Below are 115,343 nucleotides of genomic sequence, written 5' to 3'. Positions count from 1 at the left end.
AAATGGATCAGCAAGTAATAAATGTATAACGAAGATTATTTAATTCAAGTCGAAGAAGCGATAAAGAAGCTGCAAAACGGAGAGCGAGTAGTATCAATTGCATATGGTGATCATGTGGTAAGATATGCAGAAGTAGATATAAATGATTTACTAAACTTAAGACAACGAATTAAAGCTGAGCTAAAGATTGCTGGAGTGGAGCCAAAGAGGAAAATTATTTTTTCAACGAGTAAAGGAATTTTATAAATGCTACTAAAAACCTTCAAACAATTATTCAACAAGCCAAAAATCAAAAGTTCAGCCTGGGATGCAGCAGGCTCAGGAAGAAGATTTTTTCACTTTCAACCAGAGTTAGGAAGTATAAACAATTTGCTGTCTCAAAGCCTTGAAACTTTACGTAGTAGATCACGTGATATGGTGAGAAAAAATCCTTACGCTGCAAATATAATTGATACGATAGTAAGTAACTCTATTGGAACAGGAATAAAACCACAATCAAAAGCAAGAGATGGAGAATTTCGAAAGAAGGTGCAAGAATTATGGCTAAGATGGACAGATGAAGCAGACAGTAGTGGAGTAAGTGATTTTTATGGATTACAAGCTCTAGTATGCAGAAGTATGATAGAGGGAGGAGAATGTTTTGTACGTTTAAGAACGAGAAAGCTGGAAGATAGATTTTCTGTACCACTACAACTGCAAGTACTTGAGTCTGAACATTTAGACAATAAAACAAATCAAACTTTAGCAAATGGTAATGTAATAAGAAACGGGATTGAGTTTAACAAGCTTGGGCAAAGAGAAGCATATTACTTATTTAGAGAACATCCAGGCGAAGGCTCATTTGGAGAATCAGTAAGAGTACCAGCAAATGATGTTTTACATATTTATAGACCACTAAGACCTGGGCAAATTAGAGGAGAGCCATGGCTTTCGAGTATACTGCTAAAGCTCTATGAACTTGATCAATATGATGATGCAGAATTAGTACGAAAAAAGACTGCAGCAATGTTTGCGGGATTTATTACGAGACTTGATCCAGAAGCAAATATCATGGGAGAAGGTGAAGCAAGTGAGCAAGGAGTAGCACTATCTGGCCTAGAACCTGGAACAATGCAGCTTTTAGACCCAGGAGAGGACATAAAATTTTCAGAGCCATCAGATGTTGGAGGAAGTTATGAAGCGTTTATGAGACAGCAACTGAGGGCAATAGCAATAGGTACAGGAATAACATATGAGCAGCTAACAGGAGATTTAACAAGCGTTAATTATTCATCCATTCGGGCAGGGTTGATAGAGTTTCGCAGAAGGTGCGCAATGTTACAGCATAACGTGATAGTGTTCCAGTTTTGTAGACCTATTTGGAATAGATGGCTAGAATTAGCAGTGTTTTGTGGAGAACTGAGTATAGATGAAAAAGTAGTAAAAGCAGCGAAAGAAGAAGTAAAATGGATACCACAGGGATTTGATTGGGTGGATCCACTGAAAGACCAGCAATCGCAGCAAATGGCAGTAAGGAATGGATTTAAGAGTCGATCGGAAGTAGTATCAGAAATGGGTTACGATGTTGAAGAAATAGATCAAGAAATAGCAGAAGATCAAAAACGTGCTGATTCTCTCAACCTTTTCTTTGATTCTGATGTCAGGACACAAACAAAATAAGTCTCGTTTACTTTATGGAAATTTTACAAACCAACTGGCTATGTAGGCTGATGATGATAGAGCAAAAAAGCTTTGACCTGTTGTCACTATATAACGGAAAACAACCTATCTTGAAAAATATAAAACATGCAGTAAATCAGAATATAGAAAAAACAGCAGTAATAGCAATACATGGAATTTTGACCAAAAAACCAGGGGCTTTTGACGATTTTCTGGGAATGACATCATATGAGAAAATTCAAGAAGAAATAGAAGAAGCATTATCAAACAAAGATATAGAAACTATTCTGCTTGATATAGATAGCCCAGGAGGAGAGGTAAACGGTATATTTGACCTAGCTGACTTTATTTATGAATCAAGAGCAAAAAAGAGGATAATAGCGATAGCAAATGATGATGCATACTCTTCTGCATATGCTATAGCCTCTAGCGCTGAGAAGGTATTTGTGAGCAGAACTTCTGGTGTTGGCAGTATAGGAGTAATAGCAAGTCATATAGATCAAAGTGGGTTTGATGAAAAACAGGGAATAAAATATACCACAGTATTTGCAGGAAGTAGAAAAAATGATTTAAATCCACATGAGCCAATGACGTCTGAAAGTCTGGAAAGCTTACAAAAAGAAGTAGACCGACTATATGAAATGTTTGTGCAGCTAATAGCGAGGAACAGAGGTCTTTCAATTGAAAAGATTCGATCAACAGAGGCAGGGCTATATTTTGGGGAGAAAGCAGTAGAAATAGGCCTTGCAGACGGAATGACAATTCTTTCATCTATTAATAAAAACAGGAGTATTACTATGAATGAACAAACTACAAATGACCTAGAAACTGATAATTTAACCAAGTATCGTACTGAAGTTCTTGAATTAATACGTTTATGTAATTTATCGAAGATGCCAGAAAAGATAGGAGAATTTATTGAGCAAAGTGTAAGTGTTGAGCAAGCTAGGGAAGTTTTAATGGAATTACTTGCAGAGAGAACAAAGAAGACAGAGATACTGAGTGCAATACCACAGAATTCAGGAGAAGAATTGATGATGCAGGTAGCGAAAAGTCGTAGGAGTTAAAGTATTTTTATAACCGCCGTATATAGCATTGATAAAAGCGGCGGTAAGCAGTTAAGGAGAGAAATTTATGAGTTGTATAAGCGAACAAAATAATCTGGGTGACTTATTAAAGTATGAGGCATCAAGTCTATATTCAAGAGATCAGATAACAGTAGCAAAAGGGCAGAACCTAAAGCTTGGTACAGTAGTGGCTCTCGATAAAGATAGCATGGTTAAGATAATAAATCCAACTGCCACAGATGGTACACAAACAGCGATAGGTGCAGTAGTAAGTGATGTAAATGCGACAGAAAATGCTAAAGCAGTAATTATTACTCGTTGTGCAATACTAGCAGATCATGCGGTTGTGTGGCCAGCAAATATCACTGAAGAGCAGAAAGCTGCAGCAATAAAGCAACTTGAAGCACGAGGGATCATTGTCCGCAAGGGAATTTAACTAAAATTAATAGGAAAAAAAGGAGAGAAAAAATGCAAAATCCATTTACAAATACAGCATTTAGCATGACGGCACTAACAAATGCGATAAATATATTGCCGATAAATTATGGACGAGTTGAAAATCTAAATTTGTTTCCAAGTAGGTCAGTAAGATTTAGACATATTACCATAGAAGAACACAACGGAGTATTAAGTTTATTACCAACGCAAGTACCAGGGGCGCCAGCAACAGTAGGAAAAAGAGGAAAAAGAAAGGTAAGAACATTTACGATTCCACATATTCCGCATGATGATGTAGTGTTACCAGAGGAAGTACAGGGAATAAGGGCATTTGGATCAGAAAGTGAACTTAAAGCGCTAGCAGACGTAATAACTGACCATTTACAGCTAATGAGAAACAAACATGCAATAACATTAGAGCATTTGCGAATGGGAGCGCTGAAGGGAATAATTTTAGATGCTGATGGGTCAGAATTATTAAATCTGTACAACGAATTTGAAATAACACCAAAAGTAGTAAATTTTGCCCTTGGAACAGCAACAACTGATGTAAAACGTAAGTGTCTGGAAGTATTGCGGCATATAGAAGATAACCTAAGTGGTGAATATATGACTGGAATTCATGCCTTGGTAAGCCCTGAGTTTTTTGATGCACTAACTTCTCATGCAAAAGTAAAAGAAGCATATGAAAGATGGCAAGAAGGAGCAGCACTTCGAAATGATATGAGGTCAGGGTTTACATTTTGTGGCATAACGTTTGAGGAATATAGAGGGCAAGCAACTGACCCTGAAGGAACGGTTAGAAGATTTATTGAGAAAGATACAGGGCACTGTTTTCCACTAGGAACAGCAAGCACGTTTACAACATATTTTGCACCAGCAGACTTTAATGAGACGGTGAATACTCTCGGACAGCCACTCTATGCAAAACAAGAGCCAAGAAGATTTGATAGAGGGACCGATTTACATACGCAGTCAAATCCTCTACCAATGTGCCACCGCCCGGCCGTTTTGGTCAAGATCGTTGCAGCATAACAATACTGGTAGAGTAACTACAAGGTGGTGAGGCACAGAACGACTCTACCGGTATGCGCTTTCTTAGCATGTAAAGGTTAGTATATCAAAAAGAAATATGCAAGAGAATATTAAGCGATTATTAGAAGATTGTTTTGCCCATTTAGGAGAAGTGGCTTTATATAAATCAAAGGATAAGTCATATATGGTACAGGTGTTAAAGCAAGAGCCAGATAAATTATACGAGATTGGTGAAGGGCAATTTGTAGGAGAAACTTTAGTGTTGGAAATAAGTGCGTTTGATGTACTGCAGCCAATTGTAGGAGATATTTTTGTTATAGGTGACCGTAAATATAAAGTATATTCTCCACCGCTGCAAGATAATTCAGGAATGGTATGGAAAATTCGAGCGTCAGGAGTATAAATGCGTATTAACACCGGTAGTATTATACAAAGTATAGATGCTGAAAGGAAAAAAGTGGAAAAAGTGACGGTGAGTGCATTAAACAAAACAGCAATATGGCTAAAATCAAAAGCAGCTAAGGAAATTAGTGAGGAAAAGAGAATAAAATTAAGTTTGATAAGAAAGAGATTAAGAATTTTTAAAGCAAAAACAAGCAGATTAGAAGTGTTAATTAGAGCAAATCTCTACGACATTAGAGCATCGACAATTGGCAAAATACAAAAAACAAGAAGAGGATCGAAAGTAGGAAAGCATGAGTTTATAGGAGGATTTGCAGCAGTTATGCCAAAAGGAAATAGCGGTATGTTTAAACGTGAAGGAAGGGCAGCATTGCCAATAAAGGAAGTTAAGTTGCCACTCGAACCTGAGGCTTCAAGGATAATAGGGAATCTTGTTAATTATGAAGTTGAAAAGGTATTTGAAAAATATTTTATACATTACATGAGTTAAATTATATGCATGACAAAGTTCTGGAAAGATTTACATAAAGCAATTTGCAGCACACTGAAGGAAGAAATACTGGCTATACAGACATGTGAAATTTATCCAGCAATAAGGAAAGAATTAGTAGCGCCAGCGGTGTTTGTAGAACTAACAAGTTTAGAACCAGGTAAAGATGCAGGTACTGATGAATTAGCATTGAAAGCCAGGTTTGAGGCGAGGATTGTAGTTGATGGAACAGTAGAGGATTCCTCGATAGTTGTTAGAACATTAGCTGCTGAGGTTGCGAGAGTAGTAAATAAAAATACTTGGAATGTGGAAAATGTTTCACCAGGAGAATTTATCTCTGCGGAAATTGACGGATTTAGGCCAGAGCTCGATGCATATTTAGTGTGGATGGTTGATTGGAGTCATCAGCTTCATTTAGGTAAATCAGTATGGGAAGAGGGGAAAATTAAACCACATACAATAAACGTAGGAAATATAAATGTTGGATCATAGTTTTGCGATTTCAGAGCTGAATAGGAAGCTAGCAAACGTTATTCGTATAGGAATTGTAAAAGAAATAGATTATGAAAAAGCAAAAGTAAGAGTGAAAATAGGAGAATTTTTAACAGATTATTTACCGTGGATAACAAGTAAAGCAGGAAAAGATAGAGATTGGTCTCCGCCAGATATTGATGAACAGGTTATGATATTTTCTCCTCTTGGTGAACTATCATTAGGAGTGGTATTAGGAGGAATATATCAGGAAAAATACCCTGCACCAGAGAATAAAAAAGAAATAAATAGTGTGAAGTTTCAAGATGGAACAAGATTGTTATATGATAAGGAAAAACATCATTTAGAGATTGAAGTAGTAGATAAAATAACACTGAAAGCTGGGGAATCGAGCATAGAAATGACAAAAAGTGGAATAAAACTGAAAGCAGAAAGGATCGACTTAAATTGAACAAAGGAATAGTGAGGTTAGGAGACTACTGTGGAGAAGCTATACCACATTTCTGCATTAGCGGAAGTAATAATGTTTTTGTAAACGGTAAGTCAATGTGTAGACAAGGAGACAGTTTTAGTGAAGGAAAAGTAATGATTCAAGGATCAAAAACAGTGTTTGCAAATGGTCTTAGTGTAGGAAGAGTAGGAGATATAGTTTCATGTGATTTTAAAGTAATAAAAGGCAGTGAAAGCGTTTTTGCAAAATAGAAATGAAGGGTATGGATGCTAAAACAGGAAAAGCGTTAGAAGGAATAGAGCACTTAAAGCAATCTGTCGTAGATATTTTAACTACCCCTATTAATAGCAGAGTAATGAGGAGAGATTATGGGTCAAGATTATTTGAATTGGTGGATAAGCCAATAAATAGAGATTTAACACTTGAGATATATGCAGCAACAGGAGAAGCTTTGGAAAAATGGGAAAAGAGATTTAAGTTAGAAAAAGTAAAAGTTGAAGGAGTAAAAGAAGGGAGAGTAACATTGAATTTAGAAGGTGTCTATCTTTCAGAAGGCAAGTTCATAAATATTAGTGGAGTAGTTGTTTAGAAATGCAGACACCTAATATTATTGAAAAGCTAAGTTATGAAGAAATCTTTTCGAGAATGAAGGAAGAATTGGTCCGTAGGGATGAAACCTTTTCAGCATTAGTTGAAAGTGATCCAGCGATAAAGATTCTTGAGGTAGCAGCATGGAGGGAATTGTTACTAAGACAAAGAATAAATGAGGCAGTAAAAAGTAATGTACTGAAGTTTGCAATGGGAGAAGATCTTGATAATTTAGCTGAGTTTTATGGTGTAGAAAGGGAAAAAGGGGAAGATGATGAACGATTTAGAAAAAGAATTAAAGCAAAGATAGTAGGTTGGAGCACATGTGGGAGCAAGGAGTATTATAGGTATCACGCACTGTCAGCAGATAGAAGAGTAAAAGATGCATTAGTAGAATCACCTATACCAGGGAAAGTACAAATTTCAATCTTATCAACACAATTATCCACAACTGGCATAGTGTCAGAAGAGCTACTTGAAATTGTAAAAAAGCAAGTTACTAGAGATGATATAAGGGTTTTAACAGATGCAGTAACAGTGACTAGTTGCAATATTATGGAAATAGATATTCACAGCAGAATGAGTATAAGTCCTATAATATCAAAGGAGGAAATCAAGAAGCAGTTTATTGAGAGGTTTGAATTAGCAAAAAGATTAGGGTGGAGTGTAACAAGATCGTGGATAATAGCGAATCTATTTGTAGATGGTGTAGAAAATGTGGAATTAATAGAGCCAAAAGAGGACGTTGTAGTACTAGGAAATGAGTGCGCTGCATTAAGAAAGTTAAAGGTTGAGTAATGTTATTGCCACCAAATGCAACAAACCAGGAGAAAGCGCTAGTAGATGCAATAGATTATAAGGTTGATCCAAGCTGTATCAGAGGGTTTAAGTTTAGTCTTAAAGATGAAATACTACCGTGGATAATAGAAGAATATGGTTTAGAAGAAATACTGCGTTGGATAAAAGATAGAAGAAAAGCTGTAGTAGAAGGAGTAAAATTTCAAAGACTGAGAGGAACTCCAGCATCACTAAAAATAGCATTAAAATGGGCAAATATAGAAGATATTACAATTATCGAGGAGCCACCCGGTAAACACTTTTTTGAGTTGCAAGTAGGGATAAAAGAGGTACCAAATGACTTCTTCGTAGATGCAGTAGTAGAGCTGGCAAAACTATCACTGCCTGTAAGATCCAGATTGATGAGGATTTTTAACGATTATTATAATGTGCAGAGATTTATATTGGATGAGAGTTTATTTGGAGATCTTCTTTCTGATTATTCAGGGGTAAAAATAGAAAAAGATGGACCAGTGTTATCATTTGGAAGAGTAAATTTTTTCAGGTCTAGTGGTCCAGTTATTAGGATTATAGAAAACTATCTACGTAACCATTATGAGCAAGCATTTAGTAATGACATATATCGCTTAGATGTAGCAGTACTTGGAGAAACAGAGCCTCACACAAGGGATTATAAAGGCATCTATGAAAGAGATCATTTGTGGTACAACTTAAAAGCACTATATCCTCTAACTCAAAGCTTATTACCATCGATTAAATTTGCTAAAGCGCAGATAGTATTATCGGACAGTTGGAACTTAGGAGAAATAAATGAGTGCTTTCCAGTTAGTAGCGTGGAGGAAAGAGGGAATAAATTTGTATTGGGAAGTAGTAAACTATCTGAACAACTATGGAACTTAAAATACGAGCAAATTTTAGAAAGGTTTAGCGTCACTCATTTTTATCAAACAAAGAATTTCATTGACCAGAAAATAGTAGGATACGTTATAGCAGAACACAACGTTTACTATAAAAATGATTTGGATTCAGAGCAAAAAGACTCAATACACGAATTAGAAAAGCACATTTTAGTATTTTACCCGGGAGTACTGAAGTGGCACGAACATCGACATTTGCACAGAAGTTGGAAAAATAGTCAAGTAATATCTATAATAAGTTAAGTACTTATATTTAGATGCTCATATATTATATTAATAATAGGTTAAAATGTATGAAATAAAAAGAAAAGGACTTGCTTTCTCATGCTAAAAAGGACATGACTTGAATAGCAGCAGGTAAATATAAGAAATTTATCTGACGCTAGAAAAGCTAATTTTGTGAGGTATGAAATGAGTTTTAGTGAGGTAAAGAAAGAATCTTTTAGTAAGTTTTTTAAAGAAGTATCAAGTAACGATATTAATCAAAGAAATGAAGAAGGAGAGACGATATTACATCAAGCAGTAGAAATCTCCAATTACAAAACAGTGAGGTTCTTAATAAAGAAAGGAGCAGAGGTTAATGCAAGAGATAAAAATGGTTATACGCCACTACACTGTGCAGTATTTGCGAAAAGCTTAGAAAATGTAAAAGTGCTGCTAAGGTCGGGAGCAGAAGTAAATGCCACTCAATATGTCAGTGGATGTACGCCACTCCACTCTGCGTGCAAGATGGGAGGAGCAGGAGTTGAAATAATAAAAGAGCTAGTAAAGGCAGGAGCTGAGGTTAATCAACTGAATAAATATGGTGCAACGCCAATGTATTACATCTGGGAAAGTGAAAAGTATCGTCTATGTGATAGCAAAGAGAGTGAAAAGGCAAGTAAATTTTTGAGAGAAAAAGGAGGAGTAACAAAAAGTAGAGAACTGACATGCTATGGAATAGAGAGGTTAGTGGGAGAAATAGCAGACATGTTGAATGGGAGTTATTTACCGGAGCTAAAAATAATAGAGATAGGAGAAATAAGGAAGAGAGACAAATCACTAATAAAGGAGGAATGTAAAAATTTAGCAAGCAAGATAATGAGCCAAGTGAACGAAATGATAGATGAGGTAGCGAAAAGGAATGCTTAAAAGAGGGATTAAAATTTAAAGAAAAGGTGAGGTGGATTATGTTAAAGCTTGGCAAATTTAATAAGTCAGCAAAAGGATTATTAGAGAAATCATTTAAAAGTATTTATGAAAGAGACAAAAGGGGAAGAACGGTTTTACATTATGCAGTAGACGCAAAAACAGTGAGGTTATTAGTCGAAAAAGGAGCGAATGTGAATGCAGCAGATGTAGAAGGATACACAGCACTGCACCTAGCGGTAACGGAGAAACGCCTAGAAACCGTGAGAGAATTGATAAAATCAGGAGGGAATGTAAATGCTGAAGAGTATGGCAGTAAATGTACTCCATTGCACCTTGCATGTATGGTAGGTGAAAAAGAAATAGTGAAAGAGCTAGTGAAGGCTGGAGGAGAAATAGAGCAAGCAGATAAATTTGGAATGACAGCAATGGATTATAGTAAAGAAGTAACCGAGGTATTAAAGAAAGAAACAGACAGAATTGAAAAGTTATTTATGAAAGGCTAAAAATATGGAGGAAGAAATAGAAAGTAAGGTAAAGGATTTAGAGAAAGAATCATTGGAAAAGCTGAGAAAAATATGGAAGAAGGTATATGGAGAAGAAGCGCCCAGATACTCAAAGAAATACCTGATACCAAGATTAGCTTATAGAATACAGGAAAAAGCGTATGGAGAAATGTCAAGAAAGGGGACGAAAAGACTAGATTATCTGGCAGATCGGCTAGAGAAAGGAAAAAGAATAAGTAGCGATAAACTGCCAGTAGAGGGAACAGAGCTAATATTAGAGAGAGGGAAAGAGACTCACGCAGTAATGGTAACAGATAAGGGTTTAATCTATAGAGAAGAGTTTTATACGTCATTGTCAGCAGTAGCAGGGGAAATAATGGGAATGAGTTACAATGGACCTTTATTATTTGGGATGCGTGATAAAAGTGGAAATTGAGGAGAGAGAATGCTAAAAGAGGTGAGATGCGCAATATATACAAGAAAGTCAAATGAAGACGGGTTAGAGCAGAAGTTTAATAGTCTTGATGCGCAGCGAGTAGCATGTGAAAAGTACATAAAGAGCAGAGAAGGCTGGGTAATATTGGCAAAAAGGTACGATGATGGAGGCTTTTCAGGAAAGAATTTAGAAAGACCAGCGATAAAGGAATTATTTGCAGATGTGAAAGGAGGAGAGATAGATTGTGTAGTAGTATATACTCTGGATAGGCTATCAAGGGAAACAAAAGACAGCATAGAAGTTACATCATTTTTTAGAAGGCACCGAGTAAATTTTGTAGCAGTAACGCAGATATTTGACAATAATACGCCAATGGGAAAGTTTGTACAAACGGTATTATCAGGAGCAGCACAGCTAGAAAGAGAAATGATAGTGGAGAGAGTAAAAAACAAAATAGCAACATCAAAAGAACAAGGTTTATGGATGGGTGGAACTTTGCCGCTAGGGTATGATGTAAAAGATAAGGAATTAATAATAAATGAAAAAGAAGCAAAAACAGTGAAGCATATATTTGAAAGATATTTGGAGCTGAAGTCAATGGCAGAATTGGCAAGGGAGTTAAATAGTCAAGGATACCGGACAAAATCAGATATCTTTAAAAAAGCGACGGTAAGGAGAATAATAACAAATCCAATATATATGGGAAAAATCAAACATTATGAAAAAGAGTATGAGGGAAAGCATGAAGCAATAATAGAAGAAGAAAAGTGGCAAAAAGCGCAGGAATTGATAAGGAATCAACCATATAGAAAAGCAAAATATGAGGAAGCACTGCTTAGGGGAATAATTAAGTGCAAGAGCTGTGATGTGAATATGACACTGACATATGCAAAAAAGGAGAATAAGAGATATCGATATTACGTATGCAACAATCATTTAAGGGGAAAAGGTTGTGAATCAGAAAACCGAAATGTAATAGCAGGAGAAGTAGAAAAAGAAGTGATGAGGAAAGCGGAGCAGATATATGAAAATTGGAGAGAAAAGACCGAAGAAAAATGGGAAAATTTAAGTTTTGGAAAGCAGAAAGAAGTAGTGAAAAAGTTAATAAAGGGAGTAATGATAAGAGAAGATGGAATAGAGGTACATTCTGAGTCAGAGGAAACATTTATACCAATAAAAAAGAAAGGAAATAAATGCACGGTAGTAGAACCAGAAGGGAAAGCAAACAATGCGTTACTCAAAGCAGTGGTAAGAGCCCATCTGTGGAAACGGCAACTAGAAGAGGGAAAGTATAGAAGTGTGAAAGAGCTGAGTGCCAAAATTAATATAGGTACAAGACGTATACAACAAATTTTAAGATTAAATTATTTAGCTCCCAAAATTAAAGAAGACATAGTAAATGGAAGACAGCCAAGAGATTTGAAGCTAGCTTATTTAAGAGAAGTACCAATGTTATGGAGTGACCAACTGGAGAAGTTTTACGGCTTAGAATCTTAATTTACAAAAGCAATAGGCAATGGAAAAGACTATGTGCCAGAAAACCAATACTTTAAAACAAAGAATTAAGGTAAACTAGTTTTACAGGAACTGATACTTAACTATGTAATAAAAATATTGATAATCTTAAACATACATGTGAAACGATTCCAGAACTCCAAAGTTATTGCGTAAGAGATAAATGTTCCTGATAGCCCTTCTCCCGCTGAATCATGTGGTGGGTCTGATAAAGGAAATTCTGTAGGTATCACAAAAGTCAATTCAATCAAACACAAAAGGCTATACCTATAAAAGAATAAACATCAAGAGAGAAAAATAATTTCTTTAGAAGAATCTCTAAATTATTAAGTCAACACTTATCCCCCTACTATTTCTTCTCACCTTGAGAGTATGGCTTATACTTCAAAAAATCTTACTTTGAAGATACATCAATTTTTTTACCCCTCCAAGACCTTTCTTTTGTTTACTAATTTTAGTTGACTTCATTAACACACTACTATTTCTTTCGAAGCTCCCATCTTTTGCAGCTGGTCTAAACTATCGATTGGCTTCATAAGAGTAGATGGAACACCTGATTCTTTCACTACAAAATTTGATTGTTTAATAGTTTCAGCTGACTCTATAAGTATTCTACCGTTTCTTTCAAAACCTTTATCGTTAACAGCTTGTAGAACACTTTTTCCTCCTAAAAAGCAGCTTTCCCCTAAACTTGATTGATCTTTTAATTTGTCAAACTTCTCCTGGTTCTCTCCATCAAGCTTTACTTTTATTATATTACTATCACCAGGACACAGATGAATACTAATCTCTCCTACTTCAGTGGTAAAGGACATTTCAATGCTATCTCCTAAGACATCTGTATAATTTCTTTTTTTTCCTATGCTTTCAACTCTTATTATACTTTCCCCAATCTGTAAGATGCTACTTTCTATACTGAAATTTTCATTCACCTTACTATTCATAACCTTTGCAACTTCAACGATACTGTTTTGTGGCCACATGAAAAGAACAAGATTGTTATCTATTTCTACTTTCAGATCATTATCTTTAACTTGTTTATTTTTGTTTACTAAACCTCTGTATGCGATACTTTTTAATTCGTCCTTAATTTTTTTACATTCTGTAAAAATAGGTTCATCACTTCCGTACATAGCTTCATCTATCATTCCGTCATTGTAAAAATCAGACTCTATTTTTGCACCTGCTAATAGTAGCTTATTGACAATATTGAATAAAGGTTCTAAAGCCTCTTCCCACTCATCTATTGCCTCCTCCCCATTGTCCTTATAACGTGATCTAGTAGTAGGAGTTATACGCATAACACTGCTAGCATTAGCAATGTCAATTATTTTTTTTAATATAAAATTCGACACACTACATTCATAGTGATCACAGCGTAAATTTAGCTTTATTTTTCTTTTCAAATATTCATCTATTAAATGTTCCATCTTTTCTAGAGTGACCTTTGCAGAATTTTCATATCTATTTTCATGAAACTCTTTCATTATACTTTCCATCTTGTCATGAAATTCATCAATCGAAGCTTTTTCGCTCTCAGTTAACAGATTTACTAAATTCATTAAAATTGAGTTCTCTGGAATAAAAGAACTTTCAACAACAGTATTGTTGTCTTCAACAACGGACTCATGCCAGTCATCAGTTTGTTCTTGATCTAACAATGATGGACTAGGCTCCAGAGTTTGCTGACCAAAACGTTCCATGTGCTGTTCTTCAGTAGCTAATCCACCATTTGCATGAACTTGCTTAGTTCCTAAAATATATTCTAATATCATAATCCCTCAATCTATAGATATATTATGTACATAATTAGCATGAATAAAAGCTAATGCAAGTATAATTTTTCATATTTTTTAGAGAGTTGTCTTCTCCTGCTGTCACTTCATGTATCTTTGCTATCCAACAAAAAATCGTTTCTGGACAACCTCTGTAGTATGACGTTCTTGGCCCATATATGGTATTATGTAAAAGTTAGAATTAAACAGCAACCTAACAATTGCCAAGGATAAAAAAACTTCAAGAAAAACATTTTCTATATTAATAGATACAAAAATTTTATTGGAATTTACAGGAAATACAATACTCCTCAGCGTCATAAAGATTTTAAATGTTTACTCTGTTCAAAAAGATAAAAATAGATCGTATATTTGTGAGAACAAGTTGCGTAAAAATGAGGTTGTAAAAATAGAAGTTTGAAATCTTTGCAATAAAGTTAGGCAAACTAGTTCATATGTAGATGTGGGTGAAATGGGCTAATATGGCTAGTTTTAGCGTATAGCAAAATCACTATATTAAAAAGTTCGTATGTATCGTTTGGTAGACCAACCGATTCCAAGAAAAATTGTTCTCACGCTTGCTGGTTTTGGGTGCTGGAAATGGTTATATTGTTTAGGTTTTTAACAGTATATATTGCTAAATTAGTAGCAATATATTAAAGACTTTCATCAAAAATTATTCCATAAAAAATTTCTAAATAGGGGTTGATAAGTTTTAAAAATGGAGTATTGTACTGAGTAGGAAAATAGTTTTTTTTATATAGTTTATGAAAGATCAAACGAGCCTTACAACGGATTTTACGCATGCTATAGAAAATGACGACTTTAAACGGTTGGAGGAATATATTGATCAACATATTGATAAATATAATGTTAATCGTGAACTTTTAGATAAGTTGCCTTTGCTGTCCTGGGCTGCCTGTAAAAATAGTGTAAATGTAGCTCAACTTCTTCTTAGTATTGGTGCTGATATTGACATTAGATGTGACCAAAATTGGACACCTCTACACTATGCTGTTAGTGCAGGTCAATACGATATGGTTAGATTTCTTGTTGATCAAGGTGCCAGCATTTTAGCTAAGGATAATAATGTTAAGACACCTTTACGCATAGTAAATGAGCTTGGTAACACAGAAGTAGCAAACTTTTTGAGAGCAAAGCTAGATAAATATTTATTTTCTGCTATAGAAAGAAAAGATATTAGAAAGGTTAGTGATTTTCTTGATGGAGGTGCTAATATTGAGGCTAAAGGTATAAACAATCAAACGCCTTTGTGTGTAGCTTCTTGTAAGGGTAATTTGTATGTCCTTAAACTTCTTCTCAGTAGAAATGCTAAGGTTAACGTTCAAGATGATAGTAGAAAAACACCTTTACATTATGCTGCTAGGGAAGGTCATTCAGATGTAGCTGAACTTCTTCTTGGCCGTGGTACTATGATTGATGCTGAAGACTGTTTTGGTATGGCTCCTCTACACTATGCTGCTTACCACAATAGAAAAAATATGGTTAGCTTTCTTATAAAACAAGATGCCAAAATTGAGGCCGTGGATAAAGAAGCTAAAACACCTTTACATTATGCTGCTGGGAAAGGTCATTTAGATGTAGCTGAACTTCTTCTTGACCGTGGTGCTATAATTGATGCTGAAGACCGTTTTGGTATGACTCCTCTACACTATGCTGCTTGCTACAATAGAGAGGATGTGGTTAGCTTTCTTATAAGCCGAGATGCTAAAGTTGAGGCCATGGATGAAGAAGATAAAACACCTTTACATTATGCTGCTGGGGAAGGTCATTTAGATGCAGCTAAACTTCTTCTTGACCATGATTCTATAATTAATGCTAAAGACCGTTTGGGTATAGCTCCTCTACACTATGCTGCTTACTACAATAGAGAGGGTATGGTTAGCTTTCTTATAAGCCAAAAGGTGCTAAAGTTGAGGCCATGGATGAAAAAGCTAGAACACCTTTACATTATGCTGCTAGGGAAGGTCATTTAGATGTAGCTAAACTTCTTCTTGAATGTGATGCTATAATTGATGCTAAGGACTGTTATGATCGGGATCCTTTATATTATGCTGATTCGTATAATAAATTAGATGTAGTTAGACTGCTTGAAGGTAGGAATGGTGTGAACACTTGTAACCCTCTTACTAATTTTTTAAGTGCATGTATCCATTCCCCTATTGCTCGTTACTTCGGAAGTGTTTGCGTAGAAGGAGCGCCAATTTTATACAGAAGGCAACGTGCCTCTGCAATTGATCACAATGCTTTGGAAGGTAGTTTACGACTCTTCAGTATCTGTAAAGGAGGAAGAGAAGGTATAGATAAAACACGTTTCAATAAAGAGATTAGTTATCTACATGAAAATGCTTATTTGTATGATGTTTTACTGTTACAAGATGAGGAAAATCAAAACACACTTTTGCATGTGGTTATTAAAGAAAATCAGGTTGATCTTGTAAAAGAACTTTTGTGTATTCTTAAGGAGCCATATCGTTCGAATAAGGTGTATAAGTGCAAGTATTTTGAAGATAAGCAAGAAAATGAAAAGCCGCTTTCTAAAGTTATTAATTCTAAGGATAAAGACGGAAAAGATGCAATTACTCTGGCTATTGAAGGTAATGACCCAGAATGTATTTCGGCTCTTTTCAAGTATTTAACTTATGAAAATATTAACAGAAGGAAAGATGTTAAAAGCGATTACACACCTCTACATGAAGCTGTGCGTTCTAGAAGTAGTAACGCAATTAGTGCGCTTCTAAAATCAGAGCATGTAAACGTTGAGCTCATAGATGGAAGATCTTACAGAGCATGGAAATATGTTAATAATGAAGAAACAAAACAATTGTTTATTAGGTATTATAGTGATAAAATTAATGATTTGCGTAAAGAATTAGCACATTGCAATGAAAAATTAGCGCAAGTCGAGTATTTCCTGTGCAGAACAAAACTTGCTTTTGTATGCTCTGCAGCTTTTGGCTCTTGTCTTAATATGTATAAAAATTTTCATGATGCAAGAAGTGGAGATATGCCAGGTGTTACCATTCATCCTCTCTTGTTGTTATTTTCTAGTGCTACAGGTCTAATAGTGTTGTGTAATCATTTTATCGATTTAACACTTTCAAAGTATAAAGAAGAAAGTGTTAGCTTGCAAAAAAAATTGGACAGTTTTAGAGAAGCAAGAGATAAGTTGGAAAATAAATTACTTCATTTTCAAGAAGGTACATCTCAGGGTATTAGGACGAATTCAATTTCTACGCAACTATCTGATTATGATGACGTACCTGGAACATTAGAATCACCTACCTCTATAAAGAGCTTTGAAAGCTCAGCAAAGGTATCCGTTTATAACCTGCCTAAGGAATTTAAGTAGCCTAATTTAGTAAGTACATAGAAGTAATCATATTAAAGAAGATATTGGTTTTTGAAGTAAGAGGAGAAAGCTCACAATCTTTGCTCATGTGTCTAAATTGGAGAACCAAGAGAAAGTTTGTTCCACAATAGAGATGTTCAAAAAAGTGTGTCAAATCAAAAAGAAAGTAATAAATTGATATAAAAAGGTGAAATAGAAAACCACTTATTGGCTGAAAGTGAAGAAAATAATAGAAAAAATGGGAGAAATGCAAAGGCTTTACGTACAAGTGCAGATTCATTTGAACTTTTAACACCAAGAGATAGAGAAGGAACCCCAAATAGTCAAAAAAAGGCAAATAAATTTACATCCAGGGCTTGAAACGAAGATTTTAAGCACATTTGCAAGACCAATCGATTTCCAAAAAAATCTTCTCATGCTAGCTGGTTTTTATTGCTGAAAGTGGTTGTATTATTTAGGTTCTTAGTAATATTTAATATTAAATTAATAGTAATTCATTAAAAATTTTCATCAAAAATTATTTCAAAAAAATTTTAAATTAGGGGTTGACAAGTTTTAAAAGTGGAGTACTATTCCTGAAATACATTAGATTACTAATTTTTTATGGTATGTAAGTGTGTGATGGCTAAGGTAATTTTACTTTTGTGAGCGGGCTATGTTATGTGAGGGCATTCCAGAATTCTTGTTTGAGGGAAGATGGTCCTTTCTGTGTTGCTTGAGGAAAGAAAAAAGCTCAGGGTAAGAGTGGCTTGTTATAGTGTGATTGCTTAGTTAAGTTAGGTAAGTTTTTATAAATGTGGAGGGACAAATGACTTTAAACAATGATGATTTATTAGTTAGTGCTGCAGGAGCAGGACGCCTTAGTGACGTTAGAGAACTTCTTGAGAAAGGGGCTAATATTGAAGCTAGAGATAGTGATGGTTACACATCTTTGCATAGGGCTGCTGAAGGAGGTCATTTAGAGATAATTAGATTTCTTATAGATAAGGGGGCTAACATTGGAGCTAAAAATAAGGATGGTGGAAAACCTTTAGATGTAGCAAATACCTCTCGTCAGTCAGAAGTAGTAAACTTTTTAGGACCAAAGCAAAGTGAGTATGATAGACTTTTATTTGCTGCTGTAGAAAGTGGGAATGTTAGAGGTTGTCCGGAAACTAGTAAATTCAAGCATATTCCCTCTTTAACATAACCCTACTCATAGCTAGGTATATGAAATTCTCAGTGGATGTTGTGAGTAAATCATACTCCTTCGATAGCCTTCTATTCCTATTAACCCAAGCAAAAGTCCTTTCTACAACCCATCTTCTTGGCTGTACTTTAAACCCTTGTTCTCTTGTTGGTAGTAGCTCAGGTGGCGTATCTTTGTGCACCCAAAATCTACATGGAGGCCTTTTAACAATTTCAATATCTATGTCATATTCTTCCTTTATGTGATTCTTTAAATTTCTTCCTTGGTATCCCATGTCAGCCCACATTTTTTTAACTTTAGTATATTTTGTTCTCATATTGTTTAATGCTATTTTAATACCATCTCTATCATTTTCGTTAGCAGCGCCTACGTAACAACCTAGTATAAAACCCTGAGTGTCTGTAATTATATGCCTTTTTCTACCCTTTACTTTTTTACTTCCATCATAGCCTTTGATCCCCCCTTTTCTGTAGTCTTTACAGATTGACTATCTACTATACAGGCACTCGGCTGCTCATTCCTTCCTATTTTTCTTCTACTATATTTTGTAATTTCATAATTCATTTTCTCAAAAATTCCCTGCTTCTTCCATTGCCTGAACTGCTCATACACAGTCTTCCATAGCGGAAAATCATTTGGTAAATACCGCCATTGACACCCTGTACGCAATACATAGAAAATTGCTTCTAATATTTCTTTTTTGCTATACTTTGGCAGCCTTCCTCCTTTCTTGTATGATACTCTGAAGTGTTTTTCTATTCTTGCCCATTCCCTTTCGCTTAGATCTGTTGGATACTTTTTTCTCATCTTTACCCCGTACTAAAATTTCAGATATTATAGCCTTTTACTTGTTTCCGGACAACCTCTAAGTGAAGTTACAAATCTTCTCAATATTGGAGCTAGTATTGAAGTTAAAGGTGTAGAAAATGCGGAGTTTAGGTTAGCCCGTTATGTAAAAAGAATTATGGAGATGAGTAATTACCATAATGTTCATTCGGAAAAAAAATCTGAGCTTGAAAGGATAAAAGGAGAATTACCAGAGTCAGTAAAGAATGCAGTATTTTCATCGGAGGTATGTATTAAAAGTGTTTACTATAGTAATGAGTATTTATATCCTGCTAGTGATTATCTTAGCCATGATAGGGATAGAAGGAGAGTATTTACTTGGAGGCCAGGGGGCAAAGATAGTTCATGTCAATGGAAATTTGAACCTGAAGGTAACAACATATATATAAAAAGCACTTATTTTAATGAGTATTTATATCCTGCTGGTAATGGTCTTAGCCATGATAGGGATAGAAGGAGAGTATTTACTTGGAGGCCAGGGGGCAAAGATAGTTCATGTCAATGGAAATTTGAACCTGAAGGTAACAACATATATATAAAAAGCACTTATTTTAATGAGTATTTATATCCTGCTAGTGATTATCTTAGCCATGATAGGGATAGAAGGAGAGTATTTACTTGGAGGCCAGGGGCAAAGATAGTCCATGTCAATGGAAAATTGAGGATTGTGGATCTACTCGCAAGAAGCGTGATGTACAATATAGTATTACAAAAGAAGCTAAGTGTGATCTATCTTATGATAATGCATCAGACAATTCATCGCAAAGTGACGAAATAGGCTATAACAAAATAGGAGCTACAAGCGGAGCAAGTAAGCCGTCTTCATGGATAGATGCTGTTAAAGGTGTTTTTCAGTTTATCTCTTCCCCTTTAAGGGCTGCGTTGCCTTCATTTTCAGAAAATAGCTCTAGCCGTTCTGGTACAGCAGGAAGTAGCTCCAATCATTCTGATACAGTAAGAAACCCAAATATCCAATATACTAGCCAATTTAGTCGTGAAGTTTGTGCGAGTGATAATGCTAGCTTGATGTTTTTCTTGTTACAAGCTTTTCTAGATAAAAAGTGTCCTCTTCCTAAGTTTTCTGATGTTAATCCTGTAAAGGCTCTTTTTTACACATCGGATATTATAAAGTCGTTCAAGGAAGTATTAGAGAAGCAAGCTGAATCGAAAGGTGGTATAAAAATGCACCGCTTAGATATTAATTTTGAGAAATTATTTGAGAAGATTAATGAAAAAATTAGGAGTGGTGAATTTAATGAAATTTCAGGGATTTTAAAATCATACGCAGAGGAAGCATTGCCTGGTAGAGAACCCGGAGATCCCGGTAGATTAAGTCCGAAAAAGTTTGATAAGTTTATGGCTGAATTTAATAGAAGAATAGACCCAGTAATAAATCAATTAATGCAACAAATGTTAAGCAGATTAGAAGTGAGTGACGTAAAAGAACAACAAATAAGCTTGGAGCCTAAAAGTTATCTAAATAATACTTCTGTTCAATGTCATTTAACTCAAGCTAGAGGTCAAGGTAAAGTATTAATTCCTTAATTTTTGAATTTCATCTATCGAAAGGCCGGTAATTTGAGCGATAACATCAATAGAGACACCGGCCTTAAGTGAGTTCTTTGCCACTTCGATTTTCTCTGCTTTTCTGCCTTTTTCATGTCCGATTTGGATGCCTTCTTCTTTACCTTCTTCTCTACCTTTTTCAGTAGCATCATCAAGTTTTTGAGCGAGGACAGCCTGTTCATCAAGAATACGTTTTATTTCCTGTTCATAGGCAATAAATTCTTTTTCTGACCAGTTGAATCTATTTAGCTCTTCATAGGCCTTTTTAATTATTACATCACTACCTATTATTTTTTCCAGCTCTTCTTCACTATTCTCATCTGCATATCGAAAAAAATAAACCCATTTTTCAACTATATTTTCCAACTGATCTTCCTTATTCTTTGGAAATTTTGGCAACTCAATAAATATAAAATAGAAATCTTTTAGATCATGCTCATTAGTGTCTTCATCTCGAATAGTATGCTTTGATTTGTACTCAGATTTATTAGGAAACAGTACACAATCTGCTATAGCAATGAAGATAATTTCCTTAAGGTTATGATACTGGTCACCTTTATCAGCTTGCCTTGAGTAAGCTTTAGCAGCATAGTATTGGGCACGTTTTTCAAAGCCTTTAGTTTTAGCGACCTGCATTTCGCAAATGTATTGAGCACCTGTAGAATCTCTACAGAGAACATCAACAATACTTTGCTTTTTAGCGGCGATATCGGGGTCTTGAATAGTACTTAAAAACTCTATATCCTTTATTTCATTTTTACCAGTAAAGCCAAGAATATCATTGAGGAAGTGAATAAGGATATCTCTATTTTTTTCAGTACCGAAGATACGCTTAAACGATACATCATTTTTGGGATCAAGAAACTTAGAAAAAGTCATAAGAAAGAACCTTAAAAAGCATTAATAATTATACATAATTCTGAAGAAATGTTCAAGTTTTTTATTTTTTTAAGTTTTGAATGCGTTGATGAAAAAAATGTCTCCCATAGATGGCTTTAAAATGCTACTACGCACCTTAGACGTCCTTTTGTACATCTTTTATTAACCCTTCTATAAAGCGCCTTAAAAGGCCGGCAAATGGATGCTATGAGTTTGGAGCTGTAGGAGACATCAAAGATACCCTTTTTGGTGTATAAAAATACGAATCTACGACAACATCGTTTAAAGAAATTAGCAGCTATTAATATCTTCTACCTTTTCATAAAAAAATAAACAAAAAAAAATTGAAAATTTGATTTGACTTCACCCAAAAGCTATGGCTTTATGCCAATACTGCTAAGAAAATAACAGTAAACATTTAAAAATAATTTATTATTAGTGAAGGGTATATTATATGAACAATAAGAATAAAAGTAAAGATCGTAAAAAAGAAATAGAGTTCCGAATTGACCTTACCCAGAAAAAGTGGAGAGAAAGAAAGGAGTTTTTTCGGGTAAAATAAAATTTTGGAGGATTAGAAATGGCAAGAGAATATACGGCAGAATTCAAATTGGAAGCTGTTAAGCTGGCAAATGAACAAAGAAAGGTAGGTCAACCAGTTGCAAAAGTAGCAAGAGATCTAGGAATAAGGGATAGTGTATTAGGAAAATGGATGAAGAAATATAACGAAAAAAAGTCAGCGGCAAATGCATTTCCAGATGTAGCACCTTATGACAAAGAGAGATTTGATTTACAGAAAGAGTTAGCAAAAGTAACAAGAGAAAGAGACATTTTAAAAAAAGCCCTGGCCAGTCAAAAAGAGTAAAATATTTTTTTATATAGTAACTGCTATAAAGTACAGGAATTATGTAGGATTTTCTGCTAGTGGCTACTATAAGTGGACCACAAGAAAAATAAGCAGTAGAGAATTAGCAAATAAAGAGTTATTAGCAGATATTCAAAAAATATATCAAGCTTCTAAATGTAGATATGGAGCTCCTAAAATTCATGCTGAATTGAAGGCTTTGGGTAAAAGTTGCAATTTGAAAACGGTGCAAAGTATTATGCAGAAAAATGACATCAGGGCTATACTGAAAAGAAAGTTTAAAATTAAAAAACAACAAACAGATAATAGAGCTGTAGCTCCCAATATACTAGATCAAAACTTTATTGTTGATCAACCAAATAAAGTATGGGATTACTTATATAAAAACCAAAGAAGGATGGCTATATTTGGCAACAATAATCGATCTATATTCACGCATGGTAGTTAATGAGCAGTTCAATAAATAAACAATTGGTTATGGACTCTTTATTAATGGCCGTTAACAAGCGTAAACCTGCCAAAAATCTACTATTACATAGTGATCAAGGTTCACAATATACTTTGCAAGGTTATCAATATCTCTTATCCATAAAAAACATAGATGAGTCATAAAGGTTGTTGTTACGACAATTCTGTTGTGGAAAGCTTCTTTAGCTCATTGAAAAGAGAAATACTTATTGATACTTCACAACACTCTGCTCAACAAACTAGAACTGCAATATTTGAATACATAGAAATTTTTTATAACAAACAACGTCACTATTAACTATTGCATTCCTGAGCATTTTGATTCATCATTCTCTTTGTGAAAAACATTCCAAACTTTCTCTCCACTTTTTCTGGATAAGGTCAAAAAAAACGCCGATATTTTAGTACATAGTAAATAGCCAACCACCACGGGGCTTCTTTTGCCTTTTTTTTTATTTGGTAAATTTCTTAATGTTTATGGCTAAACGACAATCGTCATCCCGCTACGTGTTAGCGGGATCTATGCTTTGAGATACTGCGAATGAATCGCGGTATGATGGTTAAGTAAGGGATCTATGCTAAGAGATGCCAAAGACCTTCATGAAACTTTGCCCATTTGGCTTCTCTAAAGATTTCGTTTACAGAATCTAGTAACTCAGCTATGCAGAATAAAAAAAGTTTGTATGGTATACAAATAGTGTGTTTTTTTTATAATTATTTTCTATAATACATAAACCTTTGGTCCAAGCTGTAAATGCCACCATAGGCATGAAAAGTTAATTAACAAACTGCAATGTATAATGAAATAAAGAAACTTGTAAGACTTTGATCTTACAGATTATAAACTTGTCATAAAGTTTAATAGTGTCTGTTACTGCTTTTAGGTGTGAGGCTAGAGGGTTATTAGCAGTAACAGACGCTATTAAACTTATTATAGAATTTACTTAAAGTAAATACTTAATTTAAAATATTATAATATTTTTACTTACAATAGATTTATGTAAATGCTTTTTTCCTCAATTAGTATTGTACTATTATACTTGTTGAATGCTAAAAAATTATTAACCATCACTAATCTCTATTTGCATAGTAAGTTTATATATACTATTATACAGTATATCACTTAGTTTTATAGCAAACAAACAAAAGATATGGTGAAGTTATTTGCACTATTGATAATATTTTACTCAAATATATCTGTTGCCTCTGCTCCTACTTCCTGGCAATTTGGATTTCCTGCTCCTGCAACTGAAGTAATGGAGGCTGTAGTTAGGTCACATTCGTTTGTGATGCTTGTGATGGTTACAATAATGCTTTTTGTGTGGGCGCTGCTTGCTTATATAGCGTTTCGCTTTCGTAAAAGCAAAGTAACAAACATAAGTAAAACTACCCATAGTGTTCCTTTAGAAATTATTTGGTTTGTTATACCAACTATCATTGTTGGAATATTAGCCTTTGAAAACGCTAAATTACTGAAGCTACAGGAAGAAATACCGAAAGCTGATATAACACTGAAAGTTATTGGCCATCAATGGTATTGGAGTTACCAATATCCAGAATATCAAGGTGTGTCATTTGATAGTTATATTAAGGGAAAAGAAGACTTTATCGAAGGAGATTTAAAGCTATTCTCTGTTGATAACAACATCATTTTACCCGTTAATACTAACGTTCGTTTACAAGTTACAGCAGGAGATGTGATACACAGTTGGGGAGTACCGGCTTTCGGTGTAAAAATTGATGCGATACCAGGTAGGCTGAATGAGGCGTGGTTTAATATCAAAAAGCCTGGTGTTTATTATGGGCAGTGCTACGAATTGTGTGGTCAAGGCCATGGATTTATGCCAATTGTTGTTGAAGCAGTAAGCAAAGAAGATTTTAATAAGTGGATTGAAAATAGAAAATTAGTGAGTTAAATTTGGAGTATAGATATGAGTGACGTACCAAAGGGCATAAAGCGTTGGTTGTTTTCCACCAATCATAAAGATATAGGGACACTGTACATTATTTTTTCCATATTAGCTGGAATTATTGGTGGATTATTATCGGTGATTATTCGCACTCAGCTAATGCACATTAATATACTTAACAATAACTATCAATTATATAACGTAATGGTTACAGGGCATGCGTTGATAATGGTGTTTTTTATGATAATGCCAGCCCTCATGGGAGGATTTGGTAACTGGTTTGTACCTCTCATGATTGGCGCACCAGATATGGCATTTCCTCGTATGAATAATTTAAGTTTTTGGTTATTAGTGTCATCTTTTATTTTGCTCATTCTCTCAGTGTTTATTGGTGAAGGTCCAGGTACAGGTTGGACTTTATATCCACCTCTATCACAGGTAATGTCCCATCCAAGTGCAGGAGTTGACATTGCTATACTTGCACTTCATGTTGCTGGTATGTCGTCAATTGTTGGGGCGATCAACTTTATAGTTACTATATTTAACATGCGCACAAAAGGAATGTCATTAACTAAGATGCCACTGTTTGTTTGGTCTGTCTTGCTAACAGCATTTATGTTGATTGTTGCCTTACCAGTGCTTGCCGGTGCTATAACTATGCTTCTTACTGATCGCAATATTGGTACTTCCTTTTTTGATCCTGCCGGTGGCGGCGATCCTGTGTTATTTCAACATCTATTTTGGTTTTTTGGTCATCCAGAAGTTTACGTAATTATTTTTCCTGCATTTGGCATCATAAGTCAGGTTGTATCAACTTTTTCTCACAGACCTGTATTTGGTTACATAGGGATGGTTTATGCAATGATAGGTATAGCAGTATTTGGCTTTATGGTTTGGGCTCACCATATGTTCACTGTTGGGCTTAGTGCTGACGCTGCTGCATTTTTTAGCACTACCACAATTTTTATCGGTGTTATAACTGGTGTAAAAGTCTTTAGCTGGATTGCAACTATGTGGGGTGGAGCAATTGAGTTTAAGACCCCTATGCTATTTGCACTAGGTTTTATTTTCATGTTTGTTGGCGGGGGCATAACGGGAATAATTCTTTCTCATGGTGGAATAGATAAGCTCCTGCACGACACCTATTATGTTGTTGCTCACTTCCATTATGTCATGTCACTTGCTGCATTATTTGGAGCTTTTGCTGGCTTTTATTATTGGATTGGTAAAATGTCGGGTAAACAATATAATGAGCGCTTAGGTCAAATCCACTTTTGGCTTACTTTTATTAGCACCAATATCACTTTTTTACCTCAACATTTCTTAGGATTAGCTGGTATGCCAAGGCGTATACCTGATTATCCTGATGCGTTTATCCCTTGGAATTATATATCCTCAATTGGTTCGTATATGTCCTTTGTTTCAGTTATGTTTTTTGTGTTTATAGTTATACATCTTTTTAAATGGGGCAAGAAAGCTGGAGATAATCCTTGGGAAGGTGACACCTTGGAATGGACGGTATCTTCACCACCGCCTTTTCATACTTTCGAAAAGCCACCAGTGGTAAAATAGAATGTACACAAGTGTTTTGCTAAATGTTGAATCAACAATACTGGATTTTTGGCGTTTGCTGAAGCCAAGGATAATGTATCTTGTGGTATTTACTGCAGTTGCTGGTATGGTTACTGCACCAGGTAGTATGCACCCTTTTCTAGCACTAATATCTCTTATATGTGTTGCTCTTGGCTCAGGATCTGCAGGTGCTATAAATATGTGGTATGACAGAGACATAGATCTGCTCATGGAAAGGACAAAAAACCGCCCTATACCCTCAGGTAGAGTTTCTGCAGAAAGTGCGCTTGAATTTGGTATAACTCTTGGAATATTGTCAGTATTTATCATGGCAATAGCAGTAAACTATATTTCTGCTGCTTTGCTTGCTGTTAGCATATTATTTTACGTTTTCATATATACAATTTGGCTAAAAAGGCGTACTCCGCAGAATATCGTTATCGGTGGTGCAGCAGGTGCTTTCCCTCCAATGATTGGCTGGGCAGCTGTGACTAATTCTGTCAGTTGGGAAAGTTTCATTTTATTTTTAGTAATTTTTATGTGGACTCCACCACACTTTTGGGCCCTATCTTTAAATAAGTCTGAAGACTATGCAAAGGCATCGATTCCAATGTTCAATATTGTTTATGGTCCGGAAAAAACAAGAAAATATATATTAATTTATAGTGTTTTGCTGGTGCTAACTAGCTTGCTTCCGGCTCTATTTTTGAAAAAGGCTTTACTTTATCTAAGCATGGCAACCTTTGAAGGTTGCGTTTTTATTTGGTACGCTGTATCTGTTATGAAGTTCAAGAATCACAGCTCACAGAAAAAAATGTTTTCTTATTCAATTTCTTATCTATTTTCCCTATTCGCCAGTATTATTTTTTGTTCTATTGATTTATTTTAGTTATGAAAGAACGGCAGAAGCATAAAAACTATTTTTTACTTTTCCTTTTGGTAATGCTCGTTGTCACACTTTTTTTTGTTTCTATAATAAAATTTAAAGGTGCAGTTTAAACTACCTTTAGAAATTGTGCTTTCATAAAAGCAACTATATACTTTGTTAACCGATATAAACAAAGATGAGTAAAAAAGAAGTGATAATATATACGGATGGGGCGTGTTCTGGTAATCCTGGAGCGGGAGGATGGGCAGCTATCATATTATTTCAAGATTACAGAAAAGACATTTATGGTAGAGAAGAAAATACCACAAACAATAAAATGGAGTTAACAGCGGTGATCAATGGGCTGAAAGTATTGAAATTTTCTTGTAATATTAATTTATATACGGATAGTCTTTATGTTAAGCATGGCATAACAGAATGGATAAATAAGTGGAAAATGAATGGCTGGAAAACAAGTAATAAAAAATCAGTAAAAAATATGGAATTGTGGAAAGAGCTAGACAACGTTGCTTCACAACACGAAATTGATTGGAAGTGGGTTAAAGCACACAGTAGCGATAAGTATAATGAGGAGGCTGATAGTTTAGCAAGAAAAGCAATAATCGATGCTTAAAAAAATTACTATATTATTTTCCGTAGCTTTATTATTCATATTGTGCTTCTTTATTTTTTTTAAGCCTTTAGAAATCAATATTAATTATATTGATTTTTATGTTAAACATAAAATATCAAAAATATTTGTTGGCTCAAGCGTTAATATGGAGAATACCTCAGTTGTTTGGCAGAAAGATGGCAAAGATCCGTATTTAGTCATTACGGATTTGGCAATAGCAAACCCTAATTTTACTATAAAAGTTCCTGAGCTTTTTGTACATTTTAAGTTAAGTTCCTTATTTAAAGCTAGCACAAATCTCTCTCAGGTTTCAGCTGATAATGTGCATGTATGTATCAAGAGAGAAGAAACTAATGTTAATCCGCAAAACTCATTAGACCTTTTGGATAATCATTATTTAAGTAGTAACCGCCTTCCTTCGGTGTCATTCCAGCGCGTGACGCTGGAATCTAGAAAAAAAGAAACAAGTAGTCAAGCTACTTGGATGACAAGGACGAGTGCTGGGATGACAGGAAAAAAAGATACTGGGATGACAGGGAAGAATTTCAAGATGACAGAAAGTAGTGCAAAAAATCTATTAAAAACAATAAGGGAATTTTTTTTTGACTTAAATGCGGATTCAAAAATTGAATTTACTAACATCGCTATTGATAAAAGCACAGAAGATGAATTTTTTATTGATAAATTATATATAGGGAAGGGGGAAGATTTTAATGTTTTAGATATTCATGTGAATACAAAAGATGGAAAGGGATTTTTGGATGATTTATCAATTACGATAAAAAATCGCAACAATTTGCTAAATGTGTACGGGACATTTTATGATCTAAAATTGGGACTATTGAGCAAGTTTTCTACATTAGTTAAAAGCTACAATTTGGACAAAAATATAGGATTCAAAGGAAGCTTCTCAGTGAAAATTAATAAAAAGGATGAAATTGTAGATGGAAATATATACGTATTGAATACAGAAAATTATTTGAACAAAAATTTGGCCTTAACTAATGTAAATATAAATTTAACATATAGTGATGGAATTATTAGTGTAAAAAACTTCCATTTTAAGTTAAATGACACGTATCTCTCTTTGATAGGCAAAATGAACTTTAGTACAAGTCATGCTTTGCTTAGAATTAATATTAGTAAGTTTGCTGCAAAGGATTTATGTACTTATATACCAGATAGTGTAGTAAATAGTAAATTTAAAAGCTGGTATTGTGATAATATTGATGGGGATGTTTTAAATACCATTGTAAGTTTCAATGGCAAAATTAACAATTTGGTTGATGACGATCTGTCAGACATTGTAATTGTTGCTGATATAGAAAACGGTAGCGTAAAATTTGATGAAGATTTTGAGCAAGTAAAGGAATTAAAGGGTGATTTGATCATCAAGAATAACGATCTTGAAATTACTGTAAATAGCGCTAAGTTTCAGAATTTCACTGTTAATGGTGGTGATATTGAAATGAAATCTCTAAATAAGGAAGATTCAGTTCTAACCATTAATGGCAAAGCTGTAAGTGATGCGTATGGTTTATATGAGCCTATAAGATTTAAGCTGGATGATGTGGTGAAGGTTGAAAGGGATAAAGTAAGTGGAATGGCAAAATCCGTATTTAATTTTCGCATTTTTAATCTAAATGCTGATGACAAAAAAGTAGACTTCTCAGCAAATTTTCATTCTGAAATTGACAATTTGGCCGTCTATAATGCAAGTCTTGGTAAATATGATATTAAGCTTAGTTTTGGCAGTGACTTTATAGATTTAAATGGTAGTGGTATGGTGAATAACACACAGCTATTATTTGACCTGAAAAGTAGCAATAGGAATGAAAGTTTCGCCTGGAATTTGACCGGAGATTTACCCGCTCAAATATTTAATTTTGATAGTGGCTATGTCAGTGCAAATTTAGAGTCAGTGATAAATCAAGATAAGACGGGGTATGTTAATGGTGATATAGATTTATCAGAATTTGAATCACATTCAAGCTACTTAGGGTGGAAAAATCGCTTTGAAGATCACAATAAAATTTTGTTTTCTACAAGGTTAAAAGGAGCAGGTGAATTGTTAGTAGATAAATTAGACATTGTAGGAAATGACCTAGATATAAAATTCAGCGGAAGAGTAGAAAATGGAAATTTATATTTAAATTCTAGTAGCTTTAAATTGCCTGATAATGATTTTAGTATAGAAATTGAATCAGGTAAGGAGAAAAATGCCATAACTATTTATGGTGAGGAAATTAACTTAAGTGATATTTTAGGCTTGCTTGGCAAAAACAGTAATGGATTAAATAAAGATATAGAGATTAGTATGAATGTTGACAATGTAATTATGAAAGAAGGCATCGTTATCAAAAATGCTAAGCTGAATGTAACCTGTACTAAAGGTAATTGCAATGGAAGTCAATTTACAGGGCAGTTTCTGGAAGATAGCAGCAACATACTAGCAGAATACAGTGGAATAGGGCTCGAAATATATGCGGATAATTCAGGTATGCTTTTGCGTTCCTTAGGCATTAGTAAATCAATTAAAAACGGCAAATTGTCTTTTTATCTCTCTCCTCAGAGAGAAAGTGGAGAACATTATGGTACGTTATCCATTAGCAATTTCTACATCAAAGATGCTCCACTACTTACTACTTTATTGTCGATGTCTTCATTGCCTGGCATTGTAAATGCCATAAAAAATGAAGGTGTATACTTTTACAAATGTAATGCACCTTTTTCATACAAAGATGGCACTATTGAAATTGAAGAATCTTGGCTTGAAGGGGCGGAGTTAGGTATTAGCACTGGTGGTAAGCTCGATATTAGAAATTATAAATTCCAGGTTGCAGGACAAGTAATACCAGCATATTTAATTAATAAATCTTTGTTAAAAATTCCTATAATTGGAAAACTTCTTACTGGTGGGAAAAGTAGGGGAATCGTTTCAATAGACTATAAAGCAAGTGGTGATGACAAAAACAATAACGTATCTGTTGATCTTATCTCTTCGCTAACTCCAAACCTATTAAAGAGGTTATTGGGAGTGTTTGATCGCATTATGACAAAAACTAACGAAAGTGGCTTAAAAGGTGGTGTGAAAAAGAAATTTGGTTCGATATGACCAAAAGGGAAGTTATTTAACAAAATTATGGACAAAAATGCAAGAATTTCAGAATGATCTACCTGGTTTTTTATTTAGTTGTTTAAGTAATACCACTCCCTTTAACCTCTCTATATTTGCTGAACAACTAAAAAGGGTAGGGGGGTGGTTGTAAATTGTATCTGTTCAGTAGAGTGGCAAAATAAGGTAGACGAGAAAAGACAACTATAGGAACAAATGGGTGTCATGCCAGTGCGTGACACTGGTTTCCATCCAAAAGGGTGTCATTCCAGTGTCAGCTACTTTCATGACATCGTTTACTATGTGCCATATTGTAATGTTCGTACAGTTGTGGAATGAATCGCGGTATGACGTGTTGCTTGGGTCAGCTATAGTATAAATATACTAGGGGTTATAGTTTTCTTATGCTGCCTTTTTGTTATTAGACAACCACAATATAAAGGAGTGAAACGGATGCAAACAGTAGTGCATTTCTGCACCAAACGTATTACCTTTAACGAATAGTAAAATGTGAGATTTTTTGGAACTACCGTGGAGCAATTGCTCCACGGTTTCATTCTACTTAGAATCCACCCATGCCACTCATTTCTCCTGCACCCATAGGAGATGAAGCATTTTCTTTGCTTGGTACATCAACTATCATAGATTCAGTAGTTATCAGCACACTCGCAACAGATACCGCTGTTTCAAAAGCAATACGCACCACTTTTGCTGGATCAATCACACCAGCTGTAAATGCATTAGCGTAATTCATAGCCTCAACGTTGTATATAAGCTCTTTATCATTCTGCTTAATCAAATAGTCAATTATAACAGCAGATTCAAGACCAGCATTTTTGACTAACCTTCTAATTGGAGCACTGAGAACTTTCTTGATAATGTTTATGCCTATTTGTTCCTCGTCACTTGCACCTTTTAATTTGTCGAGAACAGATGAAGCATAAAGAAGCGCAACCCCACCACCTGGAACTATACCTTCTTCAATTGCAGCTCTTGTTGCATGCAGCGCATCTTCGACTCTATCTCTACGTTCTTTAACTTCCACTTCAGTTGCTCCACCAACTTTGAGCACAGCAACGCCACCTGATAATTTCGCTAAACGTTCTCTTAGCTTTTCTTTATCATAATCAGAAGTTGAAGTTTCAATTTGAGATTTAATCTGCTCGATTCTAGCTTTCACACTGTCAGAATCGCTATTTTCGCTGACAACTGTGGTATTATCTTTAGTAATTTTAACATTTTTAGCCGTACCAAGATCATCAAGCGTGAGATCTTCCATCTTGATTCCAAGTTCATCTTTTATGACGTACTTAGCACCAGTTAAAGTTGCTATGTCTTCGAGCATCTCCTTTCTTCTGTCACCAAAACCTGGAGCTTTTACTGCAGCAACTTTTAAACCACCACGCAATTTATTGATAACTAAAGTGCTTAATGCTTCACCTTCGATATCCTCTGCAATAATAACCAAAGGTTTACCAGATTTAACAATAGCTTCAAGAATAGGAAGTAAAGGTTGAATAATATTTAATTTTTTCTCTGTAATTAATAGATAAGGATTATCAAGCTCCACGATCATTTTTTCATTATTTGTAATAAAATACGGAGAGAGATAACCGCGATCAAATTGCATGCCAGTAGTCAGCTCAACTTCTAACTCTTTTGAACCTTTACTCTCTTCAACAGTTATTACACCCTCTTTTCCAACTTTTTTCACGGAATCAGCGATACTGTTACCTATATCCTTATCACCATTTGCAGAGATTATTGCAACTTGTGCCACTTCGTCTATTTTCTCTAGAGAAATTGTACGAGACATTGACGCAATTTCCTTTAATATTACATCTTTTGCCTTCTGTATTCCGTTTTTAATACCAACACGATCGTTTCCAGCAGCAATTGATTTTGAAGCTTCCATTATCATGTTGCTAGTTAGTATTGAGCACGTTGTTGTACCATCACCAACTTTATCGTTACATTGAGAACAACTCTGTGCAAAGATGCTTGCTATCGCAGCGTTTAATGGTTTTTCAGGCTTGATACCCTTCATCACCTTATAACCATCTTTTGTAATTTCTGGTGCTCCATAGGGCTTATTAATCCCTACTGTTTTTCCTCTAGGTCCTGCAGTTATTGCTACCGTTGAATCCACTATTGCTGCAACTTCACGAAAGGCTTCTTGCAACTGCTCACCTGATACTACTACATTAGTCATTTTTATCACCTCTTGTTAATAAAAAATTTAGAAAACTATAATAAAATCATTTACAATGCGCTATGTTGCGCTTTGTTTCAGTTTAGTAAAATAAAGACTGCTACTTAATGACAGCAAGTATATCGGACTCTTTCATCACGATAAGCTTCTCATTATTATGTTCTATTTCTGTACCAGCCCATTGGCGATAGAACACTTTATCACCAGCTTTCACAGTTAAAGTTACGCGTTCGCCACTTGAATTGCGTGAACCTTCACCAATTGCTATAACTTCACCTTTAGTAGGTTTCTTTTCAGCACTTGATGGAAGCACAATTCCACCTTGCTTTTCTTCGCTAATAGGCTTGATCAGCACGCTATCATCTAATACATTTAAACTTATACTTGACATTTGTTTTTCCTCATCAACAAATTAACTTATGAGTTTATATATATATACTCGTAAGTTAGATTTCAAGGGCTGGAGCTTGTAAAATATGCACGCCATTATAAAATATGCACGCCAAAAGCAGTTTCTAAAAGAGCCTAATGTTATATAATAAAATTTAGATTTATTTATAGAGATTTCATGAGTTATATACCATTTTTAAGTCGTGGTGTGATAGTGCTATATGGGCCTGACACTAGAGATTTTCTGCAGGGTATTATAACCAATGATATTAATAAGTTGGATAGCCAAAAAGCCATTTACTCTTTATTGCTTAGCCCTCAGGGAAAATATCTATATGATTTTTTTCTTATTGAATATGGTAAATACACCCTCTTGGAGTGCGAAAACATGCACTTGCAGCAAATAATCGAGAAACTAGATTTACTTAAAACTTATTTGAGGGTAAAGATTAAAGACGTTAGTGCACTATATAAGGTTGGGGTTTTGTTTAATACTAAGTTGGCGGAGTGTAGTAGTAAGTCACAAGTTATTTTTCAAGATCCAAGGCACAAGCTGCTAGGAATGAGGATCATACATAAAGATGAAATGAAAGAGCCGGTTGGGGATTTTACTCAGTATGAAAAAGTCAGAATTCAAAATCTCGTTCCAGATGGAGCGAAAGATATGGTGCAGAATTCATCGTTTCCGCTGCAATTTTTAATCGATAAAGTAAACGGTATAAGCTTTAATAAGGGGTGTTATATAGGTCAGGAAGTTGTAAATCGAATGAGCAGACAAGAAATATTCAGAAGAAAACTTTACCTTGTTGAGGGGGATAACGCACTTCCAGATATTGGCACTAAAGTGACAAATGAAAACAATGAGGAAATAGGGGAACTGCGCTCTAGTGTAGACAACATTGGATTTGCATTGCTTAATACTGGAAAGAGCCATGCAAATTTATATGCTGGTGGGGTCAAGTGCGTTAAGACGTTGAAGTCTTAAGGTAGCCCATATAGAAACGAAAAACTTGCTTGACAAACTCCGCCAGCCCCCTTATCATGGTATTGAAGGTATTCAGTTATCTTCATCTGTGCAGATTAAACAGCAAGAAAACAACGTAGTTGGCGTCTTATTTTTAATTTTTTGCACTATGTGCACCTTATGTCTTCACAACATTTCTGGGTTTTTACCTATATAAGCTGAAACGCGCTTATAAGTCGTTTAAGACAGTATAGTACGCCAATTTGCAGGATTAGAGAGTGACAACTAGCTAACACGGGGTTTCTTTTGCCTTTTTTTCTGCTTAGTAAATTTCTTAAACATTTGCAGCGTAGGTTAGTTGCATTCAAAAGCAGCTAAATTGCAGTGTTTAAGACTTAAAAACGCCAATACTGAAAATAGACAATGACTAGGGTTTCTTTTGCCTTTTTTTTTATTTGGTAAATTTTTTAATGTTTATGGCTAAACGACAACCGTCATCCCGCTGCTTGTTAGCGGGATCTCTTGTTAGCGCCGCGGCGGTATGACGGTTCGTGGCGGCGTGACGATAAGCTCGTCATCCCACTGCTTGTTAGCGGGATCTAGAGATACCGCGAATGAATCGCGGTATGACGGTTCGCGGCGGTATGACGGTTCGCAGTGGCATGACGATAAGCTCGTCATCCCGCTACTTGTTAGCGGCTAAGAGATACCGCGAATGAATCGCGGTATGACGGTTAAGTAGGGTGTCATCCCAGTGTCACGCACTGGGATGACATTATAGGAGCACTGGGATGACACCCTCTTGGATGGAAATCAGTGTCAGATAATTTCATGACACCAGTTGTTGTAAACTCACTTTTTCTCGATTTTTTGGTTTATCTTGTCTACCTATTTTGCCACTCTGCTGAACAGATACACTCAACTTATGGTCAATACATCTTCTATTAAAAATTGTACAAATTCATTGCCATTCCAGTAATTCATAGAGATTTTACCCAAAATAGCTTTAACATTACCCTGCATGATAGCAGAGCCAAGATGAGTATTTGCAGAACGAAATGCAATAGCTCTTACCATAACATTATCATCAGCAATAAAACATTTTATATGGTCAACTCCTATAACTTCAGGCTTTCTTATCTTTGCTCCTTGGATAATAAACCTTGGTTCAGGATTTCCAACTCCAAATGGTCCCAAGCGTTGCAGTTGGTTCCACAGAGATAAGTTTATTGCTTTAGCAGTTACTATACTATCAGCTTTTAAAGTTTTCTCATTTATAGAGTTTGAAAATCTTTCAGTAAAAAAATCATGCAAATCATTTATTTTGTCTTCTTTAATTGAAAATCCTGCCGCCATACTATGGCCACCACCTTCAATAATCAAATTTATAAACTTTGCGGAAAGGACTGCAGCACCGATATCAACTCCCAAAATTGATCTACAGCTTGCTTTTCCTATTCCATTATTTAAAGATATCACTACTGTTGGCAAGTGAAACTGCTCCTTTAGCCTTGATGCAATTATACCAATTATTCCCTGGTGCCAATTGCCACTTATCATTATAAAATTCGCACCTGATTGGGCAGACTTTTCCGCTTGTGCTGTAGCTTCCAAGAGAGCCTCATTTTCTAACACTTTTCTTGCATTATTCAAATCTATTAATTTTAGCGCGATTGAATGTGCCTCTTCATCATCATCGGTGGAAAGCAACCTTGCACCAAGCGATGCTTCTCCAATTCTTCCTCCAGCATTTATGCATGGCCCAATACTAAACCCTAATCGAGAAACACTTGGTTTTTCAAGGATTCCCAAAGCATCAAATAAAACACGCAAGCCAACGTTTTTTCTTGTTGACATAACTTTTAATCCTTGTGAGACAAGTGCTCTATTGAGGCCTGTGATCTGCATAACATCACAGACAGTTCCCAGGGCAACCAAATCCAACAGATCAAATAAATCTGGTTCTTTTTTGTTGGTAAAAAATCCTTGCTCACGTAGGCTTTTATTAAGAGCAACAATTAGCAGAAATGACACTCCAACTGCTGCTAGGTTATTATAAGGAGAGCTCTCATCAAGGCGGTTTGTATTCACAACTGCTACGGCGCTTGGTAATTTTTCCGTACCAAGGTGATGGTCAACAACTATAATATCAAGACCAAAAGCCTTTGCATCTTCTATTGGTTGATATGCAAGCGTACCACAATCAACGGAAATACATAAATCAATTCCATTCTTTTTAAGTTGTAATAAAGCATCTGTGTTTAATCCATAACCCTCATCAACACGATCTGGAATGTAGATTATAGAGTGTATATCGATTGCTCTCAGGTACCTGTTAATCAATGCTGACGACGTTGCACCATCAACATCATAGTCACCAAATATTGCAAGGTTTTCATCATTTTTTATTGCCCGTATTATACGAGAAACAGCTTTATCCATATCAAGAAGGTGAAAGGGATCTGGTAATAGCGATCTGATTAGTGGATATAAGAAGTCGCTTGCATTTTCTATGTTAACACCACGAGTAACCAATATTCTTGCTAATATTTCTGGTAACTCAAATCTCTGTGTAAGAGTTAAGATTTGCCTTTGATCTGCTTCTTGCAACTTCCACAATGCATTTGTTATGCTGCGCTTTTCAATTTCAAGTAGCATATTCTTTCTTTGTAAATAAAACTACTTTACCAGAATTTTTAAGCTTGTTCTATAATTGTATTAGACTTCTGCATAACCTAAACTAAGTAGAAAAAAGGTATCATCTAAGTAGCTGACACTGGTCTCCATCCAAGAGGGCAGTAGCCCCTTCGGTGTCATTCCAGCGCGTGACCAGGTCTTTTTAGCTATCATAGGATGACAGAAGCAGACACTCCACTTTGTCGTTCCAGTGCCTCCTTTTTTTGTCATTCCAGTGCCTTGACTATTTGGATCCAGGAAAAAGAATGGTGTCATCCCAGTGCCCCTATGATGTCATCCAAGTAGCCTCCCTCTCCTGTCATCCCAGTGCTCCTTTTTTTGTCATCCGAGTAGCTGACACTGGGATCCAGGAATTTTATTAAGTTGGTAAGCATAAAAGTGTTATGTAAAATACAACGTTCTTGATGGGATTGAGTGAAATGCTGGATCCCAGTGTCTGGGCACTGGGATGACAGGAGAGGGAGGCTACTTGGATGACATCATAGGGGCACTGGGATGACATCATCCTTTTTTTGGGGTTCCAGCGTCACGCGCTACCTTCCGTATAAATATTAAAAAATTTACCAAATGAAAAAAAAGGCAAAAGAAGCCCCGTGGTTGGCTAATTACTTACATTATACTTTCAAGTATGGCGTTTTTTTATTCTAAACGCTTAATAACCGCGATTTAGTTGCTTTTAAGCCGCAACTAATCTAAATTATAAACATTAAGAAATTTACTAAACAGAAAAAAAGGCAAAAGAAACCCTAGGGTAGCTAGTTATTCACTATCCATTTTTTAAATCGGCGTTTTTTGATGTTTTAAATGCTTTATAAGCGCATTTCAGCTTATATTAGGTAAAAACTTAGAAATTTTATAAAGACATAAGGTGCACATAGTGCAAAAAATTAAACATGGGACGCCAGATACGTGAGTTTTTTTGTCATTTAATCTGTACAGAGAAGATAAATAAATAGCTTCAGTTTCATGATAAGGGGGCTGGCGGAGTTTGTCAAGGAAGTTTTTTTTGTTTCTATGGGTCAGTTGGTACGCGCTTTGCCTTTTAACAGATGTAAAAGCACAATTATTACGAACAACATTCCACCAACAACTGATATAGCGCCACCTATAATGAAGCACGTGCGTGCTAACATTGACGAAATACTTGGCAGATCTGCAACCTTCCTTAAAGCACCATATCCACCAAGCCACACAAGGCCAGTGATATGGAGAAAATGCCCTATACTGTAGGCATAAATCTGTAATCTTACCATGGAACTTTTTATCTCTTTAAAGTTTAATTTAGGTAACATCCAGTAGACAAAATTCATAAAAGCTATAGTGATACCAACTACAGAACCGTGATAATGAGCAGGAATCGTGACATTACCTTCAATAGTCAACACTCCGAGCACATCTCCATAAGTGAACAACAAAAATGAATGTAATAAATAGTTGCTTTTATCATTAATAAAAGTTCTGATGTTGTAGCACACTAATATTATCAAAAAGCACGGCAAAACTGCTCCAGCAATCCTCATATGCCAAGTAAAAAACTGTATTAACTTGGCACTATCAACTGGATAAACAAAATATACAAACGGTGCGCCTACAGCTAAAATCGTGTTTATAAATAGTGGTAAAATAGTAATTTTATTGTTTGAAGCTAAACTAATATCATTGGAACTTAGCATTATTAAATAGACTAAAAACATTCCTTGAGTAAAAGCAAACTGCAATAAATGTCCGCCTCCCCAAAAGAGATATTCGTAAAATAAATTATTATCTGAGTGATATAGACCTGGAGGCATATTATTATATGCTAAAACAAAGCAAAGAAATGACGATACAAGTATAATAACTAGCCCAATTTGCCCAACAGAGAGAAATGAAACCTCTTTTTTTGATGTGTATGCTAGCATTGTATTTACTAATATACTGGCAATAAATAAACTGAGTCCAAGTAAAAATAATTTGTTTTGTAATACGGGAATATAGTTACTTTTGATAACTTCAGTGTTTGGAACGAATGCGGATATAAACATGAGCAGCATCGAAAGGGTTGATAGAACCCATGAAAAGTTAAACCAACTATTGGTATTTTGTAGGTTTATGATAAAGAGCAGAGATATTATAGAGCACATCCACACTAAAATTGACAAGTTCACGTGTATTACCAGCGCATTATCAAAAATATATTGTGCAGAAGGAACAAGAGAGGAGATAAAAGGCAATCGTAGAAAAATAACAATTATTGACAGTAACCCAGAGCAAGCAAGAGCACATACTGCCAAGAACATCCATTTTCTACAGAGCGGAGCGTTGTCTTGTATATTAAGCACAATCTTTTTTCTCAATTTTGTTCAATACAATATATAACACTGCAATAATACCTAAAACATAGCAATAGTATACGTGTGGCACGACTGCCAAAGGTGAAACTCCAGCAATAGTGCTAGCCAAAAGCAATTGAGCGCCATACGGTATTAATCCTTGAAATACACAAGAAAATATGCCTAGCCATGCTGCACTATAGTGAGGCGGTATTTCATATTTCTTAGCAATATCTCTAGCAATTTCACCACTAAAAATTATAGCGATGGTGTTATTTGCAAGTAAAATATCAAATATGCTGACTATTTTTGCAATAAATAATTGCGCAGTTTTTTGTCCACCACGTTGTATCATAACCCAAGATGAAAGTTTATCTGCAAGCTCCTTAGAATTTTTACCTACCAGTCCTGAAAGCCCGCCAACCATCAATGACAGTAGCATAATTTCATGCATACTCATAAACCCTTTGGTGATGTTTTGGCTTAAAAACAATAAACCATGATTGTTGTTATTTATAAATCCAATGATTCCAGCAAAAGTTATGCTTAAAACCAATGCCGTAAATACATTTATTCCAAAGTTTGCAAGCAATATAAGTATTATGTAAGGAGTCACAAGCAATAAAGAATACTCCTTAACTGAAATAGCAGCACTATTGCTTGAGCTATAAAATAATATAATTATTGTGAATATAGAAGCAATTAGTGCCACTTTTGCATTCAGTTTTAATTTTTTCTTTATATCAGCCTTTTGAGACATCACAGATGCAATTGTAGTATCAGAGATAATAGATAAATTGTCGCCAAACATTGCTCCTCCTACAACGGTTGCAACTCCTAAGGAAGGAGAAATCCCAGCTTGTGTCAGTTCAACTGCAATAGGAGCAATTGTTGCAATGGTGCCCATTGATGTACCAATAGCAGTGGAGATGAAAGCTGCTACAAAAAATAATCCTATGAGTAAAAATTGTGTTGGTATAAATGAAAGAGCCAAATTAACTGTGGCATCAGCACTACCGATTGCTTTAGTTACTTCACTGAATGCACCTGCAAGTAAGAAAATGATACACATAGTGATAATATTACGATCTCTTACCCCATCTAGAAAGGCATACATTTTTTCTTCAGTATTGCCCTTGTATAAAACCCAACCCAGAGCTATGGCAGGAACAATGGCTACCAGTGGAGATAACTGATAAAAAGCATTTGACACGCCAAGAATAGTAAAATATATACCACTTCCTACAAAAAGAAATAGGAACAGTAAAATAGGCAAAAAATTTGTAAGATAAAACATACCTCTACTCCAGCTCTGATAAACGCAAATCAACTATGATATGATTTATATTATTATAAACCACAGTTAGCACCTTGACCAAGGTTTTTCTAGAAAGCAATCTACCAGAAAAGGTTTCCATGAAAAGGACTATTATAATATATCATCTACTTGAATAAAACTGGGAGATAGAATAAGTAAAAAATATGAATGACATAACAACAAAGCAAGTCATATCCTTATGGAATGCACAAGCTGGTAGATTCTTGCCGGATAAAAGAGAAATGGAGATTGATAATATTTTCTTAATCTAATGCTTCAATGTTTCCGATATAGGAAAAGTATCATCTTTATTTTCTATAGAGGAAGGCACACTATTTTGATTATCATCACCATTAATTGGAGTAGTAGGGTGCATTAAAGCAACTTTCATAACTTCATCAATATTCTTAGCAAAAACTACGTTGATCCCTTCTTTGATGCTTGCCGGAATTTCTTGCATATCTTTCTCATTTTCACTTGGTATAATCACAGTTTTGATTGATCCTCTGAGCGCTGCAAGCAATTTTTCTCTCAAGCCCCCGATAGCTAAAACTCTACCACGCAATGTCACTTCGCCTGTCATAGCAACATTTTTGTTAACTGGTATATTTGTCATAAGAGAAACAATAGACGTACATACCGCGCCGCCAGCAGAAGGGCCATCTTTTGGTACAGCACCCTCAGGTACATGCAAATGTATATCATTATTTTGGAATTTTTCGGGCTTTATACCAAAAAACAAACAATTTGATCGAATATAACTATACGCAGCTTTTATAGATTCTTGCATAACCTCTCCAAGCTTTCCTGTGTATTTTATTTCTCCCTTGCCCGGAATTAGGACTGATTCTATCATCAAAATATCACCACCTGTTTCAGTATAGGCGAGCCCAGTTACTATTCCTACTAAACTCTCATTTTCCGCAATGCCAAAGGTATATTTACGTACCCCTAAATAATCTTGTAAATTGTCAACCCCTACGGATATTTTCTTATTTTTATCAGTCAATATTTCTTTAACTGCCTTTCTCATGAGCTTTGCAAGCTCCCTTTCCATACTCCGCACACCACTTTCACGTGTATATAAACGTATCAACTCGTATAACGCCTCATTAGTTATGTCCCATTCCTTCTGATACAAACCATGCTCCTTCTTTAACTTCGGAATAAGGTGGTGTGTAGCAATACTGATTTTTTCATCTTCAGTATACCCGGACAATTGTATAATTTCCATCCTATCACGCAAAGGATGTGGTAAATTTAAGCTGTTTGCCGTAGCTACAAACATTACACTTGAAAGATCAAACTCAACTTCCAAGTAATGATCCGTAAAGTGTTTATTGTGCTCAGTATCTAAAACCTCAAGTAATGCAGACGCAGGATCGCCACGCGAATCAGAACCCATCTTATCTATTTCATCAAGCAGAAAAAGCGGGTTGCATGAATTAGCTTTTTTCATGTGTTGAATGATTTTACCAGGCATTGAGCCAATATAAGTTTTCCTATGCCCTCGTATCTCAGACTCATCACGCACACCACCAAGAGCTATGCGAACAAAATCTCTTCCTACTGCTCCTGCCATAGACTTAGCTAAAGAAGTTTTACCAACACCTGGCGGTCCAACTAAGCAAAGTATAGGACCTTTTATCTCTTTTACTCTTTTTAATACCGCTAAAAATTCTATTATTCTATCTTTTACTTTCTCTATGCCATAATGATTTTCATCTAAGATTTTCTTAGCTGCATTTAAGTTAATTTTTGCATCTTTGTACTTTCCCCATGGCAACTCAAGCAACCAATGCAAGTAACTAGATATAACTGTAGCTTCAGGAGAAATGGGATTCATTTTCTTGTATCTCTTCAAATCAGTTATAGCTTTCTCTCTTGCTTCCTGAGAAAGCTTTGTTTCATTTATCTTTTTTTCAAATTCATTGAGTATATTCCCTTCATCACCATTCTCAAATTCGCCTAATTCTTTCTGTATAGCTTTCAATTGCTCGTTAAGGTAGTAAACTTTCTGAGTGCTTTCAACTTGCGATTTAATTGTCTTATATAAACGGTTTTGTGCGTTCAAAATACTCATTTCTCTCTCAATAAAAGCAAAAGCTTTTTTTAAACGCTCTTCTGGGTCATAAGCCTCAAGTATACTTTGTTTATCTGATACTTTTATATTTAAATGTGAAGCTACCGTGTCTACAAGTTGATCAACTTCTTTGATTTGATCAATGGAGTTAATGGCAACCTCGGGTTGATTTTTCTTGTTTAGCTTACACCAGCTATCGAACGCGTCTACAACAGACCGCCTTAAAGCTTCTAAATCAATATTGTCTTCATCTTCTTTATAATAATTGTCTAACTCTACCCTGGCTTGTAATAAAGTATGAGAGCTAATATATTCTACAACTCTTCCCCTTCTTATCCCCCGGATTATAACTTTTACTGCATTGTCAGGTAATTTTATTAACGGTTGTACAATGCTTGCTAACACACCTACTTCATAAAGATCTTCAGGCTCTGGATTATCAACAGAGCCATCTTTCTGTGCTACAAGAAAAATCTCATTTTGGTGATTACTACTACTTATTGCATACTCTAGTGCATTAACAGATTTTTCTCTGCCTATGAATAAAGGCACCATTATATTTGGAAAAATTACTACATCTCTTAAAGGTAATACTGGCAATGCAGTAAAACTAGAGCTTACAGCACGTTCAATGTTCATAATATATGCCTCAAATTAATCATTAACCGTTATAACATTGCCATTGTTATTATGATTAACCGTTGCTTTTCCTAATTCTACCATTTTCTTAGTGATTACTATAGTGCTACCTTCAAAGCCTCCGTTTCCAGATGTATACATAATGTCAAGCAAAAGTGACTCCAAGATAGCACGTAACATTCTTGCACCTGTTTTGTAGCTTATAGCCTTTTTAGCAATAGCTGATATTGCTTCATCTGAAAACTCAAGGTTTACTTTGCTAAACGCAAGCAATGCTTTGTACTGTTTTATTAGTGCATTCCTTGGCTCTGTCAACACATGTATTAAATCTTCATGATCCAGCTCATCTAAAACAGCAGTTATTGGAACCCGCCCTACAAATTCGGGTATTAAACCGAATTTGATTAAATCTTCAGGTTGAACATCATGTAAAGCATTCTTTTTCTTTTGCTCTTTAGACTGACTTATATCTGCTCCAAAGCCAACTGACGTTCCCTTTTTTCTCGCTTCAATAATTTTATCGAGGCCTTCAAAAGCTCCTCCACAAATAAACAGTATGTTACTAGTATCCACTTGTATAAACTCTTGTTGTGGGTGTTTTCGCCCTCCTTGTGGCGGAACATAAGCAACTGTACCCTCCATAATCTTAAGCAGAGCTTGCTGGACCCCTTCACCTGAAACGTCACGGGTTATTGAAGTGCTTTCAGATTTTCTTGTAATTTTGTCTATTTCATCTATAAACACTATACCACGCTGTGCTTTTACAACGTCATAATTTGCAGCTTGTAATAAACGCGACAACACGCTTTCTACATCATCACCCACATAACCTGCCTCAGTTAAAGTTGTCGCATCAGCCATAGCAAATGGCACATCTGAAACTTTAGCAAGTGTTTTGGCTAGCAAAGTCTTACCAGAACCAGTGGGACCAATAAGCATTATATTTGACTTCTCGATTTCAATATCACTTATAGCATGAAATTGTACCATGGATTGACAATGGTTATACATAGCTACAGATAAAACGTGTTGCGCGTGTTCTTGACCTACAACATGCTTGCTGAGAAAGTTTTTTATATCCTCAGGTTTCTTTAGTAATAGCTTCATATCAGATATACGATCTGAATTAAAAGATCTATCTTTCTTTTGACTTATTGCTTTATGGGATAATTCTATGCACTCATTACAAATAAACACCTTTAAACCATCCGAAGAGTTAGTAATCAATTTATCTACTTCATCTTGCGCCTTGTTGCAAAAAGAACAGTAGTGTAAATCATTATTGTTATCCATTAACCCACCTTTTGTTTAACTTTAATATTTTCAATTTCAATATCTGTACGCTCAGCTATCACCCTGTCAATTAAGCCAATTTTCCTTGCTTCTTCAGGATCCATGAATTTATCTCTTTCCATCATTCCTTCAATTTTCTTCAGTGAATTTCCAGTATGTTTTTCATAAATTTGATTTAGTTTTTTCTTAACCCGCAAAATTTCATTAGCATGTATTTCTATATCAGTTGCTTGACCATGATAACCACCAGATGGCTGATGTATCATAATTCTTGAATGAGGTAGAGAGTAGCGCTTACCTTTTGTACCAGCTGCAAGCAATAAAGAACCCATAGACGCAGCTTGACCTATACATAAAGTTGAAACGTCTGGGTTTATATACTGCATTGTATCGTAGATCGACAAACCAGCAGTTACAACACCACCTGGTGAGTTGATGTACATACAAATGTCTTTATCGGGATTTTCCGATTCTAAAAATAAAAGCTGTGCTACTATTACACTGGCCATATTGTCTTCAATAGGACCTGTTACAAAAATTATTCTTTCTTTCACTAGTCTTGAATATATGTCATAAGCGCGCTCACCGCGACTAGTTTGTTCAACTACAATTGGTATAAGAGTCATACCTTTCCCTATTAAATATTATCAAATAATTCCTTTAATTCTTTCACAGAAACAATCTGCTCTTCTTTACTAACTTTTTCTATTATATAATCTGTCACTTTATACTCAAGCGCTTGCCCTCTAACTAATTCTTGAAATTGTTTATTTGATTCAAAATGCTTAAGTACTCTGTCAAATTGCACATCTTTACTGACATATTGATTTACAATAACACTCAAAACATCATTTTGAGTTAATGATATTTTATGTTCTGCACTAAATTTCATAAATAACATAGCAAGCTTTACACGTTTTTCAGCTTCTTTACGAGAATCATTTTGAGCACCCAATTCTCCTTCCATTCTTTGTTGCTCCTGTTTTACTATGTCTGTGGGTAAATCAAAACTATAATTAGCATCCAAATAATCAAACAGCTCCTTTTTAATTAAGAGATTTCTCATTTCGGTGCACTGATCACCAATCATTTTTTTTGCATGATTTATTAGCAAAGAATAATCTTTAAACCCAATACTCTTAGCTATTTCATCATCATTTTCAAAATCTTTGGCAATTTGAATCTCATTAACTCGCACAGAAAAATCAGCTTCCTGTCCTGCAAGGGAAATGGCTTGGTAATTTTCAGGAAATTTCAACTTAAAGTTCTTTGTTTCTCCCTTTTTCATACCAGTTAATTGATCTTCAAAACCATTAATAAATGTGCCAGACCCTAAATTAACGGCAAAATTTTTGCTACTTCCACCTTGAAAGAGCTTATTCCTAATCCGCCCTTCAAAATCAATTATCAATTTATCCCCATCTTTCGCTTGATAAGAAGCATCATCAACAGAGGCGAAATTGGGGAACTTTGTTTTAATAGAATCAATAAATTCTTTTATATCTTCCTCTTCAATCTTTGCTTCAATTTTCTTTAAGTTTATTTTGTCAAGATCTATCACTGGTACTTCAGGCATCGACTCAAAAGATAGCTTGTATACAAAATTGCCCTCCTCATTTTCTTTGCCCAGATCTGGTAATGATATAACATCAACCTTAGGATAAATGTGAGACTTGACTTCAATTTTTTTCATCAAATCACTTGAGCAATAATCAATTGTATTATTTATCACATATTCCAAAGCCTCGTTTTTATAATTTGCAACAACAAGGTCATAGGGCATCTTTCCAGCCCTAAATCCAGGTGATTTTGCATTTTCTGCTATCTCTTGCAACCTGGAATTTACCTTTTGTTTTATATAATCACTACCAACTGTGATTTCATACTCATACTTTAGTTTATCTATACTAAGCTCTTTGTAGGTATATACGCTACTTACTTCGACTGTATTTTGAGGTATATTATTAGACATCATAATTCATTTATTAACATTTTAATTCATATCTTAATAGAGTCATTTTACCAGAATTTAAGTTAAACACAATCCTTAAGAACAGGTTTTTACACAAACAAAAGTGTATTTAGTGATTATAAATTTTCCCTTAAAACCTAAGTTACATGACTTTAAAGTGCGGATAGAGGGACTTGAACCCCCACGAGCAAGCTCACCAGGACCTAAACCTGGCACGTCTACCAATTCCGCCATATCCGCAAGAAATTTTTAGTACCCTATTATAGGTATTCCATTAAAAATATTCAAGGTTTAAAGTCTTACTTAATTTATGGTATTTACACAATCAAAAAAGCTTATTAACATTTCTTAATGAAAGCTCTAAACCCTGAAAATCAATAATGAGATTAATAACAAGCTTCTTACTCGCAATTTTTTTGATTACACAAAGTGGTTGCACAACCCTTATAATAGGTGGTGTGGTGGCTACAGCGGCAGCAACAGCAATAACAATGCAGGACAAATCCTTGGGAAATATCATTGATGATACGACTATGGTCATCAGAATTAATAAGGGGCTCTTAAAACATGGGCTATTTTCATCCATAAAGGTTAAAGTAAGTGAAGGAAGAGTATTGCTCATTGGAAGTGTTGACACTCCTGAAAAACAACTTACAGCAGAAAAAATAGCTTGGCAGCAAAAAGAAATTAAAGAAGTGATAAATGAAATAAGAGTAATACCAATTCAAATGGCTTCCATGCTAGACACCACTGTAGATGGCATGATAACAGCGGAAATAAGAACAAGACTCCTGGGAAAAAGAAATATTAAGTCAATTAATTATAGCGTTAATACGGTTGATAGAGTTGTTTATTTGATGGGTATAGCCCAAAATAAAGCGGAATTAAAAGCTGTAATAGCAATTGCAAGAAAAGTAAAGGGAGTAAAACAAGTTGTAAGTTATGTACGATACAGGTACAGTAAGTTACGCCATTAGGCAAAAATCGCTTTCAAATTATAACATTTGTACAGTTGTGACAATAGGTAGAGAACATAAATGAAAATTGCCTTTCAGATGGATGAAAATATAAATTTTGAAACTGATACTACATTTGCGCTAATAAAAGAAGCACAAAGGAGGGGGTATGAAATTTTTGTTTATACTCCTGATAATTTAGCACTAAAGCTAAACTATCCAATTGCTTTTGCTCAGAAAGTCAGCGTTGATGATTTTAGTTTTATCTCCAAAAAAGATGTAGCTATCAACTTGAATGAAATGAACATCATATTTATCAGACAGGATCCACCTTTTGATATGCGTTACATTACAACAACATATATCTTAGAAAAAACTAGCGCATTGGTAATTAACAATCCAACAGAAATAAGAAATTGTCCTGAAAAATTGATAACTTCATTATTTCCAGAACTAATTCCGCCAACTTTGATTACTGAAAATATATCAATGATTAGAGATTTCTACTACAACTATCAAGATATTATTCTGAAGCCATTGTATAGTTATGGAGGAAACGATGTGATAAGAATACAAGATGAGAATAGTATTCAAGTAGTAGTGGATCTCATGATAGCAAAATACGAATGCCCTGTGATTGCACAATCATTTTGTAAAAACATAGATAAAGATAAAAGAATATTGCTACTTTATGGCCAACCAATTGGTGTAATGAAACGAATTCCAAAAATCAGTGGAGAGATCAGAACAAACATGCGACTTGGAGCAAGTTTTGAGCCCGCTCAAATGAACGATAGAAACAATGAAATATGTAACAAAATTGGTCCTGAATTAAAGAAAAGAGGGCTAATATTTGTTGGTATTGATATTATAGATGACTTCCTGCTCGAAATTAACACAACTTCACCCACGGGAGTAGTTTATATCAATAAATTGTATAATATATCGCTAGAAAAGGATCTTTGGGACGTGTTTGAAGAAAAAGCAAGCAGCCATCAACTAAACCTGTGAACAATCACCTTAACAAACTCAGTAGTCCCATTCTTTATCCCTGTTTTTTCTGTACTATTGGTCATATCACGCAATTTTTGAGAATTATTTAATAGATCAAATAGTACCTCTGTTAGATTTTTTTTTGCTTCACTATTCTGCTTAACTATTATAGCTGCTCTCGAGTCTTCAATATATTTTGCGTTATAAAATTGGTGATTATCTTTTGAGTAAGGGTAAGGAATATATATAGCAGAACGCCTAGCAAGAGTGATCTCTGCTATTGAAGTTGCTCCTGCTCTGCTAATTACCAAGTGAGCATTGGCCAGTCTATTCTCCATATCATCAAAAAATTCACTCAATTCACAATCGATCTTTTCACTTTTGTATAGACTTTTGACCTTGTTTACATTTTTCTTCGTACATTGCTGCGTCACTCTAATTTTCTTTTTCATTTTAATAGGTAAATCACAAATTACGCTGCTTACTACATCATCAAAAAAATTTGCACCTTGGCTGCCTGCTATGACCAATATATTTAGGATTTTCTCAGTGCTAGAATGGCTCTGTGCTTTTATATCAACAAAATTTCCTGTAAAAATACATTTATTGCCCTCTGCATATTTAGTCTCCGGAAAGCTGGTTGCAATTAATTTTGCACTCTTGAAAAAGAATCTATTTACTCTCCCTAAAACTGTGTTTTGTTCATGTAAAATTATAGGTATAGAAAGAACTCTTGCTGCAAGAAGAGTTGGAAAAGAAGCATAGCTACCAAAACCAATGACCGATTTTGGTTTTAATTTTCTTACTTGATACAGTGCTAACATAGAGCTGTATATCAAGAAAAGGAAAAACTTAAATTTGTTGCTGCTTGGTCTACGTAATGGTAAGGTGTAGCTTTCTATGTCGGTATTTTTATTTGTTTTTTTATCAGTGAATAATATGCAATTGTATCCTTGTGTCTTTAGTGCTTTTGCTAAAGCTATGGCCGGAAAGATATGCCCACCTGTGCCACCTGTTGCTAAAATAATATCCATCTGTAAATAATAAATCCTAGATTGTTAACTGTTATTTAACAATTTGCACGTAGAATTTTATTAAGCGTTATGATAGTTGAGTTAAAAATGCCTAAAAGTAATAGTAAAAAAGAACCTAATGAGAAAAATAAACCTCAAGAACAAAGAGAAGGCAGAAGCGGAGGTTTTTTAGAACTGCTAAAAAATATAATAAAAATTCTTTTCAATTCGGTCGTTGACCTACCTGAGCACGAGCAGCATAATAAAATGAAAAGCACTAATCTACAACAAGGTTTGGATACTAAAGGAAAAGGCCCAGAAGATCTTCATCCAAAGGCAAAGCTTGAAGTTAAAGAAGCAGCTAAGGGATTGAAAGAAGAGTTACAGAATTCTGATGCTGGTGGTAATCAATCTATTGAAACTAAAGTGCCTAATCAAACTACTACTCAAGACATTGACAACTCTAAAACGATGGAACGTTAGTTCAACTATTTAACATCTGCAGCAAGCACTGATTCATGTATCATCTCTGAAATGGTTGGATGAGGAAAAATCGTAGATTTTATGTCGAAGTCTGTTCCTTCTAGTTGCTTTGCAAGAGCAAAATTGCTAATTAACTCCGTTACTTCTGCACCTATCATGTGGCTACCCAGAATTTCTCCGGTTTTTTTATCTATAATCGTTTTCACTAACCCTTCAGTTTCACTGAGTGCAACAGATTTACCATTAAAGTTAGAGTGAAATTTTCCTATTTTTATATCATACCCACCTTTTATTGCCTGTTCCTCAGTAAGGCCGATGCTCGCTATTTGTGGATGAGAATAAGTGCAATTTGGTATGCATTCTTTTTTTAACGCATGAGCATTTTTACCAGCAATCTTTTCAATGCAGATCACGGCTTCATGGCTCGCTTTATGTGCTAAACATGGTGGGCCAGCTACATCACCTATTGCATACACATTTGATTCACTAGTTTCATACCATTCATTCGTTTCAATAAAGCCAGAAGGGCTTAATTTAATTTTTGTATTTTCTAAACCTATATTTTCAATATTTGCTTGAATTCCAACCGCAACAATCACCCTCTCAAATTCTTTGCTCTCACCACTACTTAGTAGCACTTGAGCAGAGTCTTTACTTTTAGTAAGAGCTTTTACGCTACTGTTTGTATATATTTTTATCCCCTGTTTTGTGAATATTTCTTGTGCTAAATCTGAAATGTCCTTATCCTCCAGCGGCAAAATAGTGCTCTTTATCTCTATGATTGTTACATCAACCCCCAAAGTACTATAAAAACTTGCAAATTCTATTCCAATTGCACCAGACCCTATAATTAGTAGCGATTTTGGTAATCTCTCTGGAGTCATAGCGTGCTGCGCATTCCATATTAAATCTCCATCTGCCTCTATTCCAGGCAGATTCCGTGCCCTCACGCCTGTTGCTAAAATGATATGCTTGGAAACAATTTCTTGTTCTTCCTTATCGCTAACGACTTTTATAGTACCATTGCCTGCAAGTTTACCAAAACCTTGATGAACTTTGATATTATTTTTTTTCATCAAATATGCAACACCGCTTGACAATTTATCAACAACGTTTCTTGAGTATTTCACTATTGATTGTATATCAAAATTCGCTCCCTTTACTTCTATACCAAACTCTTTTGATCTTTTTATTAGCCTATAAACCTCAGATGCTCTAAGCAGTGATTTTGTTGGTATACATCCCCAATTTAAGCATATACCGCCTAAATTTTTTTCTTTTTCCACAATTGCAGTTTTAAACCCAAGCTGTGCCGCCCTAATTGCCGCTATATAACCACCAGGACCGCTACCTATAACCGTAATATCATACTCATTCATCAGTTTTCTTCGTATTCAAAAAGATTATATATAACAGATGGAACCCATACAATCAATGGTCTGTCATCTACCGTCTTAAGAGTCAAGATAAAAGTTGTTATTTTTTATCATGGCATTTAAACAAACGATAATTTTTCTCATGACAGCAACTAATGCAACCTTAGCAGCTTTGCCAGAATCAACCAAACGCTGATAAAACGCTTTCATTTTTCTGTTGTGGCGCATAGCAACAAGAGCTGACATGTATAGTGCTTTCCTTGCATAAAACCTGCCTCCTTTGATTTGAGCTTTGCCAACTTTTCTTCCACTTTCACTAGTTTTAGGTGCAACTCCAACTAAGCATGCAATTTCTCTATTCTCTAATCTACCAAGCTCAGGCACCTCTGTCAGTAGAACGCTCGCCGTCTTTGATCCAATACCTTTATAGCTGATTAAAAGCTCATTTTTTCCTTTCAATTCAGCTATTGCGTCTTCTATGTCTTGCCTAATTTCTTTCAATTGTTTTTCAGCAAACCCTATCTGTCTTTCTATGTATTCTCTAGCTTTTCCCGTCGCACTTTGCAGGCGACACTTGTTTGCATGAATTGCATCATTTAAATTACGCTCAACTGCCCCCAGCTCCTTTAATTCCTCTTGCTTTTGTGAAATTATACATCCTTTTACTTCACCGTCTTTACTGACAAATTCAGCGTATTTTTCCAGTAATTTAGCATCTAACTTGTCAGTTTTTGCAAAATGATTGCAAGCTTTGGCAAATGCATATACCCGATTCGGGTGAGCTTTATGGACAGTTATCTTGCAACAATTTTATAATGAGCTTTTCATAGCCACCAGCTTACACATAACTTGATGGGTAAATCGACTATATTTGTTTCTATAAACTTAGATATAGCATCACTCACGTTTGCTATGCGCTTATGCTTGCCATTAATTGAGATGTCCAATGCTTCCTTGGAAACATCTACTCCCATGAAAATTATTCTAGCCATTTTTGTACCTATAAATATAATCAAACAATAATGCAAAATGCTGTATACAGGATTGTAATTCGATCTTTTAGATCCACCTACCGTTCGTACTACATTTTGCTTTAAGCCTTACTATTACCCACAAATAAAAACATAGTATTGTATTTACTCAAATAATTTAATTTTATTAACCTGAAAGCTTATTAGATTAAAATTATTAAACTAAGAGTTATAATTTTAGCAACTAAAAGCTGTAAATTGCACGATATAAACAGTTATTTCAAGCAAAAGTTATGCCATTAAGAGCTATGCAACAAACATTTATATTTGTGGGTAATAGTAAGATCTAAATCCGATAGAGCATTGTTGGCACACCATCAAAAGTCGCCTCAGACCTCTAATGCATCAATGTACAAACTTACACCTTTTAGTTGGTAATACCATTTTAGACGTTTATCATTCGTTTTAGAAAATACTATAGGAGGTTGTCCGGAAACTAGTAAATTCAAGCATATTCCCTCTTTAACATAACCCTACTCATAGCTAGGTATATGAAATTCTCAGTGGATGTTGTGAGTAAATCATACTCCTTCGATAGCCTTCTATTCCTATTAACCCAAGCAAAAGTCCTTTCTACAACCCATCTTCTTGGCTGTACTTTAAACCCTTGTTCTCTTGTTGGTAGTAGCTCAGGTGGCGTATCTTTGTGCACCCAAAATCTACATGGAGGCCTTTTAACAATTTCAATATCTATGTCATATTCTTCCTTTATGTGATTCTTTAAATTTCTTCCTTGGTATCCCATGTCAGCCCACATTTTTTTAACTTTAGTATATTTTGTTCTCATATTGTTTAATGCTATTTTAATACCATCTCTATCATTTTCGTTAGCAGCGCCTACGTAACAACCTAGTATAAAACCCTGAGTGTCTGTAATTATATGCCTTTTTCTACCCTTTACTTTTTTACTTCCATCATAGCCTTTGATCCCCCCTTTTCTGTAGTCTTTACAGATTGACTATCTACTATACAGGCACTCGGCTGCTCATTCCTTCCTATTTTTCTTCTACTATATTTTGTAATTTCATAATTCATTTTCTCAAAAATTCCCTGCTTCTTCCATTGCCTGAACTGCTCATACACAGTCTTCCATAGCGGAAAATCATTTGGTAAATACCGCCATTGACACCCTGTACGCAATACATAGAAAATTGCTTCTAATATTTCTCTTTTGCTATACTTTGGCGGCCTTCCTCCTTTCTTGTATGATACTCTGAAGTGTTTTTCTATTCTTGCCCATTCCCTTTCGCTTAGATCTGTTGGATACTTTTTTCTCATCTTTACCCCGTACTAAAATTTCAGATATTATAGCCTTTTACTTGTTTCCGGACAACCTCTAGTAGCGGAATGACGAATTTTTGTTTTTCAAATTGTCAGTAAATCTAAGTCAGTTTAGCTATATAAAACATAGTATAAAAAGAGCTATTTTAGCAAAATTTTAAACAAATAAAGTTAATTACTTCACAATTGATACCTTACGAGAAAAGCACATTTGATACAGATTTAAAATACAAGTTAACGAATTATTATGATTTTTACCAAGATAATAATATAGTAAGGTTTGGTAGTGAGGTATCAAAATGGAAAAATACACCAACGCATGGTTTAATAAGAAAGATAATCATGATTGTGCAAATGATGGCACTTGCGGGCAATCTATAAAGGATTTTAGGATTGGTAATTCTGATATTTCTTTTTTTGATAGTAACAAAAACTTAATTGCCAAAGTACCTAAACTACCAAAGTATTCTAGGGATAAATATGGGCATCAATTGTATAAGGAAGCTGAGTCAAAGCAGTTCAATTATTTTTCCACAAATATACATGATGTTTTGTCTAACAGCTTTACCGTTAAATACGGGTATATAAATTGTACTATAAAATACGACAACTTATCTGAGCAGGAACAAAACCAAATAGAAACAGACATTAAAACTGCCTATGAAGCATTTAAAGAAAAGTTTTGCTTGAAAAATAGTAATGCAAGTTACAATATAACGGTTCACATTTTTAATAATAGAAGCGATTATACAAAGTATAACAATCTTCTCGGCTTAGATGAAGATGGTGGTCCAGGATATATTACACGAGGAGTAACAGATTGTCAGAATATTCTGACATATAAGCAAAGTGCCATGGATTTTGTTCTAGGTCATGAGCTAGGCCACATATTTCAATTGTGTTTTTCACCATCGGCAACAGTCCAAACTTTGAGTATTCTGGATACTGAACTCATAGCAAATGTTGTTGGACGAGAAGTAGAAGAAAAAAATTATAAAGCTATTTGCAAGCAGATGGTTGTAGATGAATATAAATACGATGGATGGAGTTTTATTTTTAAATACATAGGTACAACTGGTAGTGTATACCGCCTAAACCTTTCAGAAGAAGAGAAATTTCAAATTATACAACGTGTCAAGAGTTCTGGACTAGATGAATATGAAGACCATGGATGGATGTTTAAATTTAAATATAAAGATACAACTGGTAGTATATACCTCAAGGACCTTTCAGAAGCAGAGAAATTTCAAATTATACAACGTGTCAAGAATTCTGGACTAGATGAATATGAAGATCGTGAATCAATGTTTAGTTTTAAATACAAAGGCACCACTTATAGAGCAGAACACAGAGATTATCTTTCAGCAGAAGAAGAAAAACTTCAATTTATCAAAGACATTAAGAACTCTCATGAATCGCTCGTTAGTGAATGTGATGGATTGGGGAATGAGAATACAACTTTAGTGATTTACGTTGATGAAAATAAGGAGATAAGTCAAATGTATTTTCATAATCTAGACAAGAATATATTCAAATGGTTAGATAAGACACTTATAAGCAGAAGTAAACCTGAAGAAGATGTGGATGACACAGCAGGAAAAGAGCCTGAACCAGAATCAGCCGAAGAGGATACTCAGCAACCCAGTAATTTCTTATCCAATATTTTTTCAACAATTAAATCCATTATTGATTCTATCTCATCACTCTTTTCATGGTTATTTGGGTCGAAAGAGAAAGAGTCTAATCAACAATCTGATGATAATCCTTCTTTGTTTAAGCTCGATGCTAATGAGTTAGATCACGAAGTTAAGCCTGATGCCAATGAGTTAGGTCACGATGTTAGAGATCACTTATCAGACAATTATAACCATTACAACTCATCTGATGGGCTAATGTAATATAGCTAATTTACAGTATCTGTTCAGATGCATGGCTAATGTACAAATATTGAAACAAAAATTCCAGTGCCCCTGTGATGTCATTCCAGTGCTTGACACTGGAATCCAGCTTTTAATCGAAAATGTTGTATAGTACACAATCAAATTTTCTGGATCCCAGTGGGCTTTGTTGCATCGCTCAAGTGAAAAGAACTGGCAGTTACTGACAAAATTCATTATAAATAGCCATTTAACTGTTGAAGAAAAAATATGCCACAAAAAATGAGAGTCAGTAACTGCCATGAATATAACAAATTTCTCCAAGAAAGAGGAAGCATTTTTTGTTATATCAATGACGCCATAGAAAATTGGTACGAGAATTGTCCAAAAATGCAGGGCGGCAACTATATTTATAGTGATAAAGTTGTGATTTTGGTGCATATAATCGTCAGTTTCTTTAGAATTGGTTTAAGACAAACAGTCGGGTTTATAAAAGGGTATTTGCAACAAATAGGAAGAGATTTGCAACTATTCACAAGCATCAAAAGAAACTTAATATTAAGATAAATGATTGCAGAAAATAATATGGAAGATATCGAAATTGCTATAGACAGTACAGGAATTAGTATATACAACAACACTCCTGAAGGAAAATAGCACTGACAGAAAATATCGTGGCTATGAGCAAACGAGAAAATTGCACGTAATGTTGAATATAAACAACAAAAAAGCCATAGCTGTAAAATACAGTAACGGCTGATCACTATGGAGCTTGTGATTTGCTAAAAGAAGTTGATTTTCAGCATGCCATAAAAGCACTATATGCAGATAGAGCATGTGATAGGCACAAGTTTTATAAGTTGTGTAACGAATATGATATAAAGACAAAAATTCCACCAATAAACAATGCGGCAGAACATCCAGAAATAGATTATATGTCTGACAGGAATGCTGCTATTAGGTTAATAAAATTATACGGTGAAGATGGCATGAAAGAATGGAAAAAAGAAGTAAATTATGGGAAAAGATCTTATATTGAAGGGTTTTTCTCAAGATTAAAGCAAATATTCGGATTTAGTTTTAGGAATAAATCTGAGATAAATCGAGAAAAAGAACTAAATGCTATTTGCTTAATAAATTCACTGATATTGGTATGGCTAAATTTGAGATAGTTACATGAATTTACCATAAATCACCATCTTATAAAGTGTGATGCAACAAAGCCATCCCAGTGTCAAGCACTGGGATGACACCCTCCTTATGGGCCAAAATCACAATGTTCGTACAGTTGTGGATTCATTCGCGGTATCTCGGCATAGATTCCGCTAACAAGTAGCGGAATGACGAATTTGTCGTTTTTCAGATTGTCGTAAGTCAGTTTAGCTATAGCATAATGCTATATTAATAAATAATCTATATAATACTATTAAATATAATAATTAAAATCTAAATTACTTTCTCTATAAAAGGAGAAATTTACCTTAATGAAAATATATATATATTTAATATTATTTTTATTTTTTTCTTGCGCTCAACTATATGCTGACGAGGAAATTGCAAAATTTGATTTACTTATTGGCGAGATAAATGAAGCAAGCTTCACTCTTAAAGGTACAATAAAGGTTACAGTAGAACCAGGCTGGCACATATATTATAAAGATCCTGGAGATTTTGGCCTTCCCACGTCTATTAGTTACAAAGGTAATGCATCAGATATAAATATTCACTGGCCTATTCCAAAGGAACATAAAGATAAAGTAGGGAGAGAGACGTTTGTAAGTAACGTATATGAGGATATGGTATTATTTCCCTTTAAGATGAATATATTTTTAAATCAAGGGTATATTGACCTTAACTTCCATATAAATTATGCGATATGTAAAGATAGGTGCATCCCTAAAAATGTTGAGATAAAAATCAGGCAACCATTAAAGGATTTTATAGATTCTGATATCAATAAACTTATAAATGAGTGGTATGAAAAATAGAGTTCTCATGGGGTAGGTGTCATTCCAGCGCGTGACACTGGAATCTCATTTACTTTTTTGTTCACTATGTGAGGAACTTGGGCCTACAAGTATATAAACATAATGGTTTCGCATAAAAAATTTAGATCCCAGATACTGTTTCTGCTGTCAAACAAATTATCCAACAAAATTACAATTAAATGGTTGATTATTTTTAAGAATACCAAAAAAGACATGCATTAATTTTCGCATTAACGCAAGAACTATGACTTTTGGACATTTGCCTTTACTTGCTAGACGCTGACAAAACTTTTGAAAATGATTATTATGGTTTTTGACTACTATAGCTGGCATATAAAGAGCTTTTCGAATACGCTCAGATCCTATTTTGCATATGCAACTTCTCTTACTTACTGACGATCCCGATTGATAATGTCCTGGATTTAGACCAGCAAAAGCTGTAAATTGTTTAGCATTGTCAAAGTTATCAACTGATGGCATTTCTGCGACAACAGCAACAGCAGTAAGATAACCTATACCTTTTATAGTCTTAAGGTTTTCCACCATATTTTTTAGATGTGGATAGTTATTTATATGCTCATTAATTTCTTTTTCGAGAACAATAATTTGCTCCTCTATTGCCAAAATTACTTTAGATATAGCTTCTTTGCAACTGGAATGCATATTTTTGTTTTCCAAGCGATTTGTCTGTTGCACCTTATCATCTTTTAGCGATTGCATGCAACGATAAAGCTCCCTCAAATGACTCATTTCAGGTGCAATGGGCTTCCAAAGAGCAGGTTTGTTGGCGATACAAAATCTAGCTATCATAGCTGCATCTGATTTATCTGTCTTATTTCTGAGCAGCTCACTTTTGCCAAAAGCTTTCTGGGTTTACTATACTGACATTATGTCCTAAATCGTGCATAAAAGTAGCCAAATCTTCTCCATACCAATTAGTTGCTTCAAGACATAAATGAGTAAGATTTGCTCCATGGCCATTGCACCAAACTACAAGTTTTGCAAAACCATCTTGATTATTTTGAAAGACTTTGTGTCGTTTTTTACTGTCCACTAACAAACAAACATCAAATTTCTTTTTTGAAATATCCACACCCAAAATAGCATTTACTTGCATAAAATTGCCTCCAAGACTATAAATAAACTGAGAGTTTAGACTAACCTTGTAATACGGGATATAATTCCAAAAGATACTGTTCAGTCTTTAACTCTATGGGAGGGAAGCAAAATCTGGCTTAATGGCATTAGTGTCGCATCAGCTTCACCCTCCCTGTGAGGTATTTTAGCTCTAATGCCTCACATCATAAAGATACAAGTGTCACGCACTAACTGTACGAACATTGAGATATAAGAGTAATTTGTACCAAGAAAAAAGATGTCATCCCAGTGCCCAGACACTGGGATGGCTTTGTTGCATCGCTCTTCGGATAGTAGGTAACGCACAATAAATTTATGAAGCTATCTCAAATTTAGCCATGCCTATTTCAGTAAATTTGTTAAGCAAATAACATTTGAGTAGCAGTTCCCTCTCACGATTCATTTCAGATTTGTTCCTAAAACTAAATCCAAATGTCTTTTTTAATCGCGAGAAAAAACCTTCTATATAAGATCTTTTTCCATAACTCATCTCTTTTTTCCACTTCTTTATACCATCTTCATCATATGACTTTATGAGCTTGACTGCAGAATTTCTCTCAGCCATATAGTCTAACTTTGGATGCTCTGTTGCGTTGTTTTTCGGAGGAATTTTCGTTTTTATACCATATTGATTACACAGCTTATAGAGCTTTTCTCTGTCATATGCCCTATCTGCATATAGTACTTTTATGACATACTGAAAATCGACTTCTTTTAGCAAATCACAAGCTCCATAGTGATCAGCCGTTACTGTATTTTACAGCTATGGCTTTTTTGCTGTTTGTATTCAACATTACATGCAATTTTCTTGTCTGTTCATAGCTGCGATACTTTCTATCTTCGCTATTTTCTTTGCTATGACCAGGAGTGTTGTTGTATATACTAATTCCTGTACTGTCTATAGCAATTTCGATATCTTCCATATTATTTTCTGCAATCATTGATCTTAATATTGAGTTTCTTAAACCTTCTTGATGATTGTGAATAGCTGATAACTTGCAAATTTTTCCCAATTTGCTCAAGGTATCCTGCTATAAACCCAACTGTTTGCCTCAGGCCTATTCTAAATAAACAAGTTATTATGTGCACCAAAATTACAACTTTATCGCTATAAATATTGTTGCCACCTGGTATTTTTGGACCATTCTCGTACCACTTTTCTATGGCTTCGTTGATATAATGAAAAATATTTCCTCTTTTTTCTAGAAATTTGTTATATTCGCTATGGTTACTGACCCTCATTTTTTGTGGCATATTTTTTCTTCAACAGTTAAATCGCTATTTATAATGAATTTTGTCAGTAATCACTAATTTTTCTGCTGCTATGCAACAAAGCTCACTGGGATCCAGATTGGACACTAAGTTGGTGAGTATAAAAGTAGCTAACCTTATGTTAAAACACAATATTTTTGGTGAGGGGTTGCATTAAAAGCTGGATTCCAGTGTCAAGCACTGGAATGACATCGTCTTAACATTGTACCATATTACAATGTTCGTACAGTTATGTGTCACGCTACTTGGATGACAAGAAAAGGTTTCTAGAATGACGGAAACGAAGTCATACATAGAAAATAGGTTAGGTATTTTCAATTTTTGTTGTATACTCAAATAAAAATCTCACTTTTACAGATGGATACAGTAAAGTTTGTTTTATTACTGCCAACAATATTACTCATGCTAGTTGCTGGTGTTTACCTATCGATTAAACTAAAATGGCTACAGGTATTTAGATTACCATACGCCCTTTCACTCCTTGGAGCTAAAAAAGGAGAAAATAAATTTTCTTCTATAGCCGCTCTGTTTACAATTTTAGGGGGAAATTTAGGAGTAGGAAATATTTCAGGAACTGCTGTTGCTCTAAAAACCGGAGGACCGGGCTCTATTTTATGGATGGCAATAATTATTGTTATCACTTCTGTGATAAAATATGTCACTTGTTATCTAAGTATAAAAACCAGAAAGGAAAAGAACGAACGGTTTATAGGTGGCCCTGTAGCCTACATGACTGATGCGTTTAACTCTAGGAAGGCCACAATTGTCTTTCTAGTTATCATGATGATGGTTTCAATAACAGTTGGTAACCTTGTTCAGGTAAATTCTCTATCAATACCACTTAATATGATAGATGTGCCTGTAGTTGTTGGTGGCATTGTAATGGCCATAATATTTTTTGTTGTTGCAGCTCTCAGCTTAAAAAAAATTAAAATTTTTATATCGGCTATGATACCGATAATGACGGTAAGTTACCTCACACTTTGCGGTATCATATTATTTAAATTTAGTGAAAATATTCTTCCTTCTCTAAAACTAATAACAAGCAGTTTTTTTACAACTAGTAGCTTTAACTCTGGTTTATCTCTAGGTTTGATTTTAGAAATGTTGACTATTATTCAAGTTGGAACTTTGCGAGGTATTTTTGCAACAGATATAGGGCTTGGCCTCGAAGGAATCGTACATTCTTCAATTGTTCCTAAGAAAAATAATAATAAATTTATTATTGAACAGAGCCTAATCACAATAATATCGCCTTTTATAGTTGCATTCATAGTGTTTATTACAACAATGGTACTGCTTGTCACAGATTCTTGGGTCACTGATTTAGAGAGTACTAACATGTGCATATTTGCTTTTAGAAAAGCTATGAATTGGCCCTATATTGACTATTTAATTATGGCCATAATGTTTTGTTTTGCCTTTACTACTATTTTTACTTGGTTTTTTTGCTCAAAACAGACAATACGCTATGTGTCTATGGATAATAAATACACTAAAATCTGGATTGTAATTTTTACCATGATCATTCCGCTTGGTGCGATAGGTAAAGTCCGGTTGCTATGGGATGTTGCTGATATCTCGATTGCTGCTTTGTTGTTTATCAACATACTCGCTATACTCAAGCTAACCTCTCAAGATCCAGAAGTGTTTACTATGAGTAGCAGATATTTGAAGTTGCAAAAACAGAGCTATAGCTAAAGCAATTTAGGCTATGCAGCTGTTGTGATATAAGAGTGATTTCCGCCAAGAAGGATGTCATCCCAGTGCCCAGACACTGGGATCCAGGAATCTTGATTGGCACTAAGTTAGTGAGCATGAAAGTAGCTAATCTTATGTTAAAACACAACATTTTTGATGGGGTTCGTGAAAGGCTGGATTCCAGACTGGAATGACAACTTAAATCGTTTGATGTTACCATAAAATAGCTTGTGTCATCACATTAGTAACACAACCTTCCTTAATAAAAATTCAACCAATGCTTGTGATAATTATATTAGCTAGTATTAGCTAGAACTAAAGGCAGAGGGTTATTAGTGAGGGATATATGGGCACTAACGATACACAACAAGAACACATTTATAATGAGCGCATTCAAGAAATTTTTCCTTTATTTGATAAAATAAAAAAGGAAGACGACCCAATTTATAATGCTAGAGTTGATTTTAACACAGTAAAGTTTTTAACAAAACACGCCAACTGGAATTGGGACGAAGAAGAAAACAAAGATAAAGCATATGGAGTTATTCTTCAGAAATGCGACAAGACAAAGAAAGCTGGACAAGACCTTGAAAGTGAAGTTAAAGAAAGGTTGAAAGAGTATGTTGATGATGTTGCAGGAGTTTCAATATACGGTAATCACGCAAGTATTACGCTGGGAAATAACAAAAAAGAGTTTAAAATCAGCGAATTTTTAAACAGTGATTTTTGTGAGAAGAATGAAATCTCGGGATTTTCAACATTGCATAGTGATGGAAAGAGCGGAATGCATGGTTTTGTTGCCGAGGAAGAAGGGAAAAAAATAAGACATTATGTCGTAACTGATGGTTCATATGAAATGACTTTAAAGTGGTATGCGGAGGGGAAGGAATGTAAGATCAAAATTAAGATTGATGCTAACGGTGTAGACCTTGTTAAAGGTGATGATTTTTCTCTAGAACGGTTAGAAGTAAACAGAGATGTAAAAATAGGTGGTTTATTCTTGCATGAAATACAATTCAGGGAGAAAGGACAAGGAAAAGCGAATGAGATGCAACATGATAAAGACAGTAACGAGCTATCATCTGAAACTACAACAAGAATTGATGTTAATAGAGGTGTTAGCGTTCAAGCTACTGATATAACTCAAAAAAAAGAAGACCACCATTCACATTTTGGACTACAATCTAACAGCAGAAGGCAGTCTTACGATAGCGGAATTGGAAAAGATTTTGACGATAAAATTAATTCTCAGGAGGCTAAAGAAAAGCGTGAGCTTAGACAAGCAGCACGAGAAGCAAATTCGGGAGGTCAAGTTTATAACCTACAATCGCTTTTTGAGGAGAATCCTCAGAACAAAAAAACTCCTCCGCCACTTCCACCTAGAACTAGTTCACTACCACCTAAAAAAGGTGTTTTCGATGAGCAAGGGGGAGCCAAATCTGGAAGCCAAAAACCAGATGACTTGCGCGAAAATGAGCAAACACCTAATAATCAGCAAAAAGGTGCAACTTCTGATTCTTCAGATAGTTCTACTTTCACCAAGTCTGTAAGCCACAATCAAGATAATAGGCAAGAAGATGAACGGTATGACAATCCTACATTTGGACATGCTGTACCTGGAAGCCAAAAACCAGATAGAAGTGAGCAAACACCTAATGATCAGCAACAACCTAAAACCCAGCAACAAGAAGGAAATAGCAAAGGCGATCTGTTACAAGACATCAGAAATTTCAAGAAAAACAACTTACGGCACATTGATGTTGATGATAGAAAAGCATCAATTGCAGGAAGTAGAAAAAATAACCCATCACCGTTAGAGACATTAAAGGACATAATTCCTTATTCATCTTCTCCAGATAACAGTGATAATCAAGATGCTAGTGATGCTAAGTGGAAAGAAAGTGAACAGCCGCTCTCTGCTACAGCACTCAATAATAAAAGTGACTCGGGCTATTCATCTCCAACTCATGACAATAATGAACAATCTCAAGTAAATCCTGAACAGTTAAAGAAGAGCTTAGAGAACATTGAACAAAGTGATCAAACTCCACCTGAAAATCTTCTTAAAGAAATCAGAGATAGATCACAGCAGGATAATAGAGGATTAAGGCAAGTTGATCCTACTGATAAACTGTCACAAGATAAAGAAGATGGATTGCAAAAAGACGATTTAGCAGATGTAAAAATAGTGGAAGGTCCAACTATTAGTGTCTCTGCTTCAACACCAAATAGTATAAGTGATTCAGGCTATATATCTCCAACTAATAGTGATAGTAAATCTCAAACAGATTTAAAACAGGTAGGAAGGAAATTAGAAGAACATATTAGACAAAGTAATCTAACTCTATTTGAAGAACTTAAAAATACATTAGGTCAAGAAAATCTCGGGTTAAAATCAGCTGATCAGAGTCAGATTAGCGAAGAAACTAAAAAACGCTTGAGAGAAGTTGGGTTGCTAAAAGACAGCTCAACAGACATAAAAGCAAACGATTCGGGCTATTCATCTCCAACTCATGACAATAATGAACAATCTCAAGTAAATCCTGAACAGTTAAAGAAGAGCTTAGAAAACATTGAACCAAAAGAAATCGGAGATACGAGTGAGTTAAAAGGAGCATTGGGAAACCCGGATAAAGGGTTAAGAGAACCGGCACAACAGGCTACTAAAGAAAATATTCCTAAAGATTCATTCTCAGAAAACATTTTAGAAAAGATAGGAGAAGGTAAACAATATGACCCTATACGTAAGTGGTTAGAAAAAACAGTGGCAGAACGAGAAAATAATGACACTAATCCAACTGTAGATAAAAATAGCGAACTATATAAATTACTAGAGAAAGATGAAGCACAACTGAAAGCTGGAGTAATAGAAGAAGAAAGAGGAGATACTTTAACAGAACACACTGATGGTTATGATCGCAATAGAATTGCATTAGCTAACAGAAATAAAAGACCACTAGATTGGGCTAAACAGGTTGCTGAGTCACAACAAAAAAAAGATACTAATAAAGGTATTTCAATATAAATTGAAGTTAAAATAATTGCTTAGCAAACAATAGGTTTCATGTAATGGTAACCCTATAACGGAAGAGTAGGAGCCGCGTAAGAACAATACGAACACTCCAGCTAGGCCTTGTATATTGCATCCCCCCGCCCTATTTTTCCACTCTTCTGATGCTAAATAATACTTAATTTCTTGTTCACTGAGACGTTTAAATTTCACTATTGTAACCACAGTCCTGATATGTTGTTTAGATTGATCGGGAGTTAATAGACATACACTGGTGTATACTCTATGCCTTCTTCCTGATAACAAGCGGATACATTTTTCTGCTTGCTCAACGTTTTCAGCTTTGAGCAATATCCTTCTACCACAAGCAACAACTGTATCAACACCAAGCACAAAATAATTTGGATTTAAACTTTGTATTTTCTCAGCTTTACTTTTTGCCATACGGATTGAGTAATCCTTCGGAAGTTCCTTTTTTAAAGGGGCTTCATCTATATCTGCTGGCAAAATTAAACCTGGCTCAATGTTTATTTGTTTTAGTAAAGCTATACGCCTTTTCGATGATGAAGCAAGAATAAGATTATTTAGAGATCGTTCTGTCACTTGTACCTTTAAGCCTTCTAATGATCCTACCCTTTCTCGCATTCCTATCGTAAATGCTCATCTCAACTAACACCCTATCCCCTATAATGATGCGTATTTTACTTCTTCTCACTTTCCCTGATACATGACAGATAATCTCATGTTCATTGTCCAGTTTCACTCTAAATTCTGCTGCAGGTAGTAAAGCAGTTACTGCCCCTTCCACTTCAAAAATTGTTTTCGATTTCTCGTCTTTTATCATATGTTATATTATAATTTAATAATCTTTTTTAGTCTACTATAGATTTTAAATTATTATCAACACAAAAGACCTTTTGCGCCCCACTTAAGTTGCAACTTAACCCCAACCATCTTCACAATGATACCCTACCTACGTTTCTACTCTCTGCCACCTTCTCAATAGAACTTATAGGACTTATGTTGAAAGATAAATCATTATCACAATTTTCTTCATCGCTATCAAGTCCACTATCAACGCTTAAAGATCTGAGTAATGTTGTCTTCTCTCTCAGTGGAACATAAGACTCATTATCAACGCTTGAAGATTTGGATAACCTTTTCTTCTGTCGTGGAGCATTACCAGACTCATTAGAAATTTCTCCCGTTAATTGATTGTTGAAGCTCCTTTGTTCATCAGCACGAATTTTTTCTTCCAGTCCATCAAGCATTCCTACCAATTCATCACCCCATTCATTTTCTTCTTCTAATAATTGTTTACACTTTTCTTTCTCACGCTCTAGCTCGTTTCTTAACTCTTCGACTTTATCTTCATCTTTAGTGAGTTCAAGTGTAAGCACCTTATCTCCTGGAAATTCCTCGTACTCGTTTTCTAGTTCTTCAATGTTGAGTTTTAGTCTCTCTTCTCCAAGTGTATCTTGTAAATCGCTATCCTGCCTATCTGATTCTTTAATCTTTTGCTCAATTTCTACTTGTACCTTATATTCCTGATCTAATTCTCTTAGCTGATCTTTCAAGCGCTCTTTCTGCTGGCGTCGTTCAACCATTATCTGTTCCGCATCTTCTCGTGCTTGATTTAGCTCTTTTTCCAAATTCTTCTTTCCTGCATTAACAATTTTCAGCTCTTCCTTTAGCTTTCTTTTTTCTTCATATACACCTTTAAGTTCTTGTGCTTTCCCTTGTAGCTCTTTTAACACACCTGCTAATTCTTCATTTTTTTGTGCCAGTTCAGTTTGCAATTCCGTGTTTTTTTGCTCCTCTTTTTCAAACCTGTCTTGTAAATTGCTATTCTGCTTCTCTAACTTTACAATTGTTTGATTAGCTTCTGCTTGGGTTGTTTCTAGTTTCTCCTGTAGTCGCTGATTTTCTTGTATTAATTCATGGTGCTTTTTATTTATCACTTGCAACCCTGCTTCTATTTTTTGCTTCAATTCAACAGCTTCTTTTTTCAAATTTGACATTTCTTGCTTCAATTCAACGTTTTTTTCGGACAGCATCTGATTATTTAAAATCAATTCATCCATTTGTTGTGAAGCAAATTCTGTCTGAGTTCCAGTGTGCTGTAAATTGACTTCCGTTTTAGTTTCGATTTGTTGTGAAGCAACTTCTGTTTGAGTTTCAGTGTGTTGTAATTTGACTTCCGTTTGAGTTGATGCATTGCTATTAATAGAAGGAGGAAGGCTATTGTCAGCATCAACTTTAGGGTCTAATTCCCCCTCTGGTTCCTCGCGATAGGCCGCTATAGACTCATTTTGAAAATTATTATTAGCAGTAGGTACAACATCAGCAGCCTTACCTTTTTCTAGTACAGCATCATATAAGGAGAGACCTTGAATATATAATTCATCGTTTTGCTTTATTAATTCTAAGATCTCATCCGATAGCACAAAATCTTCATCATTAAATTTTAGTACTTCAGTTATGCCATCGCTACTCACATTCATAATCATGGTACACATTTCGGATCCATCCTTTACAGGCCAAGTGCTTTTCATTTCATAATATGCGCCCTCTTTAAATTCATAATATCTTTCCTTACCTTTCCGATGAGAGTGTATTTCATGTTTTTTATTGCAATAGATATTCAGCTCTTTAATATCTTTCTCTTGCTGTAAAATGTCACTAATCCTGGTTTGCTCACTTCTATTGTAATTAATAAGATTGATATTCAAAACTCTATGAGTGTTATCAGTTTCTGTGTAATAAGCTCGAAACTCTACGCCTTTCTCTCCAAGATATTTACTTGCAGCTTCTTTTCCCTGCTCTGCCAACTTTATGCATTTATCTATATCTTCCTTAAAGCTCTTATTAGCAGACTCTGTTACTGCTTTATCTATGTACGTTTTTTTAAAATCTCCATCATTTATTAGGTCATAAAAACTCCACTTATCCCCAAAAGCCCTCTGCACGTAAGTGAAATTCTTTTTTTCCTTTAGTTTTCCTAAGAACCACACCTTTTCTTTCAGATTTTTTAGTTGAAAGCTTACCCTTGCCTTTACACTAGAGTTTTTGGCAGGAATACTAACTTCTTCTAATTCTTTAAGTAATTTGTTATTTTTTATAATTGAGGAGCAAAACTTTACAATAGCAGAATTTGCAAACGAAGGATCTTTTTTTATATCTTCATCAATAATTTCTTTAAAACGTGCAAATTGAGGTAGAACATAAAAATTGATTATTTCTTTTTCTGATCTTGTTTTATTAGCATAAGAGATATCACCTAATTGTGAATATAACTCTTTTAATGTATAGTAGATAAGCGTAGAGTAATAAACCTCCCTATTCAGTGAAGTTGGTCCAATACACTTTTCAAGTTGATCACCTGTTTTTCCTGCCTCTGCTGTTTTTTCTTCTTTAGCCAAACTTCCAATCATAATACACCTCCTTAACTATATTTATATTATACCAATTAACATATATTAAAAGAAATCAAACTGTATAACCTCGCCCTACACTAACTTTTATGATTACTTAATTGTGTAAAAATAACTGCAAGTGTTAAACTTGAGCTTTTATTTTTCATTATACATTTCTTACTACATGTTTATACTGTTGTCTTGCATAATAGACTATTCGAAGTTACACAAGTATTTTTTTTATTAGATAAGAGTTAGTAAGAGCCTGTTCATAATTTTTTCAGAAGTAAGGCAGTGAAAGCCAGAACTACCATTTGTAGGCTAGTATTGAGTTTTCGCTCACAATTTTTCCACAATCTTCTACATTTTTCTAACCAAGCAAAAGATCGCTCCACAACCCATCTTTTGGGCAATACAACAAAGGAACGTAATTCATTTCTTTTGATCACTTCAACGGTTGCACCAATAATCGTTTTTATTTGAGTTACAAAATTCTCTCCAGTATAGCCTGCATCAACCAGTACATTTTTAACTCCCGAGAGGTTTTCTTTTGCATTTTCGACCATTCTCACAGCACTGCTACGGTCAGTTATCTCTGCTGTTGTTGTATAAATTGCATGCTTGCGTATCTACTGCAATACGGCCCTGAAATCTTCTTGCCTGCATCATAGCTTCAGCAGTATCTGCATTTTTTATACTCTGTGCATCAATTATGCAGAAGCTTTTCCGACCATTGTTTTGTCGCAATTATTTTTTTTTAATACCAGCTCCAGAACACTTTCTTTATTTACATCTGGTTTTTCACTCCACTTCTTAAAATAGTCGTAACAATTGCGCCATTTTGGGAACTCTTTTGATACCATTCTCCACTGGCAACCACTTTTTAACACGTATAACACTCCACAAAATATATCATGTAAATCAAGTGTTCTTGGTTTTGTCTTCTTTCTGCAAGATTCCAGATCTGCTACAATAATCTCAAACTTTTCTCGACTTATGTCACTTGGTTATAAACTTCGCATATCCTACTTTATATACTTTATCCTCTCACTTTATCTCTTTTTTGAGATTACGTACAGGCTCTAAGATACAAAGACGTTTTCAGAAATCTTTAAGCTTAATAACATCCTCTCTCTTTGGACTAGTTGAGATTAGATGAATTGGTACACCTATTAATTTTTCTAACCCTTCTATATATTTTATTAAATTGATAGGCAATGTTTCAATCGACCTTTTACCTTGAGTGTTTTCTTTCCAGCCAGGAAACTCTTCATATATTGGCTCTAATTCCCCTTGTATTGAATGCGATGCGGGTAAATAATCATACATTTTTCCGCTATACTTGTAACCAGTGCATATTTTAATTGTATCAAAAGAATTAAGCACATCTAATTTGGTTAATACAATGCTTGAAACTCCAGAGAGTTGTACGGCCTGGCGCACTAAAACTGCATCGAACCATCCGCAACGCCTTCTTCTATTGCTCACTGTTCCAAGTTCCTTACCTATAGTAAACAAGCTATCTCCTACTTCATTTTTCTGCTCAGTAGGAAATGGGCCATTGCCCACTCTTGTTGTATAAGCTTTTACCACACCAATAATGTAAGCATTGGAGGATAACCCTGAGCCTGTTATTGCTTGCGATGCTACAGTATTACTTGAAGTAACAAAAGGGTAAGTTCCGTGGTCGATATCTAAAAATGCGCCTTGGGCACCTTCAAATATTATTTTCTTACCTTCTTTCATCAAGTCATTTAATATCTTCCACACAGGTTTTTTATATGAAAGAATTTTTTCTGAAATCTCTTGAATTTCCTTTAATATTTCTTCTTTTTTAACCACCTGGTAGTTAAGGCCTTTCCTGATAGCATTGTGGTAATTCAAAAGAGTATCCACTCTTTTATTGAGCTCATCTGCGTTTTCTAAGTCACAAAGGCGTATAGCTCTCCTTCCAACTTTATCTTCATAACATGGCCCTATCCCTTTGTTTGTTGTACCAATTTTGTGATTTCCATTTAAATCTTCAAATAGCTTTTCCTTGTCCTTATGTATGCTAAGTATTAATGGACAGCTCTCGGATACCATCAAGTTGTTATAGTTTACGTCTACTCCTTTAACTTTCAATGACTCTATTTCTGAGATTAGAGCGTGTGGATCAAGAGCAACGCCATTTCCTATGATAGATATTTTGCCTGGCCTCAAAACAGCAGAGGGCAGTAAATTTAATTTATAAACCTCATCATCTACTACTATAGTGTGCCCTGCATTATTTCCTCCCTGAAATCTCACAACTACATCTGCATTCTCAGAAAGATAATCTACTATTTTACCCTTGCCTTCGTCACCCCATTGCAGACCAACAATTACAATGTTATTCATCATTATTTTCTAGATTAATACATAAATATTAATGCAGTACGCTACAAATGGAAAGAGAAATCTACGCCTTTCCTACACCCCTTAAATAAAGAAATATACTGTCGATTTTCTTAATATATTACCAAATTATTCATCATTATATGATATAACTTACAGCATATTTACAGTAAGGTGTTATTTATGAAAGAGACAAAAGGAAAAAATAATAAGAGTCCAGTAGTTAGATTAAAGGCCACAGCTAAAGAGTTCAATTTTAGTAAATTAAGAGCAGATCAAGATAATAAATTAGCGAATTCCGGTGAAACAATGTTCTTAGATTTTCAAAGGATGAATTTTATTATTAACGGAAAAGAAATAGATAAAAATCTTATTATTGCATTTAAGGAAGGAGCTAAGCACCGCAAAAGCGAACTTTTTAATAGTGATGATATATATAATGACGAAATATTTAACAAAAAAGGAACAAGAGAAATAGATACGGATCATGGCAAAGCTTTTGTTGCTTCAGTACTCGAAGATATTGAGAAAGAGCTTGTAAGTAATGCATTGGGTGAGCTATGGAAAAATCACTGTGAAAATTCCAAAACTGCCAATCATCAAAAAACCGATTCATATAAGAAAGAATTTGAAGAATTTTACAATGCTGGCCAAAGGTATATCCATCTATTACCAACAGAGAAAGATGAAAACAAGGATTACCGTTCCTTTGCAAAAGAAGTTTTCAAAAAAATGTTCAGATACGCTGGGGCAGAAGTTCCAAGTGATGCTATTTTAGAAGAGCTAGTTACCAATTGTAATCAAGCAGGGTATGAGGCTGCTCCATTTATACAAACCCAACTTGCACTTGGACAGTCGTTCATAGTAGAAAATCCTAAAAAAGTAATAAATATTGATTGTGCTAACCAAAATAATGTGAGAATTAGATCTGATATGAGGCTACCAATACTCTCTGTTAAAAATCAAGTTATGCATGGCGATAAGATATGTAATCTGTCTAGTTCATTGGAATTTACAATTGAATCTCACAATGGTGAAGACTTTGTAACATACAGAGATGGTAAATTGTCACTTACTATTCCTAAAGAGTTAAAAAATTATAAAGATAATGGCAAGAGCTTGTTTGACATTATTAAAGAATATTTTCAGAAATTCTGTGCAAAATTAGGATTTAAACCTGAGACAAAAATACAAATAGAGCATGGCTTCGGTGCTCAAAGTAACTATTTAGATGGTACAATATCAACCACAGGATCAGATGCAAATGAAGAATTTATCAATCTTTTAAGCGAAAATCTCAGAGAGAGGTTATTGGGGTCAGGAGTTGCTCTAGAAGATGAAGATGTTGATGATGTTGTTGAAGTCAGAGTATCTACCGTTATAGATCTATTGAGTGATTATGCTAAATTGGAAGATAATAAAGAACACAGAGAGTTATTAATAAGTAAAGTAGCAGATAATTTAGGACTTTCCACTCAAGATAAAACAGCACCAGAAGTATTGATGGAATTAGGCTCTTTACCTTCTTTGACAAAAGGTCAGGTTAATCATAATCAAGTGCAGTCTGTTGTAAATACTTTTATTAAGTTAATTATTGAAGGGAAAAGCGAAGTATACAAAAAAGGAGGTGCGATTAATGCAATTGATGCAATTCATAAGGAGATAGATAAGGCAATTGTTGAGCAAGAAAAAAAAGCAACCAACAAACAAGATATAGAAAATGATAAATGGACAGATAGAATCAAAAAACAGAATTATTCTGCGGAATCACATGAACATTTACCTTAAAGATATTAGTAGGCTCTTTAAATATTTTAGAGTTCATGGTTACAACGGTTGCTATTTTACAGTGCATCTCACAACACTTTCTTCAAAAATATACATGTTAACATACCCTGGACGTACAAGATCACACTTATACCCAAGCTTTTCATAAAATACTTTCGCTTTTTGAAAATTCATGGTTGCAACGGTTGCTATTTTACAGTGCATCTCACGACCATAATCATGAACTTCTTCCATTAGCTGCTTTCCCATACCTTTTCTTCTATAATCAGAGTGCACCCAAAGCAAGTCAGTGTAAATTGAACCATAGATAACAAAACCGCTACAACCTACAATAATTTGTTCAGTATCATCGCGAATAAAAAAAGCAAATGGGTTACACGTACCTTTATCAACGGTTTCTTCATTAATCTTTTTGAGTAGGAATTCAATGTCTTTGCTACTTGGTGATGTGGTGTGTTCTATTTTCATCTCTCGGCCTAATACCGCATACTGATTTCTCTCTTTATCTTATATAAATTAATTAAGTAAAGTGAATACAGTATCCACACTACTAAAAAAAATGTGGCACAAAACATAAACATTGCAACCAGTGGCAACAGCAGGGAACTTTCTATTGCTATTCCACCTTTTCTCAAAATGCTGGCTGGCTGATGGAGAGTGGACCATAAATTCACGGAAAATTTTACTATAGGAATATTTATAGCACTAAAGATGGCAAATACTGCTGCTGATTTTTCTGCCCTCGCTTCATTATCAAAAGCGCTCCACAATGAAAGGTAGCCAACATATAGGAAAAATAAAATCAGCATTGAAGTAAGCCTTGCATCCCATACCCACCAAGTGCCCCAGGTTCCTTTTCCCCAGATGCTGCCTGTGATTAAGCATATTGCCGAAAAGACTGTCCCTGCAGGAGCAGCAGCATGTGCCAAGACACTAGCAATGCTATTGTTCCATACCAATGAAATGAAACCAAGTGATGCAATTAATCCATATATTCCAAGAGCAAGCCATGCAGAAGGCACATGAATGTACATGATTCGTACAATTTCTCCTTGTTTATAATCTTCTGGAGAGAAGAATAACGCCAAAGACATTCCAATTAAAAAACATGCGAAACAAATAACCCCAAGCCAAGGTAGAGCTTTCTTAGAAAAATAAGAGAAATTTGTAGGCTTTAATAAAAACATTCGTTTTGAGAATAATTGTGTTAAGAATTTACCAATTAGTTTGAGTTTTATCAACAGGATAGTTTTTCTATATTTACGTAGGTCAACAAATTAGCATAATTTCAGTAGCAGATTGCTAGCTATTATTTTTAGTATATGACCCTTAAAAAGCTTAATCTACACTTAGTATCAGATTCAAGTGGTGAAACTGTTATATCAGTTGCAAAATCAGCTCTGAAACACTTTCGTTCTGTAGAAACGATCGAATATGTTTGGTCTTTTGTAAAAGGAGAAGAGCAGATTGACAAAATTCTGGAGGAAATTAATAGGAAAAGTGATGAGCATAATTTTGTTATATGCACTATTACTGATGATGAGCTAAGAAAATATCTAAAAGATAACTGTATAAAGTTGAAAATTCCCTATAGAGCAATATTATCACATATTATTAGAGAAATTTCGTCTTATCTTGAAATTGAAAAAGACGAAAAGCTTGACTTGCATACTGAGATAAATAACGAATATTTTCAGCGCATTGAGGCAATAAACTACACTATTAATCATGATGATGGACAAAATATTCAAGATATTGATAAAGCAGATATAATTTTGGTTGGAGTTTCACGTACATCAAAATCTCCCACCAGTACGTATTTAGCTTACCGAGGCTATAAAGTTGCAAATATTCCTTTTGTTAGTGGAGTACCCTTTTATGTTGACTTGGCAAAATTAAAAAATAAACTAACGATAGGGGTAACAATAGACGTAAGTAGGCTAATAGAAATACGCAAAAATAGACTTACTTCAATTAACAACGAAGATAATAATATATATGCTAACCCTGAGAAAGTAGAAAAGGAAATTAAAGAAGCAGAGGAGCTCTTTAAACAGAATAACTGGCCAATTATCGATGTCACGCAAAAGTCGATCGAAGAAGTATCAGCAACAATTATACAATATTTTAATAAAATGTTATCAATTGACTAACTCTTGATAAGTGATTATAATGTAAAGTAATTTAATTCTTACTATAGATATGAAAGTCAAAGGGTCGCTAAAATCTCATCGTAACAGAGATAAAAATTGTAAAGTTGTGAAAAGGGGTGGTAAGATTTACATTATAAATAAGGTAAAGCCAAGGTGTAAAGCGCGTCAAGGTTCTTAGCTTTTTGTTCACCTTTTCATGTTATATATTTTTTATATGTGAAAGTACGGTGCTTATATCTAAAAAGAAGCAAAAATTACTGTGTTTAAGCGCAGCCTTACTCATTTCTTCCCTTACATTATATTTCAGCATTAGCACAATTACAGGTAAACGTGGCTTATTGACGTTAATCGATTTAAAAAAAGAAATCGAGTACAATAAACTTTTGCTAAAGGATGTCTCTTCTGAAAAGGAAAAGTTGGACAACAAAGTATTTGGCTTATATGAAAAAAGCTTAGATTTAGATCTGCTTGATGAGCAAGCAAAAAATGCTTTAGGTTATGTGAACCCTAATGAACTTATGGTTGTTCTTGACGTGGAATAGCAGTAGTGACCTTACCCAGAAAAAGTGGAGAGAAAGAAAAGAGTTTTTTTGGGTAAAATAAAATTTTGGAGGATTAGAAATGGTAAGAGAATATACAGCAGAATTCAAATTGGAAGCTGTTAAACTGGCAAATGAACAAAGAAAGGTAGGTCAACCAGTTGCAAAAGTAGCAAGAGATCTAGGAATAAGGGATAGTGTATTAGGAAAATGGATGAAGAAATATAACGAAAAAAAGTCAGCGGCAAATGCATTTCCAGGTAGAGGTAACATGGCTCCTTACGACAAAGAGAGGTTTGATTTACAAAGCAAGAGTAACAAGGGAAAGAGACATTTAAAAAAAAGCCCTGGCCAGTCAAAAAGAGTAAAATATTTTTTTATATAGTAACTGCTATAAAGTACAGGAATTATGTAGGATTTTCTGCTAGTGGCTACTATAAGTGGACCACAAGAAAAATAAGCAGTAGAGAATCAGCAAATAAAGAGCTACTCGAAGCTATTCAAAAAATATATCAAGTTTCTAAATGTAGATATGGAGCTCCTAAAATTCATGCTGAATTGAAGGCTTTGGGTAAAAGTTGCAATTTGAAAACGGTGCAAAGTATTATGCAGAAAAATGACATCAGGGCTATACTGAGAAGAAAGTTTAAAATTAAAAAACAACAAACAGATAATAGAGCTGTAGCTCCCAATATACTAGATCAAAACTTTATTGTTGATCAACCAAATAAAGTATGGGATTACTTACATCAAAACCAAGGAGGGATGGCTATATTTGGCAGCAATAATTCTCACGTATGGTAGTTAATGAGTAGTGCAATAAATAAACAATTGGTTATGAACTCTTTATTAATGGCCATTAATAGGCGTAAACCTGTTAAAAATCTACTGCTGCACAGTGACCAAGGTTCACAATATACTGCGCAAGGGTATCAATATCTCTTAGCTGTAAAGAATATAGATGAGTAATAAAGGCTGTTGTTACGACAATTCTGTTGCAGAAAGCTTCTTTAGCTCATTGAAAAGAGAAATACTTATTGATACTTCACAACACTCTGCTCAACAAACTAGAACTGCAATATTTGAATACATAGAAATTTTTTATAACAAACAACGTCACTATTAACTATTGCATTCCAGAACAATTTGATGCATCATTCTTTTTGTAAAAAACATTCCACACTTTCTCTCCACTTTTTCTGGGTAAGGTCAAAGGATCTTATGTCTTAAACCTTATCACCAGGCTTAACAAATAGGTGGCCCAATACTATTAACTTTATGGGTTTATCTTCGTTATTTGCTACTATCCAAACCCCATCGCTCTCATGATCAACAATTTCTATTGGTGCAAATACTACATAATTATTGTCATCAACAATCTTTATTCCAAGAGCACCCTCGTCACTTAAGCTCAGGGCTGAAGAAGGAACTTTATATGCAAATCTTTCGCCTGAAGGTAGCCTTACGTTGGCAGTTAGTCCCTGCAAGGATATCATTTTATTATTAGTTACCTTTACTTCTACCCTATAAGACCCAGTTTTAGGCTCAGCAATTTTACTAATAAAACTTACTTCACCTGCCAATTCTTTTCCGTCCAGCAAATTAATTTGAGCTGTGCTGCCTAGCTCTATTTTATTTACTTCATTTTCCGAAACGTATAACACTACAAGAATTTGATCGAAATTAACCACGTCAGCTATTTTTTGCCCAGCATTAACAAAATCCCCTTCGTTTGCATTGATTTTATCAATATAACCATCTATAGGAGATGTGACTGCAGTATTTTCTAAATCCAATTCTAGCCTTTTTAGGTCAGCTTTTGCACTTTGTAACGCAGTAAAAGCTGCTTCTACTTGTATTTGTGCCCCATAGCCTTTTTTATTCAGTTTGTGAGAGGAATCATACTCAATTTCACGCTGCTTTAATAAAGCTTTGGCTTTCTGAGCTTGCTCAATCCTGTCATAATCTTCTATCTTTAACACTACATCATCTCTTTTTACCTTTTCACCATCAGGTAAATAAATAGCAATAATCTTACCACTTATTTTTGAGACAAGGCTAGCTCTATGTAAGGGATTTACTGTACCAGAAAAATTTAAATATATAGTGCGGTTTTGCGGCGCACATTCTTGAGTTTTTACTGAAAAGCTACTAGTTGCATTATCGCTATGAACCGCCTGATCTTTTTTTAAAAATGCACTGCTGATAAAAAACAGTAGAATAAAAGCAATACTGGAAATGATGATTACTTTATTTCTCATCTTTAAACAATAGAATTTGTTGATCAATCTTGTTAGAAACAACTGCATAAATTTTCGAATCAGAAATGTAAGTATAATACATGTACCATTGTCACTCCATAAATAGTTTTATATGAGAACAAACACAAGATTTTCCTACAATAAGTAAGTTTTTTATTGCTAAAATGCAATTTTTAATCGAATAAAATTGCAAACAAAGTTGTGCATAAGACTGGATTTAAAAAAATCTCGAAAAACATACTAAAACTTTTAAATAATAACTTTATATCTAGTGGCTTTGCCTTCTCCAAGACGCTGTAAGTATTTCATCCCTAGCAGTTTCTTTGTAATTGCCTCTACTGTTCTTGGAGGAAATCCTAGAGCTTCTATAGCATCTTTTCTACTAAATTCTTTATCTGCAAGGCTAAGTGCCCATTCCCAGAAGAACAATTGTTTTCTTGATAATAAATATTCAGTATTCTCCCTCTCAAGAATATAATGCGCCTCATTTGCTTGCGTTTTGAGTACATTAAGAAAAAATATTAACCACGGGGAAATATCTTCTTTGCCACTTTTCCAGCTACTTTGTGTTTTATTAAGCGCTAAATAGTAATCAAGTTTGTTAGTTTCAATTATCTTTTCATGTGATACAATAGATACAAAATCATAACCCTGCTGCAACAGCATTAAATTAGTCATCAATCTACTAGTTCTGCCATTCCCATCTTGAAAAGGGTGTATTGCCAGATACTCAAAAACAAAGTTAGCAATAATAATAAGAGGATGCTTAAATTTATTATTTAAGGACCAGTGATACCAATCAATAAGCTCTTGTACTTCCTTTCTAACAAGGTAAGGTGGTGTGGGATCAAAAATTATACCAACAACTTTTCCATTCTGATCTTTTGCCTCAACTCTATTAGAACTTGCTTTGTATTTTCCTCTATGATACAAATCTTTTTCACTATAAAGTAGCATCTGGTTGTTAATGTGCAATATTGATGACTCACTAATTGGAATATCCGTATAATCATGAAATATTAGTGTAAGCATTTCTAAGTAGCCAGCAATTTCTTGCTCATCTCTATTTTTAAATTTTTTGACACGTAGGTTTTTATATAGATCCTCAACTTCTTTATCGGTTAGACGATTTCCTTCAATACGGTTAGAAGCGCCAGAAGATGTAACAATAACTGAATGAGTTAATCTTTCAATTGTTTGTGGTAGTAGTTTTTTCGTTATCTGCCAGCTATTTTTAACACTATCAACTGCAGTAATTAACTCGTACACTTGCTCAATTACAGGCCCTTCTAGGTTGAGACGCGTACTAAGACGAAAATTCTTCCAGTTCATATTCTTCTCACATGCATATTATGTGAGATAATGTGAGATAATGTGATAAAAGTCAATAGTAAACTTTATATGCACAGCAGAGCTAACTACAAAAATTATACATTTTCAAGTGATCCTAACCATATCAAAAACTACAGGGCAAAGCTGTTAGAGGAAGGCTTAATTAGTTAAAAATTTCAATCTTATGTAAAATATTGTCTTATTTTGTAATTTTCTTGTTTACTAACGAGACGATATCTACTTTTCAATAAACTCCATTTGCATTTCTTGTATACTGCTTTCTATTTGCTTTATTTGTTCTATCAACCTTTCCTCTAAGTCAAGATTACCGCTCAGCCTCGCTTCGGTTCTTTCTTTTCGTAATGCATTTAACTCTTTTAGTAACACTATATTATTCCACACAATTTCTGCAGATTTTCTCTCGTTCAGTTGGCTATTTAGTACACTAGTTTTTTCAAATACATACTTTATAACGTTAAACTGTTTCAATTCTTGTAACAAAGCCTCTTTATCGAGGTTGCTTTTGTTACTTATTACATCAATTATACGCTGTTGTAATCTTTTCATCTCATTAGTAAATTCAAAATGAGAAAATTGCTCAAAAAATATAGGACGGTTCAAGATTTCAGGAAATTCTACGGCTATACGCAAAATTACGGCCTGATTTTGCTCTGCTTCAATTAGCTCTGGAGACTTGTTATGAAGATACTCACCTTTTGTTGCTCTAGTTTTACTATTAAAAATCTGTTTTTTGAAGCTACTTCTTAGTTCACTAGCCTTATTGTAAAAATAATCTCTGTAATACCTTCTAATACTGCTGTTGCTAATAGTATTTACATATTCCATGAACTTGTGCTCAAGAATTGAATATTTTTCCGGAGCAAGTTTTTCATAATTTTGCAAATTGCTATCGATTATGTGATGCCATAAATATTCAGAATGCAGTTTTGTTGAATGGTCAAGAGCAGTCAACACGTCTTCTTTCTTGTATTCCAGTTCGTTACATATATCGTATGGATCTTTATTACTCGGCAAAGTCACAAACTTTAACGTGTATCCAGGCTCTAATATTAGCAGAGCAAGTTCTGCAACTCGAGTAGCAGCATGACGTCCAGCACTATCGCCATCCATACAGATGGAGATTTCTTTAGCAAATCTCCATAGATTTTTTATCTGTTCTGCAGAAATTGCGGTACCAAGCGGAGCAACTGCATTACTAATTCCCGCTTGATGTAGCGCTATAGCGTCCATATATCCTTCAACAACGAGTATGTGCTGTTTTTTACGTATTTCGCTTAAAGCAAAGTTTAATCCGTATAAATTCTCCCTCTTCTTGAAGAGCTGACTCTCTGGACTGTTTAAATATTTCGGCTGTTGCTCAGAACTTAGCGCACGTCCGCCAAAACCAATAACTCTCCCTGCAATGCTCTGTATAGGAAATATCAGCCGGTCATAAAAATAATCATGAAAATTTTTGTTTACTAATCCAATATCAATTAAAATTTTGTCTTCAATACCTGAAGAGTTTAAATACTCTTTCAAACCAGAGCTTGGTGCATAACCTATCTTAAATTTATCTATGATTTTAGGTAAAATCTTACGCTGCTTTAAATAATCTACAACACCTTGATTTTTTTGTGCAAACCAATTTGCAGCTAAATCAAGCGCTAAAAATAGTTTATTGTCCTCTTTTGTAATACTAAGATTTTTGGGCAGTTCAACACCTGTAACCGATGCTAATTTTTCCAATGCTTCTTTAAAGCTTAATCCTTCAGTTTGTGAAATAAATTCAAATGCATCACCACTAGCCAAGCAACCAAAACAGTAATATAACCCCTTAGTATTGCTCACCGAAAAAGATGGGGTTTTTTCGTTATGAAATGGACAGAGCCCAACAAAACTATCTCCTCTTTTTATTAATCTGACTTTTTTACCTACTAGGTCGGATAATAATAATTTTGATTTTATAATATCTATATGATCCATCTTGTTAAATTAGTAGTAGGATAAAAATTATATAGAATTTATACACATCTGACTCGAAATTTATTTCTATAACTAAAGCAATTTGGATTTACCGACAATGTAGCTATACAAATTCAAGAGCAATCCTGTCATCCAGGTAGCCCACAGAAACAAAAAACTTCCTTGACAAACCTCGCCAGCGCCCTTATCATGAAACTGAAGCTATTTATTTATCTTCTCTGTACAGATTAAATGACAAAAAAACTCAACTTATCTGGCGTCTCATGTTTAATTTTTTGCACTATGTGCACCTTATGTCTTTATCAAATTTCCGGGTTTTGACCTACACAAGCTGAAATACGCTTATAAAGCATTTAAAACATTAAAAAACGCCAACTTAAAAAATGGATAGTGAATAACTAGCTACCCTAGGGTTTCTTTTGCCTTTTTTTCTGTTTAGTAAATTTCTTAACGTTTATAATTTAGATTAGTTGCGGCTTAAAAGCAGCTAAATCGCGGTTATTAAGTGTTTAGAATAAAAAAACGCCATACTTGAAAGTATAATGTAAGTAATTAGCCAACCACGGGGCTTCTTTTGCCTTTTTTTTCGTTTGGTAAATTTCTTAATATTTATACAGAAGGTGTCATTCCAGTGCTTGACACTGGAATCCAGTTCTTATTATACAGCTATCTGGTGTACTTATTTAAAATTAAGTTTTCTGGATCTCAGTGCCAAAGCACTGGGATGACACCCTTCCTGGCGGAGATTATTCTCAAATCACAATGTTCGTACAGTTGTGGAATGAATTGCGGTATGACGTAGGAAAACCTTAGCTATAGCTTTAGAACTCCCAAAAGGTCAGAAGCATTGAATGACTTGACAGAAAGTTCAAACCCATATAAAATGTCCTTATTTCTTATATGTTAGGTATAGTATCAATTGCCTCAGATCATGCTGGTTATGAATTAAAATCAGAAATAAAACCTTACCTGGAAGCCCTAGGTTACAGAGTAGTAGATCAAGGCTGCACTGCTAAGCAAAAGTGTGTAGATTACCCAAACTATGCTGTTAAAGTTGTAGAAGATATAACAAGCAAAAAAGCAAATTATGGGATATTAATTTGTGGTACAGGTTTGGGCATGAGTACTGTGGCAAATCGTTTTGAAGGAATCTACGCTGCTTTATGTAACAGTGTTGAGATCGCAAAATTAGCTCGCGAGCATGGCAACGCAAATGTACTGTGTCTTGGTGCAGGATTTACTGCGAGTGGATTAGCAAAAGACATAGTCAAACAATTCCTCGAAACAGAATTTTCAAAAGAAAGCAGACATAAAAAACGCCTTGATAAACTCAGCAATATAACCTCTAAGAAAAAAAAAACAAAAACTTATAACGAAGATGAAATATCAAAATTCGCTAAAATGGCAGGCCAGTGGTGGGATGAGAACGGCAAATTCAAACCATTGCACATAATGAATCCTGTTAGAGTATCTTACATTATTGAGAAAATAAAAGAGTTAAAAAAATGCAATTTGAAAGAATTATCATTGCTTGATGTTGGATGCGGTGGTGGCATTTTGTCAGAGTCAATGGCACGCGTTGGCATTAACGTTGTGGGAATAGATGTATGTGAAGAAAACATAAAAGTAGCGCATTCACATGCAAAAAAAGTAGGGTTAAATATAGAATATATACACACCAGCATTGAAGAGCTAAGCAATGACAAGAAGTACGACGTGGTTCTGCTGATGGAAGTAGTTGAACATGTGGATAATTTAGAGCTTTTCATGAAAAAAGCGATAGAACTGCTAAAACCGGAGGGGTTAATCTTTATATCCACAATAAATAGAACTATTAAATCCTTTTGTCTTGCAATAATTGGTGCAGAGTACATATTAAATTGGCTGCCAAAAGGTACACATAACTGGAATAAATTTCTCAAGCCGTCAGAAATTGCAAATCACTTAAGAGAAAATAATGTAACGCTGCAAAACATGGCTGGCATGGAGTACAACGTAATAAAGCGTGAGTGGAATCTAACTAAAGGCGTGGATGTTAATTATATACTCTGCGGTTTGTTAGATTTAACTCTATAAAAGCACCATTTTCACTTCCAATACTTTGAAGGATCTTGGCCAGCTTTTATACAGTAGCCTTTATTAGTTAGCGCCCAACCGGAACGACAAGCATAACCTGTACCTACACGTTCATATCCAGGAGCAGCAACACACTTTCCATTCTCCAAGGTTTGACCTTTAAAAAGACAACAAACTTCTTTTTCTGTTACCTTTGTTACAATTTGAGGAGCACCAAAAAACACAGCAACAAACATACCCAGTGCGAAAAGTGCAGGCCAAGGCATTCTGCCAAATATTGCAAGTAAGCTTGAACCAATTATTACCACTGTAATCATTGGTCCACCTATTCCATGAACGTAACCTATTACATTACACATTACATCTGTTGCTCCATCAGCGTGTGCATCAAATGCATAGAAAACTATAAATAGAATTACAAGAAAATTTCTCATTGTTCTTTCAATAATCATGCCTGATTGTTTCTTATTTTAATAAAATTTCAGTAAATAGCTTTTTTCAAAAATTATGCTTAACCCAATCAATATTTATTTATTACTGCCTTTTTAATACTATAATTAACTCAGTTGATTTTTATCAAAATGCTAAACCATGGAACAATTCGAGAACTTTTACATCACCACGCCAGTATATTACGTAAACGATAAGCCGCATATTGGTCATGCATACACTTCTCTCTTGTGTGACGTGGTGGCAAGGTTCATGAAACTAGCTGGGAAAAATGTCAAATTTACCACTGGTACAGATGAACATGGACAAAAAATAGAAAAAGCAGCTAAAGCAAAGGAAATGCAGCCAAAAGAATTTACAGATGAAGTGAGCGTTTCATTTAAAGAATTGGCTAAGTTCATGAATTTTGAGTATGACGATTTTATTCGCACTACGGAGGAACGTCACAAAAAAGCAGTTATAGCTTTATGGAATAGACTTGAAGAGAGAGGGCAAATATATTTGGATTCCTATTCGGGTTGGTATTCAGTTCGTGATGAAGCATTTTATCAGGAGTCAGAGCTGATAGATGGCAAAGCACCAACAGGTGCTGAGGTCCAGTGGATAAAAGAAGAGAGTTACTTTTTTCGCTTATCAAACTGGCAAGAAAAATTACTGGAACTCTATAAAAATCAGCCAAGTTTTATCTTTCCTGAGAGCAGAAGAAATGAAGTGATATCGTTTGTAAGATCAGGGCTCATTGACCTCTCAATCTCTCGCACTAGTTTTAACTGGGGAATAAAAGTACCAGGTAATGACAAACACGTAATCTATGTCTGGATAGATGCATTAACCAATTATCTTACATCAATAGGTTTCCCTAGTACTGAAGGTGAGGAATATAAGAGGTTTTGGGCAGAACCAGAAACACAGATTCCAGTGTCAAGCACTGGAATGACACCAAACCAAGGGAAAACGCAGATTCCAGTGTCAAGCGCTGCAAACCTAGCTGACAACTCTTTCAACGTTCATGTAATCGGTAAAGACATATTGCGCTTTCATGCTGTATATTGGCCAGCGATTCTCCTTGCAGCAGACCTGCCACTGCCAAAACAAATTGCAGTTCATGGTTGGTGGTTGAACGAGGGAGAGAAAATATCCAAGTCCCTTGGTAATGTCATAGATCCAATTGGCCTCGCTCAAGAGTTTGGTGTTGATCAGCTACGCTATTTTCTCCTCAGGGAAGCAAGCTTCGGCCAAGATGGCAACTTTAGTAAGAAAAATATGATCAGCCGGATAAATTCAGAACTGGCAAACAACATAGGCAATTTAGTACAAAGAACAATTTCATTTTTACACAAGCAATGTTCTGGAATTGTACCAACAATCGATCAAAGCCTACTTAAAGGTGAAGAAAGTCTTCCAGGTTGCAAAGCTATACTCGATCAAGTGATGAATCACCTATCAAAGTATGAATTTAACCATATCATACTTCTAATCATCAACATCTCTTCTGAAGCAAATGCCTACATAGACAAAAGTGCACCCTGGACACTAAGCAAAACTGACAGAGAGCGCATGAATTTAGTAATTTACAAGTTACTGGAATATATCAGGATAATAGGCATTTTATTGCAGCCAATCGTTCCCAAGTCAGCAGAGATGATACTAAATCAACTGCAAATTCCGAAAGAACAACGAGATTTAAAATCTTTGTGCGACGCGTGCGTAAGTTCAGGCATAACATTGCCTAAACCTACGCCGGTTTTTTTGAGGGTTGATGCTAAAGAGGAGAAATAGTGTAAAAACTATTTCTCCTGGATGGGATTATCTTTAGTTAACGACGGTGCACACCGCTGTCTACATATTCAAGTTAGGTGGCAAGTGCCTTAGTTACTTTAGCACAATATGGTTTAGTAACATCAGCACCTATCACTACTACTTCAGTAATTGCCGACTTAACCTTTCCTAGGCTCCATGCAAACCAGCCTTGACCATTTTCTTCTTTAGTTGGCTGACTTTCTGGGCTAGAAATCTCAGTACCTTTTTCATCACCAGATTCTGCATCATAAAATACATCCTGATCCTCAGAAAGACTCATTAAATAACTTTTAGCAGCATCAACATTTAAATGATCAGGTTGCTTAGGAACGTTATCAATATTTAAATAATCCAAACTATTAGCTCGTTGCTTTTGCTCACTGGAAAGAACCTCAAGATTTAAATAATCCAAACGAGTTAGTTCTTGCATGCTAGGTTTAGATCCATCTTCACGCTTAAACTGCTCTTCCGGACTAGAAACCTTAGTACCATAAATCCTACTGTACAAGCTGCTTCCAACGCTGTTAAGTGCTCCTCTTACAGATGCAATTGACGCATCATAAGTATTTTTCAAGCCACCTCCAATACCACTAAGTGTTCCTTTTGTAGACTCAGTTGATGGCACATAATTATCGTAAGCATATTTGCCAGAATACAAGACACCATTAACTGCTTCTTTTACAAACCAAACAGCGCTATTAACTGTTCCTTTTGCAAGCTGAACAGTGCCATCAGCAATTGCCACTTTTAATTTGTCTTCTTCTATCTTTTTATTTTTTTCAGCTAGTTGAGTTTTTTGCTCAGAACTTTTCTGCTTTTGAGTGCGTACTTGATCTTTTAACTTAGAATTTTCTTCCTCTTTAGCTTTTACTTCCGCTTCTTTTTTAGCTAGTTGAGTTTTTTGCCCAGAAATTGTTTGCTCTTGAGCTTTCATTTTATTTTTTAACTCAGAATTTGTTTTGTTCTCACTAATTGCTTGATACGAAAGTGCAATAGCTACAGCAGAAAATACAGCACCACCAATAATAAATGGAAGGCCAACACTTAATGCTGCAACTGGAGCTAAGAAACCAATATAAGGAGCTGCAGCAAACACTCCAGATGCTAATAAAGTTAAAGCAGCCAGAGTTCCAGCTATATAATAGGGTACATTGTTTTTATTCATCATCTCACGTATTATAAAATATAATACCATTATAAAAGGATTTTTAAGAAGTTGTCAAGCTATCTTTACATAAAAAAAATAATTGATAAACTTGGGAACAAGAAGATTGCTGTCAAGCTATGAACTATGCCTTTCCGTGTAATCTTTAAATGCACCTCTGTTAGAGTCAAAATATAGCTTCACACTTCCAATTGGCCCGTTCCTCTGCTTTGCAATAACAAGCTCTGCAATATTTCTAATTTTCTCCATTTTCTCTTGCCATTCCCGATGTTTATTGTTTCCTTCACTTGGTTGCTTTCTCAATTCGTAGTATTCTTCTCTATAGAGAAACATTACTATATCTGCGTCTTGCTCTATGCTCCCTGAATCACGTAAATCAGAAAGTTGTGGTTTTTTATCATCCCTCTGCTCAACAGAACGAGAGAGCTGAGATAGTGCAACAATGGGAATATTTAGCTCCTTTGCAATTGCTTTCAAACCCTGCGTCACTTCCGAGATTTCTTGCACTCTATTTTCATTACTCCTTTTTGTTGTTCCTCTGATTAGCTGCAAATAATCAATGAATACCACTTCTACATTATATAATTGATACAGCAAGCGTATTCTGGTGCGAAGGGCACTAATTGATAGCGCAGGGGTGTCATCTATGATGAAAGGCAGTTCAGATAATTCTGTACTAGTATTGATAAATTCATGCAATTCAAAATCACTAATTCTCCCGGTTAATGCCTTATAATAACTAATCCCTGAATCTATAGTGATCAGCCTTGCAGTTAATTGCTCTGCTGACATTTCAAGCGAGAAAAACGCTACATAGTGTTGCTTATCTGCTCTTTTTTGCAACATCTTACAAGCATTAAGTGCGATGTTTAGCGCCAATGCTGTTTTACCCATAGAAGGCCTTGCAGCTAAAATTAATAAATCAGATTTTTGTAGACCACCAAGAAGCTGATTTAGATCTTGAAGTCCGGTTGTAACGCCTAGCGCTTCTGGATTATTTTTCAGTGTGCTGATCTTCTCAACTACATCTTTAATTGAACTTGCAAGTTTTATATATGTTTTCTCACCTTGTTTTTTTACTGCCAAATTGAACAATTTTGTCATTGCTTGTTCAATTTGCGCCTGTGCAGGATTTTCAATATCGTAGTTGTAGCTATCACCAACTATTTCTTGCCCGAGCTTGATTAAACATCTCCTTAAGTAAGTATCACGGATTATTCTAGTCAAACTATAAATATCAAGTGCAATACTTGCCTTCGCTGCAAGCTTTGCTAAGTACTCTACCCCGCCACACTCGGTAAACGCTTGGTCGTTCTCAAAAAACATTTTGAGGCTCAGTTCATTGGCAACTATACCGTGTTTCCTGGTTTTAGATATTTGCGTAAAAATACTTTGATGCAGTGGATCATAGAAATTTTCTGCTGTAATTGTGTCTTCAACTGCATCACAGATTCTATTATCACGAATCATTGCACCAATAAGCATCTGTTCAGCTTCTAAATTATGCGGTAATTTACATATTTCCTTATCTACACTTCTTGAACTGAGGAGATTGGCTAATTCATTCATTTTAAGTTTTGAGAGTAACTGTTGATTATTGTAGAATATTTAGTCCTCATTTGAAAGATGTAAAGGCAAAAAAATTTGACTAATTCCGTGTTGCCTATAGCATTAAAACTTAATGCCCCTGTGGTGGAATGGTAGACACGGCAGACTCAAAATCTGTTGCTTGCAAAAGCATGCTGGTTCAAGTCCGGCCAGGGGCACGTTAAATATTGGAAAGTATATATATGTTACATAAATTTTTTAATCGTTTATTTTCTATTTTTTCTTCTATAAATGTTATTCAAAAGGTAAAGAAAGATGAAAATGGGATATGTTATGTAACGGGCCTCAGGCGCTATATATCAGTATTGCTTGATTTAATTATTATCGTTTTGTTCTTGCAGTTTTGCAGCCAAGCCTTTAATCAGCTCTTTACAAACTCAGAGGATAGCAAAATATTCAGCCAAGTTGCTGCAAAATCCCCAATGCAAGTGCCACTTTCTATAGAAGAAAAGGCAATGCAGAGTAGACTTGTAAAATTAATGATTCTAAATCAAATAGTCCAGTTTATTATGCTCTTTTGCTATGTAATATATATGTGGGTAAAGTTTGCTACTACACCTGGAAAACTATTATTTGGGCTTAGAGTTGTGGATGCACAAACTTTCGAAAAGATGACCCTAAAACAAGCAACAAAGAGATTTTTTTCCTTTATATTGTCAGTTGCACCATTGTTCTTGGGCTTTTTATGGTCAAATTTCAACAAACGCTGTCAAACTTGGCACGATAAGATCGCAGGCACAGTGGTTGTCACGAGTAAAAGCCTTAGAAGGCAGAGCTAAAAACTACTTGACACCCTTCGCCAGCCCCTTTATCATGATAGTGAAGGTATTCAGTTATCTTCATCTGTGCAGATTAAACAGCAAGAAAACAACGTAGTTGGCGTCTTATTTTTAATTTTTTGCACTATGTGCACCTTATGTCTTCACAACATTTCTGGGTTTTTACCTATATAAGCTGAAACGCGCTTATAAGTCGTTTAAGACAGTATAGTACGCCAATTTGCAGGATTAGAGAGTGACAACTAGCTAACGCGGGGTTTCTTTTGCCTTTTTTTCTGCTTAGTAAATTTCTTAAACATTTAAACTAAGGTGAGTTGCGTTTAAAAGCAGCTAAATTGCAGTGTTTAAGATTTAAAAAACGCCAAATACTGAAAATAGACAATGACTAGGGCTTCTTTTGCCTTTTTTTTCATTTGGTAAATTTCTTAATGTTTGTAGCTAAACGACAACCGTCATCCCTGTAAAGATCAAGTATCCCGCTACTTGTTAGCGGGACCTAGAGATACCGCGAATGAATCGCGGTATGACGGTTCACGGTGGCATGACGGTTAAGTAATTCGTCATCCCGCTACTTGTTAGCGGGATCTCTTGTTAGCGGATGAGATACCGCGAATGAATCGCGGTATGACGGTCTGCGGCGGTATGATGGTCTGCGGCGGTATGATGGTCTGCGGCGGTATGACGTAGAGCTCGCGTCAGCTACTTTCATGACACCATTTGCTGTCTTTAAAAATGAATGTTCTTACAATTGTGCGTCATGCGCTTTATTAAATATTTTACTTAAAAATCTAATTTCTTATTATACAAGAGATAAGCAATTCATTGATGATGAAAAATTACAAAAAGGGGCATAGAAAGCGCCTAAGAGAGAAAATTATTTTAGATAATGGACAATCATTACTTGATTATGAAGTTTTAGAGCACATTTTATATTCAGCATATAGTAGAATTGATGTAAAACCGGTGGCAAAGAGTTTGATAGAAAGTTTTGGCAGCTTAAATAAAGTTTTTAATGCTGACCTGGAAGCGCTGCAAAACGTTGATGATGTCAGCAATGCAGCGATATCTGCCATCTTTTGTGTAAAACAAGCCTTTGTTCGTTCTGCAAGAGAAGAAATAAAAAACCTGCCTGTAATCGATAACTGGGAAAAATTGCTTGATTATTTAAGAATAAGTATAGGAAGCCTCAATAAGGAAAATTTTCGTGTCATCTATATGAATAAAAAGTATCGTCTAATAGCGGAAGACTTGCAAAATATTGGTACAGTAGATCAAACTCCTCTTTATGTCAGAGAGATCATCAAGCGCGCACTTTTGATTGGTTCAACATCCATTGTAATATCTCACAATCATCCAAGCGGAGATACACAACCTTCAAATAGCGATATATCTCTCACTAGACAACTAGCAGAAGCTTGCCAAAGTATAGGAATAGAATTAATAGATCACATTATTATTACATTCAGTAGCTATTTTAGTTTCAAGGAAAATAGGTTGTTGTGAAAGCCTTTATAGCTACAGTAACTTAGATTTACCGACAATCGTCATTCCGCTACGTGTTAACGGCTAAGAGATACCGCGAATGAATCGCGGTATGACGTAGATTGCTGTCATCCCGCTGCTTGTTAGCGGCTGAGATACCGCCGCGGTATAGTAACTCGTCATCCCGCTACGTGTTAGCGGGATCTATCTGCGGCGGCATGACGGTAAGTTTTATTGTGGTATGATGGTGTAGTATAATGTTGGTAAACCTCAGTTACTTTAGCTATAAACGATTAAGATGAAGTTATCATATATCTATATACTTACAAATAAAGCTAATAGCACATTATATATTGGTGTAACTGCAAATTTGATCAAGAGGATTTGGGAACACAAAAACAAAATTGTTTCAGGTTTTACATCAAGATATAATGTAAATAAACTTGTATATTTTGAAGAGTTTGAAGATATAAGTTTAGCTATTGCAAGAGAAAGGCGCCTGAAAGAATGGCCAAGGCAGTGGAAAATTAATTTGATCAATCAAAAGAATCCTAGCTGGATTGACTTATATTACTTAGCTTTAAGATAGCTATGCTGAGATCCCGCTAACACGTAGCGGGATGACGAGAAAGGAGCAGCAGGATAACGGTTGAGTAATTCGTCATCCCGCTACTTGTTAGTGGCTGAGATACCGCGGCGGTATGACGGTTTGCGGTGGTATGACAGTTAAGTAATTCGTCATCCCGCTACTTGTTAGCGGGATCTATCCGCAGCGGTATGACGTAGGACTGCTGTCATTCCGCTACGTGTTAGCGGCTGAGATACCGCGAATGAATCGCGGTATGACGGTCTGCGGCGGTATGACGGTTCGCGGTGGTATGACGTAGTAGCTATTTTTTGCAATCAAGTTTCGTTAAAAGTCAGATTGAATGGTTAAATCTTCCACCCAAATAACCACGCACTCTACTTGCTTGTTTGGATATATTTCTTGTACTAAGGTTTTATAGATTAACATCTGTTTTTTTATTTCATTTAATAAGGAAACAGAAACGTTACGGTGTGATTTGTAGTCAATTATGATTGCTTTATCTTGCGTTATGCATAGCCTATCTAGTCGTACTAATACTGACTTGCCATCAATTGTTCCACTCAGTGTAATCTCTGATTTGCCTTCCAAGTCAAACAAATAGCCATATTTTTCATTAAAGGCTAATATTTTACTGTAAATTTCATCCTTATCTTCGCTGATGTTATCAAGGTATTTTCTGACCCAATTTTTTCTCCTTTCTTTTTCTATCTTGGGCATATACTGCAATATGCTGTGAATAATCAGGCCTCTTGCATAACCATCTGTCATCCAAGTAGCTGACACTGGGATCCATTCTGCTCCTTCTTTTTCACTGGATTCCAGCGTCACGCGCTGGGATGACACCGAAGAGTGGGCTAAAGCTGGTGGAAGGGAAATGACCGGAACGTCAAAATAATCACGTTTTTTATAAATGTAAGGGTAGTTTGCATTCACGCATAATACTTCAACTTTTTCTTTAAATATTGGCTGTAAATCCCTTTGTTTCTTTTCATATGGCTCTCCGTACTTAGTGATTAGATCATACCAAGAGCCCTTTTGCACTGGCTCTTTACTTAAGATGTATAACTCATCTTCAGCACGCGTGAGTGCTACGTATAATAAACGCAAATATTCATTATAATCCTCTAGTTTTTTCTCTCTTTTTACTTGATCGCAATAAGCGTTGTTGTTTTTTCCACACCAAAATGGCACTTCTGTTCCATCAAAGATAATGCTTTCACTGTTTCTTGGCACTGTGTTTGTATCAACCAAAAATACTATGGGAGCTTGCAGACCTTTTGATTTGTGAATTGTCATTATTCGCACAGCATTGCGTTCTGATTGCATATCATTCTTAATCTCCGGATTATTCTCCTTGATCCATTGAACAAACGCTTGAAGAGATGGGTTTTCAAATTGCAACACGAGGTTCATAAATTCGTCTAGAACCTCAAAGCACTCAAGACCTAACCTTGCAGCAAATTTCTTCTTACCTGTACGCAATATATGTGTAAATAGTGCAAGAGGAGACTCTATGCGAGATAAGTTAATGAGATAGTTTAATTCACTATAGATAACCACAGAATAATCCTGAATTCTTTTCCATAGTGAATGCTCTTTACGGTCGTATGCAATGTTAAATAAATCATCCTCGGTGAAATTAAATAGCGGTGATTTTAAAGCATTTGCAAGAGCTAAATCATTTGCCTGGAGGAGTAAAAATTCGGCCAAAGCTATTAAGTCCTGCACGGCTATATAGTCCATAATTCTAAAATAATCCCGGCCTACAACTGGCACGTTTGCTTTTTTAAGTTCGCTTATTATGTAATCAACTAATACGTTTCGTTGCCGTACCAAAATCATAATGTCTCTTGGCTCTATATGGCGATCTTTAGCGACTAAAATTCGCCCTTCATTTAACCAATTGTGAATTCTGTTGGCTATTGTTTGAGCAAGTAATCGGTCTGCTATTATATAATTTTCCCTGCATGTCAGAGGAATTTGTAAAGCTTGCTGTTCTTTCTCTTTGCGCCTTGGTAACGCTGGCCAAATTTCAATATATCCTTGGTCATTTTCTCTATGTGGAACATGTTTTATTTCATTATCATTAAAAGATATTTCTGCGCGGAAGTTATTAAATATTCTATCTACAAGCATCAAAACTTCTGGAGTTGAGCGAAATGACTTTTCAAGTTGGCATGATATCCAATCTCTACCACCAGTTTTCGTATGAAAGTATTGTTGCATATAGTTGAATAGATGGGGATTTGCTCCTTGAAATCTGTATATGGATTGTTTTACGTCACCAACAACAAATAAGGTTCGCTTTTCATCATTACCGGCAAAAAATTCATCGCAGAGATTTGTTATAATTTTCCACTGGCTGATGCTATTGTCTTGTGCCTCGTCAACAAGGATGTGATCTATTTTTTGATCCAAGTTAAACAATATCCAATCTTTATAGTTTGGATTGCTAAGAAGATTTGTTGCTAAGTTGATTATATCATTGTAGTCAAGCAGTGCATTTTTTGATTTTTCACTATTATACAAATCAACATATACTTTAAATACACCAAGTAAGCTACTGGTTATCTTGAATATTTGATAAGAGTTCATGTCTCTTATATGGGTAAATACTACATTCTGAACGCTCTCTATTATTTGCTCTGCATCTTTGAATTTCTCCAAAATACTTTTTGTTGCAATGGATGATATGCTCTTTTTTTCGTGCGATTCTGATTTTAAAAAGACCTTGGCTAGGTTTTCTACTTTAGTGTCATTCCAGCGCGTGACGCTGGTTCTTTTCTTCTGGATCCCAGCTGGGATGACAGTAGAATAAAGTATTTCACTATAACTCTGATCTCTTTTACTGCCTTCACTTAATATCTCGGCTAGTCTTTCCACGTGCTCAATTGTTTCACTCTGTAAGTCATGAATTTCATCTGGGGCGCTCAATTTATCTTTGATATATTTCGAATCATTTGCTGACGCTGATCTTTTTACACATAAAGTATAAAGCAAATCGCGTAGTTTATTTTCATCAATTTCAGTTGCAATAAGGTTGATATCATCCTGCACAGTTTCGTTATGAAGCACTTTATTGAATATGATGGAATGTAATTCTTTGCATTCGCTCAGCGTGCAATTTGGAGCAATGCCAGCTTCTATAGGAAAGCTGGAGATTAATTTGTAACAGAAAGCGTGTATGGTTTGTATAGTTAGACCAAGATTTTCCAGTTCAGAGAAAAGCCTTCTTGCTCTTGTTAAATAATCTTTATTTTTTCTGGATCCCAGTGTCACGCACTGGGATGACAAGTAGGGGTGCTGAGATCCCAGTGTCACGCACTGGGATGACATTGGAAAGAAATCTAGTTGTTCTAGATCTGCTGCCAACACACTATCTGAACATATTGCCCACTTACTGAGTATGCTGTGAATGCGATTCTCCATTTCGTTTGCTGCAGCATTGGTGAATGTTAAGCAAAGAATATTTCTTTTGTTTTCTAATAAAAGTCTCAATACTCTGTCTATTAAGATTTTTGTTTTGCCTGTACCAGCGGACGCATTTACCCACACAGAGAAATTAGGATTTATGGCATTTGATCTCATCAGAAGTGCGAGAACCTTATAAAAGTTGACTAGAATAGCATTATACATATAATGTAAAAATAGTGTTAGTGAAGATATATAATGAAAAGTTTTTGTGTAAAGGCGCCTGCAAAAATCAATCTTTTTTTGCATGTTGTAGACAAAAAAGAAACAGGGTATCACTTGATTGAAGGTTTATTTGTCTTTGCTAATCTCTCTAATTTTTTGGAAATAAAAGTAGGTGAGAAGGATTCTAGATACGATAACTCTACAGTTGAATTTATAAACTCCGAGTCTAAAATAAATAACCAATATAACACTGTAATGAAAGCGGTTAATCTGCTGCTTAGGCATGCTCCTGTACGCACTAAAGTCACTGTAAAGGTTGTAAAAAACATACCAATTGCTGCAGGACTTGGTAGCGGATCCTCAGATGCTGGAGCTGTGGTACGTACGCTAGGGAAGCTGTGGGAGATTGATAGGACGATTTTAAATGAAATAGCCTTAAACGTTGGTGCTGATGTTCCCGCAAGCGTAGATAGCAAGCCAGTTTTTGTTAGAGGTATTGGCGAAGAATTATGCCACATTAAAAAATTCTCTTTACCTACAAATGTGGTGCTTGTGAAACCGAAAAAAAGGTTTTTGAGTACACCAGAGGTATTTTCCAAACATGAAGGAAAATTTTCTGAGCCAATTAAATGGAGCGATGACGCTGAAAAGGATTTGTTGAAGTTTCTTAAAGAGACGAGAAACGATCTTCAAGAAATAGCAATAAGCTTTGTACCTGAAATTAAGGATGTGATATCAACACTTAAGTCACAAGAAGGCTCTATACTTTCTCGCATGTCAGGCAGTGGTGTATCATGCTTTGGAATATTCGATAGTGAGGAAAATGCAAAAGCTGCTGCAGTTAATATCGGAAAAAAGCAACCAGAATGGTGGGTATGCAACACTCAATTAATAGTTTGACTTATGGATATAACTCCCTTAATTTCCGAGAATAAAAATCTTATAAATGGTTACAGGGAAGGAAAATTTTTGGTAAACAATCAAGAATATTGCGGCTCAATTATAATTTTTCCTGAAAAGGTGATAAAATTGAAAGAAAGTGATATAAACAGCAAGGAGTATTTTGAATCTTTTTTAACAGAGGAAATAGAAATTTTGTTAATAGGTACTGGTAAAACACGCAATATACTAAGTTCTTCAGTGAAGTCCTATCTTATGGAACAAAAAGGTTTAAATTTTGAATTTATGACAACAGGTTCTGCATGCAGAACCCATAATATTCTGATATCCGAAGATAGATTTGTTGTCAGTTATCTAATAGCCATATAGCATGCTTACCCAGGACTTTTTCATCAACAGTCTAGTTGCAGTAGTTGTAATTAGCCTAGTAACAGGCGCTTTAGGGTCGTTTATGATATGGCAAAGGTTATCTTATCTTGGTGATAGTTTGTCCCATTCTTCGTTGCTTGGTGTTGCACTTGCTTTAATCTTTAAGATTAGCCCATCGCTTAGCATAATGCTCATTGCAATTACATTTGCTATACTACTTTCTCTTAATTTTAACAGATTATATTCTGCTGATACGATATTGAACATTGTTACCAATGTAGTTTTATCATCGAGTTTAATACTTATGTCTTTTCTTCCATCTGGCAATAATAGTATTATTAGCTCACTGTTTGGTGATATATTAACGCTCGATCAAAGTGATATAGTATTGATTTTTTTAACCTCTGCAGTAGTTACTTTGATATTAATATTTAGATGGCGTTATTGGTTAATGATTTCAATTAATCAAGATTTAGCAGTAGTTGAAAAAATTAATGTTACCTTTGTTAGACTAGAATTTTTAATCACTCTTGCTATATTTATAGCAATTGCTGCCCAACTAATAGGAATATTACTCATTGCTGCATTTTTGCTAATACCAGCAGCATCTGCAAGGCTCATTTCGAAAACTCCAATGCAGATGATTATTGTTGCAACAGTTTTTTCTGTGATCTCTGGGATATCAGGTCTCATGTTATCTGCAAGTTTTGATTTGTTAACTGGACCTGCAATTATACTTGTTGCAGCGGTATATTTAATTATCGCTTATTTTATAAGGCTAGTATTAAGCAGGTTGGCTTAATTTTGATCTCGAATGTTAATAATTTTGTAATATACTCATTATAAAACATCACTATCTTAGCACAAAATAGTTTTTGCTATACTATTATTTATATGCTAATGATAAGTTGTTAATTTTATGGAGTAAGCAATATGAGCGAAGAAGGATTTTTTTCCAAATATATATCTCAACCTGTGAAAAAATTTTATAATTATATTACAGGAAAAACAGAAGAGTCAGATGATGTAGCAGGTGATGTGCATAATATTGCACAAGGAGACTCAGAGTCTTTGGATACTCATGTACAGTCAAATGAGAATGATATCATATAGATAGCATGAGGGTCACACCATCCAAAGTTAAAAAATTCCTAGAGAAACCTGATGCTTTACGTGGTGTGTTAATTCATGGAAGTGATAACAGTAGGGTTGATTTTTATGTACAAGAAATAATTGCTAATTTGGGTGAGTATTCAGTTCAGGTGATGGATTTTGCAATAGTGAATAAGTCACCCAGTTTACTGTTTTCTGAATTGGCAAACGTTTCGATGTTTACCAGCAAAAAATTAATTAAGCTGATAAATGTGAGTGGAGGTATATCCAAGGAGTTAAAAAATGTATTGGATTATAACGCAAGTGGTCATTATGTAATGATGGTAGCAAATGATCTTCCATATAATTCTGCGACTAAAAGTTATATGGAGAGTTCAAAAATTTTTGGTGTGATTGCTTGCTATAAGGACAGCAACAGCAATCTTTATGACATTATATCAAGTTACTTAAAACAAAATGATATAAAATGCACAAATGAGATAATCTACCATTTGCAATCTTACTTTAATCATAGCAAGCTGCCTATATGTTCAGAACTTGAGAAGTTAGTTTTATACTTAGGGGAGAGAAAAGACCTAAAACTTACTGATATAGAATTATGCTTTTCAACTTCCGGCAACGACTATGCTACACTTGATGATCTATGCTCTGCCATAGCAAGTAAAGATATGTCGCGTTTCATTAGAATTTCTGATGCATTGATATCGCAAGAAAATTTTTCACCGATAGCACTAATTCGCATTATATCAAATTATTTCCTACGCCTTGAAAACGTTTTGCTGTCAGTGCAAGGTGGAATGAGTGAGCAGGCTGCGATTGATCAGCTAAGCCCTCCATTGTTTTTTAAACAATTGCAGAGTTTTAAATCTCATTTGAAAAGTTTGCAACTTTCAGAACTTAAGAAGATCTTGGAAAAATTGATAAGCTTAGAAGTTACCTGTAAAAAAACTGATTTAGATCATAAAATGATTTTTCAACATGCACTGACAGGTAGCTGACTACTCGGATCCAGCCTTTCTTATAATTTCATCAAAATGTTGTATTTTAACATAAAATAGCTGCTTTTATGCCTACCAAAATTCATTCTTTAGTGTGTGTCTCATAAGTATTCTTTGCTAATAGGATATTTTCGAATATAATTGAATATAACTAGATAAAAATACAGATATGTTTGACATTTCAAAAATTGTAATAACACCTGAAATGTTAAAATTAGTTGCTGAAATTGATGAATTTAAAGGAGCATGGCAATTGTTTGGTAATTTAGCTCCAGAACGTTTACAAATGCTCAAGAAAATTGCAACAATTGAAAGTATTGGTTCTTCTACTCGTATTGAAGGGGCAAGATTATCAGACCGTGAAGTTGAGCAATTACTATCCAAACTTGATACACGCTCATTTCGTTCTCTAGATGAACGAGAAATAGCCGGATATGCGTATGTGTGTGAAGAAGTATTTCAAAACTTTAACAAGATGCCATTTACAGAAAACACTATAAAACAGTTTCACATCTGGCTTTTACAATTTTCATATAAAGATCAAAGGCACATGGGAGAATATAAAAAATTCCCCAATCATGTTGAAGCGTTTGATGAATCTGGAAAAAGCTTGGGCATAGTTTTTGAAACAGCCTCTCCATTTGAGACAGCAACACAAATGCAAGAACTTATTTATTGGACTAGCCAGCAATTAGAGGTGAAATCGTTACACCCTCTATTAATTATTGGCATTTTTATAGTTACTTTTTTAGCTATTCATCCCTTCCAGGATGGAAATGGCAGATTATCACGCATTCTCACAACTTTCTTGTTACTAAAGTTAGGGTATATCTATGTACCTTACAGTTCCCTTGAAAGTATAATTGAAAGTAATAAGGAGAGTTACTACTTAGCTTTGCGTCGTACTCAACAATCCTTGAAGACGAGCAGCTATGATTTTAATCCATGGCTTATATTCTTTTTAAGGTCACTACAAAAGCAAAAATTTCATCTTGAACAAAAGGTGTCACATGAAAAAGTGTTAAATCTCTATTTACCACCACTTTCTGCTAAAGTATTAGCACTACTCAGCAAACATGGACGTCTTACAATTAAGGATTTGGAAAATATTACTAAAGCAAACTGCAATACCTTAAAGAAGCACGTATCTAATCTCGTAAAGAGTAATCACATCACTCAGCATGGAAAAGGCAAAGCAACCTGGTATGTAATATAGAGCTCAATAGGATATGTATTCATTTTGAATTGTTAAATTATTCAGCTATAGAATATAGATCACAGCTGTACAAACATTGTAGTTTGAGCCCACTAGATCCCAGTGCCCTATTCTTGTCATCCCAGTGCCCAGACACTGGGATCTCATTTTACTTTATAATGATGTCATGAAAGTAGCTGACACTGGGATCCAGAAAACTTAATTTCAACCAAATAATAAAGGCTAGATCCCAGTGTCACGCACTGGGATGACAAAAAAAGGAGCACTGGAATGACAGTAGTCCTACGTCATACCGCGATTCATTCGCGGTATCTTTTAGCATAGATCCCGCTAACAAGTAGCGGGATGACGGTTGTCAGGGTGTCATCCCAGTGCCCAGACACTGGGATCCAGAAAAGTTTGCTTGTAAGCAAGCAAACTAGCATAGAAAAACGTTTTCGATGAGATTGCAGAAAGGCTAGATTCCAGACTGGAATGACATCGTTCACTATGTACCATATTGCAATAGTTGTGGTCAAGGCACTGGGATCTGAAATTGCAGTGTTCGTACAGCTATAGAATATAGATCAGAAGTGACAGAGCTTAAAAAAAGGCCTAACATTCTTAATAAACGTAAAAAGCTTTATGAAAATCAGAGTTGGAGTAATAGGCTGCTTAGGCAGAATGGGCAAAAAAATACTCAATGAATTAATTACAAATACCAAAGTGGAAATAGCAGGTGCTGTTGCCCGTTCAGGTAGTAAGTACATAGATTCAGATATTGGACCAATTATAGCCAATCTAGGAATTAAAGTTACAAGTTCTATTAGTGGCATATTTGAGTCATCTGACGTTGTAATAGATTTTACAACTAAAGAATGTATGTTAGACTGCCTTAAAGCAGCTGTAAAATTTAAAACACCGCTGGTTAGTGGCACAACTGGAATAGAAGGTGTCGATTTGAAAGAATATGCTGCTGAAGTTCCAATATTATGGTCAGCAAATATGAGTGTTGGGGTTAATGTGTTGCTGAAATTGGTAAAAAAAGCTGCTGAGCTTTTAGGTAATGAATATGACGTTGAGATTTGGGAAATGCATCATAACTTAAAAAAGGATTCACCATCTGGAACAGCTATAGAACTTGGCAAAACAATTGCTAACGCTTCAAAAGTGGATTTTCAGTCCAATCAATATTTACATAGTGGTTCAAACATAAGGAAAAAGGGGGGAATAGGTTTTGCAGTATCTCGTGGAGGTGGAGTAATAGGAGATCACAGCGTGATGTTTGTTAATTCTGATGAACGGATAGAACTAAACCACAAAGCAATTGATCGCACAACATTTGCTAGAGGAGCTGTTCAAGCAGCAGTATGGCTATACGAAAATAAAAGAGAAATTCCGGGGCTCTATTCAATGCAGGATGTGATATGAGCAATACACGTGCCTCTGTTAAAGATTTAAATCTCTGGTACGGCTCTAAGCAAGTTTTATTCGATATAAATTTGAATATTTATAAAAGAAAAGTTACTACTTTTATCGGACCATCCGGGTGCGGTAAATCAACATTTTTGCGTTGTTTTAATCGTATGAATGACTATGTACCAGGTTGCAAAACTGTTGGTGAATTAGATATCGATGGGCTGGGTGATATATATTCACGCGATATGGATGTTGTACTACTTAGAGCAAAAGTTGGTATGGTATTTCAAAAGCCAAATCCTTTTCCAAAATCAATATATGATAATGTTGCTTGTGGGCCAAAATTGCATGGTATGGCGAAGGATAAGCAAAAATTGAATGAGATGGTGGAAAATAGTTTAACCAAGGTTGGTTTATGGGAAGAATTGAAGGACAGATTGCAAGATAGCGCACTCAATTTATCCGGTGGCCAACAACAGAGGCTATGCATCGCTCGCGCAATTGCAGTGAAGCCAACTATTTTATTAATGGATGAACCGTGCTCTGCTCTTGATCCAATGGCAACCAATGCAATCGAAAATCTTATACAAGAGCTAAAATTAAGATTTACTATAATTATGGTGACTCATTCAATGAAGCAAGCTAAAAAGTTATCTGATAGTGTAATTTTCTTTCATAATGGCAGAATTGTTGAGTCTGGAAGCACTCAAGAAATATTCGAAAATGCTCAATCTCCCTTAACAAAGGAGTATATCCTGGATCATTAAATTTCTGACCTTACCCAGAAAAAGTGGAGAGAAAGAAAAGAGTTTTTTTGGGTAAAATAAAATTTTGGAGGATTAGAAATGGTAAGAGAATATACGGCAGAATTCAAATTGGAAGCTGTTAAGCTGGCAAATGAACAAAGAAAGGTAGGTCAACCAGTTGCAAAAGTAGCAAGAGATCTAGGAATAAGGGATAGTGTATTAGGAAAATGGATGAAGAAATATAACGAAAAAAAGTCAGCGGCAAATGCATTTCCAGGTAGAGGTAACATGGCTCCTTACGACAAAGAGAGGTTTGATTTACAAAGCAAGAGTAACAAGGGAAAGAGACATTTAAAAAAAAGCCCTGGCCAGTCAAAAAGAGTAAAATATTTTTTTATATAGTAACTGCTATAAAGTACAGGAATTATGTAGGATTTTCTGCTAGTGGCTACTATAAGTGGACCACAAGAAAAATAAGCAGTAGAGAATCAGCAAATAAAGAGCTACTCGAAGCTATTCAAAAAATATATCAAGTTTCTAAATGTAGATATGGAGCTCCTAAAATTCATGCTGAATTGAAGGCTTTGGGTAAAAGTTGCAATTTGAAAACGGTGCAAAGTATTATGCAGAAAAATGACATCAGGGCTATACTGAGAAGAAAGTTTAAAATTAAAAAACAACAAACAGATAATAGAGCTGTAGCTCCCAATATACTAGATCAAAACTTTATTGTTGATCAACCAAATAAAGTATGGGATTACTTACATCAAAACCAAGGAGGGATGGCTATATTTGGCAGCAATAATTCTCACGTATGGTAGTTAATGAGTAGTGCAATAAATAAACAATTGGTTATGAACTCTTTATTAATGGCCATTAATAGGCGTAAACCTGTTAAAAATCTACTGCTGCACAGTGACCAAGGTTCACAATATACTGCGCAAGGGTATCAATATCTCTTAGCTGTAAAGAATATAGATGAGTAATAAAGGCTGTTGTTACAACAATTCTGTTGCAGAAAGCTTCTTTAGCTCATTGAAAAGAGAAATACTTATTGATACTTCACAACACTCTGCTCAACAAACTAGAACTGCAATATTTGAATACATAGAAATTTTTTATAACAAACAACGTCACTATTAACTATTGCATTCCAGAACAATTTGATGCATCATTCTTTTTGTAAAAAACATTCCACACTTTCTCTCCACTTTTTCTGGGTAAGGTCACTTTTCCACTGATCATATTTAATCGCCATAACTTTACTCCTACTTTAACAATATTTTAATTATCATATATTATGGCAAGAAAGTCAACCCTACCTAATTTTGCTTAGTAAGCACACTAACTATGAAACAATCTATATTACCATCAAAAACAGAATTTATATTGCCCACTTCATGTCCGGTTCTTAAATCCTTCACCATTTGATATGGATGCATAACGTACGATCTGATCTGATTGCCCCAGCCTATATCGCATTTTTTACCATATTCTTCAGCCATTTTCTGTTCTTTTTTTTCCAGTTCAATTTGGTATAAACGTCCTTTAAGTAATTTTAACGCCTCATCTTTATTTCTGTGTTGAGAACGACCATTTTGGCATTGAACTACAACACCAGTTGGAATATGCGTAATGCGTACCGCACTTTCAGTCTTGTTCACATGCTGACCGCCTGCTCCGGAAGCACGATAGGTGTCGATCTTTAGATCCTTTTCATCCACAGCAATATCAATTGAATCTTCTATCACTGGAGTTACTCCTACACTTGCAAAACTGGTATGACGTTTACCATTTGCATCAAATGGCGATATTCTAACCAGCCTGTGAATTCCACTTTCACTTTTTGCCCACCCATAAGCTTTTTCTCCAACGATTTTTATCATTGCAGACTTTATACCAACTGACTCTCCTTCTAATTTTTCTACAACTTCAACTTTAAAGTTGTGATAAATTTCTGCCCACCTTATATACATGCGCATCAGCATTTCAGCCCAATCATTGCTCTCGGTTCCGCCAGCTCCTGAGTGGATTTCTAAAAAGCAGTTATTATTATCTGCTTCACCAGTAAATAAGGACTCTGTTTCTTTATACTTGATTAATTTCTCTAGCTTAGCTAATTCATTTTCAACTTCAGAGAAAAATTCTTCATCATTTTCATCAATAGCAGACTTCATTAAGCTGATGGCATCGTTGTAATCGCTTTCCAGCTTTAAAAACGACTCTACGTCATTCTTAATTTTAGAACGTTCTTTTAAAACTTCTTGTGCTTTTTGGTTATCTTGCCATAGGTCATCATTCGACGCTTGGGAGTCAAGCTCTTCAAGACGCAACTTTAATTTTTCTATGTCAAAGACACCTCCTGATAAGAGAAATACTTTTATTTAAGCTTTGAAAGTGTTCAAGAATTTCTGGATAAGTTTTCATTATACTTTAGATTTTAATATATTTACTATCAATAACAATAACAGTAAACAAAATAGAAATTTAACCATATGATAGTTAATTTAAATAATTTCATTATACTTTAATGTTTAAGGAAATCAAGCGCGTATATTTATTAAAAAACAAGGTAAAGTAATGAATATTGAAATAAGTTCCCATTATGGTTTAGACAAAAAGGCTATTGATGACTTAATAGAGTCACTTGATAACGAGGAGCTAGAGAATGTTCGTAATATTGTAAAAACGATAGACAGTGTTCAGTTAGCTTATTTTTTATCTACTTCGATCAGTGATCACAGGGAGAAATTAGTTAATATCCTCGATCAACATTTGTTAAGTGATGCCCTAGTGCATGTAGTGCCAGATTTACAAATAGAGATCATAGAAACATTGGGAATAGAAAATACAGCAAAGTTACTAATGCTCCTTGATGTAGAAGATATAGTAACCATAGTGAAAGATTTAGATAGAAAGTCTGTAGAAAATATACTTTACTATTTGCCCAGCAAAACTCAGAAATCGGTAGAGGAGTTGCTATCATATCCAGAAGAAAGTGCAGGAAGGTTAATACATAAAGATATGGTTATAGCTCCATATTATTGGACAATAAATCAACTGACAGAATTTGTGTGCAACTATAAAAAAATACCAGAAAAATTTCACCAGATATTCATTATCAACTCAAAATTAGAGCCTATAGGCAGTGTTAATTTAAATAAGGTAATATCTCACTCAGGAGACACAATAATAAAAGAGATAATGGATCATGACATAAAAATCATTAAAACTGGAATAGACCAAGAGGAAGTAGCAAGAATATTTAAAGATTACTCTCTATTATCGGCTCCGGTAGTAAATAAGAATGGTAAAATTATTGGTGTGATCTTAATTGAAGATGTGATAAAAGTTGTTCAACAAGAAACAGAAGAGGATGTACTCAAAATAAGCGGTGTATCTTCTAAAGCCGATATAAATGCCCCTATACATAAAACTATAATTAAAAGGCTACCTTGGTTACTGTTTAACCTCTTAGCTGCAACAATGTGTTCCATAGTAGTTGGCTTTTTCGATGATGTAATAAAAAGTTTTATAGTGCTGCCAATAATCATGCCGATAATTGCATCAATGAGCGGAAATGCAGGATCCCAAACAGTAACGCTAACCATCCGGGCAATCGCAACAAAATATCTAACTGAGCAAAATGCAAAAAGAATACTGATGAAAGAATTTTTAATAGGTCTTATAAACGGGGTGATCTTATCTACTATTTCATTAGTAGTGTTAGCAATAAGGTTTCACAACTTCAAAGTGGAGATGATTTTTGTGGTCTCCATGATTATGATGTCAATTATTGCAACGTTCATCGGAACTTTCATTCCTATAATGCTTCATCGCTTAAAGTCTGACCCTGCCGTTTCTTCTTCAATCCTAACATCGGCAACAACTGATATTCTCTCAGCTTTTATATTTCTTGGTTTAGCTACGATCTTTTTATTAAATAGCTAATACTATCTATAGCTATACCGCCGCGAACCGTCATGCCGCGATTCATTCGCGGTATCTCTTAGCATAGATCCCGCTAACAAGTAGCGGGATGACGAGAAAGGGGCTACTTGGATGACATTCTTCTTGGTGTGCCCAAATCACAATGTTCGTACATCTGTGGATTTATTCGCGGTATAGATATCGCTAACGAGTAGCGGAATGACGGTTTTTCAAATTGTCGTAAGTCAGTTTAGCTATAATATCAAGTTTCACCAACTATTTCTCTCTATTAAATAAGAATAAATTACCTATACAAAAATAGATTGGCAATATTTCAAGTCTGCCAAGCAGCATTAAAAACGATAGAAATAATTTTACTTCATTACTGAAAGAAGAATAGTTACCTGAAGGACCTATTAAGTTGCTGAACCCTGGACCAGAGTTTGTAAGCGTTGCAGAGACTGAACTGACGCTAGTTATAAAGTCTGCATTGCTTAAGTAAGACATCACTATTGATGAAATGGTAAACGTTAACATGAAAATTGCAAAAAATATAAAGACAGAGTGAATTTCATCATTCTCCAGGGTTTTTCCATTGAATTTTACTCCATTGTCTGCATCAGGGTTTAATAAAAGGTAAAAGTAATTTCTTATAGACCTTAAAAGAACAATCAAGCGGAAGATTTTGACACCACCACTTGAAGAACCACTACATCCACCAACAAAGGTGAGAAAAAAAGCTAAGACTGAAATGAAACTCCAATCTATATGATTACAGATTGCATAACCAGTTGACGTAATCAAGGAAGTGATGGTAAATGTGCTGCATCTAAATGATAATGACACTCCTAAATCAACATTTTTATACAACCAAAAACAAGCAAATAAAGATGAGATAGTAGCTATCTTAACAAAGTAAGAGACCTGTTCATCATAGCAAATGTCTAACCGTCTTATAATTTTTAAATAGCTAAGAAAAGGCAGAGAACCCAAAATCATAAAAATGATCGTTATGACTTCTAACATAGGGTTATTATAGTGCCCTATAGAATCATTATAGTTAGCAAATCCACCAGTTGATACAGAGGACATTCCGTGGCATATTGCATCAAACAGTGGCATACCAGCTAGATAATAGGAAAATATACATAACAAAATTAAGCCATAATATATTGCCGTAACATGAATCACTACGCTTCGCGTATTCGGCAACTTCCTTTTGGTAGCATCTGAATACTCAGAATAAAGTAAATTATTTAGGCTGAGAACCTTAAACATAGGAAAAACTGCAATTCCTAAAGTGATTACACCAAAACCCCCCATGCCATGTAGCATTGCTCTCCATAGCAGTATTCCTGGAGATTGTTTTTCAATATCATTAAATATAGTTGCTCCTGTGGTTGTGATGCCAGATATCGTTTCAAACAATGCATCAACATAGCTCAGATTATCAAAATAGAAAGGAATAGCTGCAAACAGAGACAAGGCAATCCAGGTGCAACTAGTAATCGCAAAAATTGCTGGCATTCCATGCAATCTACTTAATTTACCGAGTAAAATAAAAATTGCGCCAGATGTGCAGGTAATTATGAATCCAGCGAGGAAATTTTTCCATTTGTAGCTGAGACATTTATTAGTAATAGCAGGAATAAGCATTGCTAAGCTAAACAGCAATAGGAATATTCCCACAATAAATACAATTGAACGCAAATTTTGTAAACGTTGATGATTTTTCATAGAATTACTTCCTCGCTATACAAAGCCATAAAAGCTACTCTAACGTCAAGCATTTTGTTGGCCTTTATTAACAGTTATTAACAATATACTTGATTTACTTGTAAATATGTGTGATAATTAAATTTTTATTAGAGGTAAGATATGGTTGAATTAACTGATATACAAAAAAAAATTCGAGCTTCATTAATTATAGCAATTAGCAATAACTACCCTCAAAAGGTCCAGGGCATATTCGACAATAATGAATGTGATAATATACAAGCAGTTTTGAACCACGAGGGGATTGGGGCTGGTTACAAAGATAATTTTTTAGATTTTGCTATTATTGGTCTTGACGCTGGAGTTAAAGTTCAAGGAGAAATTGGAGAAAACGTAGAGATCATTAAACAAATTTGGAAAGTTGCTAATCAGAAAACTCGTGATTTTGTGTGTTGTCGTGCAATAGAGAGTTTTCGAGGATTTGGCCTTTATAACATACCTGCTCTTAAAACAGTTATTCAAGAAATAGAAGAGCACAAGAGGGTAATGGATCTTGATATGGCACTAAGGCGTGCAATAAGAAGTCTTAATGTTGATCAAGTTAAAACAGCACTAGAGAATTGCGGTGAAGATGTAGAAAGTGTTTTGACGCGAAATGTATATTGGAGTGATGCTACTGATATTGATTGCTTGTTAATTTATCCTCTGATGGTTGACTATGAAAGAAATCTTGGCAAAGAAGAATTTGAAAAGATAAAAGAGATCACTAAACTTCTTTGGGATAAAGCTTCCCCTGATGTTCGTAACTTCTGGCTTGAAGACCACATGGTTAATAGAGAAGGTCAAAATACAGAAGATAACTATATAATAGGTTCTCTTGAAAAGCAACAAAAAGAGTATGCTAATATAGCTGGTGAGGGATGGCTTGAAGACTTTATTCAAGAAGTTAAGGGTTATAAAAAGGACAGAGAAATAAAGCTTAATGAATACAAAGGGAAGATCGCTCTAGGCGTTGTTGGACTATGCGTAGTTGGTGCTATTGCAGCCTATGTGCTGGCATATCCTGTAGTTGCATTAGTTTTAGAAGTTTCAGCAGTTTCAGCATTGGCTGTACTAGCTTATATTGGAGGAGTTTGTGAGAAATCAGAAAGTCCAAATACGAAAAGTTTGAACCCGGTTGTTTCTGGGTGTTGCAACAACGCAGAACTGCCTAATCAGTAATCCATTGTCATCCCAGCGCGCCGCGCTGGGTCTGACTACGCTAGAACAAAGAATATAAAAGAAACGTTGCCGTCACGTTATATCATAAACCTTTGCTGAAGCTTTCTTTATATCTTCACTTGAAAGTGGAATTAGACCAAGCCTAGATAGGTACCCATCTTCAATGCCGATCGAATCTATAATTTCTTTTACGAATTCTCTTAATCCATCAACAGTATCCAAGTGTTCCCTCTTTATGTAAAGGTATAGAGGTCTTGCTAATATATATTTTCCCGATGATATATTTTCGTAAGTTGGCTCAATTCCTGCAATTGTGCTCCCTTGTATTTTATCTTGATTCCTCATTAAAAAGCTGAAACTAAATATCCCTAAGGCGTTCTTGTTACTTTTCAATTTTTGTATTATTATATTTTCATTAATTCCAACTTCTATATACCTTCCGTCATCCCTTATATTACCACATGCTTTCTTTCTTTCTTCCTGATCTTTATAATTCTCTTTGAAAATTCTCGAGTTCATGCATGAATATTGATCAAGCATAATAGAATTAACCAAAGTTTCGTATGTACCTGTATTTTGATGTGGACCATAAATTTCAATTTCTGTTTTTGGTAAGGCTTGATTGACATTAGACCAAAACTTCTTATTATTTTTTACTAATTTATCATTTTCTTGAGAATATGCAGATAAAGTTTCAAATAAGTCCTTCTTTGTGAAATCAAATCTATGGCTTTGATTTGAATTTGCAATGACAACTCCATCATAGCCAATGATGATTTCTATCACTTCATTAATTTTATTCCTTTTACATAGTTCTCTTTCTACTTCCTTCATAGGGCGAGATGAAGTGGTGATGTCTGGAGTGTCTTCCCCTATTCCTGAGCAAAACATTTTGAATCCTGATCCACTTCCTATCGATTCCACAACTGGAGTCTTAAAGGAGAATACACGGTTGAACTCTTCGGCTATAAACGAGATAAAAGGAAAAACAGTTGAAGATCCAACAATTCTGATGTATTTCCTGGCATCAGCATTTGATAGCGGCGTGAATAATACGAATACAAAAATCAGGAGAAAGTTTCTAAGCATTATTTTTAGTTAAGAACATAAATCTAATTATTGTAATAAAAAATCAAACTGAAAAGCTTTAATTGCATGACAAAAGCTACAGTTTACATTTAAATTTTATTTTATATTATTGTAAGTATTACACAACTTTAAGGGGCAATTATGGCAGTTATGCCAGATAAATGGATAAGAGAAAAAGCTGAAAATTTTGGAATGATAGAACCTTTTGTGAACCACAAAAGCAGCAAAGGTGTTATATCTTTCGGACTATCATCTTATGGTTACGATGCAAGAGTGGATAATAAATTTAAAATTTTTACTAACGTTAATTCAGCCATCGTGGACCCTAAAAATTTTTCTGAGAATAGTTTCATAGATAAGGAAACAGACGTATGTATAATTCCACCAAATAGCTTTGTGCTTGCAAGTACAGTGGAATATTTTCGTATACCAAGGAATGTACTGGTCATTTGTGTTGGTAAATCAACTTACGCAAGATGTGGAATTATAGTAAACGTTACTCCCTTAGAACCTGGATGGGAAGGTCATGTCACACTCGAATTCTCAAACACCACTCCACTTCCTGCGAAAATTTACGCTAATGAAGGCGCATGCCAATTCGTATTTTTAAGCGGCGAAAGTGAATGCGAGAAATCATATGATGATATGAAAGGAAAATATATGAATCAGCATGGTATTACTTTGCCGCTGGTGAAATAATTACTGCTTTCGTTGTGAGCTACCAAACTGCTCTATAGACAATATTCCACTATCACCAGATAGCAAAGTTCGCGCTGATTCACTTTGCTTAAGATGTTTAATTGCTTGCTTTTTGTCAGTTCCAGTGCGCATACTGCAGCCAAGTTGGAAATCTATTCCATTTTCAACAATGTTACATGAAAACCCCATAGCAGTAGCGAAACCTTCTTGTTTATTAGTAGCATTTCCGGTAACAACACCACAAGCAGTGAAGTTACGATCATTTCCAACTGTTCGCATCATCATTCCACCATCTCGTATACCATCATTATTTATATCCTTTGCTATAACAGTCTGGTCTACAAATCGCGTATTACCCACTTCTCGAGATATTACTTCTACAGTCGGTTGATTATGTAGTTGACCATTACTTACTAATGCTTGATTATATGCTGAATGGTGTTGTTCTGAATTACTTTGACTATTACTCCTTAGTTCATTTTGCTCGTGCTCTTCATTATTTTGATGTTGGTCAGTTCCTGATATGCTAGCTTCTTTTTCAACACGCTCATTGTATTCTTTATCATTACTTATCTCAACTTTATTTACTGGTTGACCTTGACTGTTTTCTATGTCTTTTTGACTAAACATGTCTTTATTAATGTAATAAAAAATAAGACCAGGTATCAGTGAAATTATTAGATTTAATACAATGCACGGAATTAAAACCACGGTAGCAGCTATATAGATTAGAGAGCTAACTATAAACTTTATTACTTTAGATAATTTAGAATCATCTTTTTGAACATTAACAGCATTCAAAAAAAGCATAGTTAAGCTAAGAGATAATGCTGTTATAGCAGTAGGCACGATGATTGGAACAAGTAAAAAAGCATTGATTAATTTTTTTCCAGAACTAGTTGTTTTAGTGCTATTATTCAGTGATGTAAGATAGTTTTGACCAACATTAGTAATCCATTTTGTACCAGACAAGACTCTTTTACTATTTTCTTCCGACATTTCAAATTTCATTTGCACCCCCAGATTATAATGCTAAATTGTACTAAAAATTAATATAAAATCAACATAAATTTTTCACTTCCGCACTTTTTCATTGTTGCTTACAATAACTATAGCTACACGATTTACTTGTGTGCTTTTCTTAATTAAAAACTTCAACTATCCATTGTAAGCTGCTGAATTTCTTATCATAGTATCTGTCATCCCAGTACCACTTTCTTGTCATCCAAGTAGCGTGACACTTGGATCTTCTCTCAACAATTTCAAAAAAATCTATCAAAAGGAGGATTACCATGTCTACAATAATTTTATCATCAATTTTTGGTCAAGCAGGCAGCATTTTTGGTCCAATTGGCCGGATTATCGGCTCAGAACTCGGTGCTCTTCTTGGTGCACAGCTAGATGGGGCAATGTTCGGCCTTGATGCCGAGCAAAAAGTAACGCATGGTGCGAGACTAAAAAATCTGCAAGTTCAAACCTCAACCTACGGCAGAACGATTCCAATTATCTATGGCACTGCTCGTGTTGCAGGGAACATTATTTGGTCACAGCCAATAAAAGAAGAGGCGATAACCACCAAAAGCAAAATTGGAAGAGGTATGAACGTTACATATAATTACTACGCAACGCTTGCAATTGCGATCTGCAAGGGGAAAGTAGAAAAATTAAACAGAATCTGGGCAGATACAACATCACTTAGCTTTGATGAAATAGATTATACTTTTTACAGCGGCAGAGAAGACCAAAATCCTGATCCATTTATGTCATCAATTGAAGGAGAGGGGAATGTGCCGGCTTATAGGGGAATATCTTACATAGTCATCAAGAATTTTCCTTTAGCAGACTATAACAATCGCGTCCCGATATTTACATTTGAAGTGCGAACTGCATTAAAGCCCGTTGGGTTTTCAATAGCGGAAAATATTCCGAATATCAATATCATACCAGGTTCAGGTGAGTTTGTATATGATACAAAAATACAGAAGAAAATCGCGCAAGAGAAAATAAGCAGCAACCAATATATCCCATATGGGCTGGCGCAAAGGGTAAATCACAACAACCACACTAAAAAGAGCGATGCAATGCTTTCTTTGGATCAATTAAAAGAAGATTTGCCAAATGTTGAGTTGGTGTCGGTGGTAGTCAATTGGTTTGTGAATGATCTGAACATTAAAGATTGTAAAATATATCCTGCAGTTGAATTTCAAGATGATTCCGCAATATTACCTGATGATTGGCAAGTAGGGGGTGTAACCAGAGATAATGCTCAGCTAATTTCAAAAGATGCGAGTGGAAACCCAAGGTATGGTGGCACAGTTAGTGATGCAGCGTTGATAAGATATATAGAAGAGCTACACAGCAGAGGCTACAAGGTGATGCTCTATCCAATGCCCTTACTTGACACAAAGAACAAAGAGTGGCGAGGAAAATTGAGCGGGACCCCTGGGGATATAAGTGATTTTTTTGAGAATCAATATAACAAATTTATAGAGCATTATGCAAGCATTGCCAAACAAACTAAAGTGGAAGGGTTTATCATCGGATCTGAATTTGCGCAACTTACCAAAATCAGGGATGAACAAGGGAATTACCCTGCCGTTATAGAGCTAGTTAAGCTTGCAAAGCGAATAAAACTTCAGCTTGGAAAAGAAGTAACGGTAACTTACGCTGCTGATTGGAGTGAATACCATTCATATGATGGTTGGTATAATATGGATGAGCTTTGGTCTTCAGAGTACATCGACGTTATTGGCATAGATGCTTATTTTCCACTGACTGATGGTCCAGAGCCTCCTTTTGGTTATTCCGCGGAAGATGTAATGGGTGGTTGGAGCAGTGGAGTGGGGTATGATTATTTCTATGATTACTCAAAGAGTGAACCTGAAAAAGTAAAGTATAACGACAGCAGGTATGCGTGGAAAAATATAGAGAAATGGTGGAGTGAAACTCACATAAACCCCAGTGGTAGTAAAACGAAATGGCAACCAAAAATGAAAAAAATATGGTTTACTGAGTATGGATTTCCCAGTATGAACGGCTGCACTAATGAGCCAAATGTGTTTGTTGATAAAGGCAGCATAGAGAGCAAATATCCACGATATTCAAACGGAGAGGTGAGCTTTCTTTCGCAAAAAATTGCAATTGAAGGAACGCTAAAGAAGTGGCAAAGCTCGGAAATGGTAGAAAAAATGTTTCTCTGGGCATGGGATGCAAGGCCATTTCCTTATTTCCCCAATTTGTGTGATATGTGGACTGACTGCCATAATTGGCAGACAGGACATTGGATTCAGGGAAAGCTTTCACAGCTTAATATTTCCGATGTTTTATCGGATCTATTACAAAAAGCAGGTTTAAAAAGCGATCAGTTCGATACGAGTGATGTTAAAGGATTATTGTCTGGATATGTAATAAATGACCAGCAATCGGTACGTTCAATTATTAAAATGCTGCAAAGTTGCTATTTTTTTGATGTGGTTGAACAGGACTCTAAACTGAAATTTGTCCAAAAGGGCAGGGGAGTTACGACTGAAATACCAATTGGTGAAACGGTTTTCAGTAACAATTTAAAACTTGCTAATATCAGTCAATTAGATTTAAACAATAAAGTTAACGTCGTTTATTTTAATCGCAATTTTGGCTATCCAATTGATGTTAAATATGCTGAGTTGCCAAAGCAAGGCGCTGCTATAACAGTTGAAATACCGCTCATTATGGAGGAGGGAGAGGCGCAAAATATCGCTGAGGTTTTACTTTATTCTTCGTGGCAAGAGAGAAATATATACAATTTCAAGCTACCGATAAAATATGCGTGGCTTGTGCCAAGTGATGTAATAACGATTTTAGAAAGTGAGAAAAAACATACGGTGAGAATTATAAAAACGAAATTTGAAAGCATGTCCATTCAAGTAATTGGCGTTGGTTATGATCACTCTATATATAAGCTTTCTTTTCCTTCAACAAGGTCACTTATGCTGAAGGAATACCCTCCTTCTCATATCAGCAAAACCATCGTAGAAATGATAGATTTACTGGATATTAAAGGTAATAGTGCAAGCTTTACTTTAATTAGTGAGGAAAAGAATTGGAAAGGAGCAACACTCTTTATTTCGTACAACGATAAGGATTATAAGCCTATCGCAAACACAAACAAGCAGTCTACTTACGGATATGTAATGGAATCTACCGACGAGGGGCTTATAGTAGTGTTACGTTTTGGTGTATTGAGTTCTTCATATAACCATTATTTAAGTGATGGTGTCATTCCAGCGCTTGACCATATTTCTCCTGGATCCCAGTGTCTGGGCACTGGGATGACAGAAGAGGGTTTTACAAGCACTAATGTTAGTACTATAAATGTAAGCAATTTAGCACTGGTTGGAAAAGAGATAGTAAAATTTCAGAGTGCCGAACTTATAGATAAAAATAAATATAAGCTTAGCAACCTAATTAGAGGGCAAGAGGGCACCAAAGAGTATCAGCACACCGCAGGTGAAAAATTTACTCTGCTTGATGATTCAGTAATATCTTTCGAAGTGCAAAGGGGAAAAAAGTTTTACCTAAAAGCAGTGACTTACGGTGACTCGCTGGAAAATACGGAAGTGAAAGTGATAAATTCATTTAGTAATTGAAATTTAATAAAGTAAGTGCTAGAATTAATATACAGGTATTAATGGTAGAGATATAACATGTCAAAGGAAATGGTCAATGCGTTGAAAGCTGAAGTGAAGAAGCTCAAATATGCTGATTTCAAAGCTAACACTTGGGACGAAGTAATTTCTGGTGAGGGAACATATAAGGATCTTAATAGAACACACGGCCTTGCTATTAACGGACAAAAAATAACTAACGAATTTATTAACAATCTGTATTCAAAACATAAAAATCTAATTCTACGGGATGAAAACGGAAAAGGGAATTATCGTCCATTTCTCAGACAAATTTTTACAGAAATGTTTAAACACGTTGGTGCAACAATTCCCAATAACTCTATTATTGAGGAGTTAATAAATAACTATTATCAGGGCGGATATACTCATTTTCTTCCTAATGATATGAGTCAAGCTCTTGGATCTTTTCATTTGTCAACGCAAAGCAACTGTATGACAAGAGAGTATATTATGGATTGTCGTGAACCCAATTGTATAAAGCTTAGTTTTAGCATGAAATATACAAAAATGCTTAACTATGATGATTGTACATATATCGAAACACCAGGTTTTTGCAGTTCAGCGGAGTTTAAACTGAAATGTGAAGATAAAAATGTAACATATGAAGATGGTAAAGTACTTCTTACCATTCCTAAAGAGCTAAAAAACTACAAAGTAAGTGGTAAGAATTTGTTTGATGTTATTGTTGAATATTTTCAGAAGCTTTGCGAAAAATTGGGCTTTAAATTTGAGACAAAAGTGGAACATAGCCTTGGTGAACCACTAAAGGTAGTAAGTGAGGCAAATGCATCTTCTGTTGAAGACTTAAAGCTTAAAGTGAATAATCAAAGGTAAGATATTGAAATTCGTGCTTTTCATGATTTTA

94 protein-coding genes, 2 tRNA genes and 11 pseudogenes (1 of these 107 running past the window's edge) are annotated in these 115,343 nt (G+C 35.0%); 66 read left to right on the top strand and 41 right to left on the bottom strand.

The window, feature by feature from the left end:
- From ACQH2O_RS05590 to ACQH2O_RS05505, 18 genes are all read left to right on the top strand, one after another.
- On the top strand, positions 1 to 18 hold the 3' portion of the coding sequence (locus ACQH2O_RS05590; RefSeq protein ID WP_425385130.1) for a phage terminase large subunit family protein. The gene continues 1,806 nt to the left of window position 1, outside the view; 18 of the gene's 1,824 nt are visible here — the last part of the coding sequence; its start codon lies off the left edge, out of view; it ends in the stop codon at positions 16 to 18.
- A gap of 3 nt (positions 19 to 21) precedes the next feature.
- Positions 22 to 246, top strand: coding sequence for a gpW family head-tail joining protein (locus tag ACQH2O_RS05585; RefSeq protein ID WP_019236402.1), 225 nt, complete (start codon positions 22 to 24; stop codon positions 244 to 246).
- Positions 247 to 1,659, top strand: coding sequence for a phage portal protein (locus tag ACQH2O_RS05580; protein ID WP_264706671.1), 1,413 nt, complete (start codon positions 247 to 249; stop codon positions 1,657 to 1,659).
- 14 nt (positions 1,660 to 1,673) lie between these two features.
- Entirely contained in the window at positions 1,674 to 2,726 is a 1,053-nt protein-coding gene (locus tag ACQH2O_RS05575; protein WP_264706670.1) for a S49 family peptidase, read from the top strand.
- Positions 2,727 to 2,793: 67 nt separating this feature from the next.
- Positions 2,794 to 3,162 (top strand): head decoration protein, encoded by a 369-nt coding sequence (locus ACQH2O_RS05570; protein WP_047759659.1) that lies wholly within the window; start codon positions 2,794 to 2,796, stop codon positions 3,160 to 3,162.
- Positions 3,163 to 3,194: 32 nt separating this feature from the next.
- Positions 3,195 to 4,199 (top strand): major capsid protein, encoded by a 1,005-nt coding sequence (locus ACQH2O_RS05565; protein WP_019236398.1) that lies wholly within the window; start codon positions 3,195 to 3,197, stop codon positions 4,197 to 4,199.
- Between the two features lie 97 nt (positions 4,200 to 4,296).
- Positions 4,297 to 4,602 carry a head-tail joining protein gene (locus tag ACQH2O_RS05560; RefSeq protein ID WP_015588264.1) on the top strand — a complete coding sequence of 102 codons (306 nt, stop codon included), beginning with the start codon at positions 4,297 to 4,299 and terminating at the stop codon, positions 4,600 to 4,602.
- Entirely contained in the window at positions 4,603 to 5,091 is a 489-nt protein-coding gene (locus tag ACQH2O_RS05555) for a phage tail protein (RefSeq protein WP_019236396.1), read from the top strand.
- A gap of 9 nt (positions 5,092 to 5,100) precedes the next feature.
- Positions 5,101 to 5,583 (top strand): hypothetical protein, encoded by a 483-nt coding sequence (locus tag ACQH2O_RS05550; RefSeq protein ID WP_425385129.1) that lies wholly within the window; start codon positions 5,101 to 5,103, stop codon positions 5,581 to 5,583.
- On the top strand, positions 5,570 to 6,034 hold the full coding sequence (locus ACQH2O_RS05545) for a phage baseplate assembly protein V (RefSeq protein WP_015588267.1): 465 nt from the start codon (positions 5,570 to 5,572) through the stop codon (positions 6,032 to 6,034). Before ACQH2O_RS05550 ends, ACQH2O_RS05545 begins: the two co-directional genes overlap by 14 nt.
- On the top strand, positions 6,031 to 6,285 hold the full coding sequence (locus ACQH2O_RS05540) for a PAAR domain-containing protein (RefSeq protein WP_264707706.1): 255 nt from the start codon (positions 6,031 to 6,033) through the stop codon (positions 6,283 to 6,285). The genes ACQH2O_RS05545 and ACQH2O_RS05540 overlap by 4 nt, the downstream gene beginning before the upstream one ends.
- A gap of 2 nt (positions 6,286 to 6,287) precedes the next feature.
- Complete coding sequence (locus ACQH2O_RS05535) at positions 6,288 to 6,623, top strand: GPW/gp25 family protein (RefSeq protein ID WP_264706663.1); 336 nt, start codon at positions 6,288 to 6,290, stop codon at positions 6,621 to 6,623.
- A gap of 2 nt (positions 6,624 to 6,625) precedes the next feature.
- Entirely contained in the window at positions 6,626 to 7,420 is a 795-nt protein-coding gene (locus ACQH2O_RS05530; RefSeq protein WP_425385128.1) for a baseplate assembly protein, read from the top strand.
- The gene (locus tag ACQH2O_RS05525; protein ID WP_264707707.1) at positions 7,420 to 8,580 is read left to right on the top strand and encodes a phage tail protein; all 1,161 of its coding nucleotides are present in this window, start codon (positions 7,420 to 7,422) and stop codon (positions 8,578 to 8,580) included. The genes ACQH2O_RS05530 and ACQH2O_RS05525 overlap by 1 nt, the downstream gene beginning before the upstream one ends.
- 168 nt (positions 8,581 to 8,748) lie before the next feature.
- Entirely contained in the window at positions 8,749 to 9,468 is a 720-nt protein-coding gene (locus tag ACQH2O_RS05520; RefSeq protein ID WP_264377082.1) for an ankyrin repeat domain-containing protein, read from the top strand.
- A 38-nt stretch (positions 9,469 to 9,506) separates the two neighbouring features.
- The gene (locus ACQH2O_RS05515; RefSeq protein WP_264377081.1) at positions 9,507 to 9,971 is read left to right on the top strand and encodes an ankyrin repeat domain-containing protein; all 465 of its coding nucleotides are present in this window, start codon (positions 9,507 to 9,509) and stop codon (positions 9,969 to 9,971) included.
- A 4-nt stretch (positions 9,972 to 9,975) separates the two neighbouring features.
- A complete protein-coding gene (locus ACQH2O_RS05510; RefSeq protein ID WP_264377080.1) occupies positions 9,976 to 10,407 on the top strand; it encodes a DUF2924 domain-containing protein in 432 nt (143 codons plus the stop codon).
- 9 nt (positions 10,408 to 10,416) lie between these two features.
- A complete protein-coding gene (locus ACQH2O_RS05505; protein ID WP_264706662.1) occupies positions 10,417 to 11,904 on the top strand; it encodes a recombinase family protein in 1,488 nt (495 codons plus the stop codon).
- Between the two features lie 485 nt (positions 11,905 to 12,389).
- Here the strand turns inward: ACQH2O_RS05505 and ACQH2O_RS05500 are convergent, their stop codons facing one another.
- Positions 12,390 to 13,697, bottom strand: a complete 1,308-nt coding sequence (locus ACQH2O_RS05500; RefSeq protein ID WP_425385127.1) for a hypothetical protein — start codon at positions 13,695 to 13,697, stop codon at positions 12,390 to 12,392.
- Positions 13,698 to 14,464: 767 nt separating this feature from the next.
- Here ACQH2O_RS05500 and ACQH2O_RS05495 point away from each other — a divergent pair.
- The 4 genes and pseudogenes from ACQH2O_RS05495 to ACQH2O_RS05480 all read left to right on the top strand — a co-directional run bounded on the left by ACQH2O_RS05495 (position 14,465) and on the right by ACQH2O_RS05480 (position 18,259).
- Entirely contained in the window at positions 14,465 to 15,694 is a 1,230-nt protein-coding gene (locus tag ACQH2O_RS05495) for an ankyrin repeat domain-containing protein (protein WP_425385126.1), read from the top strand.
- Positions 15,640 to 17,070, top strand: a complete 1,431-nt coding sequence (locus tag ACQH2O_RS05490; protein WP_264329544.1) for an ankyrin repeat domain-containing protein — start codon at positions 15,640 to 15,642, stop codon at positions 17,068 to 17,070. The genes ACQH2O_RS05495 and ACQH2O_RS05490 overlap by 55 nt, the downstream gene beginning before the upstream one ends.
- Before the next feature lie 183 nt (positions 17,071 to 17,253).
- Positions 17,254 to 17,473, top strand: a pseudogene (locus tag ACQH2O_RS05485) (transposase); the annotation flags it as partial.
- Between the two features lie 405 nt (positions 17,474 to 17,878).
- Positions 17,879 to 18,259: an ankyrin repeat domain-containing protein gene (locus ACQH2O_RS05480; RefSeq protein WP_341820214.1), complete on the top strand. Its 381-nt coding sequence runs from the start codon at positions 17,879 to 17,881 to the stop codon at positions 18,257 to 18,259.
- Here ACQH2O_RS05480 and ACQH2O_RS05475 read toward each other — a convergent pair.
- Positions 18,234 to 19,066 (bottom strand): IS5-like element ISWpi1 family transposase gene (locus ACQH2O_RS05475; RefSeq protein WP_264374449.1). Its coding sequence is split into 2 segments (ribosomal slippage): positions 18,234 to 18,697 and positions 18,697 to 19,066, totalling 834 coding nucleotides; the frame shifts between segments, so codons are not numbered across the junction. The two genes, ACQH2O_RS05480 and ACQH2O_RS05475, sit on opposite strands and share 26 nt — an antisense overlap.
- A gap of 163 nt (positions 19,067 to 19,229) precedes the next feature.
- Here ACQH2O_RS05475 and ACQH2O_RS05470 point away from each other — a divergent pair.
- Together ACQH2O_RS05470 and ACQH2O_RS05465 are read left to right on the top strand one after the other, a co-directional pair.
- On the top strand, positions 19,230 to 19,883 hold the full coding sequence (locus ACQH2O_RS05470) for an RICIN domain-containing protein (RefSeq protein WP_425385125.1): 654 nt from the start codon (positions 19,230 to 19,232) through the stop codon (positions 19,881 to 19,883).
- Positions 19,811 to 20,650: a hypothetical protein gene (locus tag ACQH2O_RS05465; protein ID WP_425385389.1), complete on the top strand. Its 840-nt coding sequence runs from the start codon at positions 19,811 to 19,813 to the stop codon at positions 20,648 to 20,650. Before ACQH2O_RS05470 ends, ACQH2O_RS05465 begins: the two co-directional genes overlap by 73 nt.
- On the opposite strand, the gene ACQH2O_RS05460 is transcribed toward ACQH2O_RS05465, so the two are convergent.
- On the bottom strand, positions 20,639 to 21,550 hold the full coding sequence (locus tag ACQH2O_RS05460) for an Rpn family recombination-promoting nuclease/putative transposase (RefSeq protein ID WP_425385124.1): 912 nt from the start codon (positions 21,548 to 21,550) through the stop codon (positions 20,639 to 20,641). The genes ACQH2O_RS05465 and ACQH2O_RS05460 overlap by 12 nt on opposite strands.
- A 580-nt stretch (positions 21,551 to 22,130) precedes the next feature.
- Here ACQH2O_RS05460 and ACQH2O_RS05455 point away from each other — a divergent pair.
- From ACQH2O_RS05455 to ACQH2O_RS05425, 7 genes and pseudogenes are all read left to right on the top strand, one after another.
- A pseudogene (locus ACQH2O_RS05455) lies at positions 22,131 to 23,224 on the top strand (IS3 family transposase).
- 810 nt (positions 23,225 to 24,034) lie between these two features.
- Positions 24,035 to 24,799, top strand: a complete 765-nt coding sequence (gene coxB, locus ACQH2O_RS05450) for a cytochrome c oxidase subunit II (RefSeq protein WP_010962498.1) — start codon at positions 24,035 to 24,037, stop codon at positions 24,797 to 24,799.
- A gap of 15 nt (positions 24,800 to 24,814) precedes the next feature.
- Positions 24,815 to 26,365: a cytochrome c oxidase subunit I gene (ctaD, locus tag ACQH2O_RS05445; RefSeq protein WP_010962499.1), complete on the top strand. Its 1,551-nt coding sequence runs from the start codon at positions 24,815 to 24,817 to the stop codon at positions 26,363 to 26,365.
- A gap of 1 nt (position 26,366) precedes the next feature.
- Positions 26,367 to 27,254, top strand: coding sequence for a heme o synthase (locus ACQH2O_RS05440; protein WP_155968887.1), 888 nt, complete (start codon positions 26,367 to 26,369; stop codon positions 27,252 to 27,254).
- A 175-nt stretch (positions 27,255 to 27,429) separates the two neighbouring features.
- Positions 27,430 to 27,867, top strand: a complete 438-nt coding sequence (rnhA, locus tag ACQH2O_RS05435) for a ribonuclease HI (RefSeq protein WP_425385123.1) — start codon at positions 27,430 to 27,432, stop codon at positions 27,865 to 27,867.
- On the top strand, positions 27,860 to 30,982 hold the full coding sequence (locus ACQH2O_RS05430) for an AsmA-like C-terminal domain-containing protein (RefSeq protein ID WP_010962501.1): 3,123 nt from the start codon (positions 27,860 to 27,862) through the stop codon (positions 30,980 to 30,982). Before rnhA ends, ACQH2O_RS05430 begins: the two co-directional genes overlap by 8 nt.
- A 216-nt stretch (positions 30,983 to 31,198) precedes the next feature.
- Complete coding sequence (locus tag ACQH2O_RS05425) at positions 31,199 to 31,321, top strand: hypothetical protein (protein WP_255703183.1); 123 nt, start codon at positions 31,199 to 31,201, stop codon at positions 31,319 to 31,321.
- Positions 31,322 to 31,544: 223 nt separating this feature from the next.
- Here the strand turns inward: ACQH2O_RS05425 and groL are convergent, their stop codons facing one another.
- Together groL and ACQH2O_RS05415 are read right to left on the bottom strand one after the other, a co-directional pair.
- Complete coding sequence (gene groL, locus ACQH2O_RS05420) at positions 31,545 to 33,194, bottom strand: chaperonin GroEL (protein ID WP_010962503.1); 1,650 nt, start codon at positions 33,192 to 33,194, stop codon at positions 31,545 to 31,547.
- A 100-nt stretch (positions 33,195 to 33,294) separates the two neighbouring features.
- The gene (locus ACQH2O_RS05415; RefSeq protein ID WP_173862895.1) at positions 33,295 to 33,576 is read right to left on the bottom strand and encodes a co-chaperone GroES; all 282 of its coding nucleotides are present in this window, start codon (positions 33,574 to 33,576) and stop codon (positions 33,295 to 33,297) included.
- Between the two features lie 186 nt (positions 33,577 to 33,762).
- Here ACQH2O_RS05415 and ACQH2O_RS05410 point away from each other — a divergent pair, with 186 nt between their 5' ends.
- Positions 33,763 to 34,569 carry a YgfZ/GcvT domain-containing protein gene (locus ACQH2O_RS05410; protein ID WP_010962504.1) on the top strand — a complete coding sequence of 269 codons (807 nt, stop codon included), beginning with the start codon at positions 33,763 to 33,765 and terminating at the stop codon, positions 34,567 to 34,569.
- 897 nt (positions 34,570 to 35,466) lie between these two features.
- Here ACQH2O_RS05410 and recJ read toward each other — a convergent pair.
- From recJ to ACQH2O_RS05360, 10 genes are all read right to left on the bottom strand, one after another.
- Positions 35,467 to 37,206, bottom strand: a complete 1,740-nt coding sequence (recJ, locus tag ACQH2O_RS05405) for a single-stranded-DNA-specific exonuclease RecJ (RefSeq protein WP_425385122.1) — start codon at positions 37,204 to 37,206, stop codon at positions 35,467 to 35,469.
- A gap of 60 nt (positions 37,207 to 37,266) precedes the next feature.
- Positions 37,267 to 37,500, bottom strand: coding sequence for a hypothetical protein (locus tag ACQH2O_RS05400; RefSeq protein ID WP_010962507.1), 234 nt, complete (start codon positions 37,498 to 37,500; stop codon positions 37,267 to 37,269).
- Positions 37,497 to 37,619, bottom strand: a complete 123-nt coding sequence (locus tag ACQH2O_RS05395) for a hypothetical protein (RefSeq protein ID WP_264374369.1) — start codon at positions 37,617 to 37,619, stop codon at positions 37,497 to 37,499. Before ACQH2O_RS05395 ends, ACQH2O_RS05400 begins: the two co-directional genes overlap by 4 nt.
- 645 nt (positions 37,620 to 38,264) lie before the next feature.
- A complete protein-coding gene (locus ACQH2O_RS05390) occupies positions 38,265 to 39,524 on the bottom strand; it encodes a cbb3-type cytochrome c oxidase subunit I (protein ID WP_010962509.1) in 1,260 nt (419 codons plus the stop codon).
- Positions 39,525 to 39,558: 34 nt separating this feature from the next.
- Entirely contained in the window at positions 39,559 to 40,854 is a 1,296-nt protein-coding gene (locus ACQH2O_RS05385; RefSeq protein WP_010962510.1) for a Na+/H+ antiporter NhaC family protein, read from the bottom strand.
- A 289-nt stretch (positions 40,855 to 41,143) separates the two neighbouring features.
- Positions 41,144 to 43,597, bottom strand: coding sequence for an endopeptidase La (gene lon, locus ACQH2O_RS05380; protein WP_425385121.1), 2,454 nt, complete (start codon positions 43,595 to 43,597; stop codon positions 41,144 to 41,146).
- A gap of 15 nt (positions 43,598 to 43,612) precedes the next feature.
- Positions 43,613 to 44,890 (bottom strand): ATP-dependent Clp protease ATP-binding subunit ClpX, encoded by a 1,278-nt coding sequence (gene clpX, locus ACQH2O_RS05375; RefSeq protein ID WP_006279985.1) that lies wholly within the window; start codon positions 44,888 to 44,890, stop codon positions 43,613 to 43,615.
- Positions 44,890 to 45,516, bottom strand: a complete 627-nt coding sequence (clpP, locus tag ACQH2O_RS05370; RefSeq protein WP_006280254.1) for an ATP-dependent Clp endopeptidase proteolytic subunit ClpP — start codon at positions 45,514 to 45,516, stop codon at positions 44,890 to 44,892. The genes clpX and clpP overlap by 1 nt, the downstream gene beginning before the upstream one ends.
- Before the next feature lie 11 nt (positions 45,517 to 45,527).
- Positions 45,528 to 46,862 carry a trigger factor gene (gene tig, locus ACQH2O_RS05365; RefSeq protein ID WP_010962514.1) on the bottom strand — a complete coding sequence of 445 codons (1,335 nt, stop codon included), beginning with the start codon at positions 46,860 to 46,862 and terminating at the stop codon, positions 45,528 to 45,530.
- A 158-nt stretch (positions 46,863 to 47,020) separates the two neighbouring features.
- Positions 47,021 to 47,102 (bottom strand) — tRNA-Leu (locus tag ACQH2O_RS05360).
- Between the two features lie 140 nt (positions 47,103 to 47,242).
- Here ACQH2O_RS05360 and ACQH2O_RS05355 point away from each other — a divergent pair.
- Both ACQH2O_RS05355 and gshB read left to right on the top strand, forming a co-directional pair.
- Complete coding sequence (locus tag ACQH2O_RS05355; protein ID WP_010962515.1) at positions 47,243 to 47,839, top strand: BON domain-containing protein; 597 nt, start codon at positions 47,243 to 47,245, stop codon at positions 47,837 to 47,839.
- A gap of 60 nt (positions 47,840 to 47,899) precedes the next feature.
- On the top strand, positions 47,900 to 48,829 hold the full coding sequence (gshB, locus tag ACQH2O_RS05350) for a glutathione synthase (RefSeq protein ID WP_038198626.1): 930 nt from the start codon (positions 47,900 to 47,902) through the stop codon (positions 48,827 to 48,829).
- Here the strand turns inward: gshB and murG are convergent.
- A complete protein-coding gene (gene murG / locus ACQH2O_RS05345) occupies positions 48,814 to 49,845 on the bottom strand; it encodes an undecaprenyldiphospho-muramoylpentapeptide beta-N-acetylglucosaminyltransferase (protein WP_007549072.1) in 1,032 nt (343 codons plus the stop codon). The genes gshB and murG overlap by 16 nt on opposite strands.
- Positions 49,846 to 49,914: 69 nt before the next feature.
- Here murG and ACQH2O_RS05340 point away from each other — a divergent pair, with 69 nt between their 5' ends.
- Complete coding sequence (locus tag ACQH2O_RS05340; protein WP_006279962.1) at positions 49,915 to 50,307, top strand: hypothetical protein; 393 nt, start codon at positions 49,915 to 49,917, stop codon at positions 50,305 to 50,307.
- Positions 50,308 to 50,312: 5 nt separating this feature from the next.
- Here the strand turns inward: ACQH2O_RS05340 and lpdA are convergent, their stop codons facing one another.
- From lpdA to ACQH2O_RS05325, 3 genes and pseudogenes are all read right to left on the bottom strand, one after another.
- Entirely contained in the window at positions 50,313 to 51,686 is a 1,374-nt protein-coding gene (lpdA, locus tag ACQH2O_RS05335; protein ID WP_010962518.1) for a dihydrolipoyl dehydrogenase, read from the bottom strand.
- Between the two features lie 75 nt (positions 51,687 to 51,761).
- Positions 51,762 to 52,675: pseudogene (locus tag ACQH2O_RS05330) on the bottom strand (IS110 family transposase).
- Positions 52,676 to 53,159: 484 nt separating this feature from the next.
- Positions 53,160 to 53,992 (bottom strand): annotated as a pseudogene (locus tag ACQH2O_RS05325) (IS5 family transposase).
- Positions 53,993 to 54,294: 302 nt separating this feature from the next.
- On the opposite strand from ACQH2O_RS05325, the gene ACQH2O_RS05320 reads away from it, so the two are divergent.
- The gene (locus tag ACQH2O_RS05320) at positions 54,295 to 55,893 is read left to right on the top strand and encodes a hypothetical protein (RefSeq protein ID WP_425385120.1); all 1,599 of its coding nucleotides are present in this window, start codon (positions 54,295 to 54,297) and stop codon (positions 55,891 to 55,893) included.
- On the opposite strand, the gene ACQH2O_RS05315 is transcribed toward ACQH2O_RS05320, so the two are convergent.
- Positions 55,885 to 56,313 carry a WPE palindromic element domain-containing protein gene (locus ACQH2O_RS05315; protein ID WP_244226859.1) on the bottom strand — a complete coding sequence of 143 codons (429 nt, stop codon included), beginning with the start codon at positions 56,311 to 56,313 and terminating at the stop codon, positions 55,885 to 55,887. The genes ACQH2O_RS05320 and ACQH2O_RS05315 overlap by 9 nt on opposite strands.
- Between ACQH2O_RS05315 and ACQH2O_RS05310 the strand changes: the two are divergent.
- A pseudogene (locus ACQH2O_RS05310) lies at positions 56,209 to 57,052 on the top strand (IS5 family transposase). The gene ACQH2O_RS05315 and the pseudogene ACQH2O_RS05310 overlap by 105 nt on opposite strands.
- A gap of 304 nt (positions 57,053 to 57,356) precedes the next feature.
- Positions 57,357 to 57,860, top strand: coding sequence for a protein-disulfide reductase DsbD domain-containing protein (locus ACQH2O_RS05305; RefSeq protein ID WP_425385119.1), 504 nt, complete (start codon positions 57,357 to 57,359; stop codon positions 57,858 to 57,860).
- A 156-nt stretch (positions 57,861 to 58,016) separates the two neighbouring features.
- Here the strand turns inward: ACQH2O_RS05305 and ACQH2O_RS05300 are convergent.
- Both ACQH2O_RS05300 and ACQH2O_RS05295 read right to left on the bottom strand, forming a co-directional pair.
- Positions 58,017 to 58,977 (bottom strand): annotated as a pseudogene (locus tag ACQH2O_RS05300) (IS110 family transposase).
- Positions 58,978 to 59,310: 333 nt separating this feature from the next.
- Positions 59,311 to 60,251 (bottom strand): annotated as a pseudogene (locus ACQH2O_RS05295) (IS5 family transposase).
- Between the two features lie 375 nt (positions 60,252 to 60,626).
- Here ACQH2O_RS05295 and ACQH2O_RS05290 point away from each other — a divergent pair.
- The 3 genes from ACQH2O_RS05290 to ACQH2O_RS05280 all read left to right on the top strand — a co-directional run bounded on the left by ACQH2O_RS05290 (position 60,627) and on the right by ACQH2O_RS05280 (position 64,995).
- A complete protein-coding gene (locus tag ACQH2O_RS05290; RefSeq protein WP_038198671.1) occupies positions 60,627 to 61,970 on the top strand; it encodes an alanine:cation symporter family protein in 1,344 nt (447 codons plus the stop codon).
- Between the two features lie 35 nt (positions 61,971 to 62,005).
- A complete protein-coding gene (locus tag ACQH2O_RS05285; RefSeq protein ID WP_425385118.1) occupies positions 62,006 to 62,164 on the top strand; it encodes a hypothetical protein in 159 nt (52 codons plus the stop codon).
- 152 nt (positions 62,165 to 62,316) lie between these two features.
- Positions 62,317 to 64,995 carry a hypothetical protein gene (locus ACQH2O_RS05280; protein WP_425385117.1) on the top strand — a complete coding sequence of 893 codons (2,679 nt, stop codon included), beginning with the start codon at positions 62,317 to 62,319 and terminating at the stop codon, positions 64,993 to 64,995.
- Here the strand turns inward: ACQH2O_RS05280 and ACQH2O_RS05275 are convergent.
- The 5 genes and pseudogenes from ACQH2O_RS05275 to ACQH2O_RS05255 form a co-directional block, all read right to left on the bottom strand.
- A complete protein-coding gene (locus ACQH2O_RS05275) occupies positions 64,987 to 65,583 on the bottom strand; it encodes a Maf family nucleotide pyrophosphatase (RefSeq protein ID WP_010082554.1) in 597 nt (198 codons plus the stop codon). The two genes, ACQH2O_RS05280 and ACQH2O_RS05275, sit on opposite strands and share 9 nt — an antisense overlap.
- Positions 65,561 to 65,824, bottom strand: a complete 264-nt coding sequence (gene infA, locus ACQH2O_RS05270) for a translation initiation factor IF-1 (RefSeq protein ID WP_007550159.1) — start codon at positions 65,822 to 65,824, stop codon at positions 65,561 to 65,563. The genes ACQH2O_RS05275 and infA overlap by 23 nt, the downstream gene beginning before the upstream one ends.
- A gap of 112 nt (positions 65,825 to 65,936) precedes the next feature.
- Positions 65,937 to 68,414 (bottom strand): hypothetical protein, encoded by a 2,478-nt coding sequence (locus tag ACQH2O_RS05265; RefSeq protein WP_425385116.1) that lies wholly within the window; start codon positions 68,412 to 68,414, stop codon positions 65,937 to 65,939.
- Positions 68,415 to 68,665: 251 nt separating this feature from the next.
- A pseudogene (locus ACQH2O_RS05260) lies at positions 68,666 to 69,394 on the bottom strand (IS5 family transposase).
- A 103-nt stretch (positions 69,395 to 69,497) separates the two neighbouring features.
- Positions 69,498 to 70,775, bottom strand: a complete 1,278-nt coding sequence (locus ACQH2O_RS05255; RefSeq protein ID WP_070357042.1) for an adenylosuccinate synthase — start codon at positions 70,773 to 70,775, stop codon at positions 69,498 to 69,500.
- A 180-nt stretch (positions 70,776 to 70,955) separates the two neighbouring features.
- On the opposite strand from ACQH2O_RS05255, the gene ACQH2O_RS05250 reads away from it, so the two are divergent.
- Positions 70,956 to 72,560, top strand: coding sequence for a hypothetical protein (locus tag ACQH2O_RS05250; protein ID WP_174515883.1), 1,605 nt, complete (start codon positions 70,956 to 70,958; stop codon positions 72,558 to 72,560).
- A 51-nt stretch (positions 72,561 to 72,611) separates the two neighbouring features.
- Here ACQH2O_RS05250 and ACQH2O_RS05245 read toward each other — a convergent pair whose 3' ends face one another.
- Together ACQH2O_RS05245 and ccmC are read right to left on the bottom strand one after the other, a co-directional pair.
- Entirely contained in the window at positions 72,612 to 73,028 is a 417-nt protein-coding gene (locus tag ACQH2O_RS05245) for a GNAT family N-acetyltransferase (protein ID WP_083250453.1), read from the bottom strand.
- Positions 73,029 to 73,036: 8 nt separating this feature from the next.
- Positions 73,037 to 73,747, bottom strand: coding sequence for a heme ABC transporter permease CcmC (ccmC, locus tag ACQH2O_RS05240; RefSeq protein ID WP_010962525.1), 711 nt, complete (start codon positions 73,745 to 73,747; stop codon positions 73,037 to 73,039).
- Between the two features lie 135 nt (positions 73,748 to 73,882).
- Here ccmC and ACQH2O_RS05235 point away from each other — a divergent pair, with 135 nt between their 5' ends.
- From ACQH2O_RS05235 to ACQH2O_RS05220, 4 genes and pseudogenes are all read left to right on the top strand, one after another.
- Positions 73,883 to 74,713, top strand: coding sequence for a pyruvate, water dikinase regulatory protein (locus ACQH2O_RS05235; RefSeq protein WP_006280267.1), 831 nt, complete (start codon positions 73,883 to 73,885; stop codon positions 74,711 to 74,713).
- 49 nt (positions 74,714 to 74,762) lie between these two features.
- Positions 74,763 to 74,891 carry a type B 50S ribosomal protein L36 gene (ykgO, locus tag ACQH2O_RS05230; RefSeq protein ID WP_006279631.1) on the top strand — a complete coding sequence of 43 codons (129 nt, stop codon included), beginning with the start codon at positions 74,763 to 74,765 and terminating at the stop codon, positions 74,889 to 74,891.
- Between the two features lie 49 nt (positions 74,892 to 74,940).
- Positions 74,941 to 75,255: an FtsB family cell division protein gene (locus ACQH2O_RS05225; protein ID WP_010962526.1), complete on the top strand. Its 315-nt coding sequence runs from the start codon at positions 74,941 to 74,943 to the stop codon at positions 75,253 to 75,255.
- Between the two features lie 79 nt (positions 75,256 to 75,334).
- Positions 75,335 to 76,421: pseudogene (locus tag ACQH2O_RS05220) on the top strand (IS3 family transposase).
- A 57-nt stretch (positions 76,422 to 76,478) separates the two neighbouring features.
- Here the strand turns inward: ACQH2O_RS05220 and ACQH2O_RS05215 are convergent.
- The 4 genes and pseudogenes from ACQH2O_RS05215 to ACQH2O_RS05200 all read right to left on the bottom strand — a co-directional run.
- Positions 76,479 to 77,561, bottom strand: coding sequence for an efflux RND transporter periplasmic adaptor subunit (locus ACQH2O_RS05215; RefSeq protein WP_010962527.1), 1,083 nt, complete (start codon positions 77,559 to 77,561; stop codon positions 76,479 to 76,481).
- Between the two features lie 201 nt (positions 77,562 to 77,762).
- A complete protein-coding gene (locus tag ACQH2O_RS05210; RefSeq protein WP_010082532.1) occupies positions 77,763 to 78,845 on the bottom strand; it encodes a Fic family protein in 1,083 nt (360 codons plus the stop codon).
- Positions 78,846 to 79,082: 237 nt separating this feature from the next.
- Positions 79,083 to 80,831 (bottom strand): DNA primase, encoded by a 1,749-nt coding sequence (dnaG, locus tag ACQH2O_RS05205; protein WP_010082533.1) that lies wholly within the window; start codon positions 80,829 to 80,831, stop codon positions 79,083 to 79,085.
- Between the two features lie 615 nt (positions 80,832 to 81,446).
- Positions 81,447 to 81,536 (bottom strand): annotated as a pseudogene (locus tag ACQH2O_RS05200) (WPE palindromic element domain-containing protein); the annotation flags it as partial.
- Positions 81,537 to 81,731: 195 nt separating this feature from the next.
- On the opposite strand from ACQH2O_RS05200, the gene ubiG reads away from it, so the two are divergent.
- Positions 81,732 to 82,907 carry a bifunctional 2-polyprenyl-6-hydroxyphenol methylase/3-demethylubiquinol 3-O-methyltransferase UbiG gene (ubiG, locus tag ACQH2O_RS05195; RefSeq protein WP_010962529.1) on the top strand — a complete coding sequence of 392 codons (1,176 nt, stop codon included), beginning with the start codon at positions 81,732 to 81,734 and terminating at the stop codon, positions 82,905 to 82,907.
- Positions 82,908 to 82,918: 11 nt separating this feature from the next.
- Here the strand turns inward: ubiG and ACQH2O_RS05190 are convergent, their stop codons facing one another.
- Positions 82,919 to 83,341, bottom strand: coding sequence for a TrbC/VirB2 family protein (locus tag ACQH2O_RS05190; RefSeq protein ID WP_233395601.1), 423 nt, complete (start codon positions 83,339 to 83,341; stop codon positions 82,919 to 82,921).
- A gap of 157 nt (positions 83,342 to 83,498) precedes the next feature.
- Between ACQH2O_RS05190 and metG the strand changes: the two genes are divergently transcribed.
- The gene (gene metG, locus ACQH2O_RS05185; RefSeq protein ID WP_038228048.1) at positions 83,499 to 85,136 is read left to right on the top strand and encodes a methionine--tRNA ligase; all 1,638 of its coding nucleotides are present in this window, start codon (positions 83,499 to 83,501) and stop codon (positions 85,134 to 85,136) included.
- 73 nt (positions 85,137 to 85,209) lie between these two features.
- Here the strand turns inward: metG and ACQH2O_RS05180 are convergent, their stop codons facing one another.
- Positions 85,210 to 86,322: a hypothetical protein gene (locus tag ACQH2O_RS05180; protein ID WP_425385115.1), complete on the bottom strand. Its 1,113-nt coding sequence runs from the start codon at positions 86,320 to 86,322 to the stop codon at positions 85,210 to 85,212.
- 117 nt (positions 86,323 to 86,439) lie between these two features.
- Complete coding sequence (locus ACQH2O_RS05175) at positions 86,440 to 87,891, bottom strand: replicative DNA helicase (RefSeq protein WP_010962532.1); 1,452 nt, start codon at positions 87,889 to 87,891, stop codon at positions 86,440 to 86,442.
- Between the two features lie 114 nt (positions 87,892 to 88,005).
- Here ACQH2O_RS05175 and ACQH2O_RS05170 point away from each other — a divergent pair.
- The 4 genes from ACQH2O_RS05170 to ACQH2O_RS05155 all read left to right on the top strand — a co-directional run bounded on the left by ACQH2O_RS05170 (position 88,006) and on the right by ACQH2O_RS05155 (position 90,780).
- Positions 88,006 to 88,088 (top strand) — tRNA-Leu (locus ACQH2O_RS05170).
- 24 nt (positions 88,089 to 88,112) lie between these two features.
- Positions 88,113 to 88,709, top strand: a complete 597-nt coding sequence (locus tag ACQH2O_RS05165) for an RDD family protein (RefSeq protein ID WP_190321214.1) — start codon at positions 88,113 to 88,115, stop codon at positions 88,707 to 88,709.
- Positions 88,710 to 89,537: 828 nt separating this feature from the next.
- On the top strand, positions 89,538 to 90,212 hold the full coding sequence (gene radC / locus ACQH2O_RS05160) for a RadC family protein (protein WP_010962534.1): 675 nt from the start codon (positions 89,538 to 89,540) through the stop codon (positions 90,210 to 90,212).
- A 277-nt stretch (positions 90,213 to 90,489) separates the two neighbouring features.
- Positions 90,490 to 90,780, top strand: coding sequence for a GIY-YIG nuclease family protein (locus ACQH2O_RS05155; RefSeq protein ID WP_010082530.1), 291 nt, complete (start codon positions 90,490 to 90,492; stop codon positions 90,778 to 90,780).
- A 324-nt stretch (positions 90,781 to 91,104) separates the two neighbouring features.
- Here the strand turns inward: ACQH2O_RS05155 and ACQH2O_RS05150 are convergent, their stop codons facing one another.
- Positions 91,105 to 94,368, bottom strand: coding sequence for a UvrD-helicase domain-containing protein (locus ACQH2O_RS05150; protein ID WP_425385114.1), 3,264 nt, complete (start codon positions 94,366 to 94,368; stop codon positions 91,105 to 91,107).
- Between the two features lie 81 nt (positions 94,369 to 94,449).
- Here ACQH2O_RS05150 and ACQH2O_RS05145 point away from each other — a divergent pair, with 81 nt between their 5' ends.
- The 9 genes and pseudogenes from ACQH2O_RS05145 to ACQH2O_RS05105 all read left to right on the top strand — a co-directional run bounded on the left by ACQH2O_RS05145 (position 94,450) and on the right by ACQH2O_RS05105 (position 102,342).
- Entirely contained in the window at positions 94,450 to 95,316 is an 867-nt protein-coding gene (locus ACQH2O_RS05145; protein ID WP_010082535.1) for a 4-(cytidine 5'-diphospho)-2-C-methyl-D-erythritol kinase, read from the top strand.
- A gap of 3 nt (positions 95,317 to 95,319) precedes the next feature.
- On the top strand, positions 95,320 to 95,685 hold the full coding sequence (locus tag ACQH2O_RS05140; protein ID WP_010082536.1) for an Mth938-like domain-containing protein: 366 nt from the start codon (positions 95,320 to 95,322) through the stop codon (positions 95,683 to 95,685).
- Between the two features lies 1 nt (position 95,686).
- Positions 95,687 to 96,487 (top strand): metal ABC transporter permease, encoded by an 801-nt coding sequence (locus tag ACQH2O_RS05135; RefSeq protein WP_010962536.1) that lies wholly within the window; start codon positions 95,687 to 95,689, stop codon positions 96,485 to 96,487.
- A gap of 131 nt (positions 96,488 to 96,618) precedes the next feature.
- A complete protein-coding gene (locus tag ACQH2O_RS05130) occupies positions 96,619 to 96,798 on the top strand; it encodes a hypothetical protein (protein WP_010082539.1) in 180 nt (59 codons plus the stop codon).
- Positions 96,799 to 96,803: 5 nt separating this feature from the next.
- On the top strand, positions 96,804 to 97,796 hold the full coding sequence (gene holA / locus ACQH2O_RS05125) for a DNA polymerase III subunit delta (protein WP_010962537.1): 993 nt from the start codon (positions 96,804 to 96,806) through the stop codon (positions 97,794 to 97,796).
- Positions 97,797 to 97,965: 169 nt separating this feature from the next.
- Positions 97,966 to 99,012: a Fic family protein gene (locus ACQH2O_RS05120; RefSeq protein ID WP_010082541.1), complete on the top strand. Its 1,047-nt coding sequence runs from the start codon at positions 97,966 to 97,968 to the stop codon at positions 99,010 to 99,012.
- 624 nt (positions 99,013 to 99,636) lie between these two features.
- Entirely contained in the window at positions 99,637 to 100,422 is a 786-nt protein-coding gene (gene dapB / locus ACQH2O_RS05115; RefSeq protein WP_010962542.1) for a 4-hydroxy-tetrahydrodipicolinate reductase, read from the top strand.
- A complete protein-coding gene (pstB, locus tag ACQH2O_RS05110) occupies positions 100,419 to 101,177 on the top strand; it encodes a phosphate ABC transporter ATP-binding protein PstB (RefSeq protein ID WP_006280935.1) in 759 nt (252 codons plus the stop codon). The genes dapB and pstB overlap by 4 nt, the downstream gene beginning before the upstream one ends.
- A gap of 78 nt (positions 101,178 to 101,255) precedes the next feature.
- Positions 101,256 to 102,342, top strand: a pseudogene (locus ACQH2O_RS05105) (IS3 family transposase).
- A 136-nt stretch (positions 102,343 to 102,478) separates the two neighbouring features.
- On the opposite strand, the gene prfB reads toward ACQH2O_RS05105, so the two are convergent.
- A protein-coding gene (gene prfB, locus ACQH2O_RS05100; RefSeq protein WP_141456981.1) for a peptide chain release factor 2 occupies positions 102,479 to 103,583 on the bottom strand; the annotation gives its coding sequence in 2 pieces (ribosomal slippage) (positions 102,479 to 103,507 and positions 103,509 to 103,583; 1,104 coding nt in all).
- Between the two features lie 153 nt (positions 103,584 to 103,736).
- Here prfB and mgtE point away from each other — a divergent pair.
- A complete protein-coding gene (gene mgtE / locus ACQH2O_RS05095; protein ID WP_006280192.1) occupies positions 103,737 to 105,107 on the top strand; it encodes a magnesium transporter in 1,371 nt (456 codons plus the stop codon).
- 255 nt (positions 105,108 to 105,362) lie between these two features.
- Here mgtE and ACQH2O_RS05090 read toward each other — a convergent pair whose 3' ends face one another.
- Positions 105,363 to 106,823 carry a TrkH family potassium uptake protein gene (locus ACQH2O_RS05090; RefSeq protein WP_095742676.1) on the bottom strand — a complete coding sequence of 487 codons (1,461 nt, stop codon included), beginning with the start codon at positions 106,821 to 106,823 and terminating at the stop codon, positions 105,363 to 105,365.
- A gap of 141 nt (positions 106,824 to 106,964) precedes the next feature.
- Between ACQH2O_RS05090 and ACQH2O_RS05085 the strand changes: the two genes are divergently transcribed.
- Complete coding sequence (locus ACQH2O_RS05085; RefSeq protein ID WP_244226868.1) at positions 106,965 to 108,023, top strand: hypothetical protein; 1,059 nt, start codon at positions 106,965 to 106,967, stop codon at positions 108,021 to 108,023.
- 72 nt (positions 108,024 to 108,095) lie between these two features.
- Here the strand turns inward: ACQH2O_RS05085 and ACQH2O_RS05080 are convergent, their stop codons facing one another.
- The gene (locus ACQH2O_RS05080) at positions 108,096 to 109,112 is read right to left on the bottom strand and encodes a substrate-binding domain-containing protein (RefSeq protein WP_070356802.1); all 1,017 of its coding nucleotides are present in this window, start codon (positions 109,110 to 109,112) and stop codon (positions 108,096 to 108,098) included.
- A 141-nt stretch (positions 109,113 to 109,253) separates the two neighbouring features.
- On the opposite strand from ACQH2O_RS05080, the gene dcd reads away from it, so the two are divergent.
- Complete coding sequence (dcd, locus tag ACQH2O_RS05075; protein ID WP_006280485.1) at positions 109,254 to 109,811, top strand: dCTP deaminase; 558 nt, start codon at positions 109,254 to 109,256, stop codon at positions 109,809 to 109,811.
- Here the strand turns inward: dcd and ACQH2O_RS05070 are convergent, their stop codons facing one another.
- The gene (locus ACQH2O_RS05070) at positions 109,812 to 110,822 is read right to left on the bottom strand and encodes a hypothetical protein (RefSeq protein ID WP_425385113.1); all 1,011 of its coding nucleotides are present in this window, start codon (positions 110,820 to 110,822) and stop codon (positions 109,812 to 109,814) included.
- 281 nt (positions 110,823 to 111,103) lie between these two features.
- Between ACQH2O_RS05070 and ACQH2O_RS05065 the strand changes: the two genes are divergently transcribed.
- Positions 111,104 to 114,439 (top strand): glycoside hydrolase/phage tail family protein, encoded by a 3,336-nt coding sequence (locus ACQH2O_RS05065; RefSeq protein ID WP_425385112.1) that lies wholly within the window; start codon positions 111,104 to 111,106, stop codon positions 114,437 to 114,439.
- A gap of 57 nt (positions 114,440 to 114,496) precedes the next feature.
- Positions 114,497 to 115,312 carry a hypothetical protein gene (locus ACQH2O_RS05060; RefSeq protein ID WP_022626257.1) on the top strand — a complete coding sequence of 272 codons (816 nt, stop codon included), beginning with the start codon at positions 114,497 to 114,499 and terminating at the stop codon, positions 115,310 to 115,312.
- Positions 115,313 to 115,343 lie beyond the last annotated feature (31 nt).

It is taken from the genome of Wolbachia endosymbiont (group B) of Schoenobius gigantella (genome assembly GCF_964031005.1).
In the GTDB taxonomy this organism is placed as follows: Bacteria; Pseudomonadota; Alphaproteobacteria; order Rickettsiales; family Anaplasmataceae; genus Wolbachia; species Wolbachia pipientis.
Note: the sequence above shows the minus strand (reverse complement) of the source record. Positions and strands in the feature narration are given on the sequence as shown.

Coding starts and splice junctions, on each gene's coding strand:
- ACQH2O_RS05585 (WP_019236402.1), top strand. CDS start 22: ATGTATAACGAAGATTATTTAATTCAAGTCGAAGAAGCGATAAAGAAG.
- ACQH2O_RS05580 (WP_264706671.1), top strand. CDS start 247: ATGCTACTAAAAACCTTCAAACAATTATTCAACAAGCCAAAAATCAAA.
- ACQH2O_RS05575 (WP_264706670.1), top strand. CDS start 1,674: ATGGAAATTTTACAAACCAACTGGCTATGTAGGCTGATGATGATAGAG.
- ACQH2O_RS05570 (WP_047759659.1), top strand. CDS start 2,794: ATGAGTTGTATAAGCGAACAAAATAATCTGGGTGACTTATTAAAGTAT.
- ACQH2O_RS05565 (WP_019236398.1), top strand. CDS start 3,195: ATGCAAAATCCATTTACAAATACAGCATTTAGCATGACGGCACTAACA.
- ACQH2O_RS05560 (WP_015588264.1), top strand. CDS start 4,297: ATGCAAGAGAATATTAAGCGATTATTAGAAGATTGTTTTGCCCATTTA.
- ACQH2O_RS05555 (WP_019236396.1), top strand. CDS start 4,603: ATGCGTATTAACACCGGTAGTATTATACAAAGTATAGATGCTGAAAGG.
- ACQH2O_RS05550 (WP_425385129.1), top strand. CDS start 5,101: ATGACAAAGTTCTGGAAAGATTTACATAAAGCAATTTGCAGCACACTG.
- ACQH2O_RS05545 (WP_015588267.1), top strand. CDS start 5,570: ATGTTGGATCATAGTTTTGCGATTTCAGAGCTGAATAGGAAGCTAGCA.
- ACQH2O_RS05535 (WP_264706663.1), top strand. CDS start 6,288: ATGAAGGGTATGGATGCTAAAACAGGAAAAGCGTTAGAAGGAATAGAG.
- ACQH2O_RS05530 (WP_425385128.1), top strand. CDS start 6,626: ATGCAGACACCTAATATTATTGAAAAGCTAAGTTATGAAGAAATCTTT.
- ACQH2O_RS05525 (WP_264707707.1), top strand. CDS start 7,420: ATGTTATTGCCACCAAATGCAACAAACCAGGAGAAAGCGCTAGTAGAT.
- ACQH2O_RS05520 (WP_264377082.1), top strand. CDS start 8,749: ATGAGTTTTAGTGAGGTAAAGAAAGAATCTTTTAGTAAGTTTTTTAAA.
- ACQH2O_RS05515 (WP_264377081.1), top strand. CDS start 9,507: ATGTTAAAGCTTGGCAAATTTAATAAGTCAGCAAAAGGATTATTAGAG.
- ACQH2O_RS05510 (WP_264377080.1), top strand. CDS start 9,976: ATGGAGGAAGAAATAGAAAGTAAGGTAAAGGATTTAGAGAAAGAATCA.
- ACQH2O_RS05505 (WP_264706662.1), top strand. CDS start 10,417: ATGCTAAAAGAGGTGAGATGCGCAATATATACAAGAAAGTCAAATGAA.
- ACQH2O_RS05500 (WP_425385127.1), bottom strand. CDS start 13,697: ATGATATTAGAATATATTTTAGGAACTAAGCAAGTTCATGCAAATGGT.
- ACQH2O_RS05495 (WP_425385126.1), top strand. CDS start 14,465: ATGAAAGATCAAACGAGCCTTACAACGGATTTTACGCATGCTATAGAA.
- ACQH2O_RS05490 (WP_264329544.1), top strand. CDS start 15,640: ATGGATGAAAAAGCTAGAACACCTTTACATTATGCTGCTAGGGAAGGT.
- ACQH2O_RS05480 (WP_341820214.1), top strand. CDS start 17,879: ATGACTTTAAACAATGATGATTTATTAGTTAGTGCTGCAGGAGCAGGA.
- ACQH2O_RS05470 (WP_425385125.1), top strand. CDS start 19,230: ATGAGTAATTACCATAATGTTCATTCGGAAAAAAAATCTGAGCTTGAA.
- ACQH2O_RS05460 (WP_425385124.1), bottom strand. CDS start 21,550: ATGACTTTTTCTAAGTTTCTTGATCCCAAAAATGATGTATCGTTTAAG.
- coxB (WP_010962498.1), top strand. CDS start 24,035: ATGGTGAAGTTATTTGCACTATTGATAATATTTTACTCAAATATATCT.
- ctaD (WP_010962499.1), top strand. CDS start 24,815: ATGAGTGACGTACCAAAGGGCATAAAGCGTTGGTTGTTTTCCACCAAT.
- ACQH2O_RS05440 (WP_155968887.1), top strand. CDS start 26,367: ATGTACACAAGTGTTTTGCTAAATGTTGAATCAACAATACTGGATTTT.
- rnhA (WP_425385123.1), top strand. CDS start 27,430: ATGAGTAAAAAAGAAGTGATAATATATACGGATGGGGCGTGTTCTGGT.
- ACQH2O_RS05430 (WP_010962501.1), top strand. CDS start 27,860: ATGCTTAAAAAAATTACTATATTATTTTCCGTAGCTTTATTATTCATA.
- ACQH2O_RS05425 (WP_255703183.1), top strand. CDS start 31,199: ATGGGTGTCATGCCAGTGCGTGACACTGGTTTCCATCCAAAAGGGTGT.
- groL (WP_010962503.1), bottom strand. CDS start 33,194: ATGACTAATGTAGTAGTATCAGGTGAGCAGTTGCAAGAAGCCTTTCGT.
- ACQH2O_RS05410 (WP_010962504.1), top strand. CDS start 33,763: ATGAGTTATATACCATTTTTAAGTCGTGGTGTGATAGTGCTATATGGG.
- recJ (WP_425385122.1), bottom strand. CDS start 37,206: ATGCTACTTGAAATTGAAAAGCGCAGCATAACAAATGCATTGTGGAAG.
- ACQH2O_RS05400 (WP_010962507.1), bottom strand. CDS start 37,500: ATGACACCATTCTTTTTCCTGGATCCAAATAGTCAAGGCACTGGAATG.
- ACQH2O_RS05395 (WP_264374369.1), bottom strand. CDS start 37,619: ATGCTTACCAACTTAATAAAATTCCTGGATCCCAGTGTCAGCTACTCG.
- ACQH2O_RS05390 (WP_010962509.1), bottom strand. CDS start 39,524: ATGTTCTTGGCAGTATGTGCTCTTGCTTGCTCTGGGTTACTGTCAATA.
- ACQH2O_RS05385 (WP_010962510.1), bottom strand. CDS start 40,854: ATGTTTTATCTTACAAATTTTTTGCCTATTTTACTGTTCCTATTTCTT.
- lon (WP_425385121.1), bottom strand. CDS start 43,597: ATGAACATTGAACGTGCTGTAAGCTCTAGTTTTACTGCATTGCCAGTA.
- clpX (WP_006279985.1), bottom strand. CDS start 44,890: ATGGATAACAATAATGATTTACACTACTGTTCTTTTTGCAACAAGGCG.
- clpP (WP_006280254.1), bottom strand. CDS start 45,516: ATGACTCTTATACCAATTGTAGTTGAACAAACTAGTCGCGGTGAGCGC.
- tig (WP_010962514.1), bottom strand. CDS start 46,862: ATGTCTAATAATATACCTCAAAATACAGTCGAAGTAAGTAGCGTATAT.
- ACQH2O_RS05355 (WP_010962515.1), top strand. CDS start 47,243: ATGAGATTAATAACAAGCTTCTTACTCGCAATTTTTTTGATTACACAA.
- gshB (WP_038198626.1), top strand. CDS start 47,900: ATGAAAATTGCCTTTCAGATGGATGAAAATATAAATTTTGAAACTGAT.
- murG (WP_007549072.1), bottom strand. CDS start 49,845: ATGGATATTATTTTAGCAACAGGTGGCACAGGTGGGCATATCTTTCCG.
- ACQH2O_RS05340 (WP_006279962.1), top strand. CDS start 49,915: ATGATAGTTGAGTTAAAAATGCCTAAAAGTAATAGTAAAAAAGAACCT.
- lpdA (WP_010962518.1), bottom strand. CDS start 51,686: ATGAATGAGTATGATATTACGGTTATAGGTAGCGGTCCTGGTGGTTAT.
- ACQH2O_RS05320 (WP_425385120.1), top strand. CDS start 54,295: ATGGAAAAATACACCAACGCATGGTTTAATAAGAAAGATAATCATGAT.
- ACQH2O_RS05315 (WP_244226859.1), bottom strand. CDS start 56,313: ATGCACCAAAATCACAACTTTATCACTATAAATATAGTTGCCGCCCTG.
- ACQH2O_RS05305 (WP_425385119.1), top strand. CDS start 57,357: ATGAAAATATATATATATTTAATATTATTTTTATTTTTTTCTTGCGCT.
- ACQH2O_RS05290 (WP_038198671.1), top strand. CDS start 60,627: ATGGATACAGTAAAGTTTGTTTTATTACTGCCAACAATATTACTCATG.
- ACQH2O_RS05280 (WP_425385117.1), top strand. CDS start 62,317: ATGGGCACTAACGATACACAACAAGAACACATTTATAATGAGCGCATT.
- infA (WP_007550159.1), bottom strand. CDS start 65,824: ATGATAAAAGACGAGAAATCGAAAACAATTTTTGAAGTGGAAGGGGCA.
- ACQH2O_RS05265 (WP_425385116.1), bottom strand. CDS start 68,414: ATGATTGGAAGTTTGGCTAAAGAAGAAAAAACAGCAGAGGCAGGAAAA.
- ACQH2O_RS05255 (WP_070357042.1), bottom strand. CDS start 70,775: ATGAATAACATTGTAATTGTTGGTCTGCAATGGGGTGACGAAGGCAAG.
- ACQH2O_RS05250 (WP_174515883.1), top strand. CDS start 70,956: ATGAAAGAGACAAAAGGAAAAAATAATAAGAGTCCAGTAGTTAGATTA.
- ACQH2O_RS05245 (WP_083250453.1), bottom strand. CDS start 73,028: ATGAAAATAGAACACACCACATCACCAAGTAGCAAAGACATTGAATTC.
- ccmC (WP_010962525.1), bottom strand. CDS start 73,747: ATGTTTTTATTAAAGCCTACAAATTTCTCTTATTTTTCTAAGAAAGCT.
- ACQH2O_RS05235 (WP_006280267.1), top strand. CDS start 73,883: ATGACCCTTAAAAAGCTTAATCTACACTTAGTATCAGATTCAAGTGGT.
- ykgO (WP_006279631.1), top strand. CDS start 74,763: ATGAAAGTCAAAGGGTCGCTAAAATCTCATCGTAACAGAGATAAAAAT.
- ACQH2O_RS05215 (WP_010962527.1), bottom strand. CDS start 77,561: ATGCAGTTGTTTCTAACAAGATTGATCAACAAATTCTATTGTTTAAAG.
- ACQH2O_RS05210 (WP_010082532.1), bottom strand. CDS start 78,845: ATGAACTGGAAGAATTTTCGTCTTAGTACGCGTCTCAACCTAGAAGGG.
- dnaG (WP_010082533.1), bottom strand. CDS start 80,831: ATGGATCATATAGATATTATAAAATCAAAATTATTATTATCCGACCTA.
- ubiG (WP_010962529.1), top strand. CDS start 81,732: ATGTTAGGTATAGTATCAATTGCCTCAGATCATGCTGGTTATGAATTA.
- ACQH2O_RS05190 (WP_233395601.1), bottom strand. CDS start 83,341: ATGAGAAATTTTCTTGTAATTCTATTTATAGTTTTCTATGCATTTGAT.
- metG (WP_038228048.1), top strand. CDS start 83,499: ATGGAACAATTCGAGAACTTTTACATCACCACGCCAGTATATTACGTA.
- ACQH2O_RS05180 (WP_425385115.1), bottom strand. CDS start 86,322: ATGAATAAAAACAATGTACCCTATTATATAGCTGGAACTCTGGCTGCT.
- ACQH2O_RS05175 (WP_010962532.1), bottom strand. CDS start 87,891: ATGAATGAATTAGCCAATCTCCTCAGTTCAAGAAGTGTAGATAAGGAA.
- ACQH2O_RS05165 (WP_190321214.1), top strand. CDS start 88,113: ATGTTACATAAATTTTTTAATCGTTTATTTTCTATTTTTTCTTCTATA.
- radC (WP_010962534.1), top strand. CDS start 89,538: ATGAAAAATTACAAAAAGGGGCATAGAAAGCGCCTAAGAGAGAAAATT.
- ACQH2O_RS05155 (WP_010082530.1), top strand. CDS start 90,490: ATGAAGTTATCATATATCTATATACTTACAAATAAAGCTAATAGCACA.
- ACQH2O_RS05150 (WP_425385114.1), bottom strand. CDS start 94,368: ATGAGATCAAATGCCATAAATCCTAATTTCTCTGTGTGGGTAAATGCG.
- ACQH2O_RS05145 (WP_010082535.1), top strand. CDS start 94,450: ATGAAAAGTTTTTGTGTAAAGGCGCCTGCAAAAATCAATCTTTTTTTG.
- ACQH2O_RS05140 (WP_010082536.1), top strand. CDS start 95,320: ATGGATATAACTCCCTTAATTTCCGAGAATAAAAATCTTATAAATGGT.
- ACQH2O_RS05135 (WP_010962536.1), top strand. CDS start 95,687: ATGCTTACCCAGGACTTTTTCATCAACAGTCTAGTTGCAGTAGTTGTA.
- ACQH2O_RS05130 (WP_010082539.1), top strand. CDS start 96,619: ATGAGCGAAGAAGGATTTTTTTCCAAATATATATCTCAACCTGTGAAA.
- holA (WP_010962537.1), top strand. CDS start 96,804: ATGAGGGTCACACCATCCAAAGTTAAAAAATTCCTAGAGAAACCTGAT.
- ACQH2O_RS05120 (WP_010082541.1), top strand. CDS start 97,966: ATGTTTGACATTTCAAAAATTGTAATAACACCTGAAATGTTAAAATTA.
- dapB (WP_010962542.1), top strand. CDS start 99,637: ATGAAAATCAGAGTTGGAGTAATAGGCTGCTTAGGCAGAATGGGCAAA.
- pstB (WP_006280935.1), top strand. CDS start 100,419: ATGAGCAATACACGTGCCTCTGTTAAAGATTTAAATCTCTGGTACGGC.
- mgtE (WP_006280192.1), top strand. CDS start 103,737: ATGAATATTGAAATAAGTTCCCATTATGGTTTAGACAAAAAGGCTATT.
- ACQH2O_RS05090 (WP_095742676.1), bottom strand. CDS start 106,823: ATGAAAAATCATCAACGTTTACAAAATTTGCGTTCAATTGTATTTATT.
- ACQH2O_RS05085 (WP_244226868.1), top strand. CDS start 106,965: ATGGTTGAATTAACTGATATACAAAAAAAAATTCGAGCTTCATTAATT.
- ACQH2O_RS05080 (WP_070356802.1), bottom strand. CDS start 109,112: ATGCTTAGAAACTTTCTCCTGATTTTTGTATTCGTATTATTCACGCCG.
- dcd (WP_006280485.1), top strand. CDS start 109,254: ATGGCAGTTATGCCAGATAAATGGATAAGAGAAAAAGCTGAAAATTTT.
- ACQH2O_RS05070 (WP_425385113.1), bottom strand. CDS start 110,822: ATGAAATTTGAAATGTCGGAAGAAAATAGTAAAAGAGTCTTGTCTGGT.
- ACQH2O_RS05065 (WP_425385112.1), top strand. CDS start 111,104: ATGTCTACAATAATTTTATCATCAATTTTTGGTCAAGCAGGCAGCATT.
- ACQH2O_RS05060 (WP_022626257.1), top strand. CDS start 114,497: ATGTCAAAGGAAATGGTCAATGCGTTGAAAGCTGAAGTGAAGAAGCTC.